Source organism: Pseudoalteromonas sp. NGC95 (assembly GCF_015864705.1).
GTDB lineage: Bacteria > Pseudomonadota > Gammaproteobacteria > Enterobacterales > Alteromonadaceae > Pseudoalteromonas > Pseudoalteromonas arctica.
This window is the reverse complement of the sequence record NZ_JADYWR010000004.1, coordinates 115,344-230,686: the sequence shown is the minus strand read 5'-3', so window position 1 is coordinate 230,686 and position 115,343 is coordinate 115,344. Positions and strand designations below refer to the sequence as shown.

Below are 115,343 nucleotides of genomic sequence, written 5' to 3'. Positions count from 1 at the left end.
TACACACACTACAATGCCCACATTGCTCAGGTGCATTTTGATCGTCAAAATAGCGCGCTAAGTTATAGCTTAAGCAACTTTGTAGCTCAAAAAAGCGTACCAGTGCAGCAATACGTTTAATTTCGGCCTGTTCTTTATCGGTAAAGTAGTCGTGAAGTTGCTGGGCAAGTTCTGGGTTATTTATAACCTCTGCATGCACTTTGTATACTTGAGTAATACGTTTGGTTTCGAGCGTTATTAGGTTTTTTTCGGCTAGGTAATCAAGAGCAGCCACTACGCGTTTTCGATCAACCTGCGCAGCTTGTGTAAGGGAGTCAAAATTTAGCGTGCCCCATATTTTTTTAAAATCGGTATGGCTAAATATTTGTGTTAAAAATGCTTGGCGTTGCTCATCAAAATGACCAAGTAGCTCGTTTTTATCAACCAAAAATTTGTATTTAAAATCGGCGTAGTAAGCATATTGCGGCGTTATTGCGCCTTGCATTTCAAGCTGTACTAACAAGGTTTTAAGTGCCAGTTGCCTAATATTACTTTCGCTCGATAAGCTGTATTCTTGCATTTCCCATTGCTGGTGGCTTTGACGAATATCGTTAATTACGTATTCAATACCGCTAAGCTCAGGGGTGTCGCCATATACAAAGTTTTCTACCGTATTTAGGCCGTCTAGGTTAGCAAGCGTGTAGCAGTTTGATGGATTGCCATCGCGCCCTGCTCGGCCAATTTCTTGGCTGTAGTTTTCTATCGATTTTGGTAAGTCGTAATGTATAACAAAGCGAATGTCCGATTTATCAACGCCCATACCAAAGGCTATGGTTGCCACTACAACGTTAATTTTACCGCCCATAAAGTCATCTTGAATTTGCCAGCGTAGCGTATCTTCAAGCCCAGCATGGTAAGCAACGGCATGCACACCTTGCGCACTTAGCACATTAGCAACTTGCTCAGCGCTTTGCTGTAGCGTTACATACACAATACCAGGGCCATTTTGCGCACGCACAATGTTAGCAAGCTCGGTGTTTTTATCGGCGGTTTTAACGCTCAACACACTTAAATCTAAATTAGCGCGGTAAAAGCCCGTTTGCACAATGCACTCAGGCGCAATAGCAAAGCGCTCTGCCATATCGCGTTTTACTTTTTTAGTGGCCGTTGCCGTAAGTAACAACACTAAAGGAATATTAAGTTCTTCGCGGTAACGCGGTAGTTTAAGGTAGTCGGGTCTAAAGTTATGGCCCCACTCAGATATACAGTGCGCTTCGTCTACCACTAACATCGAAAGCTTAACTTGGCTTATAAACTCTCTAAAACGCTCGTTTTTAAAGCGCTCAACCGACACCATTAGTACTTTAATTTTACCATTTCGCACATCGTTCATTACGGTGCTGCTTTGCATTTGATCTTGGCTCGAATCAAGGCTGGCCGCGTAAATACCTTTGCTATTTAAAAAGCTAATTTGATCTTTCATCAATGCAAGTAAAGGCGAAACCACTAACGTTAAGTTTGGTAAATGCAACGCAGTTAATTGGTAGCACAACGATTTACCCGAGCCGGTCGGAAATATAGCCAACGACGACTGACCATTTAAAAGCTGCTCTATAGTTTGTTGTTGCCCTGTTCTAAACTGGCTAAAACCAAAGTGCTGCTCAAGTGATTGAATTAGTGGCGTGGTCATAAATGTCCTTTTGATGGCTAAACAATAGTCATGCTTATAAAAATGCGGTGTAGATAAAATATTTGCAACTCGGTGTGTATGAAATATTTGCATGTATACCCAAACCATCTCAAGATGAGAGTTTCAGTTGGAGTTAAAAGCGATTTAGGCAAGGCATTGATTGCAAATAATAGTGGTTCTATTGTTAAAATCAATAACGCAGTATAAATCGCTTTTAAACCAACCCATTGGGCGTTTCACAGGCACTTACTCTCATCGTTGTTACTTCTTAAAAGGGGGCTGCCATTCTTGCAAAGTAACGCCTTGATATTAAGCCCCTGTGAAACGCTGAATTCTGCATATTGAGACGGTTTGGGTATAAGTATACAACAAATAACATTATTTATTGCTGACATCGGTTTTATTTAGGCGCAAACTAGGCACCCATAAAATGAGTAGTAACTACTTGTTGCCAAAATAATTTATTGATACCCAAGTCACCTTAAAAAACTAATAAAAAATACAGATCACTTGGGTATATTATTTTTAAGGGCAACGTTATGAGTATTACAATACCTAAAATCGTCGTTATTGGCGGTGGTGCTGGCGGATTAGAACTTGCAACCCAACTGGGGCATAAGCTAGGGAAAAAAAAACAAGCAGATATACTGTTAATAGACAAAAACCGTACCCACATATGGAAGCCGTTACTGCACGAAGTAGCGACAGGCTCTATTGACCCTGATTTAGATGGCGTTGTGTATTCAGCCCATGCCGCAAAACATCATTATCGTTTTCAACTTGGTACTTTTTGCAATATAGATCAAAGCAATAAAACAATTACCCTCTCCCCATTAAACGACGAGTTAGGCCACACTATTTTACCTGGCCGTACAGTTCGTTACGATCACCTTGTTATTGCCATTGGCAGCGTAAGTAACGACTTTAATACCCCAGGTATAAAAGAGCATTGCTACTTTTTAGATTCAAGCCAACAAGCAGAGCGCTTTCAGCATTCATTACTAGATAGCTTTACGCGCCTTCACCAAGACGACAACCAACAACAATCACTTAATATTGCCATTGTTGGCGGCGGTGCTACAGGTGTTGAGCTCTCAGCTGAGCTTTACCATGTGTCTGAGCTATTAAAGCTTTATGGCTTAACAAATATGTCGTCTAAGCGTTTACACATTCATTTAATTGAAGCCGGCCCGCGTATTTTACCTGCATTACCAGAGCGTATTGCTGTTAGCGCCAAACGCGAGCTATTAAAGCTTGGCGTAAACGTGCGTGAGCAAACTCAGGTAAAAGAAGGCACCGCACAAGGCTTTATCACCAAAGATGAAGAACACATTGATGCTGACATTATGGTGTGGGCAGCAGGCGTAAAAGCACCTGATTTTATTAAAGACTTAGGTGTTTTTGAGCTTACTCGTAGCAATCAAATTCAAGTAAATGAGTTTTTACAAAGCACCGTAGACGAAAGCATTTTTGTATTAGGCGATTGCTGCGCATTTACCCAAGCCGACGGCAAGCAAGTACCACCTCGCGCACAATCGGCGCACCAAATGGCGTTGTGCGTCGAAAAAAATCTCATAGCAACATTAAAGCAGCAACCATTACGCGGCTTTAAATACAGCGACCATGGCTCGTTGGTTAACTTATCGAGCTACAGCACCGTGGGTAACTTAATGGGTAACCTAACCAGCAATACCTTTTTTATTGAAGGTAAAATTGCCCGCTTTATGTATATATCTTTATACCGTATGCACCAACGCGCCATACATGGCAGCGCAAAAACCTTTGCATTATGGATAAGCGAAAAAGTACTGCGTGTAGTGCGCCCTAAAATGAAATTGCACTAATCTATATATACTAAATTAAAGACAGTGAGCGTTATCACTGTCTTTAATTTTTAACATTGTCTGTGTAGAGTATTTAAAACAACTAAGGGAATTGGGTTATGACGGGTAAAACGCTAATTTTTAACTTTGACGGCACAGGAAACGAGCCCCGTGACGCAGAACAATTTAGCTCAGATCATTTTAAAGAAGACTCTAATATTACAAATATTCTAAAACTGCATTTACTACTTGGCGGTAAATTAGAAGACTCCCCCGTTACTCCATTTTCAAACCAACTCAGTTTTTATTATCAAGGTATTGGCACTAAAGGCAGCCGCCTTAAACGTATTTTAAACCAAGCCCTTGCACCTCGTGGCGACGACGTAGCCAGTATTTTAAATCAAGCATTAAGCGACTTTAAAGCTCACTATCAACTAGGCGATACCATACTGCTAACAGGCTTTAGCCGAGGCGCTGCGCTTGCCAGACGTTTTGCTAAATGTTTAGAACCTTTAATAAGCAACAACGTGTATGTATGTGTGTTTGATACCGTCGCCTCTATTGGCTTGTCAAAAGTAAGTAAAGCCACACGTGGCGCAGAGCACGTTATTTTTGAAAACCACACCATTGCCAACAACATTACTCACGCGCTGCACTGCGTAGCCCTTGACGAAAAACGCCGCGCCTTTGAACCCACACTCATGAACCATCAAAACAATATTACCGAACTATGGTTTGCAGGTGCGCATTCAGACATTGGCGGCGGTTACTACCGCGATGGCCTAGCCGATATTAGCTTGCGCTACGCACTTGAGTGGTTAATAGAGCAACCACTTAATATATCGTTACTCACTAGCCACGATATAGATTACGAAACCCTGCTCCCCGATAGCAACTTAGTAGCACAAGATGACGTAACCGTAACGCCCGATCCGCTCGCATTAAGTCATCAACAAAATTACTTTTGGTTTAACCCATTTTTTAAACTAGTAGATAGGCAGTGCTATGTATTAATTGATGATGAAGCCAGCAACCTTAAGCCTTTAGTGCACTTCAGCGTAGCCGAACGCATTAATAAGCTAACCAGTTACCGCCCAGAATCGCTTAAAAAATTGCATTACAAAATTAGCTACAACGACAACACCACGCTCAGTTTTATTGGTTTAAGCCAACACATAGAACTGGCTAATCAAAACATGAGTGTGCTGAGCATTAACCAAAGCCAAGATGTAATGGTATTTGCCTCTGAGCAATACAACGCAACAGGCCTCATGCTAGAGCAAGGCGCTACGTACCGCTTTACCCCATACCCAAATCAATACTGGTTTGACGATGGCATAAAGTGCACGCCATTAGGCTGGAACCGCGATAACGTCCAACTTGGCGTAAAAGAAATCCCAATGGCCGTGCTTGAACCATTTAGACGATTTCCTCGTGCACAATGGTTTTCACTCATAGGTGCTATTAATAAAAACGACGATCACCTTTTTGAAATAGCCAATGGCGCCGATATTAAAATAGATAAATCTGGCGAGTTTTGCCCATTCGCAAACGACCTAAGCCGCTTTTACGGCGCTAATGCAGGTAAAATAAAAGTGAAAGTAACGCGGTTGGGATAGTCTTTTAAACCGTAGGTGCGATTTTACCTCGCGCAAAAGCGGAGCGTTTAAATTGTAGGCGTGAGTTTATCTCGCGCTTTGGCTTTATAAAAACATAAAACCTCACCTACAACAATTAAACCACTGCACTGCACTGAACAAACCCGTAGGTGCGATTTTACATCGCGCTTTGCTCTTATAAAAACACCCGCGAGGTATAAAACCTCACCTACAATAATTCAAACACCACAATCAACACTGCAAAGCCCGCCTAAACACATGTAGGCGCAAAGCTTGCTCGCGCGAAAAGCGAAGCTTTTAAATTGTAGGTGCGATTTTACATCGCGCTTTGGCTTTATAAAAACATTAAGCGAGGTATAAAACCTCACCTACAACAATTCAAACACCTATTCACCTCACACAATGAGGCAAATAATGAAAGTATTTGCCTCATTAGGCAATTTTGTAACGTGTACTACGCCCACCTGCGGCGGTTTTTGTTAAAAACCCAAGCGTTTGCAAGTCCGATAAATGGCGTGTTGCGGTTGCACGGCTAACCTTAGCCACCTTTTGATACTGACTCGCACTAATACCCTGTTCAAATTGGCCATCAAGTAACTTATTAAGCACTTTTACTTGCTGCTCACCTAACTTTGTTTGATCTTTACTTGCCCAGTAATTGGTTTTAAAAATTGTTTGCTCAATATTATTAAGCGTATGGTGTATCGCATTATTAAGCGTACGTAAAAACCAATTAATCCATTGGGTAATACAAAGATCTCCACGTTGAGTCGCTTCAAGCACCTCATAGTAGTTTTTTCTGTCTTCTAAAATAGCCACCGACATAGCGTAAAACCGAATTGACTCAGCATGTTCTTGCGCTAATGCCAGGTCGGTTATAAGCCGTGTAATACGCCCATTACCATCCTCAAGTGGGTGTATTGTTACAAACCATAAATGTGCGATAGCTGCCCGAATAAAAGGGTCTATTTGAGGATCGTTTTGCGTTTTGTTAAACCAGTTAAAAAATAGCGAAAGCTCTTTATTTACTCGCTCTTTAGGAGGCGCCGTAAAATGTAATACCGGTTTATCTAAGCGCCCCGACACCACTTGCATTGGCTCGTCACCACGCAATTGCCCGCCCTCAATTTTAGTAAATAAGCTTTGCTCACCTGCAAACAATAAGCGATGCCAATTAAGCACTCGCTCTAAATTAAGCGGTGAGTGTGTGTTATTTATTGCATCAAGCATAATCTCTGCAAGATTATCGCTTTGCACTGTTGTTGGGTAAGGTTGCTCATTAATGTTGAGCTTTTTAGCAAGCGAAGAGCGAACCGAAAATGCATTAAGCTTTTCACCCTCAATCGCACTGGAGTGAATAATATTTGCAAGTAAGGTATCAAGGGCCTGCTGCTTTTGTTGAGCACTTTGCACGCCCATACGCCCTACTAATAAACCTTGATTATATGAAAGATCCCTAAGTAAAGGAGCAAGCGCTGCAGCATCCCACGTAAAGTTTGGCCAGTTTTGCTGTTGCCATATCCACATAGTCTTTAGTCCTAAAGGTAATTAGCTTCAGTCTATGCTATTTATTTGCCTCATGCAATGAGGCGAATAGAAGAGTTAATTGCCTCATTACTTTTAAGCGTTAAACAGAACAATAATTCATTTTTCAATGGTAAAAACAATCCATTTTTAAGCGAGGTATAAAACCTCACCTACATTAATGTAAACACCACTCTTAACAAAAGCGTAGGTGCGATTTTATATCGCGCTTTGGCTTTTAAATAAGGCCAAGCTCAACACCTGTAGGCGCCCAGCTTGCTCGCGCGAAAAGCGTAGCTTTTAAATTGTAAGCCGGAATTTATCTCGCGCTTTTAATTTTAATTTGTAAATATCGCGTTGATGCTGGCAACCAAAATATGAATTACTTACTCAAAATGCGTGTATTTATTTTCTAAAATTTAAATAAATGCATCCATATTTGGTAGTTGTATTATTTGCTCACTCAGCTTATTTGCAGCTTTATTAATTATTTTTATGCACAAATCAATGTGTGCTAATTCAGCAGTAGACAAGTTATTTTTAACAGCAGAAACTTTAGCCGTATCAATTGCAGCTAATACAGAGTCAACAGTTTGACTCATAAGTAGTTGCATCCGTGGTAGTGAAATAGCAAATTCATCAGCAAAATCAGCTAACATGTAAGCTGTAATCTCATTAGTAAAATTGCCTGCACTTTGCGAATTATGCTCACCCACTGACATAGCATAACACCTTGATATTTTGGGCTGTAGATAGCCCATATCACGGTCAATGCTTCCCTGATCAATAATAGCCTCTATATTTACCAAGTCGTAAAACGGCGTAAGCTCTAAACCATTTTTACCAACAAAAAAACTAATGTTTTTGCCATGAGCATCGTAATTACGTACTAAAATATTAAATGTCATCCAACGAATAAGCTGAGCCTCATACGCTTGTACATTCGTTGTTTTAACATTAAATAGTTTTGCAAAAGAAACGCCATCTCGAATATAAATACCATCCCCATCATCACCATGCTGACGCTCATATTTATAAGAAGGAGGTAAATTAGTGGCTTGGCAACCATCAATAATATGACGACGTAATACACGGTTTTGATCTTGTGTAACGCGCCTATCAAAGCGATCTATTACAAATACTCTTACATCTGCATAAGTGCGCAACTCAACATGGGGAACATTGAGCCCCGACTCTTTTGCCAAAAGCATGGTAAAAAGTTCATTTACTGCAATGAAAGGAGCGGTACCTGTTTCAAATTTAAAAATTTTATTAGAACATAGCTCCCCTTCACCAAATCCTAATTTACTATCGATTTCGAGTAGGTTTAGTTTGTCTTGAACGCCAGCAACAGAGAGCCGAGTTCGGCCATCCCAATGAGTAATTGGCTCTCCAACTTGTACAAAGCGTTTAAGTTTTTGGCTTAGCTCATCATTAGTTACTTCACGAAAAGATGTTTGCTTTAAAGTACTGTTACTTGCTCTAAACGACAAAGCGCCTGACGTTTCCTCGCCAATGACTTTAATCAAACCAAACGTATTATTTTTAGAGATAGTAGTACTACTTATAATCTCATCAAGACCTTTGCCCTCGGGTAATAAGTTTTGTAAATAATTACGCACATCACGTGAGTCAAAATCACCATCGAGCGGTAAGTGTGGTGAAATAGCAAAACCCTTATTAATCCACTCAGGCTCATAGGTAAATGTAATTTCATTTTCAGAGCCTATATCAAGGGCTATCGCACCTATCTTCTGCGTATGCCCAATAAATACATCTAAGCTATTTTTTTTAATACCATTGCTCATCGCTCACCTCATCCTTGTTGTTGTGGTGCGACTCGTCATCACTGACAAGGCTAAACGACAACCCCAAGTATTCCATCACTTTGAGTACATTAAAAAACTGCACATTCACATCACCTTTTTCTATTTTTATCAGCGTAGGCTTTGAAATATTAAGTGCTTGCGATACATCAACCAGCGTAAGCTTCATGCCAGTTCGCTTTGAAGTAATCGCTTTAGCGAGCCGCACCGACGAAAACGGCTTTGATAGATCAGGCATTTCAGTGCGTTTAACAACTCTTCCAAGTGTTTTTTTTGCTGGTAATTCACTCATTAAAGGTCAACTATAGTTTACTTATACAATTTATTTTAGGGTAGCCCACCCAAAAGTCAAATATAACTTACTTTTAAGTTTGAACGTATATTTACTTTCTATAAGTAAACTTTACTTTACTTATAGAAAGTAAAATAAAAACACAACCCCATAAGTAAAACATAAATTACTTATGGAAAGTTAATGACATTTTGAGCTTAATAGCCAAGCTAAACACCTGTAGGCGCCCAGCTTGCTCGCGCGAAAAGCGCAGCTTTTAAATTGCTTTACTATCGTTTAAGGCTCGCTGCACCACTTGATAGCAAATAGCACGCTGCTGCTCTTGATTTAAGCTAACTTGTCGCATTGAAAGGATAGTTTTAACTATTTGTTTATGAGAAACGATTGGAAAGATTGGTCTCTGCTTTAGTTCCACAAACCAACCAGGAAAGCATAAAACAGGTAAAACCGGAGTATTAAAACCGGTTGATTCATAAAGCCATTTATTCACCCAATTAGCTTGATTTTGAGCTTGCTCTAATGGCTTGCTTTCAAACCAAGAAGGAAATGCTAAATGATTATTCTCAAATTTAACTTTGTAATTTGTATCGTCTTTTATTCGTTTATGTCTGCCTTTGGTTTCAATAGCAAATATCCCATTTGGCCCAACAACTAAATGGTCAATATTAAAACCATCTGCTTGTATATCATGAAATACCTGATAACCGTGTGACTGTAATTCTATAAGCTCTGAAGCAACTGCTAATTCTGCATCACGTCCTAGTTTTAGCTTTATTAAGTCGTTAGATTTAACCCAAAGCTTTCGTGCCACATACGTTAGTCCCAATGCAATCACGATAATTAAAAAGTAATTGAGCTTGCCGCTGGCAAACATTTCAGCAATTCCTTTCAAAGCAAAAGGCATGGTGACTATCAAAGCAGACAAAAAGACTAAGCCTATTACATCTAAAACTTTATCATTAACTTGTTCATTGAGTGTTTGCGCTGCAACACGTTTAAGCTTTTTACGATCTACAGGTAGTTTTGCATTCTTCTGATGAAGCCATATTTTGATAAACAAAACACCTAATAGTGAATAAACACTACCAATAACAAATAAAAGGCTTAAACCTTGGTTTAATAAATCATCCATGATGAATTCCTATAATCACAATGTTTACTTTATACCTTAAAAAAAGGTACATGTCGCATTATTCAAACTCACGCTACAAAGCTCACCCAAACACCTGTAGGCGCCCAGCTTGCTCGCGCGAAAAGTCGTAGGCGGGAGTTTACCTCGCGCTTTTAGTTTGTAATTTAATATACAAATATCGCGTTGGCGATGGCAACCAAAGGGCGTATACCGCCGACCGCCCCTTGGAACCGCACGGCGCCTCGAGGATCACACTATCTCCTCAAATTTAAATTAATGATATGAACGTAACCAGCGTAGATAGGCCATCCATGGCCAAGCTACGCTTTTAACAGCATCCATGCTGTTAATTACTCATCATTAATTTAATTTCGGGTGTGATCACGGGGGGATGCCTTAGCTGTCGCGTTTAAGCTAAATTTGTCGATATACTTAGAGTTAGGTATATTAAATCTATACATTTTTGAGTTGTTTAGTTGCTAACGGTTCAGTAGCTACCTGCGACGATAAACTATTATAAATTCGTTTAACCTCGCCTATAGGATCATGATAATTAAATACCCGCCCAGTAAAATGATTAGCAATGAGCGCCGATGCAATTAGCAGCACAAAAAATACAAACACCACGCGCAATTTTGTTTTAAACATCTTTATGGGCGCCCTTGCCACTGTGCTTCAAACAACTCTTTTTGCTTACCCCGATACTCGCTACACCATACAAAATCGACCGACTTCATCCCTTTCTTACGGCAACGTTTGGGCAATTTATAAAATTTTGACCAAGCATCAAGCTTAGCGGCATCTTTATAGCTATCGCTGTGCAAAGACATGTTTGATACTTTTTGATTGAGTAACCAATTTCTATTAGGCGTACGAGTTGGGGTAGAAGAAGTAGCCTGATAAGCGCTACCACTCTTTTTAGGCTTACTGCAGTGATTAGCAAGTAAGGTAAATAGCGCTTTATCGCGTGCAGTTAAACGCTCACCTTCTTTATTACTGTAGCCACTTCTAAATTGAGAGCGAATAGCTTCGCGCTGCTTTTTAATGCTATCGCATTGGGCTTGTGTGTAAGCCTCACCAGCTTGAGGAAAAGTTGTAAATACGCTAATAAATACCAGTAAAATCCATTTAATCATTATTCATTCCCTGAATTAAAACTTTAAAATAGTGTACCTATAAATGTGAAAAAACACATCAACATTACTAATCCAAGGCAATAATTAAAGCTATGGGTGGGAGTTCACCTTGTGCCTTGGTGTTAACAAAGTGCCACGAAGTATAAAACCTCACCTACAGTAATTAAACCACCACACTCAACAAAACCGTAGGTAGGATTTTACATCGCGCTTTCTCTTTAGTAACTAGCTCATTACCCCAATCAACAAGCAAAGCTCACCTAAACACCTGTAGGCGCTCAGCTTGCTCGCGCGAAAAGCGTAGCTTTTAAAGTAATTTACAAATATCGCATTGGCGATGGCAACCAAAGAGAAGTAACCGCCGACTTCTCTTTGGAATCTCTCGGCGCCCCTCAATTTCACTTATCTTTAAACACTAAATTAATATGAACGTAAACGCGATGAAAGCACATCCATGTGCAAGCATCGCTTTCCTCGAATCCATGCGAGGTAATTACTCATTAATTATGTGTTTGCAGGTGAAGTTGAAGGGGATAATTTCTTAGCATCATCATTTGATTACTCTCTCGGCTAATACTTAACTCACACGTTTGTACTTAATTACTAGTAACTTAGTCGATTAATACTTGTAGCTGTACCGCATTTAAGTAAACTAACCACTCGCAAACAGGGAGTGGTTTTTATGCAGCAAATTGGTATTTACGAGCAGTTAATTACGCAAGTAATTGAGCAAAACTTAAATCGTGATCAATTTTATGTTGGCGAGCGCCAGCTTGAAACGGCCGAAGCCGCAACATGGCTTTCACGCTTTTTAAGTAAACTTGTAACACATGCAATCGATGCCATTCCCAACTCGAACGAGCGCCTACAAGAACAAATTAGCCTAGCTAACAGCCTTGTGCTTTGGCTTAAAGATCATATTCGCGATGACGAGCTAATTAACGAAAATCTTATCGACAGCCAAGGCCGAATTCTTACCGCACTGTTTAATACTCAAAATCCGATTGCAGCAAACCTTAAAGATTACTCAAGCGATATATTTCCACTCACAGGCCTTACGCAAAGCGAGTTATTTAGCGGTGCTAATGCAGGTATATCGCTCGAAACCGAGCTAAAGCGCGAGATTAAATCGTCCGACACTATTTACTGGCTTGTCTCATTTATAAAATGGACGGGGCTGCGCATTTTTAAAAATGAGCTTGAAGCGTTTACTAAAAGCGGCAATAAGCTCAAAGTTATTACTACTTCGTACATGGGCGCAACGGATGCTAAAGCCGTTGAGTTTTTAGCAAACCTACCAAATACCGAAGTAAAGCTAAGTTATAATAATCAGCAAGAACGCCTACACGCTAAATCCTACTTATTTATGCGCAATACGGGTTTTCACACAGGCTATATTGGCTCGTCTAACTTATCGCATTCGGCGCTTACCAGCGGCCTTGAATGGAACTTAAAAATTACCGCACAAGAAATCCCGCACATCATAGCTAAAACCAAAAGTACGTTTGAAACCTACTGGGAATCAAAAGACTTCGAGCTATTTACAGGCGCTGTTGAGTGTAAAGAAAAGCTCATTAATTCACTTAACGAGCAACGCGGTGTTGGGCAATCAAGCAGACAGTTTTATTTTGATATAACACCAAAAACGCATCAGCTCGCTATCTTAGAAAAACTAAGTGCTGAGCGCAGCGTACATAAACGCTTTAAAAACTTAGTAGTTGCTGCAACCGGCACAGGTAAAACCATAATATCGGCGTTTGACTTTAAAACTGTTTACGATAAAAACCCAAACGCACACTTTTTGTTTGTAGCCCACCGCGAAGAAATACTAAAACAAGCGCAAAGTGCTTACCGTGGTGTGCTTAAAAATAACGACTTTGGTGAGCTGTGGGTAGGTAACTACAAACCACAACGCTACAACCAATTATTTGCATCAATCCAAACGCTGAACAGCCAAATAGAATCGCTCAATTTAACTCACGATTACTACGACTACATAGTGATAGACGAAGTACATCACGTAAGCGCGGCCAGTTATCGCGCTATTTTAAGTTACTTTACGCCCACAATATTACTTGGCTTAACCGCCACGCCAGAGCGACAAGATGGCGCAAATATACTCGATGATTTTTGTGGCGTAATAGCCGCTGAAATTCGCTTGCCAGAGGCAATAAACCAACGCCATTTATGCCCATTTCAATACTTTGGATTGGATGACGACACCGACCTAAGTCAAATAACATGGCGAGGCGGCCGTTACGATATAAGCGAACTAAGTAACCTTTATACAGGGGAGAACAGCCGCGCTAACAAAATTATATCGAGCCTTGCTGATATAGTGACCAATGTTCAAACCATTAAAGCACTCGCGTTTTGCGTAAGCCAAAAACACGCTGAATTTATGGCTAAAAAGTTTAACTTAGCAGGCATAAACGCCGATGTACTCACCAGCAAAAACACCAATGAGCGTGCAGCCAAACAACAAGCACTGCGCCAAGGCGAAATACAAATACTTTGCGTGGTTGATATTTTCAACGAAGGTGTCGATATTCCAGAAGTCGATACTTTACTGTTTTTACGCCCAACTGAAAGCCTAACGCTGTTTTTGCAGCAACTAGGCCGTGGTTTGCGTTTACCCGATAACAGCCAAAAGCAATGCTGTACCGTACTCGACTTTGTAGGCAACGCTCGCCCTGAATATGACTTTGCTAGCAAGTTCCGCGCGCTTATTGGTAAAAGTAATCAGCCAATAAAAACCGAGATTGAAAACAACTTCCCGCATTTACCGCTGGGTTGCCGCATAGAGCTACAAAAGCGCACACAACAAACAATATTAAAAAATATTCAGCAAGCTATAAACTCTAAACGCCGTTTACAGCAACTTATAAATAGCTATTCGCAACACACTAACGACGCGCTTACGCTAAGTAACTTTTTGCGCATAAACCCACAAGTCACGCTTGAAGATATATACAAACCAAAAGATAAAAAGCTCGGCGGTTGGCACTGGCTTAAAGGCGATGAAATACCAGCAGAACAAGCCGATATTTACGCCGCGTATTATCGCGCTATCAACACCCAATTACTCAGCTGCGACTCACTCAGTTACTTATGCTTTTTACGTGATTTATGTAATAACAACTTTAGCTTTATGCCAACACCACAAAACCAACAGTACGCGCTTATGGCGCATTACAACTTTTGGGATAGCGCTTGCACAGGTTTAGGGTTTAAAACCCTTGAACAAAGCTTACAAGCACTTAAACACAAAGAGCTACAGCACGAACTTGCACAAGTGATTACGCTGTTAATAAACCGTATTCACCAGCAAGAAAGTGATTTGGTATGTTTACCTAATCACGCCATAAAATTACACAGTCGCTACACACGCCAACAAATACTCGCAGCATTTGGGGCGCACTCGTTTGATAAAAAATCGACTGCTCGCGAAGGCGTTTTAGAATTTAAAAACCAAAACCTAGAGCTGTTATTTGTAACGCTGAATAAATGCGAAAAAACATATTCACCAACCACGCTGTATCACGACTACGCAATCAGCCCTACTTTGTTTCATTGGCAAACGCAAAACAGCGCCCGCCCAGAACACGGCCGCGGCCTTAGTTATATTCAGCACCAGCAAACAGGCAAAACCATCCTGTTATTTGTGCGCGAACAAAGTAAAGACGAAAATGGCCGAACCATGGGGTTTGTAAACTACGGCGAGGTTAAATACCAAAGCCACAACGGCAGTCAGCCAATGAATATAACGTGGGAGATAACAAACCCCATGCCAAGTGAAATGTGGCATGAGGCAGGGAAATTAGCGGTTGGGTGATGAAAAACTGTGTGATTCTTCTGATTATTTGCCGACAATTTTGCCATGAGCGGATGTTGGTACGCATCAATCAGGTTTCTAGTCAGCGGCTTGAAGCATTGACTTGTTAGAGCTTTCTTCCTTCAGTTTTCCACGAACCACCGACTGGGCATATATGAATCCTTTTCCATACCATTCCTCGTAGTTCGTTGAGATAGGGTATTTTCCATAAATATCTGTAAAGTCATCCCACCAAGGGTTTTCATGTGTCGGTCTAGTCAGTGCGGAATCAGGAAATACTTTACCAGAACGCAGTTTTTCGAATGCATCCGACTCCAATATACGCCCACCACACTTTAAACCAAAATCATTTTTCTTGAGCTTGCAAATTAATTTGTAAAGTCCATATATTTGGCTCCGGCCACCGCTGCCAACATGGCTACTAACATGCCAAGTTCTTTGGAAAATTTTGTATTTAAAATCTGATAGCTCTAAAAGGATGAAGACCTCACCAACTTCTGAATCATTCATGATGAAGTAGATCCTATTTGGATTTTCTTTATCTATTTGTGAATAATATTCGAGAGGATCGAAGTTTGTTTGCTCAGGATTAGCGAAAGGGGCTCTTTGTCCGTGTATTAACCAATCTTTATTTATTCCAAAAGTACTACAAAAATGATCAATAAACTCAAATGAAGGTTCCTCTTGCGCGTTGAACACTCTCTCAAGCTCTCCGATTTTATGTAACTTCATTAGTTGGGCAAGCTTTGCAACAGTATACGGAGAGTAAGAATTCCCTACATTCATTAATTCAAGGGATTCTCTAAATCTAGAAGCAACTTTATCAACTTCAGTAGGTGCATGAGCCTCAACTGCATCCTTAGCTGATACTTGAGACTGACTTGTAACTGCTGTTTCTCTTTTATTAACTTTTAATGGCTTGATAGAAAGCCCGATAAGTGTCAGAACTGCAGTAATCGATACAATAAATGGTTCAAATCCAGGTTCAAAACTAAGCCAAAGTAAAGAAGCGACAAATACGATAGAGTTTAAAATAATTGCAATGTTCATCCTTGCTCCATACCAGTTCTAACGAGACGGTTGAATAACGCCACAGCCAAATTCAATTAAAAAAGAATAATTTTACAGCCCTAAACCCCATCTAAATGCCCTTCTGTGGTGAATTATTCTATATCTTTACCAAGTGCTATTTTATACTTTTCAATTTGATTTTTTAAATTCTTAGAATGCTGATTAATAAAAGAAGTTGTATTTTCATAAAACCAAATAATTGAAAAAACACAATCATTTACTTCATCTTTAGTAACTACTTGTTCATTTAATGATTTTGGATGAGTTAATCTATTTCGCACCTCAATGGTCTTTAGCAATTGAGGCCAACGGACGTCGTCGTAGCCACATTCAAGTTCAAAGTTTTGAAGAGTACATATTTGGTTAAAAATAAATTTTATTTCAGCTTTTAAAGTCGTTTGAAAATATTTCTCCTTTATATTTCCATTATCTTTAATTTCGTATTTTAGGTTTTTTAAAAACATTAAAATATATGGTGGAATGGTAATGTCATTTTCACCACAAAATTCAATTAATTCATTTTTTAGAGTAAACACCTGAGCTTCATAAAATGACACAACTGTTTTAATTAAAGATCTTGCCCAGTACCCATTTTTATCATCATCTAAGTGACTAACAATAAAGTCGATATCTACTTTATATAAATCTTTCAGATCTTTAAATAATTGTGCCGAACTAGACATTTCATACTCACATAATAATTTAATAGTGCGCTCATCGCGCATATTTCTTCATTGTATAGTTTTAACAAATAACCCAATGTATTACTATCAGCAAATTTTCTAAAACTTTTCAATAAACCTAAATAGACCAATATCCGCGCGTAGCCCTTCTTCATTGAAATATGAGCAAACAACGCCGGTTAACCAATCAACTGTCTGCTTCTCACTTTGCCGACTAAAACATATTTAATTCTAAAAAGAGTAAAATAACTCTACTACCAAAACTTACCTTCTTTGCATACAACGCCATTACATGAAATAAAACTCGCCCTATATTTATAAACACCAATCTACCAACACACTCCAATCCCCCGTGATCACACCTGAAACAGAGTTAATGATGAGTAATTTACAGCATGGATGCTGTACAAAGCGTATCTAGGCCATGGATGGCCTATCTACGCTGATTACGTTCACATCATTAACGTAAGTTGAAGACACTGTGTGATCCTCGGGTGCGCCGTGGGATTCCAAAGGGCGGTCGGCGGCAGCCGCCCTTTGGTTGCCATCGCCAACGCGATATAACCTCGAATAGAGGTTCTTAATCCCTTAATCCTCGGGCCAAAACACCAATTTATGAGCCCGATGTAAAATCGCACCTACATACTAATTACACCGAAATTTAAAAGCTTCGCTTTTCGCGCGAGCAAGCTCAGCGACTACAACTACTCCATAACCACTTGTTTAAAGCGGGCGAATGTTCGCATGCTTTCATCTGCAATCATTACCTCGTAATCGGGGTTTTGAGCAATTAGCTCATATTGCCCATTGGGTAATTTATTAATTTTTCGCAGTAAATACTGGCCATCTCCGCCTATATCATCTCGCTCTATCGCGACAATTTGGCCGCGTAGCGATCCGGCTTTATCGGAGGTTATAAGTTCTAGTAACAATAAGTCGCCATCGTAAATTGGGGCTTTACCGCCATTCATAGAGTTGCCCGAAGCGCGTGCTAAAAAATGCACTTGCGGATCGAGCTTGCCCGCGCCAAGAGGCGCGTCCATCAATTCCATATCGCTTTCATCCCCTGTTTTAAAATGCCCACAGGCAATTTTAATATTGGGAAAGTACAGCAGTTTTAATACGTTATCTTGTTCTTTTGCTGTATCGGCAAGCTCTTTAAACACTAACTGAGTTACATTGTCAGCTTCTTGCTCTGTATTCTGTTTCGTGGTTGGCGTTTTTACTTTTAGCCGCTGGTTGTATTTGGCTAAGGTGTATTCAACCAGCTCTAACACGGCGCTGTTTAGTAATTCGCATTTTTCTGCGGGTACGTCAAACGTGGCTTTTACGGTGTTGTTTTGTAAGGTAAACCATTGTGTGCCGTCTTTATTTTTATTGGTGTAGGCTTTAATTGGATTTTTACGCCAGTAGCTTTGCCATGTTTGCGAATCTGCAGCTGCTTGCTGTTCTTTAATAGGTAAATCGTGTTGCTTTAAATTCGGATGGCGCGCGAGTACCTTTGCACTCATTACAGCAAGTTCTGCAACTGTTGGGGGGTTAGCAAAGCCATTCAAAGCAACATACGCTTCAAGCAAAATAGCTTTAAAGCATTTGGTCATACTGGTTGTTTGTATGCCTTTATGTAAAAAGTCGTAAAACGGTGCTAATTGCTTGGCACTTTGCTGTGCTTCGTCATCAATATTTTGTGTTTTAGCAATTAGATCAAACCAACTAGTGTAGTTGCTGTTTACCTTTTTTATATCGCCGTAGTGGTAGTAAAACTCGCTTAATGTAGGTAAATGCCCTAGTTGCTCGGCAAGTTGTGTTATATCTTCTAACGCTGTGGTGCGCTGTATATTGGCTAGCTGCTGCCAAAAGTTGGTAACTTTTAAGTCAATATTTATAAAGCAGCCATCAGCAAGGTTTGGTTTTTTAAGCTTTTTAACTACACCAGTTGGCGTGGTTTCATGAAGTAGCGCATAAGGTTTATTTAAAAAGCTGTGGTGGTTACCAATAAAATCGAGCACCACTAAATGTGTTTTACCTTCAAGAGTTCGTAAACCCCGCCCTAATTGCTGTAAAAAGAGTATTTTAGAGTCGCTTGGGCGCAGCATTAATATGGTATCAATGCTTGGTAAATCAGTCCCCTCGTTAAACAAATCAACGGTAAATAATACTTCAACTTGACGCTGTTCTAATTGTTTTAGTGCATCATTACGGCGTACTTTTGACTGGTTATGTACAGATAGCGCTTTTACACCCGCGTTATTAAATGCAGCCGCCATATAATCAGCATGTTTAGTAGATATACAAAAACCTAATGTGCGCTGCTGTTTGTATTGCTGCCACTGTAAAAGTGCGTGGTCTGCCCGTTTTTCGGTTGCAAATTTGTTTTCAAGTGCTGTTGGATCAAATCGGCCATTACGCCACGGAATAGCTTGGTAGTTTACGTTTTCATCCCAAATACCGTAGTAATGAAATGGAACTAACGTTTTTTGGTCTATCCCCTGCGTTAAGTTACGCTCAAATACTAGGTTGTTGTCGCATAACCCTAAAATATCAGCTTGGTCGGTACGCTCTGGTGTAGCTGTTAAACCCAGTAAAAACTTGGGTTCAAAGTAGTTTAAAAGCTGGCGATATACGCGCGCACTTGCATGATGAAATTCGTCAACAATAATGTAATCAAATGCTGTTGGTGCAAACTGCTTTAAATGATTACTTCGGCCAATGGTTTGAATAGAGGCAAATAAACACTCAGCGTTTTTGTCTCGCTGTTTACCGTTATAAAACCCAGTAGATAAAGTAAGTAATTCAGAAAAAGTACGCTGTGCTTGCAAAAGTATTTCTTCGCGATGCGCTACAAATAAAACGCGTTTAGCTTTGAATTGTTTTACATCAAATGCACTTAACCATGTTTTACCCATGCCCGTTGCTAATACCACTAAACCACGTTTAAAACCCTCTGTACGGGTTTGCGCTAGGGCATTAAGCGCTTCAATTTGAGCTGGCCTTGGTGTTTTAGCTTCATTCTTTTCAATAACTTGCTCAGCTGTATCAGCGTGGTTTACCGATACAAACTGCTGTGTTTTACGCCTAGTAATGTAGCTATTTATCCATTCATGGCTTAAATGGGTAACAAATTCGTGATTAAAAATATTTTCAAAAGCTGTGCGAATACTTAAAAACTGCTTTGCTGCTTGGCTTGTTTTTGGTTGTGTATAATCGTGTCTAAAATTCCACTCATGACCTTTGGTTAATGCGCTGGCACTAATATTACTTGAGCCAATAAAGGCACAGCCACCAGTAATCTCTTTTTGGTCGTTTGTTTTTATAAAAATATACGACTTCATATGAAAACTTTGATTACTGTGCGTTTGGTAAATACGCACATCGGCTCCACGATCTACTAATGCCATAAGTTCTCTCAACGCATTAGGGTGAGTAATATCAAGGTAGTCTGAGGTAAGTAGTTTGAGCGTTGCGCCGCTTTGTAAAGCTTCGCTTAGGGGGTCGAACAACAGTGCTAAGCCACTTGGCTGAATAAATGAAACTGTAATTTCAATCTCAGTGGCATTGTTTATGGCATGTACAAGGTTGGGTAATAACGGATCATTATCACCCGTAATAAGCTGTCGGTTATTATTCTGCAGGTGTTGATGTTCGCTAAAACTATTCACTTATAATTTCGCTTTGCTATGCGTTAACAAGGCATTTAACCATACTTCGCTTTCGCGCCCTGGGCGCTGATCAACACTTTGCCAGTGCTTCATTATGCTCAATTGCGTGTGCTGATTGATTAAATCACTTAATAATTGCTCGTTTAAATCGGTAAATTCACGACCATTATGCACACGCTCTGTATCGCCATATTTAAACGATACATACAAAACACCATTCGGTTTAAGCGCACGTTGTAGGTTTAAAAACACCTGCGGTAACTCAGCTTTTGGAACGTGTAATAAACTAGCGCAGCACCAAATACCGTCGTATTGATTTACACAATTTAGCTCTTGGAATGTTTTAACCGCTACAGGTTGTTGTAAGTAACTGCTTGCCAACTCTGCCAGCTCTTGGCTTGCATCAAACGCACTTACAGTAAAACCCTGCGCTTTAAAAAATGCGGCATCGCGCGCACTGCCACAACCGGCATCTAAAATACTCCCATGTTGTGCAACGTGCGGTAAAAACTCAGCATAAAGCGCCGACATATCAACGTTAAGTGTTGAGTCGCTAAAGGCTTTGGCATTTTGGTTGTAATAAGTAAGTGTGGTGTTTGACACGAGACTCACCGCTCCTTGGCTAATCGTTTAACAGCTAAGACACTGTTAATACTGCATTCATTATTTGTTTAATCTACAGGAACAAGCGCATTAAATATAGGCTTAATAAGTAGAAATTTTTAAATTAATACGCCATTGTTATTAAGCACTGATGTTAAGTGATACATACGCAGTATAAAATTTAAAATGCAATACAAACGCCCTTCTATAAACACCTGCATACTAGGCGTTCTCATAATTACGGATGGTTTTTACATATTCATACAAACCCGCGCCGCTAAAATACAAAAGCTGGTTTATACTGTTGTAATAATGAGCAAAAATAATAACTATGAGGCGTAATGAATAAATTAATTACCGTATTTTTATGTTTGCTGTTTACGGCTCCATTTAATGTATTTGCTTGTGAAAGAACCTTTAGCGTGGCATCGCACGATGCTTTTTGGCCGCCTTATGTAATGGGTATTAACGGTAAACTGCAAGGCTCGGAGGTTGATGCACTTAACATTATATTTGCTGACTCCCCTTTTTGTTTTGAAGTTAAGTTACTGCCAAATTCTAAGCGGGCTTTTATTGAGCTTAAATACGGCCGTATTGATTTAGGATGGGCTGCAAGTTATACAGACGAGCGCGCTAAATATGTGCACTTTAGTGATAACTACCGAACTGAGGTTATGCGCTTATACGAAAACAAAAATAATCAGCATAGTGTTAAAAACCTCGAAGACATTTTTAAACAAGGCTTTATTGTTGGCGCTAACTTTGGAAGCTATTACGGCGAGGAGTTTGAGCAATATAAAACTAAATATAAAAAGCAGATTGAATACACCAGTGCAACCAGTAAACGCTTTGAAATGCTTAATAAACAACGTATTGATTTTGCTATTGAAGACGAGTTAGTGGGGGCTTATTTTGGCAAAAAAGGCTCAAATATAAAATTAGTAACCAATATTGAGCATGTAAATAAAGACGATATTTATTTAATGTTTAGCAAACAAACGGTGTCGGTTACTGAGCTTGCGGTAATTAATGAATATATAAACAAAAATAAAACAGCACTTAAAGCGTTGTTTGAACACTAATTTAAGGAGTGTAATGAAAACTTTATTTTTAGCATTTACTACACTGCTATTTACTCACTTTAATGCCCTTGCGTGTTCAAAAACATTAGTAATGGGCACTAACGAAACTAATTGGCCGCCTTACCTTGTTAAGCAAGGTGATACATTTTTAGGCGCAGAAGTGGATGCTGCAAACGCTATTTTTAAAGATTCAAAATTTTGTATTAAATGGACTTATTTTCCGAGTTTTTCACGTGTTCAAGCTGAGCTTAAAAATGGCCGAGTAGATATGACCTACGCGGCAAGTTACACAAAAAAACGCGCACAATATGCGCACTTTAGTTTGCCCTACCGCGAAGAAGTTATGCATCTTTATAAACATAAAGATACGCCTGATGTAACAAGCTTAGCTGAGCTTTTTAGTAAAAAGTTTACAGCTGGTATTAACCGTGGGAGCTTTTTTGGTAACGAGCTTGAACAGTTAAAAACTAAGTATCCAACACAGGTGGTGCTTACTGCTCAAGCAAATAATCGATTTAGCATGTTAGATAAAAAACGAATTGACTATGTTATTGAAGACTCTGCTGTTGCACAGTACTTTGTAAAAAAACACCCCTCAATTACGCAGGTAAAGTCTATTACACCAATTAACGTTAACAACGTACATTTTATGCTAAGTAAAGAGTCGCTAACTCTTGATGACGTGGCAACCGTTAATCAATTAATTACTAAAAATGCAGCCGCTATAAAGTTAATTTATCAACCTGTGCATTAAAGCATGGGTAATAACTTAGCTCTTTGACTGCAACACTTCTTTAATATTACTGTCGGTGGTGCTTACGCTCCCCTCTGTAAGTAAGCAACACCGCTCACGCTAAAAATAGTGGCTTAAAATCGAGAATTGCCGTTATTTTCGCTTGGTTATAAATTAGCTGCCTTTTATCTTTCATTCGTTGTGGCTGATCTGTATAATTCGCCAGCTAATTTACCCTATTGTCTGGTTCTTGTTTGTGGCGTTTTGCTGCAGCGTACTCCTGTCAGTACTAATCTAGGATTACCCTTTTTGATCTCCACCGCAAATATTACGATGCAGTTTGGCGCAGAGCCGTTGTTTGAAAACATTTCAGCTAAATTTGGTAACGGTAACCGTTACGGTTTAATTGGCGCTAACGGCTGCGGCAAGTCGACTTTCATGAAAATTTTAAGCGGTGCGCTTGTTCCAAGTGCGGGTAATGTATCTATTACTCCAGGGTTGAAATTAGGTAACCTAAGCCAAGACCAGTTTGCTTTTGAGCAATACAGCGTTGTAGACGCGGTAATTATGGGCGACGTGGAGCTTTGGAAAGTAAAGCAAGAGCGCGAACGTATTTACTCGTTACCAGAAATGAGCGAAGACGACGGCATGAAAGTAGCCGATCTTGAAAGCGTATTTGCTGAAATGGACGGTTACACGGCAGAAAGCCGTGCTGAAGAAATTTTGCTTGAAGCGGGTATCGATAAAGAATTTCATTACGGGTTAATGGCAAACGTTGCTCCAGGTTGGAAACTACGTGTGCTTTTAGCACAAGCGTTATTTGCAAATCCTGACATTTTGCTACTGGATGAGCCTACCAATAACTTGGATATTCATACAATTACGTGGCTTGCTAACGAGCTTAACAAACGTAAATGTACGATGATTATTATTTCGCATGACCGTCACTTTTTAAACTCGGTATGTACGCACATGGCCGACATTGATTACGGCGAGCTGCGTATTTACCCTGGTAACTACGAGAAGTTTTTAGATGCTGCGGGCCTACAGCGTGAGCAACTTTTAGCTGAAAACGCTAAAAAGAGCGCTGAAATTGACGAGCTACAAGACTTTGTTAACCGTTTTGGTGCTAATGCTTCAAAAGCTAAACAAGCGAGTTCGCGCGCTAAAAAAATGGATAAAATTAAGCTTGATGAAGTTAAATCTTCAAGCCGTATGAGCCCATCACTTTCGTTTGACGAAGGTAAAAAAATGTATCGTCAAGCGCTTGAAGTTAATAAGCTTGGCCATGGTTTTGATGGCGAAACGTTATTTACTGGTGGCGACTTACTACTAGAAGCTGGCGCTAAGCTTGCTGTAATTGGCGAAAATGGTGTGGGTAAAACTACATTTTTACGCTGTTTAGTAGACGAGCTTAAAAGTAATGAAGGCGAAATTAAATGGTCTGAAAATGCGACCTTTGGTTATTGCCCGCAAGACAGCACTAAAGATTTTGAAAACGATTTAACGTTGTTTGATTGGATGTCGCAATGGCGTACAGCTAAGCACAACGATTTAATGGTTCGTGGCATGTTAGGCCGTTTGTTGTTTACAGCAGACGATTCAAACAAAAAAGCGCGTAACTGCTCTGGTGGTGAAAAAAACCGCCTGTTATTTGGTAAGTTAATGATGCAAGACGTTAATGTTCTTGTAATGGACGAACCAACTAACCACATGGATATGGAAGCTATTGAAGCGCTTAACAATGCATTAAAAGACTTTGAAGGTACGCTTATTTTTGTAAGCCATGACCGTGAGTTTGTATCGTCATTAGCTACGCGTATCATTGATATTAAAGATAAAAAAGTAATCGACTTTCAAGGTACGTTTGACGAATACCTAGCAAGTTGTGAAGAGAAAAAAGCGTAAACTTTTTCTCATTGCTTATAAAAACGGTGCTAAATTTAGCGCCGTTTTTTTATGTGTGGAATTTGAGTTTAACTATAAAATTAATTAATAAAGGCTTAAATAAATAATTCACTAAGAGGTTAAGAGACGCTACGCTTTTAGAGTCAGTGATAAAATACTCGTTTCTGGCTTGGCTCTTCTCATTTACTCCTCTTTGGCTTCTCCTAGTGCAATAGTTTTTCAAGTAAATAATTCACTAAGAGGTTAAGAGACGCTACGCTTTTAGAGTCAGTGATAAAATACTCGTTTTCTGGCTTGGTTCTTCTCATTTACTCCTCTTTGGCTTCTCCTAGTGCAATAGTTTTTCAAGTAAATAATTCACTAATAGTGATATAAGACGCAGCGCTTTTAAATTGAGTGATAAAATAAAAAAGCACTGTTTTTTTGACTTTATTTTTCTTAGTTACTGCTGCTTCGCTTTTCCTTATGCAATTAATGGCTCTTATCGCAGAGCTAATTATTCACATTATTTTATTGGTAAATTCTGCATACATCACTGCTTTAAATCGAGTCATATTCTCCTGTAAGTCTTTGTCACTTAATGCTAATGTTTATGGAGTGAGTTATTTAAAACTTTAATGGCTAAACCAAGAGGTAACTATGTCTAATTGGGTTGAAGCAACAGTAAAAAGCGTAACATGGTGGAGCGAAACGCTCTTTAGCTTAACCGTTAATGCTAATGTAGAGCCGTTTAAAGCAGGGCAATTTACAAAGCTTTCTATAATGGATGGCGACAAGCGTATTGCTCGGGCTTATTCATATGTGAATGCCCCTGAAAACCCCGATCTTGAGTTTTACCTTATTAACGTTATTGACGGTTTGCTTTCTCCTCGTTTAGCTACATTACAACCTGGCGAAACCGTATTAATAGAACAACACGCAACCGGCTTTTTTACCCTTGATGAAATACCACAAAGCGATCAGCTTTGGATGTTAGGTACTGGCACTGCCATAGGGCCTTTTTTATCAATATTGCAACAGCCCGATGTGTGGAAAAAATACAAAAGCATAAACTTAGTGCATGGTGTACGTTTTAATAACGATTTAAGCTATCAAGCACTTATTAACGAGTTATTAAGAGTGTACCCAGAACAACTCAACTATATTCCTGTTGTAAGTAGAGAAGAGCCATTACAAGGCTTAAGTGGGCGGATTACTAACGCTATTGAGAGCAACGGCTTGTTTGAACATGTAAAATTAAACCCTGAGCCTAGTAACGCGCAATTTATGATTTGCGGAAATCCACAAATGGTAAAAGACACCACCGCGCTACTTCTCGATAAAAACTTTACGCGTAACCGCCGCAAAGCACCCGGTAACATCACTGTAGAGCAGTACTGGTAGGCTACAGTGGTGGTATTAACTACCCGATAACGTTAAAATTTGCTATGTTGCACCCTTATACCAATTTTATCAAAAATATGATCATTCTATCGCATTAAATAACTCACTAACTGCGTTAAAAGTTATTCATATAGAACAACTATATGTCACAATTTTCGCCTTGTTATTGTGCTATTTTCTTGACGCTATAATAGATCGCTTATTTAATGTAATTGGTATTACACGTGTTTAGTGTTCATTTTAGGAAAGTTATGAAACCGTTATCTATTATTTTTGCCTCGTTAATTACCACCGTTGCGCTTATTACTTACGCCGCAGAACAAAGCGAGCCTGAGCAAAAAGAGCAGCAAGTTGAAGCTCAAGCAAACGCTGAAAAACCAAAAGTTGAAGATGAGCAATCAGTAACTCAAGTCAAAGCTGACGACAAAGTAAATACGCTTGAATACAAAGCACCTGAGCTTAAAAAGCCAACAATTGATGCGACTAAACCAGACGATTCAAAGGTATTGGGTAACGAGCAGATTAAACCTACTGAAAAGCCGAAAAATAAAATAGAAAAAGCAGTGGCTGTAGCCGAAGCTGAAAAAGCAGTTACGCAAGCAAAAGAAGCGCTGACAGTTAAGCAACAAACTAAAGCTAAGCAATCGCGCGAATCACTTGCGGTAGTAGAGCAGTTAGTTAAAGCGTATAACGCGCGTAACATTGAAGAGTTTCTGCGGGTATATGCCGAAGATGTTGAGTTTTATATTTTCCCTAATGAGCTATTATTTAAAGGTAAAGAAAAACTAATAGAACGTTATGGGCTAATGTTTAAAAAGTTAAAGTGTATTCACTCATCACCAATTAAGCGCATAGTGCACGGCGATATAGTGATTGATCACGAACTATCAGAAACCTGCTCAACTGACGAAAAGGTAGTTGATAAACGTTCAGAACTTATTTCGAGTTACCAAATTAAAGATGGAAAAATAGTACGCGTACTGTTTTTTAGATAAAGGCTTTATATGCAAATAAATGACGACAAAAAAATTCGCTTAATGTATCGCATCGAGCCCGGTTGCCTTGGCCCTAAGGGTGCTGAGCATGTTGAAGATTTTTGTCGTTTTGCAAATAAACATATTAAGTCACCATTTTATGGCCAATTTGTATTTTTACCTCGTTACGATAAAGCCATAGACGAGCGACAATATAGCGTTAACAGCCGTAATTTATCCCTTGTGCAGGCTCGAGCTTACTTAAAGCACTTTGATATTAATATTGAAGAATTTGAAGAACAACTCGACGAGCTCCTCACCAAAGCGATTGATTTATACTTTAAGCGATAGCGTTTAATTGCTGTTGCTTAGGTATTCTTCCCCTCCACAATACGTTTTTATTTATTTTAATTATTATTAAAAGTATAAGTAATTTCTTCCACAAAGATAAAGTAATCAGTAATAACTGAGAAAAACCAGATCGGCCAATATGTATCACTTACTTTAAAAGCGCAGCGCCTCTTAACCTCTTTGTGAATTAATTAGCTCTTTAAAAGCTTTTATTTGCACAATGAGAAGTAAAAGAGGAGTAAATGAGAAAAGCTAAAAACAAAAACCAGTATATTTATGTTTTATCATTACTCTAAAAGCGCAGCGCCTCTTAACCTCTTTGTGAATTAATTAGCTCTTTAAAAGCTTTTATTTGCACAATGAGAAGTAAAAGAGGAGTAAATGAGAAAAGCTAAAAACAAAAACCAGTATATTTATGTTTTATCACTACTCTAAAAGCGCAGCGCCTCCTGACCTCTTTGTGAATTAATTAACTAAATATTTTAAAAGCCCTAAAAACAAAAAAAGCGGTGTTAATTTTAACACCGCTTAATGCGAAATATGTTTAGCTATGTGCTTTAGTAAGCTTGGGTTACAACATAGGTTTTATAACATCAAACACAGCTTCTATATGATCGTCTCTGTCGTTTAGTGCCGCTATGTAACGGTATTTTTTGCCGCCTGCATTTTCGAATATTTCACGGTTTTCACCTTCTAGCTCTTCAAGTGTTTCTAGGCAGTCGGCGCTAAAAGCTGGGCTGATAATGGCTACATCGGTAATACCCTCATCAGGTAGGGCTTCAAGGGTTGCATCGGTGTAAGGCTTTAACCACTCGGCTTTACCAAATCGACTTTGAAAAGTACTAATTACTTTGTCTTTATCAAGGCCTAGTTTTTCTACAACTAAGCGCGTGGTTTGTAAACATAGGCAATGGTACGGATCGCCGCGCTCTAAAAATAGTTTAGGCATACCGTGATACGAAAAAACAATTTTTTGTGGCATACCATTCGCTTCTAAATCCTCACTAATACTATTAGCAAGTGACTCAATATAACGGGTGTTTTTATGATAGCCATTAATAAAGTGCAGCTCTGGCACCCAGCGCCATTTACGCAGTACGCTCGATACAGCATCGAATGTTGAACCCGTGGTTGGGCTAGAATATTGCGGATACATTGGCAATATAATAATACGCGTTAAGCCTTTATCACGAAGCTCCTCAAGGCCGGCCTCTATTGAGGGATTACCATAGCGCATAGCCATTACCACTTCAGTATTGATATAACCTTGTTCTTTTAATAAGGTATTTAGCTTTACGCTTTGTTGGCGAGTAATGTGAGTAAGCGGTGAGCCATTTTCGGTCCATATACTTTCGTATAATTTAGCCGAACGCTTAGGGCGCACACGCAAAATAATGCCATGTAAAATTATCATCCATACTAGGCGTGGTATTTCTACAATGCGTGGATCTGATAAAAACTCACGTAAGTATATACGAAGCGCAGCAGCTGTTGGTGCATCAGGGCTACCTAGGTTAGTAAGTAGTATTCCCGTTTTTTGGTTAAAACGCCCATCATGGGGATTGTCAGTAACCGCAGAAAATCGCGACACAGAGTGCTCCTTCAAGCAAATTCAATAATGTATTTTATGCACATTGTAACGAAAAAAACTGCCGTTTAGATCAATCATTTAGCAGTTTTAACCATAATTCTAAATGGGGCTGGTTTTTTAGATTCTAGTTGCTGCAGTTTTTCTATTGATTTGCGGCTAAATACATGACCTTTAGGCAGCAACATTATACCCGAATGGCTGTGCAGAGCATGGCCGAGTATCATTTGATCTTTAAGCTCATGGGCATTACAAATTAGTACTGATCCTGCTGAACTTTTTTGTTCGTGTAGTTTTGCATGGCTTGCTTCAAGCGCACGAACTATTTTAGGGTGGTAAAACGAACCACTATAAAGTTTTACACTTTCGAGTGCATCCTCATGGCGCTGCTTTTCATCGCTTGCATTGCTCTGCTCAAACGCATCCCAATAGTCGCGCGCTAAACCTAATACCATAGCGCCTATTGGTATGTCGTTTCCAGCAAGGCCTTTGGGCATTCCATTTCCGTTAAAACGTTCAAACTGATAATAAATAGCATCCGACAAATCGTGTAAATGTATTGCTGGCATTAGCATTAATTGTGCAGTACTTGGGTGAGTATAAAAGGTCTTACGTTGTTGCTCATTTAGCCGATTTAGCGGTTTTTTATAAAGTTCAGGATCCATAGCAAGTAAACCTATTTGTGCTAAATAACCCGCCATTGGGGCAAGATCAATGCTTTTTTGCGACAGGTTTAAGTAAAGCGCTATTTGTGTGCAGGTATTTGCAATATTTTGTGCTTTGTTGCCATCAAGATAAGGGTTTGCGTTAACAAAATTATATAGCAGCTCAACGGTCGATTTATGCTCTTGTTTTTCGCGCTCATTGGCGTCTTCAAGCTTTTTTAAAACTTGTTTAATTTGTAAGGTACGTTTTTCTACTCGTTGCTCTAACGTGTTATTTAGCTCAAGTAGTTCTTGGTTTTGTGCCTTAACTTGTGTTTCTAATTTTTTGTTTTGCTTTTTTAGCGCAAATTTTTCTAGGCTATCTTTAATGCTTCGAAGTAATAAGTCGTTTTGCCATGGTTTTTGAATATAACCATTTATTTGCCCTTGGTTAACAGCCGCTAGGGTTGTTTGTATATCGGCGTAACCGGTTAATAAAATGCGTTGAGTGTCGGGTGCCAGCGCACGCGCTTTTTCTAAAAACTCGGCACCGTTCATTACTGGCATCCGCATGTCGCTAATAATTAAACCAAATTCATGGTTTTTAAAAAGTGTTAGTGCGTTTTGCGGATTATCGCAAACAATAACCGTTAAGCCATTTACTTCAAGTAGTCGTGTTAACGTACGTAGTACTATTTCGTCATCATCAATACAAAGTACATCAACCTGATTCATTGGTGTGTTTGGTGTTGCTTGAGTCATTGCGCCGCCTTTAAATTACTTCTGGCTAAATAATAGCTTAAAAAAACATCCGTGACCTGTTTATGCTTACCTTTTATATAGAGTAGGAGTCACCTAATGTGGTTATTATCTATAAGTAGATAAATGCTCACACTAAAGTTGCAAATTTGCATGTAGACGACTAAACGTTAAGTATAAAGTTATCTATATGGATGAAAGGAATGAATGGATCAGATGGTAATTTTGAACGTGCTTTTTTAAACGAACAAAAGCTGCGCTTGGCCGCAGAACAATTACTCAAAGATAAAAGCACCGTTTTAGTTGCCATAAATAATGAATTACAAAAAAAAGTAGCCGATTTAGAACACCAGCAAATGCTGTTTGTGCAAACCGAAAAAATGGCAACCTTAGGAACGCTTTGTGCAGGCGTAGCCCACGAAATAAATACCCCGCTTGCCTATGCAATGAGTAATATAGAAAGCTTACAAAATTCTACCCCTTTGCTTATCACGTTGCTAAAACTTAACGAGCAATACTTAAACAATGAAATTAAAGAGAGCCGTTTTAAACACGAAATCGACATACTCAATTTACAGTATCCGTATGCGTGGCTTTATAACAATTTGCAGGGACAAGTTAACGACAGCGTTGAAGGACTCAAACGAATAAAACAAATTGTGCATGACTTATTAAACTTTGCCCACCCCTCCTCCTCGCAAGATAAGCAACTAACCGATGTAACAACGGGTGCTAATAATGCTTTAAGATTATTAAGTAACAAACTCAAACTATGCGAGATAAAAACGCGGTTTGAACCACTACCACTTATTTGGTGCAATTTATCGTCAATTAATCAAATTTTTGTAAATCTATTAATGAATGCTTGGCAAGCATGCGAGCTTGATTTAGAAAAAGGCTGCATTATTGAGGTGAATATTTTTGAACTAGACACAAATATCTGTATTGAGGTAAAAGATAATGGCTGTGGAATGAGTGAAGACACAATAGTGCATATGTTTGACCCTTTTTATACGACAAAAGAAGTTGGAGAAGGTACCGGTATGGGTATGACACTTGTATACGCTATGGTGAGCGATCATGGCGGAAAAATAGAAGTTAACAGCACATTAGGGACAGGTACGACCATCCGCTGCCTATTACCTTTAAAAGCGTAAACTAACGAACAAAACCACAATGTAAATAAAAAGTTAACAGATCTGTTTTTGAAGTTTAATGCTCTTGTAGCGTGTATTTTAATCGATTAAACGTGGTTTTTTCTTATCTTGAAATTTATTTGCATACTTAGACCAAATATTTAGTTTTTTTCATTTCTTTTTGTTTGCATATGTTGCTAGGATGTTTGCAACAGGTTATGAGCACCATAACCACACACATATTATAAGAACACAAAAAAACAGGGTCGTCACTATGCCAACATACCGTTTAAACACACTTGCTGTAGCCGTTGCTTTCGCGTTTAGCGCACCAAGCATTGTTAACGCAGAAGAAGCACCAGTGCAAGCTGCTAAAAACATTGAGCAAATATCTGTATTAGGATCGCGTGTATCTAACCGTACTTCTACTGAGTCTTCTTCTCCTATTGATTTAATTGACGCAGATGATTTAACCAAAGGTGGCTTTACCGAGCTTGGCCAAAGCCTTCAAGCGACAGCGCCTTCATTTAACTTTTCGCGTACACAAGTATCAGACGGTTCTGATTTATTTAGACCCGCCACACTTCGTGGCTTACAGCCAGATCAAACTCTTGTATTAGTAAATGGTAAACGTCGTCATAACCAATCAATTTTTGGCCTTAACGGTACAGTAGGCGCAGGCGCTGCGGGTACTGATATGAATGCGATTCCGCTAACGGCCCTTAAAGGCGTTGAAGTATTACGCGATGGCGCAGCGGCGCAATATGGCTCTGATGCTATTGCAGGCGTAATTAACTTATCTCTTAATAACTCAACCGGTATTACAACGGGTTTTGTACAATACGGTGGCACAAGTGAAGGTGACGGCGACACTATTTCAGCAGGTTTAAACCGTGGTTTTGATATAGGCAGCGAAGGCGGCTTTATTAACCTATCGCTTGAGTACCGTGATGCCGATGGCACTAACCGCGCCGAGCGTGATACGGGGGGTTCGCTTAATGTTGAACCAGGTACGTTAAGTGAAGATGTACGCTGGGGCCAAGGTAACTCAGAAAGTGAATTTACATCGTTATTTTACAACATGGCATTACCAATGGGCGACGGCGAGCTTTACTCGTTTGGTGGCTACTCAGAGCGCACGGCGCTGGGTAATGGTTTTTACCGTAACTTTAACGAAGCCTCTAAAAACGTAACCCAAGTATATAGCGATGGTTTTTTACCGCGCATATATAACGAAGCACAAGATATTTCAGTCGCGCTTGGTTTTAAAGGCGATATAAATACCGATTGGAATTACGATGTATCGGCCGTTTATGGCGAAAACCAATACGATTTTACATCACGTAATACAATTAACGCTTCTTACGCGGCTGAGTATTTATTTAATAACCCTAGTGCAAGTGATGCCGATATTGCAGCAAACTCAGGCCCTAGTGGCGGTTACTCAGGTGGTTTTAGATTTGATCAAACAACGCTTAACCTTGATGTAAACGGTATTGTAGATATTGGCCGTGGTGAACCTTTATATGTAACAGTAGGCGCTGAATATCGTAAAGAAAACTACGAAATAGTACCTGGCGATGAAGCATCATACGCCTGTGGACTAGCAAATATGGATACCTCGTACCCATCAGTAAACGATCCAGACCAATTTGCACAGTGTGGTTTTCAGGCTTATAACGGCCTACGCCCTGAAGCGGCTAACGACAGCGACCGTAACAGCTACGCAGTTTATGTAGACGTAGAAACAATGATCACCGACGCATGGAACGTAAGTGGTGCGCTACGTTATGAAGATTTCTCAGATGCTGGGGATGATTTAATTGGTAAATTAGCAACACGTTATGAATTTTCAGATGACTTTGCTGTACGTGGTGCGGTATCTACTGGTTTTAGAGCACCATCACTTCAACAAAGTGGTTATACAGCCTTTACAACTAACTTAGGCTCAGACGGTACATTAACGCAGTCGTTCACGGCAAACACCGGTACAGCTTTCCCAAGTGCGTTAGGCGTAGATAGCTTAGAGCTTGAAACATCAACAAACTACAGTGCTGGTTTTGTTTACGATGTAACAAGCGAGCTTTCACTAACGGTTGATTTTTACCGCGTAGAAATTGAAGACCGTATAACGCTTGGCAGCTTACTTACGGCTGACGACGTATCGTTTAGCTCAGAAGCAGTTGCAGCGCTTCAAGCAACAGGAGCAGTGCAAGCTAACTACTTCTCAAACTCGGTTGATTCTACTACGCAAGGTGTTGATATTATTGCATCGTACCGTACTGAAGTTGAAGGCGGTAATTTAGGAGTAACCTTTGCAGGTAACCTAAACGATACTAAAATTGACGGCGTAAATGCTGAAGACGGTATTCCTGAAGCGGTTGCTTTTGATGATTTACAACGTAGCTTTTTTACCGACGGACAACCTAGTGAACGTGCAACGCTTACGTTTGACTACGAGCGCGATGCCTACACATCAACCATCCGCTTTAACTACTTTGGCGAAACAGACGTAAAATACTTTGGTAACGACCATATTTCATTACCAGGTGAGCTTTCGCCAACAGGGTCGTTTAAACCAACAAGTACGGTTGAATCTGCTGTGTTAGTTGACTTAAACGTGAGCTACCAAATTAACGACATGTTTGCGCTTTCGGTAGGTGCCGATAACGTATTTGACGAAACGCCAGACGAGCTAGGCGACGACGAAGTACTTAACTTTATCACCAACGGTGCATTTAAATACCCTGTACGCGCATTGCCATACGGCTTTGACGGCAGAACGTACTATGCAAAAGTAAGCTTTAGTTTTTAATTATCTTATAAAAAAGTAAAGCAAACTAAAGTAATATTAAGCGCAGTTATTAACTGCGCTTTTTTATGCTTTTTTATTATTAAAAAAGTACCTGTTGGGCATTAAAAATACTTGCGCGGTTGAAAATTAAGCCTACAATCGCCATCTCTTAAATAGGCTAATATAAAAGCCTTTTTATTATTTAACTTAAAATAACCATTGGCTGATAGGAAATATATGACTAAAAAATCTAAAGCAAAAACCGCAAGCAACAGCGCGGTAGACACAGGGCGAGGCGTTATAAACCACAATGCACTAGCGGCAATGGTCACCTCTAAATTATTTAAACCACAAGTGGTTAAAGCTAAAAAAGGCAAAGGTTCGTTTAAACGTAGCAACAAGCATTCAGGACAAGAGTCCTATTTAATCGCGGCTTAAATAGCACCGATCAAATAGGGCTTTTGAATATAGTAAGCGAGGTTTTACACCTCGTTTTTACTTTTAAAGCATACAAGCCACGTTACATAAGCGCGAAATAAATTCGCACCTACGGGTTTGGTGTTTGAACGATGTAGGTGAGGTTTTATACCTCGCTTTTACTTTTAGAGCATTTAAGCCATGTTACATGAGCGCGAAATAAACTCGCACCTACGGGTTTGGTGTTTGCACGATGTAGGTGAGGTTTTATACCTCGCTTTCACTTTTAGAGCATTTAAGCCATGTTACATAAGCGCGAAATAAATTCGCACCTACGGGTTTAGTGTTTGCACGATGTAGGTGAGGTTTTATACCTCGCTTTTACTTTTAAAGCATTTAAGCCATGTTACATAAGCGCGAAATAAATTCGCACCTACGGGTTTAGTGTTTGCACGATGTAGGTGAGGTTTTATACCTCGCTTTTACTTTTAAAGTATTAGAGCTAAATTACATAAGCGCGAAGTAAATTCGCGCCTACGGGTTTGGTGTTTGCACAATATAGGTGGGGTTTTATACCTCGCTTTCACTTTTAGAGCATTAAAGCCACGTTACACGAGCGCGAAGTAAATTCGCACCTACGGGTTTAGTGTTTGCACGATGTAGGTGAGGTTTTATACCTCGCTTTCACTTTTAGAGCATTAAAGCCACGTTACACGAGCGCGAAGTAAATTCGCACCTACGGGTTTAGTGTTTGCACGATGTAGGTGAGGTTTTATACCTCGCTTTCACTTTTAGAGCATTAAAGCCATGTTACATGAGCGCGAAATAAATTCGCACCTACGGGTTTGGTGTTTGCACGATGTAGGTGAGGTTTTATACCTCGCTTTCACTTTTAGAGCATTTAAGCCATGTTACATGAGCGCGAAATAAATTCGCACCTACGGGTTTGTAGAGCACGGTGGTTTAAACTGCTGTGCTGAATTTTTAACTGTTTGTGATGGGTTTTCACCAAATAGTTGCGTGTAATCTTTAGCAAATTGTCCCGCATGCCAAAATCCCCAGTTGGCTGCGATTACTGAAATGGGCTTATCTTGGTTTAATTTTTTTAGTTCCCGCCTTACATTATTTAAGCGTGTTAAACGTAAAAACCGCAAAGGGTTAATTCCTAAAATACTCTCAAAGCTATATTGAAGTGTGCGCCTACTTACAAAGGCAAGCTCGCACAGCTCGGTTATGGTTATTGGGTTTTGTGGATTTGTGGCCACGTAATCTTTTACTTTATCTACTACGGCTTTTCGATGTTTATAGCTTGGCGCAATATTTTGTTGTGGATTATCTGCCTGTAATAAGTGTAGTGCCAACATGTTTAGCATATCTTGTTGCGATTCGGTTTTAAGTCCAAAGCCCTTGCCTACAACCATGCTATTAATTATTTGCCTTGCCGTTTGTAATGATGAGTTGCTTACCGATAAGCGAGCTGATTGGGCAGATGACAGGTTTTTCAATGTTACGCCTTGTAGCTGCGCCATATATTCAATTGAATTCCAATCGATTACCAAACCATAAATATTAAATTGCTCAGGGGTTATCAGCTCAAAGTCATTATCACTTGTACGGCACATAAATTGATTACTTGCCACACTTAGACCATTAATCTTACTTTGCTGCGACTGACAAGGAATGCCAAGCCAAACAGAATTGGGGGCGATGTTACATTGCTGACGAAGCGCTCGCTCGGTGTATTCTTTAAACACATGAATATTGGCGTAATCTGTTTCTTCAATAAAACCATAAAAGCTGCCGTCGCTCATTTGATCGTATTTTTGCTGCCATTGAGTAAGGCTATGCGCTTGCTCGTCTATATCGTGTGTTTGCACCTTGCTCTTTAGTGGTGCGTTGTAGCTACTTTGCTGCGCCATATAGGGGATGCTCTTTTTCGTTACACTTTTATTATGGTTAAGTTAACACCGCTTTGCGTGTGTAACCAATTGAATTGGATTAATAAATAATCTTTTGCCGAAATTCGATAGTTACTTGGTACAAAATAAGCTGTCTTGTAACTATTGAAAATTGATTTATAGCTAAAGATGCAGCAAAACCTATACCAAGGTTTATCATATTAGTTATGTGGAGTAAATCATGGGGCAAGCGTACAGTTACACTTTAGGTACACACACTTATAAATTCAAGAACTTAGCCCAGTTAATGGCTAAAGCAACGCCGCAACGTTCGGGTGATCGCTTAGCGGGTGTCATTGCACAATCAGCACAAGAACGTGCTGTGGCTCAAATGACATTGGCCGATGTACCTCTTAAAACATTTTTAAATGAGGTACTTATTCCCTACGAAGATGACGAAATTACACGCTTAATTATTGACGAGCACGATGCCAATGCCTTTATGGCTATTGCACATTTAACCGTAGGCGATTTTCGTAATTGGCTTTTAAGCGACTTTGCAACACCCGCTATACTTGCAAGTATAAGGCAAGGTATTACGCCCGAAATGGCTGCTGCTGTTAGCAAAATAATGCGCAATCAAGATCTCATATTAATTGCTAAAAAGTGCCATGTTACAAGTGCTTTTAGAAACACTATTGGCCTCCCTGGGCATTTATCTACACGTTTACAACCCAATCATCCAACTGACGATATTAACGGTATTGCTGCATGCATGCTTGATGGGCTGCTATACGGTAATGGCGATGCCGTAATAGGTATAAACCCAGCAACCGACAACGTTGCCCAGGCCATTAAATTAATGACATTAATGGATGATGTTATTCAAAAATACGCCATACCGACGCAAAGCTGTGTGCTTACCCATGTTACTAACACTATTGAATGTATAGAAGCTGGCGCACCGGTTGATTTGGTATTTCAGTCGATTGGCGGCACGGAGGCTACTAACTCAAGTTTTGGTTTTAATTTAAATACCTTAGCTGAAGCGCAAGATGCCGCTTTGAGTTTAAAGCGCGGCACTGTTGGCAATAATGTGATGTATTTTGAAACTGGGCAAGGCAGTTCGCTTTCAGCAAATGCGCATCATGGGCTTGATCAGCAAACGTGTGAAGCTCGCGCTTATGCAGTTGCTCGTAAGTTTGATCCGTTACTGGTTAATACCGTGGTGGGATTTATTGGCCCTGAATATTTGTTTGATGGTAAAGAAATTACCCGAGCAGGACTTGAGGATCACTTTTGCGCTAAGTTACTAGGCATACCGATGGGGTGCGACGTGTGTTACACCAATCATGCAGAGGCCGATCAAAACGATATGGATAATTTGCTAACGCTATTAGGTGTTGCAGGTTGCTCGTTTGTAATGGGAATACCTGGCTCTGACGATATTATGCTTAACTACCAAACTACGTCGTTTCATGATGCATTATATGTGCGTCGAGTTCTTGGCTCTAGACCCGCCCCTGAGTTTGAAGCATGGCTAAGCAAAATGAAAATTATGCAAAGCACTACCGACATCACACTTTCAGATACCTTGCCTCCCGCTTTTGCTAAACCTCTGGGTGCAATTGCTGGAGGTGGCTCATGAAATCACGTTCAAAACCGACCACTCCATTAGATAACTCAGTAAATGAGCATAAAAATAACGGTAATGTAGTGCACAACCCTTGGAGTGATTTACGCCGCTTTACCGACGCCCGTATTGGGCTTGGTCGCGCCGGTATAAGTTTGCCAACCTCAGAAATGCTGGCTTTTCAGCTATCTCATGCACAAGCGCGTGATGCGGTGAGTTTTCCGCTTGATATTAACGCAATGACTGAGCAACTAGGCAATATTAGTGCTCTAAAAGAGGTTGCCCCTCCCCTGCATTTACACAGCCAAGCCGTTGACAGGGTTACTTACCTTCAGCGACCCGATTTAGGCCGTAAACTTGATGAAAATGGTAGGCAAGTACTTCTCAGCTATATGAATAAACAAAAGCACACTGCGCAGGCTAAATACGATTTAGCGATTGTAGTGGTTGATGGACTTTCGTCGTTGGCGGTACAAAAAAATGCATACCCATTTATAACAGAGCTATTAACGCACCTTACAACAGACAAGCAATTTAAAATTGCTCCCATTACTTTGGTTGAGCAAGGGCGAGTAGCGATTGGCGACGATATAGGTGAGTTGCTAAATGCGCAGGTGGTTATGGTGTTAATAGGAGAGCGCCCAGGACTTAGTTCGCCAGATAGCCTTGGCTTGTATTTAACATGGGAGCCCAAAACAGGACTTAACGATGCATGTCGTAATTGCATATCGAATATTCGCCCTGCAGGCCTACCTTATACAGAAGCGGCGAGACGCGCACTGTACTTATTACGTGAAGCTAAAAAACTGAAACTAACTGGGGTTAATTTAAAAGACCGCACACAAGATGATGTAATTGAGCATCAGGTTTCAACCACTAACTTTTTAATTGCTGAGTAATTTTAATTAAAAACACATGAAATAAAAAAATAAAAACTAAACATCAACGGAGAAAGGTTATGTCTACTAATAATAATACAGAGTACCTTGCTAAAAGACAGTTAAAACGTGGTACTGCGGGGTGGTTATTGCTCGCAGGTTTGGGTGTGTCGTATGTAATATCGGGTGACTTTGCAGGCTGGAACTTTGGTATCGCCGAAGCCGGTTGGGGTGGTTTTGCCATTGCTGCAGTATTAATGGCAGTTATGTATTTAGCGCTTGTACTATCACTTGCTGAAATGTCAGCTGCAATACCTGCTGCAGGCGGTGGTTATAGTTTTGCGCGTCAAGCTATGGGGCCAGCGGGAGGCTATTTAACCGGGCTTGCCGTATTAATTGAATATGCCTTAGCACCCGCTGCTATTGTTATTTTTATTGGCTCGGCAGTTGAAGCCCTCACCGGGTTTAATGGCCCATGGGTATATGCATTATTTTACTTACTATTTGTGGGAATTCATTTAGCGGGCGTAGGAGAAGCGCTTAAAGTAATGATGGTAATAAGTGGTTTAGCGGTATTAGCTATTATTGCAACGGCTTTTGTTTTAATCACAAATTTTGATGCATCGCGCTTATTTGACGTCCCCGTAACAAATGCAGTGGGAGCCAGTGAGTTTTTACCTTTAGGTTGGTACGGGGTTTGGGCTGCATTACCGTTTGCCATGTGGTTATTTTTAGCGGTTGAAGGTGTACCGCTTGCTGCAGAAGAAGCAAAAGATCCCGCTAAAGATGTGCCAAAAGGCATTATTGGTGCAATGATCTTTTTGTTATTTACTGCTTTTTTAGTTGTTGTTTTAGTACCTGGTGCTGGCGGTGCTGCTGCAATGGCGGCAAGTGCAGTGCCTTTAGTCGATGCATTAAATGCATCGGGTAGTGAGGGCTTAGCAACCGTTGTAAATATATTAGGGCTTGCGGGTTTAGTTGCTTCGTTTTTCTCTATTATTTATGGTTATAGTCGCTTAGTGTTTGCTTTATCTAGAGCCGGTTATTTACCACGTTCGTTGTCGATTACGACTAATCGCAAAGTGCCAGCACGTGCGTTGATTGTACCGGCAGTATTTGGCTTTTTAGTATCACTCAGTGGTGAAGGTGACTTAATACTTGCAATGGCAGTAGTAGGTGCAACGCTCTCGTATGCATTAATGGCGCTGAGCCATATTTTACTTCGCGTTAAACAACCTGATTTACCTCGCCCGTACAAAACTCCAGGTGGCGTAGTTACGTCAAGTATTGCTTTAGTACTGTCGGTTATAGCATTAACGGGTGTGTATGCATTTGACCCTCGTGCATTTTTATACACTATGGTGCTGTTTATTGTAGGCGCCGCATATTACTTTGGCTATAGCTCAAAACACTTAGTTGCTAAAAGCGCTGATGAAGAGTTTGCAATGTTGGCAAATGCAGAATCTGATTTAGAAATGGCTAAATAGGTATTAATAGTTATTAAATATAAGTGAGGCTCCCCCCTCACTTATATTTTTATACGTACAATACGATGTAAAAATGGTGCCTGCATGTAGGCATCAAGTCCCTTCTCTACTTTATTAATACCGTTTGAAACTAAAACTTTATGTTGCCGCGTAGCGCTTTGTTTTGGCCGTGTTTAGTTTTTTTGTCCATACGCTTTCGCTGTGAATTACGGCTGGGCTTGGTGGCACGACGCGCTTTATTAACAACGGTAGCACTAAGTATTAAATCTTTTAAGCGCTTAAGGGCATCTTCTCGGTTTAGCTCTTGAGTACGATGGCTTTGCGCTTTAATTATTAAAACGCCTTCTTTGGTAATTCTTGTATCATTTAAGGCTAGCAAACGCTCTTTATAAAAATCAGGTAATTTAGAGCGGTTAATATCAAAGCGTAAATGAATTGCACTTGCGACTTTGTTAACATTTTGACCACCGGCACCTTGCGAACGAATAGCCGTTAGCTCTAGTTCCCATTCATCGATAGTGACAGTATTTGAAATTGTTAACATTGTGTTCAGCTCTATTTGTCAAAAATGTATTATATCATCAGTACATTAGCTTGTGGTGAATGAACTAAATTCTTAGAACTTAAATAAATTCTCATAAATTGTACTATAAAATCAGCCAATATATTATTTTGTGTTGGCAAGTGTTGCTTATTAGTTTCTAATTGGCACAACTTTAATACTAGGAAATGCTCAATGAAAAAAATACTTGTATCACTTAGCTTATTAGCAATGAGTTTCTCAAGCCTTGCAGTAGATATTAACGAAGGTCAACTTCAAAGCTATATGAAAGCACTGCCAGCTGTAACGAGCTGGGCAAGCAGCCAAGAGTCTTTAAAAGACTTAGACTTAGCAAGTATGTTAGGTGGTTCTGCAGATCAAAGTGTTGACGAACAAAGCTCTTTAGCTAATAGCGCACTAAGCATGATTAAAGAGCAAGACCTATACAAAAGCTTCGCGGGTGTTACAGGGCGCTACGGCTTTACACCAGAGCAACTAGTAACTGTAGGTTCTGAAGTATCAATGGCTTATATCGAAAACCTTAAATCGGGTTTATCTGCTGATAATCAAGAAACAGCGAATAAAGTAATGGGCGGTTTTCAAAGCATGAAAAGTGCTAAAGATAAAGGCGCTAGTTCGTTAATGGGTTCGTTTGGTAAATCGTCAAGCGCAGCTGAGGAGTCTACAGAGTCTTTAGTAAGCGAAAGTAACCTTGAACTTGTGAGCGAATATATGCCACAACTACAAAAGCTTTTTGCACTTCTATAAGTTTTATTGTTCTATAAAAAGGTGGCTTTGCCGCCTTTTTTAATGCCTAATTTTTATATGACTTAGATAAATTACAATATTTTATAAGTAATACTGACCGGGACTATATGCAAAAACGGGGGAGTAAATTATTACTCCCCCGTTTTTATTTAGCGTACAGATTATTTAAGATCGAATCTGTCTGCGTTCATTACTTTTACCCATGCGTTTACAAAGTCATGTACAAAGCGCTCTTTGTTGTCGTCTTGTGCATAAAACTCAGCAAGTGCGCGCAATATAGAGTTTGATCCAAATACTAAATCAACGCGTGTTGCAGTCCATTTAGTAGTGCCACTTTTACGGTCTACTATATTGTATAAACCTTTTTGAGTTGGCTCCCAACGGTTTGACATGTCAGTTAAGTTTACAAAGAAGTCGTTGGTTAATGAGCCTACGCTATTTGTAAATACGCCGTGTTCGCTGCCAGCAAAGTTAGTACCTAGTACTCGCATCCCACCAATAAGTACCGACATTTCTGGTGCACTTAATCCCATTAGTTGGCTGCGCTCTAGTAATAACTCCTCCGCTGACACTGCGTAATCTTTTTTCAGCCAGTTTCTAAAACCATCGTGGATTGGTTCTAGTACATCAAACGATTCTGCATCAGTCATTTCATCTGTTGCATCTCCACGTCCTGGAGCAAACGGCACGTTTACATCAACACCGGCTTGTTTTGCTGCTTGTTCTACGGCTGCTGTACCACCTAAAACAATTAAGTCGGCGATGCTAACAGGTTTACTCAAGCCAGCCTGCACTTTTTCAAGCGCACTAAGTACTGATGCTAAACGTTCTGGCTCATTACCTTGCCAATCTTTTTGCGGTGCTAAACGAATGCGTGCACCATTTGCGCCGCCACGTTTATCAGAACCACGATAAGTACGTGCGCTATCCCAAGCTGTATTTATTAAATCAGCGGCACTAACACCACAATTTAATAATGTCGTTTTTAAATTGCTAATTTCGTCGTCTGTTAATGTGTAATCAACGGTTGGAATTGGATCTTGCCAAATTAAGTCTTCGCTTGGTACGTCAGCACCTAAGTAACATGATTTAGGGCCTAAATCGCGGTGAGTTAGTTTAAACCAGGCACGTGCAAACACGTCTGAAAAGTAGTCAAAGTCGTTATAAAAACGCTCAATAATTTTACGGTACGTTGGGTCCACTTTCATGGCCATATCAGCATCTGTCATCATTGGGTTTAAACGAATTGATGAATCTTCTACATCGACAGGTTTGTCTTCTTCTTTAATATTAATAGGCTCCCACTGATGAGCGCCTGCTGGGCTTTTAGTGAGTTCCCATTCGTAGGTTAATAAAAGCTTACAGTATTCGTTGTCCCATTGTGTTGGGTGCGTAGTCCATGCGCCCTCTACACCTGATGTAACTGTATCGCGGCCAATCCCACGTGTTGTAGTGTTATTCCAACCAAGGCCTTGCTCGTGTACGTCAGCTGCTTCTGGTTCTGGTCCTAAGTTTTCTGCTTTGCCATTACCGTGCGCTTTACCTACTGTGTGCCCGCCTACCGTTAATGCAGCGGTTTCTTCGTCATCCATTGCCATACGTGCAAAAGTTTCGCGAATTTGGGCCGCTGTTTTAAGCGGATCAGGAATACCATTTACACCTTCAGGGTTTACATAAATTAAGCCCATTTGTACTGCGGCTAATGGATTTTCCATGGTATCTGGTTTGTCTACACTTTCGTAACGACCGTCACTTGGCGCTAACCATTCTTTTTCAGCTCCCCAGTAAACGTCTTTTTCAGGGTGCCAAATATCTTCTCGGCCGCCGGCAAAACCAAAGGTTTTTAAACCCATTGATTCGTATGCCATGTTGCCCGCTAAAATAATTAAGTCGGCCCATGAAAGCTTGTTACCGTATTTTTTCTTTATTGGCCAAAGTAAACGACGCGCTTTGTCGAGGTTACCGTTGTCTGGCCATGAATTTAGTGGCGCAAAACGTTGATTACCTGTACCACCGCCCCCTCTACCATCGGCTAAACGGTATGAACCCGCTGAGTGCCATGCTAAACGAATCATTAAACCGCCGTAATGTCCCCAATCGGCTGGCCACCAATCTTGGCTATCGGTCATTAAGCTTTTTACGTCTGTTTTTAGCGCGTCAAGATCGATTGATTTAAATGCTTCAGCGTAATTAAAGTCGCTATTGTATGGATTTGATTTGGTGTCGTGCTGATGAAGAATGTCTAAGTTTAGGGCATTTGGCCACCAATCAGTATTGGGATTAGACGTTTTAGTATTACTGCCGTGCATGACCGGACATTGGCCTGCTTTAGGGTTGCTCATTCTGGAATCCTTATAATAGAAAAGTAAAATACTTAATCAATCAGTATTGTTGTTTATGTATTTATAACTTTTTAAAAAGTAACGGTTATTTTTATTTAATCGGCTTACTTATTATTTAGTGTGCCTGCCTAAACACTTACGTATCCTTAATATAGGCGCATAAATTATGCTACGCCAGCCTCAACATACTATTTAAAACGATTGCTCCAATTTATATTTTTGATTGGCCTTTTGCTAATGATGTATTTAACAATAGCTTTGTAATTACGTTCAAAATAATAGTAAAAATAAACCTGATGACGCTCGTGTAAAGTATTACGTAAGATAAAAAAAACAAATTAGTGAATTAACCTTAACCTTTTTACTAGACCTGTGATCGAATTGAAAAATTTCGGCGTAATGGTATGTGAAGGGTTTGAAAGTGGCTTTAATTTATTTGAAGCGCACATTGGAATACCCCCCTTCACCATGAAATTGTAGTTATATAGTTATAATTATAAAGGTGCATTACTTAAGCCCAATGCACCTTTACTTTATAAACCGAATACTTTGAGTATTCTTATATTTTTAACTAATTGAATTGAATTAAGTATTTGTTCATAAAGATTCAGTTAGTATGAAGTTGTTCTCCTGTGAATCCCTACGACATATTGTTGTTTTAAGCAGTTTTTGCCAGCTCATATTGAGCTGGTTTTTTTTGCCTATTTTTTCTTAAAACCACCTAAGTATTAGCAAAATGCTCATGCTTTACCCTATTATTGCTAAGCTCACTGGGCTAAAAAATTCTTACAACTATTGATCCTATCTAAATTAGGTCAATTTTAATCCTGAAAAGTCAACGCGCCCTAGTGCCATTCAGCCCTGCATGTTAAAGTTATTACAGTAATTAATTTAATTAGGCGTACCGATGCGTTATTACCTATCTACACTTTTTGTTTGTTTAACTTTTTTTTCGGGCATAGTAAATTCTGCTGAACAAAAACCAGCAGCCCCTACAGCACAACAAGAGCAACAAGCCCTCAAACAACTTAAAGAGTCTATGTTTAAACCGCTAATGGAGCGCTACATACTCGACGAGCTAAAAGCCGTAAGGCAAGATCAACAAAAACTCCGTGAGGATGTAACTAAGCAAGTTACTCATGCACAGCTTGATACTGCAGATCGCGCATTAACATACACTACCGATACTATTAATAATGTATTTTTTATAATTACCGCTACGGCTTCTATTTTGGTTTTAGTGGGCTGGAACTCACTACGCGATGTTAAAAACAAAGTAGAAGATATTGTAAATACACGTGTAAGTGTAATTACTGACGAGTATGAAGACCGATTAAAAATTCTTGAAGAAAAACTACGCGTACGCTCAGAAGAAATACTCAGTAACCAAGAGCGCATATCGGTTACCAACGAGGTTCATTCGTTATGGATGCGTGCCAATTTAGAAAGTGATTTTGCTAATAAAATTGAAATATTTGATGAGATTTTAAAACGTAAACCAGAGGATGTTGAAGCCATTGCTTATAAGGCCGATGCGTTATTAGAAATAAATGAAACAGCACAAGCCATTGAGTTGTGTAATCAAGCCATTGATATAGATAGTGTCTATGGTTATGCCTATTGGCAACGAGCATGTGCTTATGCGCTAACACATAAGCATGCTGATGCATTAGCCGACATTAAAATGGCACTTGAATACTCTCCAAATTTACGTAATGAGCTATTACATGAGAGCGCATTTGCAAGCTTACATGACAACGACAGCTTTAATACTATAGTAGCTGGTGAAGTTGTTTAAGCACTCAGTATTTGGCCTGTATGATTAGGCGCAACATCATAAAAAAGGGCCTTGGCCCTTTTTTTGTTTTTAAAGGTTATGTTTGTTGTGTAATTAGAAGCTTTACTGCGCTCTACAAACTCTGCTCTACCGTAGAGTTAAGACCTAAAGTGATTAATTCACAAAGAGGTTTAGAGACGCTGCGCTTTTAGAGAAGAGCTTAGAAGTTAAAATAATCAGAAGTTGTGCTTCTAACATGAGCAACAAGTCATACTCTGAACTTGGTATAAACACTTCTATTCGCGCAGGTTACAAGCTTTAAAGCAACGCTTGTACTTTTATAATGCCGAGTCAGCATTGGTTTTGCTCTTCTCATTTGCTCCTCCTTTTCTTCTCTACGTGCATATTTTTTTTAGGGCTGTTATACACAAATAGGTTTAGAGATGCTGCGCTTTTAGAGTAGTTAGCTTAAGTAATTAGAAGCTGTGCTTCTCGCGCGAGCAAGCTCTGCGCCTACAACACAGCAAATCACGTCAAAATCCGATGCAATATTGTATGGTGGCTTATTTTCTTCAGGCATAAAAAAAGCCGCATAAAATGCGGCTTTGGAGGTTTAGTCTCACTTCACTTTGGGCGTGTCTCCAAAACTTAGTGAATACGTTACCAAGGAACTGTTATGTATTATTTAAGCTATTGACTCTAATGCAATTTTAACCATTTCGTTAAACGTGCTTTGACGCTCATCAGCAGGTGTTGCTTCGCCAGTGATTACGTGGTCACTTACTGTAAATAATGCCATTGCGTTTGCGCCGTATTCAGCTGCAACGCCGTATAAACCTGCTGTTTCCATATCTACTGCTAGCATGCCTAACTTGTCTAAGTCTTTATAGAACGAGTCATCTGCTTGATAGAATGTGTCTGTCGTAAATACGTTACCTACTTTTGCTTTAATTCCTAGCTCTTTAGCAGCGTTTACGCCGTTTAAAAGTAGGTCAAAGTTAGCAATAGCAGCAAAATCGTAGCCACGTACGCGTGCACGGTTTACGTTTGAATCTGTGCTTGCACCTTGTGCAAAAATTACGTCACGAATTTTGATATCTGTGCCAATACCGCCACACGTACCAATACGTATAATATTTTTAACGCCAAAGCTTACAATTAGCTCACGTGCATAAATAGACATTGATGGAATGCCCATGCCTGAACCCATGATACTTACTGGCTTACCTTTGTAAGTACCAGTGAAACCGTACATGTTACGAACGCCTGTAACTTGTACTGCATCATCTAAAAAGTTTTCAGCAATATATTGCGCACGTAGCGGATCGCCTGGCATTAATACTGTTTCGGCGAAATCACCAACGTTTGCACTGATATGCGGAGTACTCATTAATTGTTTTCCTTTTTATTTGGCGTTTTTAGCTCATTTAAAAAGCTGTCGCCGTAATCAAGCGCAGATAAGCTAAACCACTGTGCCAGTGTTTGACCTATATCTGCAAAGCTGTTGCGTTCACCTAATGGTGTGTTACTCATACCTGGCTGGTATGCAATAACAGGTACGTATTCACGAGTGTGCTCAGAACCTGGAAAGGTTGGGTCACAGCCATGATCTGCAGTGATCATTAATACGTCATCTGCTTTTAACTGATTTAGTATAGTTGGTAAATAGTCATCAAATTCTTTTAATGCTTTTGCGTATCCTACTGGATTACGACGATGACCAAATTTTTCATCAAAATCAACTAGGTTAGTAAAGATTAAGCTACGATCTGGCGCGCTTTCCATTACTTCGCTGGTTTTTTCTAGCAAGTTCATAAGCCCAGGTGCTTTATGCTTTTGGGTTATGCCCTGATGCGCGTAAATATCTGAAATTTTACCAATACTAATTACTTCGCCGCCGTCTTTTGCTAGTACATCTAGCAATGTTGGTGCTGGCGGAAGTACTGAATAGTCACGACGATTACCCGTTCGGGCAAAGTCTTGGCTATTTGAACCCAAAAATGGCCGCGCAATCACTCGTCCTATATTCATTTCATCAAGTAGCGCCCGTGCGATTTCGCAAACTTGATAAAGCTTCTCTAGGCCGAATGACTCTTCATGCGCGGCTATTTGAAACACGCTATCAGCTGAGGTGTAACAGATTGGTTTACCTGTTTTTACATGCTCTTCACCTAGCTGTTCTAAAATGGTAGTTCCTGATGCATGGCAATTGCCTAAAATGCCTGGAATACCTGTACGAGCAATAAACTCGTCTATAAATTCTTGTGGGAAACTTGGCTGTGTTTTTGGGAAATATCCCCAATCAAATAACACAGGTACGCCTGCCATTTCCCAATGACCTGATGGCGTGTCTTTTCCGCTAGAGATTTCTTTAGCGTAACCCCATGCACCTTGAGGAGCTTGGCGGTCTGAAATTAAACACGGTTCGCCACCGGCAGCTTCGCATGCATCCACTAACCCAAGTTTTGATAGGTTAGGAAGTGACAATGCACTGCCTGTTTCGTCGTAATATGCTTTTAGTAAGTGAGCGAATGTATTAGCCCCAAGATCGCCGAATTTATCTGCATCTGGTGCTGCACCGATTCCTAGGCTATCTGCCATTAAAATAATTGCTCTTGCCATTTTGACCTCACTTTGATTCTAGGTGGTTACTTTATCCGCTGATCGAATTTTCCGTACAGGACAAAAGTCCTGTTTCATAAAACCTAAACATTATAAATTTGCACCCTTGAGCGAAGCAAAAGAGATTAATCGTGTCTTTTTTGCTATTGTGATCTACCAACAATATATCTTTCTGTGTGGATGAGAACTTTAGTGACACGAACTACTATTATAGCCATTGCAGGCGCATCAGCGTCGGGCAAATCTCTTTTTAGCCAAACAATTTACAATGAATTGGTTAATGAGCTTGAACCAGGCGCTATCGCCATTATTGAAGAAGATGCTTATTACAAGGATCAGTCGCATTTGCCGATGGCTCATCGTACGCAAACAAATTACGACCATCCAGATGCATTTGAACACGCATTAATGCTTGAGCATTTAACGCAACTTCGTTGTGGTAACTCAGTAGAAGTACCAACGTATGATTATGCACAGCACACGCGTAGCGCAACCACACGCCGAGTGCCAGCTGCTAAAATACTGATTGTTGAAGGTATTTTACTATTGAGTGATAAAGCGCTTAATAAAGAATTTGATATTAAGGTGTTTATAGACACACCTTTAGATATTTGTTTAATGCGTCGTATGCAACGTGATATGGAGCAACGAGGCAGAACATTACAATCTGTTGTTGAGCAATATCAGGCAACTGTTAGACCGATGTTTTATCAATTCATTGAGCCTTCTAAGCATAATGCTGATTTAGTTGTGACTCGAGGCGGCATGAACCGCGTTGCGATTGATATAATAAAAAGTAAAATTAAATATTTACTACAAGAATAACAACGGGAAACATTTGTATGACAACATTTATGAGCTTAGTAGGCATGTGTGTGCTACTAAGCATTGCCTTTGCTGCGTCAACTAATCGCAAGGCAATTAATTTAAGAACCGTTGGTATAGCATTTGCGATGCAAATTGTTATAGGCGGTTTTGTTCTGTTTTTCGAAGCAGGAAAAAATGTGTTAACTAGCATGTCATCAGCCGTCTCATCGGTTATTGGTTATGCTAATGATGGTATTGGGTTTTTATTTGGTCCACTCGCCTCACAAGACACATTAGGTTTTATTTTTGCAATTCAAGTTTTGCCAGTTATCGTGTTTTTCTCAGCGCTTGTTGCTGTGTTATATCACCTTGGCATTATGGATTGGATAATTAGGATTTTAGGCGGCGGTTTACAAAAATTATTGAAGACCTCGCGCACAGAATCGCTTTCAGCAACTGCAAATATTTTTGTAGGCCAAACTGAAGCACCGTTAATAGTTAAGCCATTTATAGCAACGATGACAAAATCGGAATTGTTTGCAGTAATGGTCGGTGGCTTAGCCACTGTAGCAGGCTCTGTAATGGCCGGTTACGTAATTATTGGCGTAGATCTTAAGTATCTTATTGCTGCGAGCTTTATGGCTGCACCAGGTGGTTTCTTAATGGCCAAAATGATTGTGCCAGAAACTGAAACGCCTAGAGATAACTTAGCTGATTTAGATTTAGATGACGAAGATAAACCTGTAAATGTAATTGATGCAGCTGCATCAGGTGCTGCAAACGGTATGCATTTAGCACTTAATGTAGGTGCAATGTTACTTGCTTTTGTAGCGCTAATTGCACTATTAAACGGTTTATTAGGCGGTATTGGTGGGTGGTTTGATTACCCAACATTAACGCTTCAAGAAATATTAGGTTATGTATTTGCTCCAGTTGCATGGTTACTAGGTGTGCCATGGGATGAAGCGATTATAGCCGGCAGCTTTATTGGTCAAAAGATAGTAGTAAACGAGTTTGTTGCTTACTTAGACTTTATAAATTATCGCGATACGTTAAGTGCGCACACACAAGCAATCGTTACTTTTGCTTTATGTGGGTTTGCTAACTTATCATCGATAGCCATTTTACTAGGTGGGTTAGGCGGTATGGCGCCTAGTCGGCGGAAGGATATCGCACGCTTAGGGCTCAGAGCAGTGTTAGCAGGATCTATGGCTAACCTTATGAGCGCAGCAATTGCTGGGTTTTTCCTCTCGCTAGCTTAGAAACTTATTGAGATGAACACCGGTGTTGCAAAACAAGAGGATAGCGCTTTAAGGGGTTAAAGCTCTATCTGACTTGAACGATACTTCACCAAGGGCCGCAAGGCCCTTTTATCGTTTTAGGCCTTAATTTTTAGCCTCAACTACTTCAAACCTCAAGCCACTTATCTATCTAGCCCCTTTATAGTTATACATAACTCAAATAAACCAATATCTTAGTAACAAGTTCACATAAATAATTTTTGTGTTTTTCATATTTTCAGCCACACTTATTATTACTTAAGCTAACCGAATGACGATTCGCTATTGTGAAATATATTCTTTATTCTCTTTTTTTAATTTGCTCTGTGTATGTTCAAGCAAAGGAAGCCCTGCTTGTTGTTACAGAGTTAGCACCACCAAACCAAGTATTGATTAATGGCGAGGTAGCAGGTGAAGGTACTCAGTTTATTAGAGATATATTTGCTGAGGCTGATCTCACACCTAACATTCAAATGTATCCTTGGGCACGTGCTTATAAAATTGCAGATGAGTTAAAAAACACCTTTATATACAGCCTTGCACGCACTGTAGAGCGAGAAAATAAATTTTATTGGATTGGACCAGTTGGACGATTTGAGCTGGGCTTTATCGGCCTATCAGAGCGAAATGATCTTATTATAAATAATACTGAACAAGCAAAAGTGTATAAAATTGCAATGCAACGCAATGACTTTTCAACACAAACCCTCACGAAACTTGGATTTGAAGTTGTTTTAACCTCTGATATTCAAAAATCATACTCTTTACTATTAGCTAAAAAAGTAGATTTAATTGTAGACGATCCTTTATTCATGCAGCAGATGAGTGATTATCTAAAGCTCAAACCAGCACACTTAAAGTTTATTTATAAAATAGATGAGCTAACAATTGATGCTTATTTAGCTGCAAATAAAAAAACAGATATGCATTTAATAGAAGCACTGCAAGCTGCATTTTTAAAAATAAAGCAAAATAAAGGGCTTCCTTACGAAAGATAAATCATTGAAGATAAGTATGCTTATGGGCGACAAAATCATCTTTCATTTTTAACTTTTTATATTCTTTGTTAAATTACTTTATAACACGCACAACTACTTACTTATTAAATGCGATGCAATTGCTAGCAAGCGCACAAAGATGTAATTTTTGCAGCCTTTCAGCATCTTCCCCACTTTATAGTCAAAGGTTCAAACTGATGCATTATTGTCATTATGAGCCCAAAATTAGATCTATTTTCTTTTTAAAAACAAATCCATATATTGTTTTTGCCTCCAAACATTAGTAAGTTTTCGCCCGCTTTAAAACCAATTTTATATACGCCTAGAGCTGAATTGTTTTTTCGGCGTAAAATTTAGACCGCATACTTAATGGAATTGGTATAACTTACTTATCAGCTTTGAGCTTATAAAAGAAAGTTTGACTCGCGCCAGCGGCCCAGCCTAATAAAATGGTGGGTCACGTTCGATGTTTTTAATTATTGAAACAATGCCAAAGTAAGGGGCTTTTAAACTAAGTTATAAGCACGCTTCCAAGGAAGCAATTTAAACTCGCAGGTTATATCAATAGCTGTGCAAATATCTTTTACAATATCGAGAGTACTACTAACAAGCTGGTCTTTGTCGTTTTGAATTTGTTGTTTTGAAATTATAAGGGAGAAATGTTCGGTATAAATTACAAGCTTAAACTCACTTGCATTAGCACAATGGCTTAGAAGAATAGAAAAACGAATATTAGGAGGGGCTAAATAATAGCAATATCATTTAGTTAATTTACAGGGATAATGGGCGTTGCTTAGTTTGAGTCAAATTTCAGACACAAAAAAAGCGCCTTAAGCGCTTTTTTTCATTTTACTTAAAAAGTAAAATTATACAGCTGTGATGTTATCAGCTTGTGGACCTTTTTGACCTTGTGAAAGAGTAAACTCTACACGTTGGCCTTCAGCTAAAGTTTTGAAACCTTCGCTTTTGATTGCTGAGAAATGTGCGAAAACGTCTGGGCCATTTTCTTGCTCGATGAAACCAAAACCTTTAGACTCGTTAAACCACTTAACTGTACCTGATACGATGTTAGACATTGTAATATCCTGAAATAAAAATAAAAATATGCTCATAAGAGCGGGTGTAGCAAAAAATGAGATGGTACTTTAAAAACTTCAGGACGGTACTACAAGTATTACTTATATCGAAATGGAGATTTATAGCTTACATGCTTTCTTTCTAGCTGCGGCCCACTATATAGAGTTTAAATAATATGTCAAGTACCTATCTATAATCAGAATAATAAACAACCAAAACTACTTTTAGTTGTTATTAAAATTCAAATTCTAATGCGAGCCTAAAACTATGGTTTTTTTCTGATTGGCTTATCTCAGTGATGAAACCCGCTTCCCATTTTAATTGCTTTTGCCCATCAAAGCGCTGTAAACCTATAAAGCCAGGCCCTATACCAATAAAGTCTTCACCTACGTAAACCTCTATAGAAGGCTGGAAAGCAGAGCGATATCGATAGCGATATTGTGCTCTAAACTCACTTTCCCATTCGTTTTTAATGTCTTGCCCCCACTCATAAACCAAAAAAGCATTTAGCGTAAGACTTGTTTTTCCAAATTCTTTTTCGATCACAAAACCCGAAGTTGCCTCATACACATCTTCGTTATGTTTTTTTTCAAGCTCAAATAACGCGCCCCAATCAGCCCATAATTTACCTTGTTCAATTAATTGCCAACGTAGCTCAAGCTCATAAGCTTCTAATCCAAAGTCGCCGTTATCGTCTCGCTCACCAACTAAATAGCCTTCGAGTGCCATTGTATCGTTAATAGCACCACCGCCACCCAAACGCTGCGCTAGTATGTTGCCACTATCTGTTTGGTGCGACACTAATCGCCACTCAAACTCACGCTCAAAAGGCAAAACATAGGGGTGATATACCTTATCAACAACAATACCATCGGCCTTTGCTTGGATTGAGAATACCAACAAACAAAGAGCGGTAAAACTAAGCGCTGAATATAGGTTGAGTGCTTTCATACACGTTCCTTAGTTATTGAAGCCGAAATAACATAACAAAGTAATAAAAATAACACGCTGCTTGTACTATATATAAGTACACTCATTAAATCAGGAGTGGCCTCGTAACCAACAAGAGCACGCAGTACGCGGCCTAGCTCAGAGTTTTCGCTTAACAAATTACGTAAATCCCACACTGTTGAGGTGTTTGTAATTAAATCTATTTGGCTTGCCAAATCCAGTGCAACTAGTAACTTAGCCGCGCTGTTAAAAGCAAGCAAAGTAAAAAGCGGGTACATACCAAAACGGTGCTTAATTGCATTCATTAAAAAGTACAGCAATACGCTAAAACTTAAACAAATTCCCACACCTAATAAAGTGCCGATAAATAAGCTTTGCCCTGCATCATTATTTTGCCAAAAACTGGTGAGGTAAATAATATAATGGCTTAAATACAGCGTTATTGTGCTTATAACTGCGATATAAAATGCCGCTGACTTTTGCTTTAGTGCAAATATCAATACAGCAATAAATATAGTGATACATAGCCCTATTTGTGAGTACTCTAACCCTTGGTGTTCAAACCACTGGCTCACCCACGACGCACTTTGCATGTACAAAAACGACATTATCGCGCCTATTAATAAAGCAGACCCTATTTTTAAAGAGCTTTGTTTTTTAACTACTTGTAGTAGCACTAATAAAATAGCCACTGGTAGTAATTGGTTAAGGCTCATGACTAAACTAGTTATTAGCATGCTGCGCCCCTTCATCGTTAACTATAACAACGCCCCTTGCTGTATTTGGCGAAAACTCACCAAAAAATTCGTAATACCCTTTACTAAGCGGCCCTATATAAATAATGCTTTTACGGTTTGGGTAGAGTACTTTTTCTCTGTTTAGATCAAAGCTATCAAACTCTTCTGGTGTGCTGTCTTGGTTTTCTATCAATAGTTTTACTTTTTTATTTGCGGGAATAATTATTTGCGAGGGATAAAACAAATGATCTTTTAAAATAATAAGGTACTCTTTACTCGCCGCGTTAAACGACAAAAATAGCAAACAACAAAGACATTGATTGAATAAACGTTTAGTCACTTTTTACTCCTGTAAAAGTAACCTTAACGGTTAGTCCGCCTAAAGAGCTATTCGCTAAATAAATACTTGCGCCATAAATAGCAATTATATGTTGAACAATCGCCATACCTAAACCCGCACCTTGCTCGCCTGATGGATGTTGATCGCCACCTACGCGATAAAAGCGATTAAATATTCGCTCTTTTTGCTCTTCAGTCATGCCCGCACCAGAATCATCAATTTGCCAACTATAGCTGTTATTACTTGATGCTAATTTAATTATTATTTGACCATTATTGGGGGTGTATTTTATGGCATTGCTAAGTAAATTAGCGATGAGTGTGGTTAATGTAAACTCATCACCATTAATTACAAAATCATCACCTTCGAGGCTAATCATTTGGTTTTTTTCGTCTATTTTGTCGTATTGCTCCGATACGACTTGTTGAGTAATCGTTAGCAATGATTGTTCGCTAAACTGCCTCAGCCATTGTTCAGGCTGAGTGCGCCCTAAAATTAGCATTTGTTCAACAATATTACTTAAGCGATTAATGCCCTGCGACATGGCTTGTAATTCTTGATGGTCTTGCAGATTACTTTGTTTATTAGCCAAATTATGCACATTAATTTTTAAACTACTAAGCGGGGTACGTAATTCGTGAGCTGCATCTGAAGCAAAAAAGCGCTCTCGTAAGTAGGCAGTTTCTACGCGCTTAAATAAGTCGTTTAAACGATTAATAACCGGTTTAATTTCTTCGTCGGTTACTTGCCAGTTAATTGGCGTAAAGTCGTTTGCTTGGCGAGTAGCCAGCTGCTTAGATAATCGAGTAAGAGGGGCTAATGCGTATTTAACAAAAAAGCTAATAAAAATAGCAAGCAGAGGGACTGCCCATAGCATAGGTAACATTGCAGATAAAATAACGGCTTCAGCTAATTCAAACCGCTTTGCCATAGGTTCAGCAACAATGACTTTACGGGTGTTTTTACTCATCACAAACACTCGCATACGCTGCCCTGCTACATTGGCAGTTTGAAAGCCCTCGCTAAAACTAATTTGGTTATTCGTTAAACTCGATGAGCCGCTAAGTAAACTATTGTTTTGCCAAATTTGATACAACAACTGAGCACTATTATTGCTTACTTGTACTGCATTTGTGCTTAGTGCTAATGGTTGCTCAATTAAAACGCCAGCCACTATTTTAAGTTCATTATCAAGCAAGTTTTCGCCGTGGCGCATGCTTTTTTGATAGCCTTTTACTAATGCTAAAAAGCAAGTAAGCACCATCATTGAAAGTAAAATTAAGGTCAGACGTTTACGAATAGACATTTTCAACCTCGAAAGATAAACACACCCTAACGCTTACCAACCACGTAGCCAATGCCACGTAAGGTTTTAATAAAATCGCTAGGGAATTTTTTACGAATATGATGAATATGCACCTCTATGGCATTAGAGCCAACTTCTTCACCCCATTGGTAAAGTTTGTTTTCGAGTTGTTGTTTTGATTGCACCCTTCCCTGATTTTCCATCAGCGCCTTTAAAAGCATGTATTCTTTTCGCGGCAGTGTAAGTGACTGCCCACTTAGTGTAACTGTATGAGCTGATGTATCCATTACTACATCACCACAGCGCAATAAGCTTGATTGTGTTTGGTTAATGCGCCGGCTTGCTACACGTAATCGAGCAAATAACTCAGCAGGGTCAAACGGCTTTGCAAGGTAATCGTCTGCCCCCATATCTAGCCCTTGGACTTTGTCATCAATACTGCCGCGAGCAGTTAAAATAACCACCGGAATAACTTTTTTTTGTGCTTTAATATGCTTTAAAACTTGCGAGCCGTCGCCATCAGGTAATCCTAAATCGAGAATAACAAGCTCAATCTCACCACTAGAAAGGCACTCTAAGGCATGCTTAACTGTGCCACTATGCTCTACGCTGTAGCCCTCTTGGCGCAAAGAGCGAATAAGCCCTTGCGCCACTAAATGATCGTCCTCAACGAGTAATAAATGCATTATGTGTTTATCTTTTTAGTTTTTTATCTACTTTTACCAATAGCTGGCTTATTGCTTGTTGGCGATATTTATCTGCTTTTGCACGAGTATCACGAATGCCCGCAGCTTGTGCTACAAGTAGTCGTGCTTTAGCTTGTTTATAATCGCCTTCGTCATACAAATATTCACCGTATAAGTAATTAGTATCAATGCCTTCGAGATTAAAAGCGAGCGCTTGTTTAAATAATTTTTCAGCTTTGTCATCATCACCAAAACCAATTGGCCAACCAGGTACTTTGCTATAAAGCGTTGCAAGGCTTGCGTAAGCTGAGCCATTTAGTGCAGTGCCATCTATTAAAAGTGCATTTTCGAGTGACGTTTTTGCCTCTTTTGCTAAACCAAGTGCACCCAACCCGCCTTTTGCGCCTGCAAAGCTGGCTAACACAATGCCATTCCAAATATGTGTTTGCGCCGAACCTGGATAGTTTTGAACAAATAATGCGCTTTGCTCACTTAGTTGCGTAAACGCGTCTATTTGCGCATCGTCTTCAAGTTCGTAGTTAGCAGTTGCCCACTTTTGTTGAATAGAGGTTAAGTCTTGTGTTTCATCTGCGTGTACTGCGGTTGCAAATACAGTTGTTAGTACTAAATAAAATGCGAGTGTAAATTTATACATAATTTTGCCCTTGTGTGTTTGTTAACTTAAAAAACGTTTAATTTTAGGAAGTTGTTTTGCAATAGCGTTGTCAACAACGCTTGGGAATGCGCCATTTATGCGTGCAAATAATTTTTCAGGAAAACCAATAAAACGCCTTGTTTGATTCGAATTTATAAGTGCTAATAACTCTTGAGCAACTAATTCTGGCGAGTCCATTTTATTACCGAGTTCTTTATTCATTGCACGCGCTTTACTGCTATTAATAGATGTATTTGTTGCTCTTGGTGCTAAATAGGTCACTTTAACGCCTGAACCATTCAACTCACGCGAGAGCGCTTCTGTAAAACCACGTAAACCAAATTTACTGGCGCAATAAAGTGTTTGAAACGGGTAGCCAATACTGCCAAACGATGAGCCCACGTTAACAATGGTGCCTTTGGTATACTGTAACTGCCCTAAAAATAGCTGGCATAATTTAATAGGCACCGACAAATTAGTAACGAGCATATTGTCTATTTGCTCATTACTTGTGTGCTCTAAGCTTTGCATTGTATTTATACCGGCATTGTTAATAAGTAACTTAACGCCACCGAGTTGCTTGGCTTTTATTGCTAAGTTAATGCGTGTTGTATCGTCGGTTAAGTCGCCCGTAAATATTTCACTTTCTGGGCATGCACTACTGAGCTCTTCAAGGGCTTGGGTATTTCGCCCTACAAGTAGTAACTTCCACCCTTTTGCATATAGGGCTTTAGCAATCGCTTGCCCTATTCCGCCTGTTGCGCCAGTGAGCACACATAAAGTGCTACTCATGCCAATTTGCCTTGTGCACTTGCTTTAAAAAACGGTTCGTCATCGAGCCCACGAAATATATCGCCGTATAAACGATAAAAGCGCTTTGCACCATGGAGTATGGCTTGCTGATCCGCCTCATCTGTTATTTGGTTCATTAGGTTTTCAAAAAACTTTACATGCTCTATATCAAGTGCGCCGTGAGAGGTTAAATAACTCAATGCTTTTTTAGGTAAGCCCACAGCATTTGCAATGTTTGAAGCCGCGCCATCAGCAAGCGCTATAGAAGTGCCCTCAAGCACATGCACCATGCCAAAAAAGCTCAACGGATTTTTACGTGCAATGGAGTCGTACGCATACGAAACCATTATTTCGGTTGCAAATTGCGGCTGACTACACCGTACTGTTTCTTTGTCAAAACCACAGGCTGCAATGTCATTAAGTACCCACTCTTGATGACCAATCTCTTCTTCAATATATTCTGCGACGGCTTCGCGCAGCCATTCTTGATCGTCGGTTAATCGTGCACCAACCGACATCATTAATGGCACAGTGTGCTTAACATGGTGATACGCTTGCGCTAAAAACGAGGCGTATTCTTCAAGTGATGCTTCGCCTTTAAAAACACGCTGGATAATCGGCGCTGCAAGCAGGTAGTTTTGCTCTTGTTTAGTTTGCTCTTTAAGGGTGTTAAAAAAATCACTCATTAATTACTTCTCCAAGTCGGTAAAATTGCTCAAACACAGCATGGTACTGCTTACTTATGGCATCTCGTTTTGGGCGATTATTTGTGGTTAATAATCCTTGTTGCACACTTAATGGGGCAGTTAAACGATGCCATTTTTGAATTCGTGCATAGTCGGGTAGTTGTTTATTAATTGCGTTAATGTATTGTTCTAACACTGGGTTACTTAGCTTTGAATCGGCATAAATAATGGCGGTTAAAAAAGGTCGACCTTCACCAAACACAACCGCTTGTAAAATACCGCTTTGACTTAGTAATAGTGATTCAGGCCACTCGGCACTGATATTGCGCCCCATGCTGGTAATAATTAGGTTTTTTAAGCGGCCTTTAATAAATAAGGTATTTTGATGCTGATCGACCAGATCACCGGTTGCATACCACTGGTTTTTATCGTGAGGTTGATGATTTAAGTAACCTAAAAACAAATCGCCTTTTACAAAAAGCTGGTCATTTTCAATTTTGGTTTGAATATGAGGTAACACAGAGCCTGCACTGTGAAGGTTATCGTTTGTGGGCGTATTTAAACTAACTACAGATGCCGCCTCAGAAAGCCCATAACCTTGGTATACCGGTAAATTTAAGCTACGCGCTTTGGTTAATAGCATTTCGCTGACACGCGCACCACCTACTGCTATAAATTGTAACGAACTAGGCGGTTGCCACCCATCTTCTGCAAAAGTAACTAAGCATGCTAATAGTTCAGGCACTAAAATAAGCGTATTTGGCTTAACTTTATCAATCGCAGCTATAAGCTGTGCGGGCTGTTTTAATGCAGTTCCAACAAATCCTAATTCATTTAACGGCATTAAATGCACTGTACCGCCACTTTTTAAAGGGGCATACACACCGGCTATATTTTCAAGCAATACAGCAAGCGGCAATAAACATAAATGAACAGGCTTTTTAATATTAATTTTATCGCACAGAGATTGGGCTACCTGCATTTGACTCTTTGCAGATAAACACACGCCTTTTGGTTGCCCAGTCGATCCTGATGTAAACGTTACTTTTTGAGTTTCTGGAAAATAACTGACGGCTTTAGCTACAACAATTTCGTAAATATATAACGTGTAAAACTCAAACATAGTAATCGATGCAGTCGGCTCCCCAAGTAAAGGGTTTAGCGTGTCGCTAATAAATAAATGTGCGCCGCATTGCGCTAGTACATATTGAGTTTGTTGTTCACTAAAAAAGTGAGCAATTGGCACAGCCACTTTATTAGAAACTGCAGTAGCGGCATCAATAACAAGCCAAGCTGGCGTATTATCGAGCTTATAAGCGACACATTTGCCGTTAAAGCTTTGTAGTATTTTTACTACTTTTTGTATTTGCTGGTTAAACTCACCACCGTTAATTTCAAGTGTTTGCTCTTTATTATGGGCAATAATTAATGGCGATATTGAATGTGTATTATAGTAATTCATACATTCACCAATGCATTTACCAAAGAATTAATACTTGAGTGGTTTTGCTGCATCAAACTATAAAGCATTGGGGTATTTAATACTTGTTGGTGAGCTTGCTCTAGGCTCACAATGCATACTGTTGGTTGGTTGGCGTAATAGCTGCCCCACTTTAATGGGTTCTCAACTACAAAACTGCTCGCAAGTGCAATTTCGGTACACGTAACACCAAGTAAGCGCAATAAAGCACGCACTTTGTTGGTTGCACAAAACACTAAATGTTTTGCCCCCACACTTTGCAGAGCTTCGTTAACAATAATAAAATGTGCAAGTGTTGCTCTTCGATTTGTAGAGCAGAGATTACCAAGTTCAAAAATTTTATTGCGAGAAATACTTTCATCTAAAAAATCTTCAACGGGTGATGCTAAATATTGCTCAATAAACAATGGCGAAGTTGCTTGCCTTAGCCCTAACGTGCACTTTCCTTGCTCGGTAACGTATTGGCAAAGTAGGGGCATAAAAGAAGTAAGCTTAGCGTTATACGCAACTAAAAAACCTTCTTTCACTGTATTTTCGAGATTTTTTCGATGCACATCATCAATACGAGCACTAATAAACTGACTGTTATTTTGTGTTAAATCTAATGATGTAGAAGTGTGGGCTAATTGCATAAGCTCGCTCATTTAAACCTGTTTATATTTCAGGGTTTAAACTTAACGAGTGAAACTTAAAGAAAACTTAAGAAAAAATTAATTTAAATGAAAAAGCGTCTTAAGTGTTAAATCGCGAGGGCCTAGGCAAGCTAAATAGATCAGAATTCAACTAACTAACAAATCGCTATAACAAAACTTCTTTTTTAAATTAAACTTAGGTCAACAGGCTCTAGCAGCTTTGTATGCATCACGTTAGTATAGTGTTCTACTTAAGTTACATAAAGATAATTACATGAGCATAAAAACAAACGCGTTAATTTACTTTTTAGCTTTTTGCAGCGGCTTTTGCATAATGGGCATTGAGCTTTTAGGTGGGAGAATTCTTGCCCCCTTTTTTGGCAGTAGCGTGCATATTTGGGGCAGTATAATTACTGTGTTTATGCTTAGTTTATCTTTTGGGTATTTACTTGGTGGTAAACTCAGCACTAAAAATGCATCCCTTACCAAATATGGTTTAATATTTTTAATTGCCAGCATTATGGTTGTTCCTATTACATTATTTTCGCAGCCTATAATGGAATTTATATTTACCCATATTGAAGATAGCCGCTACGGCTCACTCTTAGCGTCAACTGCTTTATTTTTTATACCTACCGTTATTTTAGGCATGATCTCGCCCTACTCTGTGCGCTTACTGGTAACAGATAGCGATAAAAGCGGCCAAGTGGCTGGGCGTTTATACTTTGTAAGTACGCTTGGCAGTGCCCTGGGTACTATAATTACCTCTTTTTACTTTGTACTCGCGTTTGACGTGAATACAATTATTAGCGCCTTTGCTTTAACGCTTGGGTCACTGGGTTTAGTAGCGATTGCTATTAATACCTTGGCTAATAATAAGGGGCTTGCCCATGCTTAAATATTTGTTACTGCCATTAATTGTGTTTTCAGGTTCTGCGTTTAGTAACGTTATTCATGAAGAACGCTCGCTTTATCGCAATATTATTGTTGAAGAAACGAGCGACTTACGTTGCCTTAAATTTAATACTAAAAGTAGCCAAACAAGCCAAAGTTGCATGTATAAAAGCAATCCAGACAAACTTGTTTTTAATTACACAAAATTGACGTTTGCGAGCCTTTTAGTAACCGACAACCCTAAAAGTGTACTTATTATAGGATTAGGTGGCGGTACGCTTTCTAACGTTATTCATGAGCTATACCCCACTGCAAATATTCATAATGTTGAAATAGATCCTGCAGTAACTAAAGTTGCACGCGATTACTTTAACTTTATAGAAAACGACTTAGTGACATCAAGCGTGCAAGATGGCCGTATTTTTATAAAGCGCGCCGCTATTAAAAAGCAAAAGTACGATTGGATTATTTTAGATGCATTTAACGGCGACTATATTCCGGAGCATTTGCTCACTAAAGAGTTTTTTGAAGAAGTGCAAAGCGTATTGGCCGATGGTGGCGTTATTGCCGCAAATACGTTTTCAAGTAGTAAACTTTATGAGCATGAGTCGGCAACTTACCACGCTGTATTTGGCGACTTTATAAATGTAAGCCGCGAAAATCGCAGCAACCGTATTATTTTAGCGGGGCTTAAATCAATACCGAGCGAAGCCCAAATTAACACGCGTGTAAATGCTCTCGCCCCTAAATTAGTAAAATACGGTGTAGATATAAAAGCGATTAGCCAACTTATGCACTTTACTAAAGACGGCCAAGATTGGCCTGCAGATACAAAAGTACTTACCGATCAATACTCCCCAGCTAATTTACTTAACTTTTAAAACTCCCTAAACCTCACCATTTTTTTACAGGTGAGGTTTAGCAAATATTTTGCCACTTCCCGTACTTACACATATTTACTTAGCAAGCTAAGTAATGATAAAATAGTTAGCTTGCTAACTATGTTGGGATGGCTATGCCTACACAAAAACCTTTTCACGAGACGCTCGATTTAACAGTTATCGGTAATATGGGCCGAGTTCATCGCTTATGCCGCGAAGCAGTAACCATTGCTGTTGAGCCTTTGGGGCTTACTCAGTCGCGCTGGACTGCACTAATGCATATAAATATGCGTGGTGAGGGACTAACACAACTTGAACTTGCTAATAGCTTAGGGATAGAAATGCCTTCACTGACTCGCACGCTTAAGCAATTAGAGGAGCAATCGTTAATCGTTCGCCGTGTAGACAAACATGATAAGCGCAGTAAAAGACTCTATTTTACTGAGCAAAGTGATGCCATTTTACATTCATTGCAAGAGACCATTTCCGATATAAAAAATCAGTTATACAGCGGTTTATCTGTTGAGCAGCTAGATGCCATTGCATTTGGTTTGATCAAAATAGAGCAAAACGCCCTTAAATGTATTCAAGTTAATAAGTAAGGCTAAAAATGACACCGGATCAAAAGTTTGCACGCTATGTAAGGTTTTCTCTCATAGGGTTTATCTTAGTATTTATTTACTATTTAGTGGCCGATATGGTTTTACCTGTGACACCACAGGCACGTGTATACCACCCTGTTGTGCAAATATCACCGCAAATTAGTGGCCGAGTCACTAGTGTGCAAGTTAATAATAACCAACCAGTTAAAGCGGGCGATATATTATTTAGTATCGATGAAGGCCCATATAATTTAGCCAAAGAGCAAGCTCAACTCGCGCTTGATGATGCCAAATTACAAAATAAGCGTCTTGATACCAATGTTAAAGCCCTTGAAGCACAAATTAGTGCTGCAAATGCTAAGCAGCATGAGCAAAAGCTATTAAAAAGCAGAGGCGAAAAACTCTATACTCAAAAGTCTATATCGGAGCAAGAGCTTGAAAGCATTCGTGCTAATTTTGAAGCCAGTAAAGCAAATGTTGCGGCTCTAGAAGCGCAGTTAGCTGAAGCAGTTTTAGCTAGAGGTGACTCAGGTAATAAAAACTTAGCTATACGTCATGCTGCTAACCAGTTAGCGCAGGCTGAGTTAAATTTATCCTACACGCAAGTACGTGCACTAAGTGACGGCGTAGTTGCTAACTTACAATTATTAGACGGCGCATACGCAGTTGCAGGTAGCCCATTATTAGCTATTGTCGCTAAAAAAGCCGACTTAGTTGCCGACTTTAGAGAAAAGTCACTCTCAAATATGAAGCAAGGCACTCAAGCGCGCGTAGTATTTGATAGCCGCCCAGGTGAAGTTTACGACGCAATACTAGAAACATTTGAAGCAGGTGTTAGCAACGGTCAACTTAGTGCAAATGGTTTACTAAGTACAACAGAAACCAGCAATCGTTGGGTACGTGACGCACAGCGTCAACGCATTCATTTAAAGCTCGTAAATCATCAAGACTTAATAGCGAACATGCCAAGCGGGTCACGTGCAACAGTACAATTATTACCCGAATCGACAATTGGGCAATGGTTTGGCTCTGCACAAATTAGATTTATTAGCTGGTTACACTACATTTATTAATGGAGGCTTTATGACTCAAATTGTTAGCCAAGGCCCACAATTAGACTCTAATGGCCTTCGCCAAGCACTACGCATTGCAGGTGGATGCACCCTTGGCTTTACTATTAGTAAATTAATGAACTGGCCTAATGGTATATTTTTTACCGTTTATCCTATGTTGATATTGGGCATGGTACCTACGTTAAGTCGTGGGCTTATAAATCAATTTATAGCATCTGCTGCATTTAGCGCGCTTATAGTGCTGATAATGCAGGGATTATTTTCTCACTTGCCAGTCGTTATGACATTGTTAGTGTTTGGTGTTTTCTGCTTTTTATTTTACCAAATGAGTAGCGGCAGCGCCTTTTTATTTGGCGCTTTAGGCGTGATCAGCCTTTCTATTCAGCTACATTTTTCGAGCTATGTTGATGAAGGAAGTAGTATTTATCCGTTAATTTTAACTAATGGTTTGGCTATATTTTTAACCGTTGTTATTGGAGCATTAATGCATGGCCTATTTCCTGATGTAACCGCAAGGCCCGGGCGAGTAATGCCAGCTAAAGCAAAAGAAAGTATTCGCCATGAGGTATTGTTATGCTCAACCGTGGCTACGCTCTCTTTTGTGGTTTTTCAGGTTCTTGATTTACAAGACTCAATATCTGCGCAGGCAGCTTCTGTGCTTATTTTGTTTTCATTATGCTGGAAAGCCGCAGGTATGGCTGGTTGGCAGCGAGCAATTGGAACGCTTATAGGGTGTAATGCAGCGTTACTATCGCAACTATTTTTGTATAGTCACTCTGATTTTTTACTTTTTCCGATGGCTATTTTATGGATACTTTCGTTTCTTTTTGCGCGTTTTCATATTTTAGGCGGAGGCATACCTGGTATTGGTTTTGGTGTGTTGACTACGTTTGGTATTTTATTTGGGAACTCACTCGGGCCAGGCCAAGATCTTGTTTATAGCGCAATGTACCGGTTTAGCTCGGTATCGGTGGCTATAATATTAAGTCTGTGCGTTGTGTATATTATGCACCATATACTTAATCGGTTTAGTGTAACTCGCCATCATACTTTTGATTAGGTAAATCTTGTTTTATAAAACTAAAGGCTGCAATTGCAGCCTTTTTTATAAGCTTAGTTAAGCTATTTTTATAATATAAATAAACTATAATTTTGTTTTAAATACTCACCAGCAGCTCTTTGTACACAATAAAGTTTTTAGTCTTTTTGGGTGATAAGGAGCGTAAGCACACCCGCTATAATTCCCCAAAAAGCAGACCCCACTGAGAGTAATGTTAAGTTAGATGCTGTTACTAAAAAAGTAACAATTGCGGCCTCCGTATATTTAGTACTACTAAGGGCTTGCTGCAAACTATTAGCAATGGTGCCAAATAGCGCAATGCCCGCCAAAGCTAAAATAAGTGCCTGCGGTAAACTTGCCACCAACCCAACCAATGTAGCCGCGCACAGCGCCATTAAAATATAAAATGCGCCCGCCGCTATACTCGCCCAATAACGTTTATCATGATTTTCATCCGCTTCATCACTCATACAAATAGCAGCAGTAATAGCGGCTAAATTAATAGAATAAGCTCCAAACGGGGCACTAAGCATATTTACAAAACCAGTAACATTAAGAGACGCAGATATAGGCGCTTTATATTTATGCGCTTTTAAAACAGCAATACCCGGTAAATTTTGCGAGGTCATGGTAACTATATAAAGTGGTAAACCTATGCTAATGCATGCTTGCAAGTGAAAAACGGGTTCAATATAAGCAAATTCGCTCATTTTCCAGTGCAGTGCGCTGGTATCAATATGGCCCATTTGCCAAGCGAGTAGTACACCTATAATAAGCACACTTAACATAGCAAAGCGGGCAAAAAAGCGTTTACCAATAAAGTACATAACAACCATTAAGCCAATCACTAAAGGCATGTCGTTCATAAAATTAAAAACATCAATACCAAAGGTAACAAGTACGCCGGCCAACATGGCGCACGCAAGCTCACTTGGAATACGGTTCATTATTTTTTTAAACCAGCCCGTCACCCCCGACAAAAAAACGAGCAATGCACTGAGCATAAACGCGCCAATAGCCTCGTTTAAGTTATACCCTTGTGCACTTGAAATCAGTAATGCAGCCCCCGTGGTAGACCACGCAATTAAAACAGGCACTTTGTAATAGTACGACAAACCTATTGACGTTGTGCCCATCACTAAACCAAGCATTAAAATCCAACTAGCTACTAAATCGGGTGTGCCTCCAAGGGTTATCACCACCTGATAAATCAATGCAATAGAACTCGAAAAACCAATAATTACAGCCACAAGCCCTGCTGTAATTCGGTTAAGCAACTGATCAGACACCTTCATAAATCCCTCGTAATGCCATTTATGCAGCACACAACATACGTGCCCGATAAATGCATTGCAATTAGCGATTAGTTTACAAAGAGTGAAAAAATTCACTTTTTATTTTTCATTGTAATTAACGTCAAAAAGTCACTTTTAACCATTGTATTTAACTAAACAAACAAGTACCCATAAACGCGCCAAAGGCCGCATGAACCCTACAAAAAACCAATACTAAAAAGAGTGAAAAACATACCAAAAATAAATATCCTTATATTTTATAAGGAATTATGAAATTTAGAATTAATTCTTTTCGGTTACATTTATTATCTTGATCTAATCCATTTAATAATATAAAACGTAACAAACAGTTAACCAAAAACACTAAAAGAGAAACAAATGAAGAGATCTGTCGTCTTACTAATTGCTATACCATTATCGGCATTTGCAGTTTATGGGCTATTTTTTAATGCAGATGAAACGGGCGAACCTATCGCGCCTGTTGCTATTGATTTTGTTCCTATTGATTTACAAAAAACGCGCAATACACATCCCCCTGCACCTATTGATATGAGTAAAGATCCAATTACCGTTAAACCTATTGTTGCCCCTGACAACAGCTTACCGTTTGAAGAATTTGATGCCGTAAATCGCCTATCCGACAAAGCAAAGCAAGTGCTTATAAACGCAAAAGTTTTACCTACCGACTTACATAACGAAGCCTACATTGAGTTTGATTTAAATTCTTTACAGGCTTTAGAAACTGGCGAAAATTTTGATTTAGCTATTCCGCAAACAGCCGAAACATTCACCGCAGAAGTGACTAATGTGGTTGAGTCTGAAAATGGCGATAAGAGCATATTTGGCAAAATAGTGGGTGTTGATGGCCGCATGCATAATACCGTTTTAACGGTAGGTAAAGATGCCGTATATGGTCAATTTACTGCGCCTTCTGGCAATTATGTATTCGAAAGTAAAGGTAAGTACGGATGGATTGCAGCAAAACGCGATTTATATAAAAGCCACATAGAGCATGATGTAACCGCACCAAAACCCAAATCAGATAAAAGCATCGATATATTTGCACCAAAAATTGATGGCTAACCAATAATCAAAATATAAAAAACAACTAAAGCCGCACTATAAGGCAGCTTTAGTGTGTCTGCTTTTTATGAGCTCAACCAAGTTAAAAACAAGTTCCAATCACAACAAGAGTAAGGAAATACAATAATGAAAAAAGTAATCACAACAACCGCACTGGCTGCGGCATTATGTGCAGCAAGTGTTACACAAGCAGAAACAATCGATATCGGTATTTTATATACCGACCAATCAGCTGCTGCAACTAGCAATATTGACACTAAAATAAATCAACTAATTGCTTTTAGTAATCAGGTATATAGCCAAAATGGCGTTGATATAACACTACGCTTAGCTGGCAAACAAAACTTAGGTGACTATGCAGTAACGCCGTCTGAGGATTGGTTAGATTCGGTTACAAATAGCAGCTACGTAGATGGTTTACGCAGCGATTGGAAAGCCGACATGATTGCCGTATTAGGTACTGGTCAAAGTGCTGGCAATGGGCTTATTTCATGTGGTTTAGCATGGGTTGGCCAAGGCACTAATGGCAATCTATACAGCTCAATGAGCAGCCGTATGTACTCAATCACTGCAATTGATTGTGGTGCAACTACATTTGTACACGAACTTGGTCATAACCAAGGTTTAGCGCATTCACGCAAACAAGGTGATACGTCTGGCGGTGTATATGTAGATGGCATGGGTCATGGCGTACAAAACGAGTTTGCAAGTATAATGGCTTACCCGCACGTTTACGGTAGCGCAACTCAGTACGATTACTTCTCTAACCCTGGCTGGAGCGTAAACGGTATTGCATTTGGTATTACAAACCAAGCGCATGCAATTCGCACAGTTACTGCTACAAAAACAAGTATTGCTAACTTTAAATAAGCTGCCCAATAAAAAAGTGGGCTAAATAGCCCACTTTAAAGTTTTAACATGTTCTTCCCTGCAGAGCGCTTACGCGCTCTTTTAGATTAAGCTAATGCACAACGATTTTTTGCTTAATTGCTGGCATTAATGTTTTACCATTGCCATCTACTTTGTTTAACAATTTAAGTCCCATCACTTTTGCAAGTACTGGGTAAATATCAAGGTTATTTACTTCTTTAAGGCTTACACCTTGTTTAAATGCAGGGCCTACAGCAATAAATGATGCTGCCATATCCTCGGTATATGCATAACCGTGAGTCCCTAAATAGGTTGGTTTTTTACCATTGGTAAATACCGCTGGCGCTGTAGTTTGCACCACAATATCGCCTACGCGAGTGCCTTTATTGTAATGATACGCTGCTAATTGCTCGTCAGTTAATACTGTATAACGACCGTTTGACGCATCTCGTAAACGTGCTTTGTAACCTTCAATATCAGCGTTTTTAGCATCAGGCTGAGTATAAATAAGTAAACGTGGGCCAGTATTTTTAACTAAAAAGTTTTCGTCTCGAGGCAGTGTGGTTACATCAATGCTTTTATCTGGATCTATACTCGTCATACCATGATCCGACACAATAACTAAGTTTACCTCTTGCTCTAATTTACTTAAGCGAGTTTGTAATTGCCCCATTAATTCATCAAGCTGTTTAACTGCATCACGCGTTTGTGGTGCGTCTGGCCCAAATTCATGGCCCATGCTGTCAACTAGCGAAAAGTAACTCGCAATAAAACGTGGGCGCTGTGCTTTTGGTAAACTTAACCACTGAATAATTTGATCAACTCGGCTTTGGTAATCGCTGTATTTAGAATAGTGATAAAAGTAATCTGGTGTCATGCCGTTAAATAATGCATCTGACTCAGGCCAAAAATAAGTAGCCGATTTAAGTCCCTGCATTTTGGCTAAATTCCAAAGCGGAATACCCTTTACCCATGTGCTATCGCCCAATGCTTTGCCCATGCTGTAACAGTCGTTTTTACGCGCTTTATCACAAAAGCTATTATCAACAATGCCATGGTTTACCGGCAGTAAGCCCGTAATAATAGAAATATGATTAGGAAACGTTTTAGTTGGATAAACAGGTATTAGTTTTTGTGCGCGAACACCACGCTCGGCCATTGCTTTTAAATTTGGCGCGCCGTGTTTTTCAATATAATCCCAACGCAGGCCATCAATTGATACAAGCACCACAGTTTGCTCTTTTGCAGCAAATGCGCTGTTCATTCCTAACATTAGGCAAATTGATACTGCCTTTAAAATCCACTGTTTCATTATAAACACCTATAAATGCACAACAATTACTCAAAAAATTATTTTAAAGCAAGTTGTTACTTTATGATACAAACTGATAGATTAAACCCTGTATATTAAAGACAAATGACTATGTGCTAAAAACTATGCCAGTCATCAATTGTAAAAAGGATAAGTATAAAGATGACCATAGATTTTAGTAAAAAAATAACGCCAGCACGAATGTATCGCACAACCTCTAACTTACAAATGGCGCTAGAAAGCGACCGTGGCCGTATTATTAACAGTGCTGCTATTCGCAGGCTGCAGCAAAAAACACAAGTGTTTCCGCTTGAGCGCAACGCAGCTGTACGCTCTCGCCTTACCCACTCGCTTGAGGTACAACAGGTTGGTCGTTTTATAGTGCAACGTATTTTTGCTAATTTAAGCTACCAACAACAAAAAGATTACGGCTTAACCGACCTAGAACGCCCGCTAGAAAGCCTAGTAGAAATGGCCTGCCTAATGCACGACATAGGCAACCCACCATTTGGGCATTTTGGCGAAGCGGCTATTAACCACTGGTTTAACAACAACCTAGCAAGCGTAACACCCGAGCGCTGTAAAGAGCCAAACACCGGTATAGGTGTTGTTTTTAAACACCTTGCGCTTGATATTTGTAACTTTGAGGGCAACGCCCAAGGCATACGTATAATTCATTCTTTGCAAACACTTAATTTAACCTACAGCCAAAGTGCTGGTATTTTAAAATACACTCGCCCTGCTGGGCTTGATGTAAAAGACATTCCGCAAAATAAAAACTATTTAATGAAAAAAGTAGGTTACTACTACAGCGAAAAAAACTTTGTTGAAGCGCTACAAAAAGAGCTCACTATTGAGCCTTACTGCCGCCATCCTGCAAGTTACATAATGGAAGCCGCCGACGACATTTCTTATTGCCTAGCCGACATAGAAGACGCCGTAGAAAAAGACATAATAAGCACTGAGTTGCTGTGCGAAAAACTTAAAAGTAGTTACAAAAAAGTATTAATAAATCTGTTAATCGACGACGCTCAACATCAAAATTTTGTAGACAAAGCCGTAGACTACGCACTAGAGCGTGCCAAAGCACAACCCTATAATTTTAATAGTGAATTTTTTATATACCTGCGGGTTGCATTGCTACATCCGCTAGTAAATCACGCCGCAAAACGCTTTATCGAAAATATAGAACCTATTTACCATGGCGATTTTAACCAAGCGCTTTTAGAAGATAGAAGCCATCTACATGCAGTAACTAAAACACTAAAGCAGGTAGCGCTTGAGCATGTATTTTCAAACAAAGAAGTCGAAAAGTTAGAGCTACAAGGGTATCGCATAATTAATGGTTTGCTCGATTGCTACAAACCGCTACTTCAATTAAACAGCGATGACTTTAAGCGTGCACTCAATGGCGATTCACGTTTATTAATAGAGTCGCGACTTGTTAAAAAGCTCTCTAAAAAGCACTTAAATAGTTACCAACACGCAATAGATGCGATGCAAGAAGAGCCCGATCACTTTGCGGCATACGAGTTTTATTATCGTTGTAGATTGATCCAAGATTATATAAGCGGTATGACCGACCAGTTTGCTTACGATGAATATCGTAGCCTTATGGTTATTGATTAGTTGTATTACTCTGGATAATTTTTAATTTTGCGCTTAAAATCAAACTATTAATATTTAAGCGCGCATAACTTCATGATATCAAAACTAATTAGATTTACCCTTTGCTTTGCCTTATTTTATAGTGCGCAAAGTGCTGCATACAACGAAGCTATGTGCATTTTAATTAAACAAGAAATGCAGCAAAATAGTAATAATAAAGCGAGTCAAAAATATCGTAAAGCTGCGCGTGATTACAAAAATAACTGTAATAAGCCAAAAGAAATTCAAGCACAACCTAAGCCCCAAATAATAGAGCCTGAGCCGACTATTATTACTCAGCCACAACCTAAAATTGTTGAACCTGCCCCTGTAATTAAACCTACTGAAGAAGCTGTTAAAGAAAGCATCAACGAGCAAACCCTTAATTTAACTAATGATCAAAAACAACAAATAAACGATCAGCTAAATACCAACAGTAACGAAATAGTAATTGATGCAGAGCCAACAAAAGCAGCACCCGAGCAAGTAGTTACAGAGCAAAAAAGCGAAGCCGCAATAGAGCAAGTAAAACCGGCGACGCCAGAGCAAAACGTTCAACCTACGCCTGAAAAGCCTGTACCTGTAAAACCAGCACCGGTGTTAACTAAACCAGCGCCAGTAATTGCGCCGCAACCTGTAGCACAAAGCCCAAGCTCGTTACTTTTACCCACTTTAATACTTGTTATAGTGGTACTTATTGGCGCTATGGTAGTCGTGCGCCTGCGCCGTGCAAAACAAAGTAAAGCGATGGCAAAACCGACTATAGCGGCTCCACCTGAAGTTAAATCAGAAAAAATTGCTACGCCAGCTAAACCTGAAATTAAAGCAACAAAGCCAGTACAAACAACAAAAGAGCCAGAGATTGAGCCTGTCGTCATTAACGAAGCAACTCAAAATAATAAAGCAGTTGAGAGCAGCGTAGCGACAAATGAAGAGTCAGTGGAACCTACTAACACAGCGCAGATCTCAGATGAGCAAAACAACGTAGTTACTCCATCGCAAACAAGTGAAATTGAGTCTGCACAAATGGAGCCAGCAGATACTTTAGAGCAAACAAGTACCGCTAGGTTTAACGAAGTAAAACAAAAACCTGAACCTAATACCGCCGAGTTTGAAGCCGCCGCTAAAACAACCTTAGAGCGCATTAAAAATGCCAGCAGCTTTAATGAGCCAGAGGTACGCGACTTTGACCCAGATGCAAAGACTGAAAAAAAACAACGTAAGCACTATACAGCGCAAGTAACGGAACCTGCGCCAATAGAAGCTGAACATAAGACTGTAGAGCCGGTTATTAGTACTCCCGAGCCAGTAACAGCGAGTGAGCCGGTTATAGATTTACACGCTCCAGAGCAAATATCTGACGCTCAATCGACTACGTATACAACCGAGCAAGACTTTAAAGAACCAGAGGTGCGTACATTTAACCCAGATGCACCATTACCTGGTGAAAAGCCGATGCCTAAAAAAGAAGACGCGATACCTGAGCAAGCACAAACAACACCGCTAGTTAATGAGCCAGTAATTGAGCCTAAAAAAGCGGACAGTAACAATCCATTTGCTAACTTATCGTTAGACTCAAGCTGGGATCCTGACTCGGCTGAAAAGCCCAAAATAGAAGAGAAAAAACGCGCCCCTAAATCACAAGCATTAATAGATGCAGAAGAACGCGCTAAAAACATGCAAACCAAATAGTAAGTTTTAAAGTAGCGCCTCATATTTAAGGCGCTGTTTTTTCACCGTATTACTTACACTCTTATCCCATCCTAAAATGCGCCTTAGTAATTAGAAGCTTCACTCCTCGCGCAAGCAAGCTCAGCGCCTAGTGCAATATTCAAGCTTAAGAGTCTTTTGTAAGCCTACAACTTGTTGACGCGATGGGTGCTGAGCATACATTTAACAGGTGGTATTTTTAGACTGGAGTTTACGGCTACGTTATCCGCAGCCTTAAATTAAAGTAACTTGGTCAACATACCCTAATTAAAAGTCCTAGTTAACAGCCCTAGCGGTACGTTTATTTTTAAGCTTTAACCCGCCAATTAATAGCAGTGGCCCTATAAACATAGCAAGGCCATACACGCCACCGGTAACCGCGTATTCTGGTTTATTCAAAAAGCTAATAGCAATTAAAATAGCTAACGATGCATTTTGAATTCCAACCTCAATTGAAAGCGTCAGCGAATCAGTTAAATTTAATTTTGAACACTTAGCAATTAACCAACCAACAACCATTGAACCAATATTAAGTGCTATGCACGCCCAAAATACATCGTTAAATGAGCTAACTAATAAATCGCGCTCTTTTATTACTAGTGCGGCAATCATCATAAGCATAAAAAACAACGAGAAGCGTCTAAAAAACGGCTCTGCTTTAATGGCAAAATCACTTTTAAAGTGACGTAACCAAATGCCTATAGCAACTGGCACTAAGGTAATAAAAAATAACCCTAATGAAGTAGTTAAAATAGAGAAAGTAGCATCGTCTGCTGGGGCAAACTGGCTCATAGCAAAACCAATAATAAACGGTGTGGTTATTATACTAATTGCGGTAGAGGCAGCGGTTAAACTTACCGAAAGCGCTAAATTAGCTTTAGCAAGCTGGCTTACTACATTTGACATAGTACCGCCTGGGCAGGCAGCTAATATCATTAAACCAATAGCGATAGGCGTTGATAGGTTAAGTAAATAACACAGCCCTAATGCTAATAAAGGCATTGCTACAAGTTGGCCTATTAAACCCATAACAATGGCAAGCGGGCTTTTAAATAGACGAGTAAAATCGTTTGTTGTGAGCCCAAGACCCATACCAAACATAATAAGTGCAAGAGCGAGCGGAAGTATTACTTCAGTTAATATAGATGCATTCAAATTAGACAGCCTCGTTTGTTATTGTTTTTAATTGGAGTGTTAATTTTTAAGTTAACTGTAACGCCTCTTTGCAATAGCTAGAAGCATTACTTATTTAAAATAGTAGCAATGCGTTTACCCAGTTCTGGAAGTACATCTTGCTCAAACCATGGATTCTTTTTAAGCCATATATTATTACGCGGACTGGGGTGTGGAAGCACTAAATAATTTGGCCAATACTCACGCCACGATTTTACTAACTCCGTAAGTGGCATTTTTTTAGTCTCCGGTAAATGATACGCCTGCGCGTATTTACCTAATACTATTGTCAGCTCAATATTTGGTAGTGCAGCCAATAATTGCTCGCGCCATGCTGGGGCACATTCTTTTCTCGGTGGTAAATCACCCGACTTCCCCCTACCCGGGTAGCAAAAGCCCATAGGTAAAATTGCTATATTATTAGCATCGTAAAATTCATCACGTGTTAGCCCAAGCCATTCTCGTAGGCGGTTTCCGCTTGCATCGTTAAACGGCACGCCTGTTTCGTGAACTTTTATACCCGGTGCTTGGCCTGCGATTAAAATACGTGCGTTTGGGTTAAATTGTATTACAGGTCGAGCCCCTAAAGGTAAATGAGGATCACAGATCACGCATTTACTAACTTGGTCTATTAATTGGTGACTATTCATGTTTATTTGGCCTTAAATGCTTAATTTTTATCCTAAATGGCCATTTAGGATAAATGAGTTGGTAAAAAATCGGTTTATTTTATCTAAAATGGCGATTAGTTAGTAAAATCCTGATCTTTAAGCCTAAATGCCCTACAGCCCTTATAGTACCTAGTGTTCTTTCGCCCATACCGCAAATTCGTTACCACTTGGTTCTGTAAAGTGAAACCGACAACCGCCAGGAAACTCAAAAATAGGTTTTAATATTACTCCGCCAAATGTCTCTACTTTTTTAAAGGTTGCGTGTATATCGTCGCTATAAAAAATAAGTAATGCTGCCCCATGCTGAGTTAGTGATTTTAATGGAGCCTGAAAAATCCCACCATCTAACCCCTGCCCACTAAACTCCGTGTATTCTGGGCCGTAGTCAGTAAACTGCCAATTAAATACATGACTAAAAAAGGCCTTAGTTGCGGGTAAGTCGCATGCAGGAAACTCTACGTAATTTAGTTTTTCGTGATCGCTCATAGTTATTTCACTCTTTATTTTTACTCAGTTTATTAACCTTAAGCTTTACATACAGCCTGTGCAATATCATTAAACAATAACAGATCAGTATTTTACTAAGTAATTAAGTAAGTAAGTAAGCATAATTTACTTAAAAGTTAATGACTACAAATGAGAATAGCTATCTTTTGTATTTGTAACATATATAATAGCGCCTTTGTTTTATCCTCAGCTTTAAATAAAGGGATTAATTAACTATGCAGGCACCTTTGCACAGTGCGCCATTCGATAAGGTTAACGTAATTGCGCTTATAGTAAAAAGCGTAAGCAGTTATCGAGTTTTGGTATTTTTACGTTTTTTTATTGCCATAATTGGTGGCTATGCCTTTACCTCTGCAAGTACTGCGTTATTAAGTTTTGTATTGCCAATAGCTAAGCAAGACGCTGTACTGTTTAGTGTTTCAATCAGCATTTTAATTTATGCCGTAGTATTTATTTATGCCTTTAGTGTTAAATCATTAAGAAAAGTTTGGATCAGTATTTTACTAAGTACAGGTGCGTTTATCGGATTGCTTGTATTACTAAAGGGTTGGGTATGAAAGACAGCTTTTTCAGATCGATGACTTGGTTACACACTTGGGTAGGGTTACTCGTTTGTTGGTTATTATATTTAATATTTTTTGCAGGAACACTTAGCTTTTTTAGAGACGAAATAACGCTGTGGAATCAACCTGCCATACATAATGTACAAGCCCAAACACAGCGTATAGAAGCGCAAAAACAACAAATAATTACAGGGTTCGATTACTTAGCTAACCATGGAGCTAACTCATCAAGCTGGCGTATTACATTACCTGAGCCGCGTATTCCTTATTTAATTTATGGTTATGCAAAGCCAAAAGAGCCAGGCCAGCGCCGCAACCAGTTTAAAAACACACAGTTAAACCCTAATACCATGAAAGAGCTTGAACCCTTTGTAGATACTAAAGGTGGTAACTTTTTTTATCGGCTGCACTATGATTTACATTACATGGATGCAATAACCGCACGCTGGATTGTGTGCTTTGCTAGCTTTTTTATGCTAATTGCTATTATATCGGGCGTGGTTATTCATAAGCGTATTTTTAAAGATATGTTTAGTTTTAGACGTAATAAAGGTAGTCGTACGTGGTTAGATGCCCACAATTTAAGCTCTGTGCTTGCCCTGCCTTTTCATTTAATGATTACTTACACGGGTATGATTACGCTCATATTTATGTTGTTTCCCTACCCTGCGCAAACGTCTTACGATAACGGCATGCGTGGCTTTTTTAACGATGTAACCCCTCGCAACACCATGACCGACAAAGCCCAAGGCGAATCGTCAATGGTGCCGATTCAAAGCATTTTGGATCAGGTTTATACTAAGTGGCCTCATGCAGATATTACTCGCGTACAAGTTAACCAACCAAATATGGCAGCTTCAACAATTACCGTATTGGTAAGCGCAGGTAAAACACTGCGTGACCAAGCACCACGCTTAATATTTAGTGGTGCTACAGGGCAAATGGTTGCTAAAACTGATGACGAGCTAACTAGCAGCAAAGCGCTTTACGAGTCGCTTAATTCAATGCATACGGGGCGTTTAGCTACGTGGTTGTTGCGCTGGTTATACGTATTAGGCGGTATTGCAGGCTGTGTAATGATTGGCTCTGGCTGTATTATGTGGGCTAAGCGAATTCGCGAGCGAACTAAAAATAACGTTAAACCTTCGTTTGGTTTAAAACTAGTTGAAGGGTTAAACCTAGCCACTATTATGGGACTTCCACTGGCAACGTGTGCATTTTTTATTGCTAACAGACTACTTAGCCCAACTACCGCAGAGCGCGCCGATAAAGAAATACTCGCGTTCTTTTTAACATGGCTAGCGGTTGCTCTTTTAGCACTTATAAAGCGCGACACACTGCAATGGCGAGTTATGGCAGCTATAAATGCTGTTGCATGTTTAAGCGTACCGGTTATTAATGCACTTACAACTAACGGTAATCTAATTAGCTATTTGATGCACAAACAGTGGGCTTTATTTACTTTTGATGCACTGTTTTTGTTATTTAGTATATTGTTTTTTATACAAACCGAAAAATTACGTACTGCTAAAAACAACTCAAAAATAATCAGCCCTAGTCAATCTAATAACCTTAAAAGGCAAAAATCATGATTGATTTACTTGGGTTTAGCCTATGCCTGCTCAGTTTTAACTGTTTTGCGCTGGCTAAGTATAATCATTTTAAAGATGTATTTAAAAAACGCCCTACAGAATCCCAACGTAAAAAGCTGCTATTAGCTGCTTGGATCAGTATTTTACTAAGCTTGGTGCTTTGTATAGTTACTCAAGGTGGGTATGGAACATTACTATTTTGCGGTTTTATGAGCCTAAGTATCTTAATTATAATGATTTTTTATAATTTTTTAGTAGGCTACGTAAAGTGGTTTAGTGTTTTAAATAGCGTGTTAGTTGTACTAAGTGGGTTGTTTTTAGCATTAAACTAGCCTTAGTTAGTAAAAACGTGATCCGTTACTTTCCCATAGATTAGGCAAAAAAAATGGCAAGCTATATAGCTTGCCAACAATAGGGGATATTCAGTGTTTCCAATACTTACTGTCTCACGGCAAGTACACACAATATAACCATAATATATTTAAGTTACTTTACAGTTAGGTGACTCTTTTATTACTACTGTAAAGGGGCTTTACATTGTTTATTGCTCAACCCAAATTATTTCATCAGTAGCAAAGCCCAACTCTTTAGCTTTAATTAAAAAGTGTTCTTTAAGCTCTTTGCTAACCGTTGGTGTACGCGATAAAAACCACAAGTAATCTTTGTTGTAACTGGTTATAAATGCATATTGATAATCGGGTTGGTCAAGTTCAAAAATCACGTAAGCGCCATAAAATGGACCAAAAAACGAAACTTTAAAATGCCCGGTGTCAGTGCCCTCAACAAACTTGGCCAAGCCTTCGGCGTCATCCCATTTTTTATCATCCGTTAAATACCCTTTGTTAAGGACCTTTACTGTGCCGTCGTCGTTAATTGAATAAGTAGCGGTAACTTGCTCCATACCTTCTTCGAATGAGTGATTGAGCCGCGCTATTTCAAACCATTTGCCTTTATATTTTTGTATATCAAAGTTTTTAACGGGTGTTATTCCCTCAGGAGGGCTGGTGCAAGCACTAAGAAAAAATAGCCCTGTAATAAGTAAACCGTATTTAATAGCCTTCATGTAAGCTCCTTTTTAAATTACATAAATAGTACGTATTATCTAAATATAGATGGATATAAAGTTTGCTAGCCGATTAAAAAATTTTGCTATAGGATCATATTAATTCTAAAGCAATAAAAATGACCATAGCATGAAAATTTGGGTAGATGCAGACGCGTGTCCTGTTGTTATAAAAGAAATACTTTTTAGAGCTGCAGAGCGTATGAAAATCGAGACTATTTTAGTGGCTAATCACGCAATGCGTATTCCGCCGTCAAAATACATAAGCCGCGTTCAAGTATCGTCGGGGTTTGATGTAGCCGACGACGAAATAGTAAAACGTATTGAAAAAGGCGATTTAGTTATTACGGGCGATATTCCGCTAGCAAGTGAAGTAATTGATAACGGCGGGCAAGCACTCAACCCGCGTGGCGAGCTTTATACCACCGAGAATATCCGCTCAATACTTAACGTGCGAGACTTTATGGATACCATGCGCTCAAGTGGCGTAGAAATGAGTGGTGGGCCGCCGCCACTTAGCCAAACCGATCGCCAAAACTTTGCAAATAACCTCGACCGTATTTTAGCGCAAAACAAGGCTAACTAACTTGAATACCCAATTAGTTGGCTTAGGTGATACGCAATTTAGCGTGGCGGTATACGTAGCAAAAGCGCCGCCAATGCCGTTTTTTGAAACACTCGAATGCCTTGAGCCAGTTATAAATGAGCAAATAAATACCATAAACCAGCACTGTGGTAATGGTTGGCGCAAAGTGTTTAACGTGTACGCAAAAGTGCTATTTGCCCTGCCAAGTGAGCATTATTCATTTGCTAAACAAGCCCCTACTTGGCAACAATATCGCGATGAGTATTTACTGCAAAACAATAGTAAAACCGCCCTGCTATTTAGCGCGCCTGACATTACTAGTACTTGCCCAGATAAAGCTACTAGCAATAAAAACCAGCTACATATAATTGCTGGGCGTACGCACGCTAAAAACTTATTACAACAAGGTAAGTTACATGCACAATTTGATTGGCTCGACGACGAGTTTGCAATAGACACCAGTAACAACATTATTGTGTGCCCATATTTTGATTATAGACAGTTAAGTAATATAAAAATTGCGAGATTAAGCGAACTAGTCGCGCAACTAAAAGTCACTAAATAACACTAAATAACACATTGTAGGGAACGACCATGGCCGGAATTTTAGAGTTAAACGAATTATTAAAATCAATGCAGCCAGCGCTTAAGCAAGGCGAGTATATTTTTTGTTGCTTAGCAGGAAAATTGGCTGATTATGTTCATTTAGAGCCACTTGCCACTTATATTGAAGAGGAAGGGCTAACCCTTATTTTAAAAGCTGAAACCGCCGATAAAGCAGGTATTACTTACGAGGGTAAATATAATTTAATTACCCTTAACGTACATTCAAGCTTAGAGGCCGTTGGGCTAACTGCTGCGATATCTGCAAAGCTGACTGAGCATGGCATTAGCGCTAATGTGGTAGCTGCGTTTTATCACGACCATATTTTTGTACAAACAGACAAAGCACAAGCCGCGATGAAAGCACTTGGAGAGATTGGTTAGGATTTTTGCTAGTATGGTAGCAAGCTAAACATTTTAGTATTAATGTAATAAGCAGATACTAAAAACATATAACTTTATTCTTATTGCTAAAAGAAAACTCAATTAAGTAAGGAGACAATAAGTTGAGAAAACCAAGACTATTTATAGCTTCTTCAGTTGAAAGCTTACCCGTAGCTGAAGCTGTAAATGTTAATTTAGACCATGAATTTGAAGTAACGCTATGGAAAAATGGTACTTTTAAACTCTCATCAACAGTGATCGATGATCTTGTTGAAAAGTCGTCATTTGTAGATTTTGCACTATTTATATTTGCTCCAGAAGATATCGCTACGATCCGAAATAGACAAGAACATGTCGTAAGAGATAATGTAATTTTTGAAATGGGATTATTCGTTGGAGCTATAGGTAAATCTAGATCATTTATCCTGAAGCCTCGCGATATTGAAATGCATCTACCAACCGATTTATTAGGAGTAACTCCTGCTGATTATGATTCTGGACGTTCTGATTATGATTTGGTTTCAGCGACTAACCGTGCTTGTACATTAATTAAAGCTGAAGCAGAAAGGCTAGGAGTGATCAATAATCAAAATAGCTCTGGGATAAAAAGAAATATTGCGAATCCATCAGTTTATAACCTTAAGGCACAAGATTATAAATTTTTAGCAGCTTGTCTACAAAGTTATACGTCTGACCCTGATGGTCTCCCATTTTATAGAATTTCTAATAACTTTAGTTCTACAGATGACTCTATTTTGCAAATATCGTTGATCAAGTTAGAAAGAATGGGATATTTAAGTAAAGCTATTGAAACAGATCAACAAAGTGAATGCGATTTTTATACTTATTCTATAACCGAGATGGGGATTGATATATTGCTGCAGAATGAAGACTTACTCCAACCTCAAGGCTATAAACCTGATATACAATTTTAAGTTTACATTACACTATGTGAGCTACCATTTAACTTCCCCGTCGGGTGGCGCTTCGCTTAACCGAGCTACGCTTAGAGAAACTTCGGAGTTTAGAGAGGTTATATTAAAACACCGAACTTGTTAGTTCGGTGTTTTTATTGGTGCTGAATCGCGGGTGCTTGTTCAGCTTGTAAAACTTAAACTACATACCCACTAAAACCTAGCGCTTTAAAATAAAGTTTAGGAATGCCAAATTTGCACTCATTTAGCAGTTCGCTAAAGCGCATTCTATCAAGCGGGTAAAACTCATTTTCTAAGTCGTGCCCTGTTTGTGTTTTACCTGTTTCGGTTAAACCCAATTGCGCGCACGTTGTAAGCTGGGCTTCGCGCTCAAATGAAGTTTCAGGGCGCATTAAATCTGCAATATAAAGGTTGGCGTCTTTTTTAAGGCTTCCTTTAATCGCTTTTAATAACTCTTTTTTATCGCCGTTATCTTGTACAAAATGCATTACCAATAAACATAAAACGGCATCGGCTTTAACCGATAATTTATTAACAGGTCCGTTATGAATATTAACGCGGCTTGCTATGCCTTGCTCATCAAATTGCTGCTTCGCGATAGCAAGCATATCGGCTGATGTATCTTGCGCGGTAAATTGCCATGTAGGGTTTAATGCAGCCAGTGCAAGTACTTCTTTGCCTGTGCCTGCCCCTACTACTAAAATATGCGCATTATCGCTTAGCGTTGCTTTTAGCTGTGCGTTAGTGAGCTGATGTAATAATTCATAACCAGGAACTAAACGGGTTATACGGCTATCGTATTGTGTTGCTTGCTCGCCTGTAAACGTTGGCATTGTATCTCCTTGTTTTCAGTAATGTTGCTTATAAAACTTCAACTGTGGAATATCCACCTGGCTTTTTGGCTACATGCACTTGAGTGGCTACACGCTCGCTCATTTGTGTTACGTGCGATATAACGCCTACTTTTCTGCCTTGTGCTTGCAAAGAATCCAAAGCGTCCATTGCAATGCTTAGGGTTTCGCTGTCTAACGTACCAAACCCTTCGTCAATAAACAAAGAATTGATTTGTACTTTGTTTGACGAAAGCGATGCTAAACCAAGTGCAAGTGCGAGCGATACTAAAAATGACTCCCCGCCTGAGAGTGTATTAACAGAGCGTTGCTCGTCGGCCATGTCGCGGTCAATAATTGCAATGTCGAGTGTTTGCGCTATGGCGGTTAATTCGTAGCGTTTGTTGAGTGTTTTTAAATGGCTGTTTGCATAGTGCAGTAATATTTTTAACGTTTGTGTTTGCGCTAAGTTACGCATGGTTTTACCCGTTGCATCACCCAATACTTTATTAAGCAAGTGCCATTGTTCAACCTGGGTTTTAAGCGTAGTTAACTCAGCTTGTTTGCCTTCAAGCGCTTTCGCATTTTGGTTATGTTGCTCAATAGCGGTATTAGTTGCTAGTAATGAATTTTGCAGCTGCGTTTGCTGCTCGTTTAAGCTGCTTAGTTGAGTATTTGAAGCCTCTGCACTTTGCGTAGGTTTATCGCTACTGTTGTGTTTTTCAAGCGTAAGTTGCTGCTGTTTTAATGCGGCGTTTGCATCTGTTAGCGCTTGAGTTAACTGCTCGTGCTGAGTTAAATGCGCTTTAATAGTCTCGCTACTAAGCGTTAGTAAAATTTTGACCTGTTCGTGCGTTGCATTGCTATATTGCACTTTAAAGTCAGTAAACCACTGGTTATAACGTGCCTCAAGCGTTGCTAGCTCTTGGCTGTTTTCAAGTAAGCGTTGCTCTACATTTTTAAGCGTTATGGCGTGCTCATCTCGTTGTTTTATCGCGTCGTCATAGGCTTTTTGACTCGCTTGAACCTGCGATTGCAGTTGCTCTTGCGCACTTGTGAGTTTTGCTTGGTAGTCGTCTGCGCTTATTTGCTCGTTATTAAATAAAGCTAAGCGCTCACTTTGTACAGTGCTTAGTAAATTTTTAGCTTTTACAAGCTCTTCATTAAGTGCTTTTAACGACTGCTCGTTGTTACTTATGAGCGGTGTGAGCTGCTTTATTTGTTCATTAGCTTTGTCTTGGCGCTTTTGGCTTTGCTCAAGTTGCGTTTGAGTTTGCTGATACTGCGTAACCTGCTCGTGCAGCTCGCTAAGTTCAAGCGTATTGGCTTGTAGTTGCTGCCAAAAATCACTGTTTTCAAATTGATTATTGAGCGTTGTACCAAGCTCGTTAATTTGCACACTAAGTTCGCTATGCTTACTCGTTAACTGGTTTTGCTGATGTGTAAACTCAAGGTGTTTATTACTAAGTTGCTGCTGTACTTGCTGCTCTGCTTTAAGTGCTGCTAGTAGCTCATTTACTTTAGTTTGCAGTGTACGCTGGCGTTTTTGCTGCTCAAAGTATTGCGCTTTTTGCTCCGTTAACTGCTTATAAGTTACTTCAAGCTGATCAGGCGTTAAGTCGTTAAGCTCTGTGCGTGCGCCTTGCATGGTATTTTTAATGTCGAGCTGTTTAGCTTTTGCCGTTTGTATTACTTGCTCAAGTTGCCCGTGTTCAGCAGTTAATACGGCATGTTGAGTTTGGTGCTTATGCAGCTCGCTTTGTGCATGGTCAAATTGCTTTTTAGCTATATTAAAATCATTTTCAAAATCAGTAATTAAGTTATTTAATTGCTGATTTTGATTTACCGCATACGGGTGCTCAGTTGCACCGCACACTAAACAAGGTTCATTAGGGCGAAGCTCAGTGCGTAAATGCTCTACGTTCTCGCTGGCTCTTAAGCGCGCTTGGTTAAGTGCGTACTCGTTGCCTTTAAGCGCTTGCTCGCTGGTTATTAAATGCTGATTAAGTAAAGCATGGGCTTGCTGGCTTTCATTTAACTGCTGATTAAGCACTTGTTGGCGTTGAGTACTTTGTTTTAGTTCTGCGTTAAATTGCCCGTAGCGCTCTCGCTGCTCTTTTAAGTAATCAATACTTTTTAACTGCGCGTCGCAGTGCTCTGCATTAAACTCATTAAGCTGAGTATTTAATGCCTGTAAAGTTGATTGCTCACCACTAAGTGCCACCTCGCACTGCTGCACTTTATTATTTTGTGTATTTAAACGCTCAGTCTGACTTGCAAGCTCCCTATTAAGAGTTTGGCTTTGTGCAAGGTTTGCGGTTAATTGCTGCTGTGCATTTAAGTAAGTATTAAAGCTTTGCTGATAGTAGCTCCAGTCTTTTGCTAAAACATGCAGCTGTGCATGCTCATTAAGCCATTGCTGGCTTTTAGCTGAGTCGGTATTAGCAAGTTCAAGCTCGCTATTGCTTTGTTTAAGCTGTTGTTTGAGCTCATCAAACTGAGATTGTTCTTTGGTTATTTGCGACTCAGTACCTTTTACAGCTTGAGTTTGCAACGCAATGCTGCTGTCGAGCTCTCTCGCTTTAGCTATAACGGGCGCTGCATTTTGTTTTTGCTCATTGGCGTTATTAAGCAGCTCGGTATGCTTAGCAAGCGCGGTATTACGCTCGTTAATTACCGCTAAATGATCAACACTTTTAAGCGATGTTATTTGCTGATCCAACGCCGTATTTTGATCGGTTAACAAATTAAAACGGCTGCGGTTATCTTTTATTTCAAGCGCTTGTTTAGCTTGTTTTGCCTGCTCGCTTTGCTCAACGATACTTTCAAGCGCTGAGCTTGCTTGTTGCTGGGTTTGCTGTGCTTGCAGTAAGTTTTGCTCAAGTACTGTAGCTTGCTGATACCAGTTAAGTGCTTTTTCGGTTTTGGATAGCTCTTTTTTAGTGTGTTCGGTTTGCGCTTTTAAATCGGTTAACTTGGTTTGTTGTAGCTCAAGTTCTTCTGGGGTTAACAAAGTATAGCTTTCAAGACCAGCTTTAAGCGCTTCAAGCTTTGCTACTTGCTCTTTATGGCGCTCAAAAATACGCACGCCAATACGGCTAAATTTATCGGTACCTGTTAAGCACTCTAAAAGTTGCGCTCGCTCATCGCCAGTGGCTTTTAAAAACGCAGCAAACTCATGTTGTGCTAAAAGTACGGCACGGGAGAACTGCTCAAAGTTAAGCCCTATTTTACTCTCGACTTCTTTTATTGTGTGGCTTTTGTCAGCTATAAGGGTTTCGTCTGGCAGGGTTACTAAAGTGTGCTCTGCTACTTTAAGTTTGCCTGTTACTTTTTTATGGGTTCGTGCAATTGTATAGCGCGCACGATAAAGCTGTTTATCTTGTCCTAAAAAGTCGACCTCGGCGTAGCCTTCCCATGTACCTCTGCGTAGCAAGTTTCGCGCATCATTAAGCTTAATGCTGTCGCCGTTAAACTCAATTAAGTTACCTTTATCACCGCGCAGCCTCGCTGTTTTTGTATAAAGGGCTAAACAAATGGCATCTAAAAAGGTACTTTTACCAGCGCCAGTATCGCCTGTGATGGCAAATAGACCTGCGTCTTTTAATGGGGCTTTAGTAAAATCTATTTCAGCGTCAACTATTGAGGCTAAATTATGAATACGAACTGCGGTTATTTTCATAGTTGTTCTTGCTCCGTAAGCTCGTTTATCACGTCACTTAAAAGTGCTTTTAGCTCATCGGGTACGCTTTGCCCTGCCATGTCTTTATCGTTTGCGAACGCTTGTTCTAATAGGTTTAGTGGATTGAGCATTTCAACTTCGCTTAAATCTTCAAATACGGTGTTGTCGTCATTTTGCGCTGATTGCTCACGTACACGTTCAATACCACAAAATTTAATATGCTTACCTTCAAGTGCTTGTTCTATTTGTTCTCTGAAGGTGGTGTCGGTATCGCTTGATTTAAGCTTTACACGTAAATAAGGCGCTATTGTATTTTGTGCAGTGTCGAGCGCTTTAATTTGCTCGCATAGTTCGCTTAATGGTACACACTCCCCTTTTGGTAAAATAATTACATCGGCAGAGCGCGGAATGTAAAGGGGGTTTACAGTTGTACTAATATGTTGTTTTTCATCAATAATAAACTCAACAACATTTACTTGGTGCGTGTAGTTACGTTCTGAAAACGACATAGGGATAGGTGTGCCGCTGTAGCGAATAACATCACTTTTAGCGACTTGTTGCGCTTTGTGTAAGTGCCCAAGGGCAACGTAGTTGGCTTGTTTACCAAATACATTGGCTGAAATAGACTCTTCACCACCTATTACTAAGTTACGCTCAGAATCACTTGAGATATCCCCGCCTTTTGCGTGTAAATGCCCCATAACTATTAATGGTGAGTTTTGCTCATTCTCATTAAGAGCTTGCTTTAGTGCAAGCTCGTAAGCTTTTGAAACGCCTTGAGCATAACTAGGGCCGCTTTCGGTTTGGCTAAGTAAACTTACATCACTTGCGCGTAAAAATGGCATAGCGACGATTACAGCGCGTTTACCATTGGTATTTATGGTAATAACAGTTTCATCGGGTGTTGCGACATCAAAGCGCCCTACTACGTGAGTATCAAACTGTGCAAGTAATGGCTGAGCTGCCAAAATACGATTTGCAGAGTCGTGGTTACCCGCAATAATCACTACGTGTAATAGTGGGCATGCTTTTTTGGCGTCTTTAATAAATTGATAAAGCTGATTTTCGGCGCTAGCACTTGGTGTTGCTGTATGATAAATATCGCCCGCAACTAAAAGTAAGTCTATTTGTTGTTCAACAAGAGTGGCTAATAACCATGTAAAAAAAGCTTGATGTTCAACACGGCGATCGTGTTCGTAAAATTGTTGGCCAAGGTGCCAATCTGAGGTGTGGAGGACTTTCATGTCGCGCTCTTAATAAAACCGTAAGAGCGCCAATATACCCAAGGCTGTTAAAGATGCAAGCCTAAGGCATGCATTACGTTAGGTTAAACTGTACCAAGCTGAAAAAACAACCGGTAATGCTAAAAGTGCCATTAATAATGGAATTTTTAACGTTTTAGTTTGTTTTGCGTGTAGCGCCTTTAGTGCATTAGTTTCGTTGCACGCTGCTACTTTATCGATATAAAAATAACCCGAATCGAGATACTGCTTACAGTTATTCTCACTTGCTGGAATCGCAATTAGTTCTTGTTGTTTTTTTAGGATGTAAAAATCCATAAGCCCACCGCATTTCTTGCTAGTAATCGATATTAATTTGAGGATAAATGTGACGAATTTATTTGCCTCAAATAAAAAGGTTGGCGATTTTAAATATAAACAGCACTAAAGATCAACCTAAAATTACACTATTTGTCATTTATCGTACAAATAGCGAATATTAATGAAGTTCGGCAATATTTGAGCCAATTATTTACTCGTTTCACTGTGTTTTTGTTCAGTAGAAAGGGCTTTTAGGCCATTTTACTTGTTGCGAATTAGTAATACTTATACGTAGGATTAATGGTCTACCTGGTAATGCCAAAGCAATACTTTTTTAGCAATATATATAAAATGAATGATATTTTTTTAAGTTCTGGGACTTAGTATTTAACCGATCAAAACCATTATTAAAACCCAATTTTGTAAACCCCCTTTACAGTTTTTATCTATTCGTATTTTGTTACAAAATAATTGTATTTTTCAATCTAAAAAACTAAGTGAACATCACCCTAAAAATACGGTACTTGGTCGCTAATTTATTGAAGCTAACTGGTATATTTGTCAAAGTACGCTCACAAAATTATATTAGGACTAACAATGAAAAAAATAGGTCTTACGCTAAGTGCTTTTGTATTGCCATTCGCAATATCGAGTGCAGCTATGGCGTCTTCGGTTGAGCAAACAAAAGGTTCTTTTGTTGATAAATTTCGTCAATTAGACGAAGCACTTCCTACACCCAATGTTTATCGTAGTGCCGCTGGCGAACCAGGTGAAAAATACTGGCAGCAACGTGTAAACTACGATATTGATGTGAAGCTAGATGAAAAAAAGCACCGCATCACTGGTAGTCAAAGCATTGAATATAAAAATAACTCACCACATACGCTTAAATATTTATGGTTACAGTTAGATCAAAATATTTTTAAGAGTGACTCTATTGCCGAAACAACAAAAACATTTAAAAGCACTTTAGAAAGCTTACCAGCTCAAAAGCCCGCTAAATTAAGTTTAGGTGAATTACGTCGTCAGCAATTTATGAGCGACAACGAACTGGGTTATACAATCAGTGGCGTAAAAGATGACGATGGTAAAGAGCTACGCGTAACTGTAGTTGATACCTTAATGCGCATCGATTTAAACGAGCCATTAAAACCAGGTAAAGAAGTCGAATTTAGCATGAACTTTGCCTTCAACATTGTTGAAGAAGATGCAGTGGGTGCACGTTCTGGTTACGAGCACTTTGAAGAAGACGGCAACGACATATTCTTAATTGCTCAGTGGTTTCCTCGTTTAGCCGCTTATACCGATTACGAAGCATGGACAAACAAGCCGTTTTTAGGCTCTGGTGAGTTTACGCTTGAGTTTGGTGATTACGATGTTGAGATTACTGTTCCGGCAGATCACATTGTATCGGCAACAGGTAAACTTGATAACGCGAGCAAAGTACTTACAAGTACTCAGCGCAAACGTTTAAAGCAAGCTGAAACATCTAAGCGTCCTGTGTTTATTGTTAACGCAGAAGAAGCGCTAGAAAACGAAAAAGAAGGCACTGACAAAACTAAAACGTGGCACTTTAAAGCGCAAAACGTACGTGACTTTGCTTGGGCGTCGTCTCGTAAGTTTATGTGGGATGCAAAGGGTTATCAACAAGGTGGTGACGTTCAGCCTTTAGTTATGGCAATGTCGTTCTTCCCTAAAGAAGGTGGTGACTTATGGGAGAAGTACTCAACTGAAGCTGTAGTACACACAATGGAAGTGTACTCTAAGTATTCTTTTGACTACCCATACCCAACTGCGCAATCGGTAAATGGCCCTGTTGGCGGCATGGAATACCCAATGATTACCTTTAACGGCCCGCGTACTAAGTTACAAGATGATGGTACACGTACTTATTCTCAAGCTGAAAAGCGCTTTTTACTTGGCGTAGTTATTCATGAAGTGGGTCATATTTACTTTCCAATGATTGTTAACTCAGATGAGCGCCAATGGACGTGGATGGATGAAGGCTTAAATAGCTTTTTAGATGGCGTTGCTGGTCGTGAATGGGATCCTACTATTCCTTGGGGTGTTGAGCCTCGCGATATAGTGAGCTACATGAAGTCTGAAAACCAAGTACCTGTTATGACTCAGTCAGACAGTGTATTACGCTTAGGTCCTAATGCTTATACTAAACCTGCAGCAGCCCTTAATATTTTACGTGAAGTAATTTTAGGCCGTGACTTATTCGACTTCGCATTTAAAGAGTATGCTCAGCGCTGGAAATATAAGCGCCCTACTCCAGCTGATTTTTTCCGTACAATGGAAGAAGCCTCTGGTGTTGATTTAGATTGGTTTTGGCGTGGCTGGTTTTACACCACAGACCATGTAGATATCTCTTTAGATAAAGTATATCAACTACGTTTAGACACTAAAAACCCTGATATTGATTACAGCCGTTTACGTGATATTGAAGCAGACAAACCTACTTCATTATTTGTTGAGCGTAACCGCGCACAAGGTAAAAAAACATGGGTTGAGAAAAACTCTGATGTTACCGATTTTTATGACGAAAACGACCGTTTTACTGTAACCAATAAAGAACGTAACTCGTACAATAAGTTTTTAAAAGGCTTAGAGCCGTGGGAGCGTAAAACGCTTGAGCGTGCTTTAGAAGAAGATAAAAACTATTACGTTATGGAATTTTCAAACCTTGGTGGTTTGGTAATGCCTATTTTATTAGAGCTAACATATGAAGATGGCACTAAAGAAGAGCGCTATATTCCTGCTGAAATTTGGCGTCGTAATTATAAAAACGTTCAGAAGCTGATTGTTACCGATAAAAACAAACCGCTTGTATCAGTTACTGTTGACCCAGGCTGGGAAACAGCTGACGTAGATGTTGAAAACAATAACTACCCTCGTCGTATTATTCCTTCACGTATTGAAGTGTTTAAAAAGGAAAAGAGTAAAGCTAAAGTAAGTCGCGATATCATGCAAGATATTAAAACTGAGCTTAAAACTGATGAGAAGAAAGACGAAAAGGATGACGGTGAGGAGCAGCAATAATGCGCTTTTTGCTTATTATTGTTTGCCTTTTAGTTGCTGCGCCAAGTATGGCGCATCAACTAAAGTCGTCAGTTACAACCGTGCTTTTTAATAAACGAACGCATAATGTTGAATTAATGCATCGCTTTTATTTACATGATACCGAACACGCCGTAGGAACATTGTTTAAAGGCAAAATTGATATTATTAGTAATAAAGCCGACCAACAACGTTTTGCTAAGTATGTTGAATCGCATGTTGCTCTACAAACGTTAAGTGGTGAACCTTTACCACTTAACTTTGTGGGAGCACAAGTTGATGGTAAGTTTTTTTGGGTTTACCAAGAAGCACCAATTCCTGAAAACATTGAAGGAATTAAAATGAGTAATGGCGCACTTCGTGATTTATGGCCATCTCAGGTAAATATGGTAAACGTTGAGGGCAAAGGTAAGATTAAAACTTTAAACTTTGCTCAAGATGATACTTGGCTCGAAGCCCGCTTTGAGCAAAATTAATATTTAAAACTTCCCCAACCGACGCGCACAGCAGTTTATGTGCGCGTTTTCTTCATACGTTTAAACTGCGTTCATGTTTGATCTGTTATTTGTAAATTTACGTAAAATTTGTGAGTTCAATTTGTATATTTACCTTTTTTTGCGCATGATATATCAAGCACTTAAATTACTTTGTTATCAATAGATTGATAATGGTGCGTATTAATATTTAAATATAGTTAGTTTCATTTATCCCTTTGTATTTACCGACCTAGGGCATAAGCAGTAGAGAATTTTATGTTTAAATTTCATTTAGTAATAACTAAATTCAGGGAATGATATGACTACTCAGGTTGAGGCTATTTTTGGAGTGATTTTTGATTTAGATGGAACATTGGTTTCATCAGAATTAGATTTTGCATTAATAAAGGCCCAAATAGGTTGCCCTTGCGAGCAAGATTTACTTGATTACATTGCTCAGTTGCCCTCACCGTATATGCGTGAAGAGGCAATGAATATAGTTCACCAACACGAATTAATAGATGCACAACATGCCAGTATATTACCTGGTGTGAGTGAAGCTATTCATGCTTTAAAGTCTAAAAATATTCCGATGGCGATTGTTACTCGCAATTTTGATAAAGCAGCGGCAATTAAATTACAAAATAATCCACTCCCTATCAGCACAGTTTTAACGCGAAGCGATGCCCCAGCAAAGCCAGATCCCAGCGCTTTAAATGCCATTGCTACACTTTGGAACATTAACGCCAGAAATTTACTTTATGTAGGCGATTACCTTTACGACATTCAAGCTGCGCACAATGCAAATATGCGCGCGTGTTTATACGCTCCAGAGTCAACGCCTGCTTATGCCGATCAGGCAGATTACGTTTTACATGACTTTGTTGAATTAGTGACATTAGTTGAGAGTTATTCTGAAAAAATAGAGTTATGTTAAATAGCGTACTATTAAATTTATTTAAGAATAAGTGCTACGTTATTTAAATTACAAAATAACGTTTGTTCCTAGCCCAATACGTTTTGAATTGGTAAAATACCGCAAAACGTAACGTATTCATTAGGGGCACAAAATGGGCAGAGCATTTGTAGTTCGTCAAAGTTCTATGATCAAAACAGCCAATGCAAAAACAAAAGTAAACTCAAAGTATGGTAAAGAGATTTACGTTGCAGCAAAAAGTGGCGATCCCGATCCCGAAGTAAATCAAACACTACGCCGTCTAATCGAAAAAGCTAAAAAAGACCAAGTACCCGCGCACGTTATCGATAAAGCAATTGAAAAAGCAGCCGGTGGCGCAGGGGAAGACTATTCTGTTGCCCGTTACGAAGGCTATGGCCCTGGTAATTGCATGGTTATAGTTGACTGTTTAACTGACAATCCGAACCGTACAATTAAAGATGTACGCTTACCGTTTACTAAAACAGACTCAAAAATTGGTACTCCTGGCTGCGTAGCACATATGTTTGATCATTATGCGGTACTTGGCTTTGCGGGTGATGACGACGAAATAGTATTAGAAGCATTAATGATGGCTGATGTTGATGTTAGCGATGTTGAAGCCGAGGACGGTAAAATATCGGTATTTGCACCACCAACAGAATACTTTAAAGCTAAAACTGCCCTTGAAGACGCATTTGAAGGCATTAACTTTGAAGTAGACGAAATTACGTTTATTCCTCAAGTTAATATTGAAATTGAAGACGAAGAAGTTATTGCTAACTTTGATAAGTTTATAAATATGCTTGAAGATTGTGACGATGTACAAAATATTTATCACAATGCCATTGTAAAAAATTAGATTTAATTAACTAAAGCTTTAAAAAGCGTGTTTTGTGTATGCAAAACACGTTTTTTTACGTTTGAATAAATGTTAGATATTCATGTGTATTATGCTTATTTGAATATATATTTTTAAAATGCCTTAAAAGTGATGTTATTCTAATTTTAGGCGATAAAAAACCAGCTTAAAAGCTGGTTTAGCACTTAATCTGAACTTTGCTTAAGCGGTTAAAGCGTATTCGTTTTTTGTGCTTTATATTTTATACGGTAGCTATGTAGCAGTGGTTCAGTGTAACCACTAGGTTGTGTTACACCCTCCAAAACCAGTGCAAGTGCAGCTTGAAACGCTATGCTGTTATTAAGGGTTTCTTCGTTTGTTGCCATGGGTGTATACGCAGCGTCGTGCTCGTTTTGACCATCAACCACTTTGGCCATTTTAGCCATTGTTAATTTTATTTGCGCCTTTGAGCACACGCCATTTAGTAACCAATTAGCCATATGCTGGCTTGAAATACGCAGTGTTGCTCTGTCTTCCATTAGCCCGATATGGTTAATGTCGGGTACTTTTGAGCAGCCAACGCCTTGATCAATCCAACGTACAACGTAACCTAAAATGCCTTGTGCGTTGTTTTCAAGCTCGCTTTGAATATCTTCTTTTGAAAGCGTTTTAGGGTCTGTCATTAGCGGCGGTGTAAGCAGGTCATTAAGGCTCGCAATAGTACGTTTAGCTATACTTTGCTGCTCAGTAAATACGTTTATATCGTGATAATGCATTGCATGTAGGGTAGCGGCTGTAGGGGAGGGCACCCATGCTGTATTAGCGCCTGATTTAGGATGCGCTTGTTTTTGCTCCATCATTAATGCCATTTTATCTGGCATTGGCCACATGCCTTTACCTATTTGTGCTTTATGACTTAAGCCACAAGCAAGGCCAATATCGACGTTGCGATCCTCATAAGCTTGTATCCATGGTTGCTGCTTAATCTGTGCTTTTGGAAGCACAACGCCCGCTTGCATAGAGGTATGAATTTCATCGCCTGTGCGGTCTAAAAATCCAGTATTTATAAATACAACACGCTCTTTAGCTGCATAAATACAGGCTCTTAGGTTTACAGAAGTACGGCGTTCTTCATCCATAATACCCATTTTAAGCGTGTTTTTAGGTAAGCTTAGCGCTTCCTCTACTAAGCTAAATAAAGTGTTAGTAAACGCCACCTCTTCAGGACCATGCATTTTTGGTTTTACTATATTAATACTTTGCGCGCTTGAGTTTTTTATACCTGTTTTTTTATTTAGGTCATGCAATGCCGCAGTTGCAGTAAACATGGCGTCCATAATGCCTTCAAATACCGGTTGATTGTACACATCGGTAATAGCAGGGTTCGTCATTAAATGGCCAACGTTTCTAACAAACATCATGCTACGGCCTTTTAAAGTAACTGTGCCGCCATCGAGTGCGGTGTATGTTTTATCACTTTGCAGAGTACGCTCTACAGTTTTATCGCCTTTTTTAAACGATTCAACTAGGTTACCTTGCATCAAACCAAGCCAATTTTTATAAACTTGTACTTTATCTTCTGCATCTACCGCAGCTACAGAATCTTCACAATCCATAATGTTTGTAAGAGCGGCCTCTAACACTACATCTTTTAAGCCTGCTTTATCTGCTTGGCCAATAATGTGGTGGTGATCGATATGTAGCTCTATGTGTAAATCATTGTTTTTTAATAACACTACGGTTGGGTTTTGTGCTTCACCTTGATAGCCAATAAGCTGAGATGGGTCAGCTAATGTGGTTTGAGAGCTATCACGTAACGTAATTAAAAGTGCGCCATCTACTACTGAATAATTAGTGCTTTCTATATGCGAGCCATTAGTGAGCGGCAATGCTTTATCTAAAAACTGGCGAGCGTAGGCCATTACCTTAAAACCACGAACAGGATTGTAGGTATTGCCTTTTTCGGCTCCATCGTCTTCGCTTAACACATCTGTACCGTATAAAGCGTCGTATAACGAACCCCAACGTGCGTTAGCGGCATTAAGTGCAAAGCGTGCGTTACTGACAGGCACGACCAACTGAGGACCTGCTGTAAGGGCTACTTCGGGTTCTACATTTTGGGTTTCAATTTCAAAGTTGGTAGGCTCTTTAACTAAATAGCCAATATCTTGCAAAAAGGCATGGTACTTAACGCTATCCCACGTTTTATTAGCAAGATGGTAGTCATCTATTTGCTGTTGAAGCAATTCTCGCTTTTCAAGCAGTGCCTTATTTGTAGGGGTAAGTGTTTGAACTATATGTGCAAAGCTTTGCCAAAATTGATGTTCACTTAAGTGAGTGCCTGGTAGTAATTGATTTTTAACAAAATCAGCCAGTTGTGTGTCTACGCTGAGTCCTGAATGTGTGAGAGTGTGGGACATAATTGCCTTCCTTAAACGGTCGCGATGTTGTTGTGTGCTTGTGCGTTAAGGCAACAATAACTCAAAAAGGCAATGTTGAGTGCTTTTTAGCCATTCACAAAATGTATAGCCACAATAACAACTATAAATTTACTAAATCTAGAAAAGGAGCCTAATGTTGAATCAAGCGAAACGGAGCACACACTCCTGGCCACTCTCACAACATTAAAATAATTTATACCAATCTGCTTATGTATGGGGTCTATTTAACGTTAAGAAAATTACGCTAGAGCTAGGCAAAAATTTTTGTATCTAGTTATTCTAAATAAAAAATTTTTAACGACGTTATAGTGCAATTTAATTCGTTAAATTGATCAAAGATTTATGCAGGTTGGTATTACACACTCGTTCGAAGGATTTTATTATGACAACATATCAACGCGAAACAGACACACTCTCTACTCTTTGCCAATCACAAGGCAGCGCATGGAAAGCTATTAACCCTGAATACGCAAGCCGTATGCGTTTACAAAACCGTTTTCGTACAGGGATTGAAATTGCGCAATACACAGCAGACGTTATGCGTGAAGATATGGCTGCATATGACGCCGACACAAGCCTGTACACACAATCTTTAGGATGTTGGCATGGTTTTACTGCGCAACAAATGATGATGGCTATTAAGCGCCATCAAAAAACAACTAAACGCAGCTATGTATACTTAAGTGGCTGGATGGTTGCAGCACTTCGCTCTGCATTTGGTCCGCTGCCAGATCAAAGCATGCACGAAAAAACATCGGTACCTGCATTAATTGAAGAAATTTACACATTTTTAAAGCAAGCTGATGCACGTGAACTAGACCACTTGTTTAACGACCTAGATGCAGCAAAAGCGAATGGCGGTGACGTTCAAGCTGTTATTGATAAAATAGACAACTTTGAAACTCATGTTGTGCCAATTATTGCTGATATTGACGCAGGTTTTGGTAACGAAGAAGCAACTTACTTACTGGCTAAAAAAATGATTGAAGCCGGTGCGTGTGCCATTCAAATAGAAAACCAAGTATCTGACGCCAAACAATGTGGTCACCAAGCGGGTAAGGTGACCGTTCCACACGAAGACTTTTTAGCAAAGATTAACGCAGTACGTTACGCCTTTTTAGAACTTGGTATTGATAACGGTATTATTGTGGCACGTACAGATTCATTAGGTGCAAGCCTTACTCAAAAAGTACCTGTGTCACAAACACCAGGTGACTTAGCAAGCCAATACAATGCATTTTTAGAAACGACGCCAATTAACGGTGTTGATGACTTAAATGAAGGCGACACAGCAATGAAAATTAATGGCCAGTTATGTAAACCAACTCGCCTAGATAACGGTTTATTTCAATTCCGCGAAGGCACTGAAAAAGACCGCGTAGTACTAGATTGTATTACGAGCTTGCAGTCGGGCGCTGATTTACTGTGGATTGAAACAGAAAAACCTCATGTTAAGCAAATTGCAGAACTGGTAAATCGTGTTAAAGAACACGTGCCAAATGCAAAACTGGTATACAACAACTCGCCTTCGTTTAACTGGACGCTTAAGTTTCGTGAGCAAGTGTATCAAGAGTGGGAAGAAGCAGGCCGTGACCTTAGTGCTTACCCAAGCCTTGGCGACAATAAAGGCCTTATGGCACCAGAAATGGATGCAACAGAACTTGCGCAAGCAGCCGATTTACTAGTGCAAAACTTCCAGCGCGATGGCGCACGTGAAGCAGGTATTTTCCATCACTTAATTACTCTGCCTACGTACCATACAGCTGCGCTAAGCACTGATATTTTATCAGAAGGTTACTTTGGCGATATGGGTATGCTGGCTTATGTACGTGATGTACAACGCCAAGAAATTCGCCGTGAGCAAGCTTCTGTTAAGCACCAAGACCTAGCAGGGTCTAACATGGGCGATACGCACAAAGAATACTTCTCTGGTGATAACGCGCTAAAAGCCGGTGGTGAAGACAACACCATGAACCAGTTTTAATTCCTAACTAGATAGTGTTACTCAAGGGCCAATAGGCCCTTTTTTATTGCTTTAAGTAAAGTTAGAACATTGAAGCATAATTACAGATCAGACTTTAACTAGGGCGTGTTGATCTTTGTGGATTGAAATTTGTTCAATCTAGGGGCGATTAAATCGCGGCGCGAGGTTTGTAACCTAGTGGGCTAAGTAAAAACCGAGCAAAGCTTCCGCGTCCTGCTCACGCCCCTTACCTACATCCATGTAGGCAACAAAGAGTTTATCGCCCCTAGAAAGAACCCAAAGGGCAGCGCATGTTTGGTATTTATGCTACGTTATCGCCTATTCATGGGGAATAACCACACTACATAAGCTCCGCCTTGCCTAAAAACCAAACATACTGCTGCAAATTAACCCACCAAAGTTCAACACGCCCTTGCCAAATCATGTTGGATCACTATTTAACTACCTGAGTGGATTTACAGATCAGAGTTTAACTAACCTTTCATAAAACGGCATATTTGGGGTGATTTTGCTGTAAAAAGCGTTTACAACAACTTTAAAAGGCAGGTAAGTGACTGATTTTTGCTTTAATAGGCAAACTTAGCGAATTTATAAACCGATTTTTTACTAACTTCTCTGTGCTATAAAACAAAATTTTACTAACTGATAGGCTATAAACAGTGACTCAAACCGATTTTTTACCAACTCAAGTTACAAAAAATGCTATAAACCGAAATTTTACTAACTGAAGTTTTAGCTAAGTCCGATATTTAACTGTCACAGAAGTGTAAAGGGGGTTTACAGTTTGAATACTAAGGCGGTAAATACAAAAGCCACTTATTTGAAGTGGCTTTTATTTGAGCTATAAATTTATTACCCAGAGTTTATTTAGTGTGTTTATCAAACCACCATTGAATATAAGCTACTTTAGTCATTAAGTTTGATGGGCGAGCTGTAATACCATGCGATGCATTAGGAATGCGCACCATTGCAGTATCAACGCCTTGTAGTTTTAATGCCTGATAAAACTGCTCAGTTTCTGATATTGGTGTACGGTAGTCAGATTCGCCAGTGAGCAACATAGTAGGAGTTTTAACGTTTCCAACATAACTAATAGGCGAGCGCTTCATGTAATGCTCGATGTGATCCCACGGTTTACCCGGAAACCAGTAATCAGCAAAAAACGGGTAAAAATCGGCAGTTAGTACAAAGCTGATCCAATTAATAACAGGCTTAGCAACTACAGCCGCAGCAAAGCGATCGGTATGACCTACAATCCAAGCTGTTAATACACCACCGCCAGAACCACCGGTTACAAACAATTTAGACTCGTCAATAAAGCCTTTCGCTATTAGCGCATCAACGCCAGTCATTAAGTCATCAAAATCGTTACTTGGATAATTATGATGAATAGTTTGTGCAAACTCTTTACCGTATGAATCACTGCCACGTGGGTTCATGTATAAAACCACATTTCCTTTGGCTGCAAACAGCTGAATTTCAGCGCTAAAGTGTGGACCGTAATTAGCTACTGGACCGCCATGTATTTCTAGTATTAGCGGATATTTTTTGCTGCTGTCAAATTCTGGTGGGTAAGCAATCCATCCTTGAATAGGTAACTCATCGTGACTTGATTTAATCCAAATTTCTTCCACTTTAGCCAAAGCTTTGTCGCCCAGTGCATCTGCATTAAGGGTAGTTAAACGCTGCGCTTTACCGCGTTTAATTGTTGCTATATCAGCAGGGCGCTGAGTATCGGCAAGGGTAAAGGCTACTTCGCCATCTTCGCTTACATCAAAGTCACCACCAGAATAAGGGCGACCAAAGGCAACACTGCCAATTTGAGTTGTTATTATTTTACGCTTGCCGCTGCGTGGTTGATAGGCGAGGGCGGTTTGACCTTTATCTGCATAGCTAAAGTATATGCCTTTGGAGTTTGCACTCCATTTTATTTGACCTACGCTACGATCAAAATCTGGCGTTAAGCTTGTTGTGTTACCTGTTTTTAAATCACGAATATAAAGCTGAGCGTTTTCGTAGTTAGTGCGTTTATCATCGTAACCTGTGTACGCTAAATAACGACCATCGGGCGATACTTTAGGCTGCTCGTCAGGTCCGTTTCGGTCAGTAATTTTAGTTATATTTTGTGTGGCTAACTCGAGTTGATAGATTTCACTGTTTGTGGGTTTTAGCTGGTTGTTTGTGTGCCTGTTCGCAGAAAAATAAAGCGATTTGCCATCGTTGCTAAAACTTACATCGCCCGCGTTATCAAACTCATCATGAGTGAGTTGTTTGGCATTACCACCGTTAGCATCTATGGAAAATAATTGGCTAAAACCTTTTTGCGTGTAACCGCCACCATCTGAACGGTAATACACATCATCAATAAATTTTGCGGGTTCTGCCCACGTTGCACCTTTTGGTTTGCCTGGTAAGCTCACTGGCGCTGAAGTAGCGCTTGGAACAAACATGCTAAATATTAATTGGTTAGAATCAGGGCTCCATGTAATCGAACGTGGACTACTCGTTAAGTTACTAATTTTTGCCATAGCACCTGTTTTAAGCCATTTTATATATATTTGGCTGCTGCCATCGCGAGTTGATATAAACGCAAGGCGTTGACCATCAGGAGAAAGTACTGGCGAATAATCCATATGCACGCCAGAGGTTAGCGGCTGCATTTGTTTGGTTTTGTAATCAACAGACCAAATATTACCAACTTTGCGATCTGTTTTTATATCCATGCGGTTACGCACAAAATAAACAGTTTTACCGTCTTCGGTTATATCTATTTGATTGGCATATTCTAAATTAAACACGTCTTGCAGTTGTAGTGTATTTGTTTCAGCGTAGGCTAAATTGCTACAGCCTAAAATGAGGCTAAGTGTTAAAAGCTTTTTCATTTTAATCCCTGTTGTTACTTTTTTAATTTGCTAAGTAGTTATATGTTAGGGATTATTAAATTAACAGTAGGATGCGATGAAGCTCTTATTTAACTCTATGAGTTAAAGCTGTAAAGGGGGTTTACAGCTTCTATTTGAGGTTGTGTAAAAGTTTAGTTAGCTGAGTTACACAGGGCTTTTATATCCTTTATAAGCGCTATGCCATCAGCGTTGTCGCCATGTACGCATATGCTATGGGCTTTGAGCGTTAGTTTTTTTCCAGTTCGTGTTGTCACGCTGCCATCGGATAAAAGCTGAGTTACTTGTTTTAGTAATGCCGCTTTGTTGTGAACGCTACCCTCAAGTGTTCGTGACACTAAATGCCCGTCGTCGGTGTACTGTCTGTCGGCAAATGCCTCGAGTATTAGATCAACTCCTGAGCTTTTAGCTATTTGAATGTGCTTATTGGCATTTTTAGTCGCTAAGACCATTAGTTTCAAATCTATTGGGTAGCTAGCAATTGCATTTATAACGGTTTGTAATATTTGCTCATCAGCCATCATGTCGTTATAAAGTGCGCCATGCGGTTTAACATAGCTAAGTGTTAAACCTTGTACTTTTGCCATGCCCTCAATAGCGGCTATTTGATAATGCAGGCAATTTGTAAGCTCTTTTTCGCTAAGTACCATTGAGCGCCTACCAAAGCCTTGCTTATCTGGGTAGCTTGGGTGAGCACCAATTTGTACGTTATGTTGCTTGGCAAGAGTGAGCGTGCTTGCCATTACATCGGCATCACCTGCATGAAACCCACACGCAATATTGGCCATATCAATATGTGGCATAACGTCATCGTCTAGCCCCATTTTCCACGCGCCAAAGCTTTCGCCTAAATCACAATTGAGTTTCATATTAGTGCGCCTTTTGCGGTTTTATTGTGACAGGTAATACGCCGTTAGCCGGTGCTTCTCCTAGTAACACTTTTGCAAGTGCGGTAAAAGCAGGACCAGATACAATATCATTTTTATCTACATCAATATTATATGCGTAAGATGCAAGTACAGCATTTGCATAATCGCCAAATTTAGCAATGTCGTAAGGTGCTCTTAGGCTTATAAAAACAGTGCTTTTATTTTCCTCTTTTGCCATATTTAATAATGACTCAAGTGCTTTTGGTTGCTCTGCATTATTAAGTGCAAAATTAGGATCGTCTTTTAAATCATCCATACCGCCAATTTCTACCGCACTTTGATTAGGCGTTGCATTGCCGGCTATAACTACATCAGCAGCGTGTATTTGTGTTTTAGCTTGTGCAGGGTTAAACCCTTGTAGGCTGCTACAGCTATAGTTTAGTTTTTGCTGGCTGATAGCTTCAATCGCTTGCTGCATTGCCATACATTTACGCGTGTCGGGCATAATAATATGAACATTACTTCCTGCTTTTAAATTAAGCGGCAAAGTACTGTTATTATTTTTAACCTGCGTTATTGCCTCTACAGCAAGCTGCGCTTCTATTTCGCGATGTGCTGCACTGCCGATTGTTTGCTTTGCATTTATGAGCGCGGTAATAGGGTCAAAATTAGTGCTTAATCTAAATTTATTTTTAAGCGTAATTATACGCATCGCAGATTGTGCTATTTCTTGCTCATCAAGTTGGTTTGATTTAACCGCTGCAACAAGCTCTTTAATAAGGTTATCGAGCTTGTTTAAATCATCTGGCGTTCTAATTTCAACGGGCATTAGGGCAATGTCAGCCCCAGCTGAAAATGTATTTATTACCGCTTGAGTTGGTGTAAAAAAGTTACTAATGCCAGCCATATCAAGCGCATCAGTTACTACAACACCTTGGTAATTAAGCTCACCACGTAAAATATCAGTAATGATTGCGCGCGACATTGTTGCCGGTTTTATCATAGTTTTGCCATTAACACTTATGAACGTTGTGCTATCGAGCGCTGGGTATTGAATATGCGCCGTCATTATCATGCCTGGGTTTTGCTTGGCGATAATGTGCTTAAACGGTGCTAGGTCTTGCTCGTAAATAACTTCTTTTGCATGGTTTACTTTAGGCAAACCTGTATGGCTATCTACGTTTGTATCGCCGTGGCCCGGGAAGTGCTTTAACGAGGTAATAACACCGTTGTTCTCAAATCCTGCAACCTGTGCGGCGCCTAATTTACTCACTAATGCTGGGTTTTCACCAAACGAGCGTACGTTAATAACGGGGTTATCGGGGTTCATGTTTACATCAACCGTGGGCGCGTAATTTACATTGATACCCAGCGAGTTTAGTTCTTTAGCTATAACAGTTGCTGTTTTTGTCGCAAAGCTCGTACCGTGTTTTTTGTAGGTTGCGCCAATCGACATATTACCGGTAAATGATGTAGCAACATCGCGTGGTAACCGTGCTACACGTCCGCCTTCTTGATCTATTGATATAAATAGCGGCAGCTTACTACTGGATTTACTTGCAGCTGTTTGCAATTGGCTATTAAGCGTAATGGTTTGTTCTATTGATTGGGTATTTTCAGAAAATAAAATAACCCCACCAATATCGTATTTAGCAATAACGGTAGCAAGCTCATTAGGTAACTCGGTCATTGGAGTTCGGCATTTATTACTTGCTCCTTGCTGGCAAAAGTAGCGAAAGTCGAGTATTAACTTTTGCCCAAGTTGTTGTTCAAGAGAAAGCACGGGTTTAGCAAACGAGGATTGTAATGGCATTAAACACCCAGATAAAAAAACGATAGACGGTACAATACACTTATTTAGCAAAACACACTCCAAGGCTAAAAAGTAGATAAATGTATGCAGCTTAACTACTTTTCAGTGCAACTGCAAAGCCATACGCTAAGTGTTTTTACTAATTCAATAGGTGCTTAAGTTTTGTATTTATTAGTAACTTAATTGCATATGAGCGCTATAGTTGGCATGTAAATAAAATATATATTGTTAGGTCGAGTTTATCTTTTGAGGTTGAATTTACTGCTGTGTGTTTGGTTTTTTGACAAGGTGAGGCTTATGCAGTGTAATTATTCGCTATAAATAGACAATAACAAAATATAAAGGGAAACATGCCCTAGCTTCATATTTTTTACGTTTTTTGCATGCAACACAGTTGCTTTCATTTACCTCTATACAGATTAAAAGTAGCAGCTTAATTTAGGCCTGTTGACACTAGGCATAGCTTGCAAGAGTATCTCAGGATTAAGCAAACTGTAACTATATAAGATGGACAAACTCTAAGTTCAATGATGGCAGGGTGATAAAATATGCATTTTTTATAGATAGAATTTCAATAAAAGCCAAGCCAGTATGTTTCATCTCAAATAAAATAACGTATTCAAATATACATCATGTAAACGAATGTAAACCTTTATTTTTGCAATTAATGAAATTTAGTTAACGGTTTATTTAAGCTTGTTCATTGGCGAATTTGGAAAGAAATAAACATAAACCCCTTACAAATCAGGAGTTAACTCCCCTTTATAAATTACTCTTTTTGATCATTGTATGTTTTATTAGTCTATTTAAGCACCTACTTTTTTACTTTTAAAATTACAGTATTCATAAACTACAACCAAAGCCAAAGCACACCATATTTACATTCTAATGACATGTGTTATCTTTCAAAGCAACCTTATTTATTTTAATTTAAATTCACTTAAATTTTTTAAATAAATTACCAAAAATAATAATTACATGCGTACAAAAGCGCAAGGAGTGTTCAGTGAAGACCCAAGTAGCATTAGCTGTTTCAGCAGCTCTATTAACCGTATCGTTAAGCTCAGCAGCCGGCGGAAGCAGTGTTCATCAACAAATAGCACTTGCAAAGTCAGCAGTCGACAAAACTAAAACATCATCTACTTCAACTACTCGTGTAGCTAAAGCAATAAAAAAAATCGTTGTTGAGCCTGATTTAGCATCTGGTGAATATACTTATATTGTTCGCCTAGCAGATCTACCGTTAGCGACCTATGATGGCAGCGTTGTTGGTTTTGCTGCTACAAGCCCTAAAATAGCAAAAAAAGAACTCTTTTCAAAATTAGCTAATAGCAAAATGAGCTCGCAACAGGTACGTAATGAATTACGTTTAGATGTTAAATCTACTGACGCGGTTCAATACACCAACTACCTTGAAGATAAACAACAAAGTTTCCTTTCTAAAGCGCGCCTTTCATTAGGTAAACAAGCAAACGTTGTATATCAATACAAAAATGCATTCAACGGTGTTGCTATGCGCTTAACTCAAGAGCAAGCTGTAAAGTTAGCTGCTTTAGATGGCGTTGATTATATTGAACGTGAACGTATGGAAACAATGGATACTGACACCGGTCCTATTCATATTGGTGCCACCCAAGTATGGCAAGGCGAAGGTAATTCAGCCACTAATATGGGTGAAGGCGTTATTATTGGTGTAATTGATAGTGGTGTAAATACAGATCACGACTCATTCGCTGACATTGGCGGTGATGGTTACGACCATACTAACCCTTGGGGTGCTGGTAATTACGTAGGTGATTGTGCAGGTGACTTTGTTGAACTATGTAACGACAAATTAATTGGCGTACGCTCGTATGCAAGTGTTACTGATAACTATGACGATGTAGAAGTTTTTGGTACTACACCGCCAGCTAAAAATGGTGAAGATTACGGCGGTCACGGCTCACACACAGCAAGTACAGCAGGCGGTAATATTTTAAAAAATGTACCGTTAATTGCACTAGAAACTGGTGTATTAGAAAGTGATGGTATAGTTAATGATACATTTTCGTTTGAACAAATATCAGGTGTAGCACCGCATGCCAATATTGTTGCTTACCAAATTTGTAGCCCTGGTAATACCGATGATAAATATACAGGTTGCCCTAGTGCAGCTATTGTTGCCGCTTTAGATGATGCGGTTGCTGATGGCGTTGATGTTTTAAACTATTCAATTAGTGGTGGTGGTAACCCTTGGGCAAGTTCTACTGAACTTGGTTTCTTAGCAGCACAAGAAGCGGGTATTTTTGCCGCAGTATCTGCTGGTAACGATGGTCCAGAAGCGTACACAACATCAAAAAATGCACCTTGGTATACTGTTGTTGGTGCTTCAACGCATGGTAGATCATTAGATAGCTTTGTTACATTTAACGATGAAGCGTTTGCATATTCAAACGGCACAGGTCCTATATTTACTGAAATTGTAACGGCTCCTCCTATTACGTCTTTATCTGTTGATGCAAATAATTTTGAAGGCTGTAGTGCTTTTGCTGCTGATTCATTTAAAGATGCTGTTGCTGTAATTAGTCGTGGTGCATGTGCATTCTCAGATAAAGTTGCTAATGCAACTGCTGCAGGCGCTGAAGCCGTTATTATTTACAATAATACAGATGGTGATACACGTCTTACTATGTCAGGCTTAGAAGGTACAACTATTCCTGCTGTAGCTATATCTGAAAACTCAGGTAAAGATTTATTAGATGCATTAGCTTCTACTTCAGGTATGACAATTTCTATCGACCCTGCAATCACTTTGGTTGTTGGTCAAGCTGATGATATGGCTGACTTCTCATCTCGTGGTCCTAACAGCACTACTGCTGATATTATGACTCCTTCTGTTACAGCGCCAGGTGTATCAATTTACGCGGCTTACAATGACCAAGATTTTGGTAATGATGTAACAGCCCCTTCTCCTGGTGACTTTGCCTTCTTACAAGGTACATCAATGTCAGCGCCTCATACTTCGGGTGCTGGTGCAGTATTAAAATCTGCACATCCAACATGGACACCAGATAACATTCGTTCAGCATTAATGATGACGGCTACAACCGATGTGCGTAAAGAAGACGGTTCAACACCAGCTGACGTATTTGATATGGGCTCAGGTAGTATTCGCGTTAATTTAGCGACTAATACTGGTCTTATCATGGATGAAACGTTTGGTAACTACATGAAAGCAAACCCTGCAACGGGTGGCGTTCCTTTATCACTTAACATTCCTTCAATGACAAATACACAATGTATTGATACATGTACTTGGACTCGTACATTTACAGCAACTAAAGATGCGAACTGGACTGCAACTCCAGTATCAACATCTAATAATATGTCATTAACTGTTTCACCAACTAGCTTTGATATTGAAGCAGGCGAAACACAAACCGTAACTGTAACTGCTGATGTAAGCGCATCTGCTGCAGATGTATGGAACTTTGGTAGCCTTGAACTAACTTCAGCCGGTTTACCAGATGCTCATTTGCCTATTTTAGTGCAAGTAGCTGAAAGTAATTTACCAGAAGCATTATCAATAGCGGCATCTCGCTCAAGCGGTACTTATACATTCACTGATTTAATGTCTAAAAGTTTGAATAATATTGAAGTTGGTGTATTTGATAAAAGCTCTAACTTAGTTGAACCACAAACAGTATTTGTTGAAGATGGTGGTTTAGACTTTGTAGTACTTACTTTTGATGAAGTTGTACCGAATGTAGTATTTAGTACTTCATCAGCAACAGCGCCGGACATTGATTTACGAGTTTTAGATAGCGAGTTTAATAACATTGGTAGCAGTGCTGGTCCTAACTCAAACGAGTCATTAACATTCCTTAATTTACCAGCTGATACTTATTACATTGTAGCAGACGGTTACACTGCCTCAGCACCAGGTGCAACAGATGAAGTTGTAATTAGTGCAGTATCAATCTTAACAAATGACGAATCTAAAAGTGACACTGTTAGTGCTGCCGTTGAAGAAAGCAATGGTTCGTTTGACCTAACAGTTGCATGGTCTGATAACAGCGGTAGTAGCTCATTACTGTCATTGAAATCAGGTGATGGTTCTACAGAAGTTCAAATCCCATTAACAGTATCGTTTGCTAATGATGAAGTAACTGAAACTGTATCTACTGAGTTAGCTGCTGGCAATCAAGAAATGATCGCAGGTAAAGCGCAATCTGTAAGTTTTGATATAGAGCCAAACTTTACCAATGCAGATAAAGTTTATACATTAAAAGCAATGGTTACCGAAGGTCAGGAAATTGCCAATGTAACTAATGATGGTGTTGTAAGCGGAAATACTGCTGAGTGGACTATTACTCGTAAGGCTGGCGAATCAACTGAGTTGCTATCTGTAGGTTTTGATTTAATTCCTAGAGAAGTAGGAACTGAAAAAGAGCTAACACTTACAAATACGATTGGCGATAGTACTGTTTCATCTACTTATAGCTTTGGTGTTAATGAAGCTGCACCTGTTGCTGTAATTACAGGTACTTCAAGTACAACTGAAGGTGATGTTGTTATATTTGATGGTTCTGGATCAACAGATGCAAATAATGACGAACTAACTTATACGTGGACTCAGTTATCTGGTACACCTGTTACTATTATTTTATCTTCGGCTTCTGAAGTTAAATTTAATGCACCTAAGGTATCAAGCGATGAAACTATCTCGTTCCAATTAGAAGTTAGTGATAGCAAAGGTAATACAGATACAGCTGTTGCATCAACGTCTATTATTAATAAGAGCTCAAGTGGTTCATTTGGTTGGTTAATGACCTTGCTTACACCATTATTGTTCGTACGTCGTAGAAAAAATAATTCGTAAGATTAAATACGTACTATAAATAAAAACCATTAGTTTCATTTGAAGCTAATGGTTTTTTTATTACTTTCTGGAGGATAAAAAATGGCAATGCTGGAATATATTATTTATCACGCCATACCCTAACGCATAGTCGCTAAATTGAACAAACCAACTTAATTAAAAACACTTAAACGGGTATAATACTTAACTTCGTATAATACGCGCTGAATTTTAGTGCTTTGGAATGCAGCTTTGCTATATAAATTACTACCTGCTTTAAATTTAAGATTTCTTATATTGCTACTCGCATTCTCTGCAGCACTGAGCACATTGGTAGGGAGTTTTTATTCTACCTATCAGGTTCAAAAAGAGCAGTTAACATCATATACGCTAAAAAGTAATTTAGCCTATGCACAAAAATTAGCCTCCGCAACTGATAACTTTTTAAAGTCTGCGCTTCAGCAGCTTGAATACTCAGCTAAAATTATTGAGCAATCACCAAATAACTCCAAATTATTAAACGATGAAGCCATTCGTTTAAATCATCAAACGGATAGCTTTAACTCTGTTGTGATTAATTTACATGGCGTAGTTGCAGCGACGTCGCCTCACTTTGAAAGTTTAATAGGCCAACAAATACAGTCTCCAGGAGCAATAGAAGCACTAAAAGAAAAACGCCCATTAATTAGTGAGCCTTATTTATCGGCAGCTGATAATTTAATTGTTTTTATTTCGCACCCGCTATTTGATTCTGAAGATAAGTATTTAGGTTATATTGGGGGCTCTCTTTATTTAAAAGAGAAAAATATTTTAAATGAGCTTTTAGAACAACATTACTACAAAGGTGGTTCGTACCTTTATGTTGTTAGCTCAAATAAGCGCATTTTATATCACCCAGAACCTGCCAGAATCGGCAACGTTATTGCTAACAATGCTGTGATTGACGCTGTTATAGATGGCGAAATAGGCACTTCAACGGTTATTAATAGCTTAAATAAGCCGATGCTCGCAGGCTACGCACCCATTACTTTATCTAAATGGGGAATAGTGGCGCAAAGACCATTAGAATCAACGCTCTCTTCGCTAGATACATTAACTATTGAAGTCATTGAACAAACAATACCTATGGCATTAGTCACATTTATTTTTATTGGTTTATTCGCACACTTTATAGCAAGGCCGCTAAAGCGATTAGCCGATAACGCAAATACACTCGATGATCCAAAAAGCTTAGAAAAACTTAAAAGCGTGAAGTCGTGGTATTTTGAAAGTCAAAAACTGAAGTTAGCGATGTTAAGAGAGGTTACTTTATTACAAGCACAAATAGGTGTGCTACGCCATGACTCACAAACAGATCCCTTAACAGATACGCACAACAGAAGAAGCTTAAACGGGCTACTTAACCAGCTTATGCTAAAGCAAACCCCATTCGCTATATTAGAAATTGATATCGACTTTTTTAAACGTGTTAACGATACTTTTGGACATGATAAAGGCGACGAAACTTTAGTTTCGCTAACAAATATAATTAAAAAACTATCAAGAAGAGACGACATAGTATCAAGAATCGGCGGTGAAGAATTTGTTCTTGTACTACCAAATGAAAACAGCCAAAGTGCCTATAAAATAGCAGAGCGTTTACGTAAAACAGTAGAATCGACAGAAATAAACACCATTGGAACAATCACTATTTCTATAGGTATTGCAACCTGGCCTGAGCATAGTACTGATATTGCCCAAGTATATAAATGTGCCGATAAGGCGCTATACCATGCTAAAGAGCATGGTCGTAACCGATGCGTAGTGGCCGATATTAGCTAACCACAGCTTAACTAAGTAATACTCTGTATTACCTTAAATTGATAAATACTTTACACAGAGTGCATGAGTTTATTGAGCCAGCCATCTGCTTTTGATGGCTTGTAAATAATTGCTATGCCTTTGCTATAGTGACTGTTAACCCCCTTTACAGTTAGTTTAGTAAACCCTAAATCGTCAATAACAAAATTTGGTAAATACGCTAATCCCAAAGCAGTTTTACTACCAAACTAACCTTTTAAAATCCGTTATATGTTGAAAAGCTAACGACAAATAAAACACAAAAAATGCATTTTCATTAGTAAAACTAACGCAGCAACAAGGCTTGGTAATTCATAAAATACAAAGTAAACCAAGCTATGACTCGTTAAGCTTAGTGCCGCTTACTAGGGGGAAGTACAACGGGGAATTAGAGTGCGACAGCGCAATAAATACAACGCTTGCAAGTAAACTAACGGCATGTTTTAAAAACGCCCCCAGCTATTTAGAAACCCAAGACTTTGCGATTAATTAATTTATAAATAACGGCGATTTTGGCTTTAAAAGTGCTGTTTATATAAAGTGTTAATGGGCATTAAGTATGTAGAAGTGTACCTGAATATACTCACCATTAAGTAATTTGACTTGAGTAAATATGTGGCAGGCAAACGCTGCATACCCATGCAGCGTTTATTGCCATTTGTTTAGCCCTAATTAAAACTGATAGCTTACCCTTGCTGAAAAGTTACGCCCAGGTTGGGTGTATTGGCTAAAATCAGCACTTTGCGATTGACCTGCAATCAACTCAAAAGGTACATATTCTTTATCGAGCAAGTTAAGTACACCTACATTTAGCTGCCACGCTTGCCATTCGTAGTTTGCGTATAAATCAACAACGCCGTAGCCATGCCCTTGCGTAGTTTTATCATCGTTTGCATCAAGTACTACATCCGATTGCGATTTAGCTAAACGCAACGCAGCGGTCCAGTTAATATTACCCAGCTCTGTACTTAACAATATTGAGCCATTTAACGGGCTAATACTGGTAAGTGGCTGATCGGTTTCTTTGTTTTCACCATCAACGTAGGCCACGTTTGCCTCAAGTAGTATATTTTCAGCGACATACATGGCAATTCCTGCTTCTACACCGCTTATTTGTGTTTCGCTAATATTTTGATATTGATACAAAGTTTTGTTTACATTAGGAATGTACGTTGGCTCAACACCCACCACTGCGGTTTCTATAAAATCATCGAATGCTGCATAAAAAGCACTTAAGTTTACGCTAATATCGCTGCTGGCGTATCTTAGCCCAAGCTCAAACGAATTACTGCTTTCAGGGTCTAAATCGGCGTTTGGTAATATTTGATAAAACGGCTCAACGCCGTGGCTTTGATAGGCTTGGTCGTGTGGTGGTATTTTAAAGCCTCGTACGTATTGCCCGTACAACGATAAGTTATCATCCACTTGGTATATAACACCTAGCTTAGGCGAAAAGGCAGATTCGGTAATATCATCAAGCTGTGCATCGGCGTATAACTCATCACTTTTAGCCTCTAGGGTGTAGTAATCATATCGCACGCCTGCAATAACCGACCATGCGCTGTTTTTAAACGAAATACTGTCTTGCACATAAGCGCCAATTAAAGAGGTATCAGCTCCGGGAAATGCTTTTTGTTTTTGATCGGTAAAATCAACGGTGCCATCGGCTAAAATACGTGTTTTAAAACGAGGGCGGGTGGTGTCGTATAAGTCGATATCAACTCCATATACCACTTCATGATCGGTGGTTTCTCCTTTAAGCCCTTTATTAAATACTGCTTTTAAACCTAAAATATTTTGCTCAAAGCGATAGTCGTTATAATCGGTGTAGGTGCTTGCGCCACTAATTGCATCACTTTGTTGCTCGTAACTACTATAAGACACTTGCCCGTACCATTTATCAAACGCAGCTGTAGCTACCTCTGAATGGTAATCTAGCGCCAGTGACCAACTCGTGTCGTCTTCCTCGGTTTCTTGAACCGCGGGGGTTATTACTTGCTCAGTCGTTTGATTAAAATAATCAAGGGTGTATTTAAGTGTGCGTTTTTCATCAAGCTGTTGCTCAAATTTAACTATTAAAGCGTCCGACTTTGCATCATAACCGGGTAAGTTTTCGTCGTAATTTTGTACTTCTTCGCTGTCGCGATGGCTATAAACTGCGCTTACTACAAAGTCGCCTAAGTCTTTTGCACCGGTAATATCAGCAGCAATTTGGTTACTTTGACCTTGATACCCCAGTGCCATTTTTACATAGCTGCTGTTATCTTTTAGATAATCGCTTGGATCTTTCGTGGTTATAACCACAATGCCACCGAGTGCGTCAGAGCCATATAAAGACGATGCAGCACCTTTGGCTACTTCTACTTGTTTTACGCCTGCTACATCAAAGTAATTGCGGCCAACTAAATAGCCCCCTCCGCCTGCATAACCATCGTTGGTGCGTCGGCCATCTTTTATAAATACAACACGGTTACCACCAACACCACGTACAGTAAGTGTTTGCGCGCCTGCACCACTGCCTGTGGTTGCAATGCTTGAATCGTATTTAAACATGGTTTGTAAATCTACAGCTAGCTGGCGCTCTATATCTTGCTCGGTAATAACAGTAACTGAGCCTGTTACATCTTTAAGCTTTTGTTCAAAGCGCGAGCCACTCACAACAATATGATCGTCAATTATGTTTTCGGCAAATGCAGTGCCCGATCCGAGTAATAAGGTTGCTATAGCAGTAAATTTAAATGTAGAGGGGTTCACTTTAACTCCAAATGATAATAGTTATTATTTATGGCGAGGATGTTACAACTAAGTCAAATTAAGATCAATTAATTATGATAATCATTTTCATTTAGATTTAACTGGTTATAATAGCCGAAAATAAAAGCCGGAGTTTGTAATGAAATACCTATTTATATTGTTTGCTTTAGTCACTCAACCTGTACTTGCACAGGAGCGCGTTATTAGTGCTGGCGGTACCCTTACAGAAATAATTTATGCGCTGGGCAAACAAAGTACCCTTGTAGCGGTTGATCAATCTAGTATGTACCCGCAGCAAGCTACGCAATTACCACAAGTGGGTTATTACCGCGATTTAGCGGCAGAAGGCGTACTTTCTATGCGCCCAACCACCTTGTTAGCGCTTGAAGGAGCAGGGCGAAGCCAAGCACTTAAACAAATTGAGGCAACTGGGGTTAAACTAATTCATTATAAAAAGCCCATCTCAGTTAATGAGCTACTTGAGCTAATTAAACGCCTTGGTACCGATTTAAACGCCAAGCAAAAAGCGCAATCACTTATTACGCACATTACAGACTCATTACCTGAAAAAGCCAAAGCGCAGACACACAGCGCGCTATTTTTACTCTCAGCTAATGAGCGCGGGCTTGTTGCTGCAGGGCAAGAAACCGTCCCTAATTTATTATTTAGCTATGCGGGGATTACTAATATAGCAGCTACACATTCAGGCTTTAAAGTAATTAATACCGAAGTACTTGCTGTAAATCAGCCTGACTTTTTAGTTGCGCCAAAGCATGTTGTACAAAGCATTGGCGGCAAGCAGGCTTTTTGTAAGCAACCGAACCTACGCTTATTAAAAGCTGCGCAAAGCTGTAACTTACTTGTTATGGATAGCCTGCTTTCGCTTGGTATGTCGCCACGTATTGCCACAGCAATTAATGAGCTTAACGAGTATAAAACCCGCTTATGAACACCCTAGCATTGAGCCGCTTTGTGCCTATAACACTTAGCCAAACTCATAAATGGATGCTATTAGCCTCTGTTTGTATTTTTGCTTTGGCGTTACTAAGTATTGGGTACGGCCCTGCAGGATGGGATTGGCGTTTAGCCATTGCTTGGCTTGCGCCCGAGTACTTTAATCAGTTTGATGCGCTGCAAATAAATGTGGTTATGCAAATACGTTTGCCACGCTTTGTGCTTGCAGTGCTTGTAGGGTTGGTGCTTGCCCAAACAGGCGCGGCAACGCAAGCGCTGTGCCGTAACCCGTTGGCCGACCCATCTATTATTGGCATTAGTGCAGGTGCGGCAATGGTTGCAGTGGCGTTTATTGCACTTAGCGCGCAGTTTAATTTTAACGCTCAGTTGTATTTACCTTATGCGTCGTTTTTAGGGGCGCTTGGTGTTACCTCGTTGGTATATTTTATTGCCAAGCAGCAGGGGCAAATTAATATCACCACACTTATATTGGTAGGAGTCGCTATTAACGCGTTAGCATTCGCTGTTATTGGGCTACTGAGTTTTTTTGCCGACGATAGCGCACTACGATTAATAAATTATTGGACCATGGGCTCATTAGGCGGAGCAAGCTGGAGCACGATTATTCAAGCTGCGCCGTTACTATTTATCAGCCTAATTGGCCTGTGGCGGTTAAAAAACCCCATGAACTTACTCCTTATTGGCGAGTCACAAGCTCAGTACCTAGGAGTAGACACTAATAAACTTAAATTATATGTCATTATACTCGTTGCATTAGGGGTAGGTGCGGTTGTAGCGCTTACCGGTTTAATAGGGTTTGTTGGCTTGGTAGTCCCGCATATTGCCCGCTTAATGGTGGGGCCGCATTTACGTAATATGCTGCCGCTTTGTATGCTAATTGGCGTAGTGGTATTGCTACTTTCTGACTGGCTAGCACGTATTGTGATCATGCCATCAGAGCTACCCATTGGCATTATTACCGCGCTATTGGGTGCGCCATTGTTTATTTATTTAATAGTGAAAAATAAGCGAGGTTGGTCATGATCACGTTTAACAACCTAAGCGTTGGCTTTGATAATCACAGCGTTTTAAACGCTATTAATGGCAGCGCTAAACAAGGGCAACTTGTAGCACTACTTGGTGAAAATGGCGCAGGTAAATCTACCTTGCTGCATACCTTAGCAGGTATGCACGCCTTTACAGGCAGTGTACTTTTTAATGCTAAGCCGCTGGCCTCTCACGCTAAAAAACGCCTTGCAACACAGCGCGCAGTCATGATGCAAGCTAACCACGTAGGGTTTGATTTTAATGTATTTGAGCTTATTGCAATGGGTCGCTATCCGTATGTAGAGTCATTAAAAATGCAAAGCGAAAAAGTACATAAATACGCCGCTATTATGGATTTAAACCAGTATTTAACTCGCCGCGTAAGTGCGCTTTCGGGCGGAGAGCAACAACGAGTGCATATGGCGCGTACTTTAGCGCAGCTCGATGCCTTTACACAATCGGCCGAGCCAAAACTAATGCTACTCGACGAGCCTACATCAGCACTTGATATGCGCCACCAACATACTTTGCTCAGCTGCGTTAAAACCTTTGTAGAACAAGGCAACAGCGCCATTATTGCAATACACGATCTAAATTTAGCTAGCCTGTATGCAACCGATGCTATTTTACTGCACAACAAAAAAGTGTTGCAAAGTGGGCTTATAAACACCGTATTAACAGAACAAAACTTACAACAAATGTACGCCATGAAACTGCACGTAAACCCTCATCCTTATAACGATGCACCCATGGTTTTTTCTCAACGTCAGGAGTTTTTATGAGAGAGCAAGCATTAAACGATGCACGCACCTTGGTTTACAGAACCAATGCGGGTGTCATGTCGACTATTTCGAATAATTTACGCGGCTACCCGTTTGGCTCAGTAACCCCCTATATGTGCGACGAACAAGGCCGTGTTTACTTTTTTATTAGCGATATAGCCCAGCACACTAAAAATCTAAAGCACGACTCACGTATGAGCCTTACCGTATTTGACGCCGCCGACAGTGGCGATCA

Annotated in this window: 92 protein-coding genes (2 of these 92 cut by a window edge); 48 read left to right on the top strand and 44 right to left on the bottom strand. The window is 39.6% G+C overall.

The window, feature by feature from the left end; translation table 11 throughout:
• Positions 1–1,669 carry the 5' portion of a RecQ family ATP-dependent DNA helicase gene (locus tag I6E70_RS05855; RefSeq protein WP_197188277.1) on the bottom strand. It extends 260 nt beyond the left edge of the window, so the window shows 1,669 of its 1,929 coding nt (coding positions 1–1,669); its start codon is at positions 1,667–1,669; the stop codon falls past the left edge of the window.
• Between the two features lie 539 nt (positions 1,670–2,208).
• On the opposite strand from I6E70_RS05855, the gene I6E70_RS05850 reads away from it, so the two are divergent.
• Together I6E70_RS05850 and I6E70_RS05845 are read left to right on the top strand one after the other, a co-directional pair.
• A complete protein-coding gene (locus I6E70_RS05850) occupies positions 2,209–3,513 on the top strand; it encodes an NAD(P)/FAD-dependent oxidoreductase (protein WP_007583476.1) in 1,305 nt (434 codons plus the stop codon).
• Positions 3,514–3,611: 98 nt separating this feature from the next.
• On the top strand, positions 3,612–5,111 hold the full coding sequence (locus tag I6E70_RS05845) for a phospholipase effector Tle1 domain-containing protein (protein WP_197188276.1): 1,500 nt from the start codon (positions 3,612–3,614) through the stop codon (positions 5,109–5,111).
• Between the two features lie 432 nt (positions 5,112–5,543).
• Here I6E70_RS05845 and I6E70_RS05840 read toward each other — a convergent pair whose 3' ends face one another.
• The 6 genes from I6E70_RS05840 to I6E70_RS05815 form a co-directional block, all read right to left on the bottom strand.
• Positions 5,544–6,638 carry a Fic family protein gene (locus I6E70_RS05840; RefSeq protein ID WP_197188275.1) on the bottom strand — a complete coding sequence of 365 codons (1,095 nt, stop codon included), beginning with the start codon at positions 6,636–6,638 and terminating at the stop codon, positions 5,544–5,546.
• A 416-nt stretch (positions 6,639–7,054) separates the two neighbouring features.
• Entirely contained in the window at positions 7,055–8,443 is a 1,389-nt protein-coding gene (locus I6E70_RS05835; RefSeq protein WP_197188274.1) for a HipA domain-containing protein, read from the bottom strand.
• On the bottom strand, positions 8,427–8,753 hold the full coding sequence (locus I6E70_RS05830; RefSeq protein WP_029753647.1) for a helix-turn-helix domain-containing protein: 327 nt from the start codon (positions 8,751–8,753) through the stop codon (positions 8,427–8,429). The genes I6E70_RS05835 and I6E70_RS05830 overlap by 17 nt, the downstream gene beginning before the upstream one ends.
• 256 nt (positions 8,754–9,009) lie before the next feature.
• A complete protein-coding gene (locus tag I6E70_RS05825) occupies positions 9,010–9,885 on the bottom strand; it encodes a nuclease-related domain-containing protein (protein WP_182736621.1) in 876 nt (291 codons plus the stop codon).
• A 453-nt stretch (positions 9,886–10,338) separates the two neighbouring features.
• Positions 10,339–10,533 carry a hypothetical protein gene (locus I6E70_RS05820; RefSeq protein WP_231620061.1) on the bottom strand — a complete coding sequence of 65 codons (195 nt, stop codon included), beginning with the start codon at positions 10,531–10,533 and terminating at the stop codon, positions 10,339–10,341.
• Positions 10,534–10,535: 2 nt separating this feature from the next.
• Entirely contained in the window at positions 10,536–11,021 is a 486-nt protein-coding gene (locus I6E70_RS05815; RefSeq protein WP_197188273.1) for a hypothetical protein, read from the bottom strand.
• Positions 11,022–11,703: 682 nt separating this feature from the next.
• Here I6E70_RS05815 and I6E70_RS05810 point away from each other — a divergent pair.
• Positions 11,704–14,856 (top strand): DUF3427 domain-containing protein, encoded by a 3,153-nt coding sequence (locus I6E70_RS05810; protein WP_197188272.1) that lies wholly within the window; start codon positions 11,704–11,706, stop codon positions 14,854–14,856.
• Positions 14,857–14,934: 78 nt separating this feature from the next.
• Here the strand turns inward: I6E70_RS05810 and I6E70_RS05805 are convergent, their stop codons facing one another.
• The 4 genes from I6E70_RS05805 to I6E70_RS05790 form a co-directional block, all read right to left on the bottom strand.
• Positions 14,935–15,906, bottom strand: coding sequence for a hypothetical protein (locus I6E70_RS05805; protein WP_197188271.1), 972 nt, complete (start codon positions 15,904–15,906; stop codon positions 14,935–14,937).
• Positions 15,907–16,019: 113 nt separating this feature from the next.
• Positions 16,020–16,652 carry a hypothetical protein gene (locus tag I6E70_RS05800; protein ID WP_197188270.1) on the bottom strand — a complete coding sequence of 211 codons (633 nt, stop codon included), beginning with the start codon at positions 16,650–16,652 and terminating at the stop codon, positions 16,020–16,022.
• Positions 16,653–17,314: 662 nt separating this feature from the next.
• Positions 17,315–20,269, bottom strand: a complete 2,955-nt coding sequence (locus tag I6E70_RS05795; protein ID WP_197188269.1) for a DEAD/DEAH box helicase family protein — start codon at positions 20,267–20,269, stop codon at positions 17,315–17,317.
• Complete coding sequence (locus I6E70_RS05790) at positions 20,270–20,872, bottom strand: class I SAM-dependent methyltransferase (protein WP_197188268.1); 603 nt, start codon at positions 20,870–20,872, stop codon at positions 20,270–20,272.
• Between the two features lie 341 nt (positions 20,873–21,213).
• On the opposite strand from I6E70_RS05790, the gene I6E70_RS05785 reads away from it, so the two are divergent.
• From I6E70_RS05785 to I6E70_RS05760, 6 genes are all read left to right on the top strand, one after another.
• Positions 21,214–21,954, top strand: coding sequence for a substrate-binding periplasmic protein (locus I6E70_RS05785; RefSeq protein WP_197188267.1), 741 nt, complete (start codon positions 21,214–21,216; stop codon positions 21,952–21,954).
• Between the two features lie 13 nt (positions 21,955–21,967).
• The gene (locus tag I6E70_RS05780; protein ID WP_197188266.1) at positions 21,968–22,708 is read left to right on the top strand and encodes a substrate-binding periplasmic protein; all 741 of its coding nucleotides are present in this window, start codon (positions 21,968–21,970) and stop codon (positions 22,706–22,708) included.
• A gap of 288 nt (positions 22,709–22,996) precedes the next feature.
• Positions 22,997–24,595, top strand: a complete 1,599-nt coding sequence (locus tag I6E70_RS05775) for an ABC-F family ATPase (RefSeq protein WP_010555514.1) — start codon at positions 22,997–22,999, stop codon at positions 24,593–24,595.
• Between the two features lie 639 nt (positions 24,596–25,234).
• The gene (locus tag I6E70_RS05770) at positions 25,235–25,978 is read left to right on the top strand and encodes a ferredoxin--NADP reductase (RefSeq protein WP_101164395.1); all 744 of its coding nucleotides are present in this window, start codon (positions 25,235–25,237) and stop codon (positions 25,976–25,978) included.
• A 251-nt stretch (positions 25,979–26,229) separates the two neighbouring features.
• The gene (locus I6E70_RS05765; protein WP_007583507.1) at positions 26,230–26,973 is read left to right on the top strand and encodes a nuclear transport factor 2 family protein; all 744 of its coding nucleotides are present in this window, start codon (positions 26,230–26,232) and stop codon (positions 26,971–26,973) included.
• Between the two features lie 9 nt (positions 26,974–26,982).
• Complete coding sequence (locus I6E70_RS05760) at positions 26,983–27,303, top strand: hypothetical protein (RefSeq protein WP_010555512.1); 321 nt, start codon at positions 26,983–26,985, stop codon at positions 27,301–27,303.
• 571 nt (positions 27,304–27,874) lie between these two features.
• Here I6E70_RS05760 and hemH read toward each other — a convergent pair.
• A complete protein-coding gene (gene hemH / locus I6E70_RS05755) occupies positions 27,875–28,894 on the bottom strand; it encodes a ferrochelatase (protein ID WP_197188265.1) in 1,020 nt (339 codons plus the stop codon).
• 74 nt (positions 28,895–28,968) lie between these two features.
• Entirely contained in the window at positions 28,969–30,297 is a 1,329-nt protein-coding gene (locus tag I6E70_RS05750) for an HD domain-containing phosphohydrolase (protein ID WP_165735969.1), read from the bottom strand.
• Positions 30,298–30,497: 200 nt separating this feature from the next.
• Here I6E70_RS05750 and I6E70_RS05745 point away from each other — a divergent pair, with 200 nt between their 5' ends.
• The 3 genes from I6E70_RS05745 to arfA all read left to right on the top strand — a co-directional run bounded on the left by I6E70_RS05745 (position 30,498) and on the right by arfA (position 34,662).
• On the top strand, positions 30,498–31,451 hold the full coding sequence (locus I6E70_RS05745) for a sensor histidine kinase (RefSeq protein WP_197188264.1): 954 nt from the start codon (positions 30,498–30,500) through the stop codon (positions 31,449–31,451).
• Between the two features lie 253 nt (positions 31,452–31,704).
• The gene (locus tag I6E70_RS05740) at positions 31,705–34,245 is read left to right on the top strand and encodes a TonB-dependent receptor plug domain-containing protein (protein WP_197188263.1); all 2,541 of its coding nucleotides are present in this window, start codon (positions 31,705–31,707) and stop codon (positions 34,243–34,245) included.
• Positions 34,246–34,461: 216 nt separating this feature from the next.
• A complete protein-coding gene (gene arfA, locus I6E70_RS05735) occupies positions 34,462–34,662 on the top strand; it encodes a ribosome alternative rescue factor ArfA (protein ID WP_165722939.1) in 201 nt (66 codons plus the stop codon).
• 917 nt (positions 34,663–35,579) lie between these two features.
• Here the strand turns inward: arfA and I6E70_RS05730 are convergent.
• Positions 35,580–36,560: a helix-turn-helix domain-containing protein gene (locus I6E70_RS05730; protein ID WP_197188262.1), complete on the bottom strand. Its 981-nt coding sequence runs from the start codon at positions 36,558–36,560 to the stop codon at positions 35,580–35,582.
• 220 nt (positions 36,561–36,780) lie between these two features.
• Between I6E70_RS05730 and I6E70_RS05725 the strand changes: the two genes are divergently transcribed.
• The 3 genes from I6E70_RS05725 to eat are packed head-to-tail and all read left to right on the top strand — an operon-like array spanning position 36,781 to position 40,537.
• Positions 36,781–38,187: an ethanolamine ammonia-lyase subunit EutB gene (locus tag I6E70_RS05725; RefSeq protein ID WP_197188261.1), complete on the top strand. Its 1,407-nt coding sequence runs from the start codon at positions 36,781–36,783 to the stop codon at positions 38,185–38,187.
• Positions 38,184–39,071, top strand: a complete 888-nt coding sequence (eutC, locus tag I6E70_RS05720; protein ID WP_165722936.1) for an ethanolamine ammonia-lyase subunit EutC — start codon at positions 38,184–38,186, stop codon at positions 39,069–39,071. The genes I6E70_RS05725 and eutC overlap by 4 nt, the downstream gene beginning before the upstream one ends.
• Positions 39,072–39,130: 59 nt before the next feature.
• Positions 39,131–40,537, top strand: coding sequence for an ethanolamine permease (gene eat, locus I6E70_RS05715; protein ID WP_197188260.1), 1,407 nt, complete (start codon positions 39,131–39,133; stop codon positions 40,535–40,537).
• A gap of 130 nt (positions 40,538–40,667) precedes the next feature.
• On the opposite strand, the gene arfB is transcribed toward eat, so the two are convergent.
• Positions 40,668–41,081 carry an alternative ribosome rescue aminoacyl-tRNA hydrolase ArfB gene (arfB, locus tag I6E70_RS05710; RefSeq protein WP_007583522.1) on the bottom strand — a complete coding sequence of 138 codons (414 nt, stop codon included), beginning with the start codon at positions 41,079–41,081 and terminating at the stop codon, positions 40,668–40,670.
• Between the two features lie 192 nt (positions 41,082–41,273).
• Between arfB and I6E70_RS05705 the strand changes: the two genes are divergently transcribed.
• Complete coding sequence (locus tag I6E70_RS05705) at positions 41,274–41,846, top strand: hypothetical protein (RefSeq protein WP_010555231.1); 573 nt, start codon at positions 41,274–41,276, stop codon at positions 41,844–41,846.
• Positions 41,847–42,007: 161 nt separating this feature from the next.
• Here the strand turns inward: I6E70_RS05705 and katG are convergent, their stop codons facing one another.
• On the bottom strand, positions 42,008–44,188 hold the full coding sequence (katG, locus tag I6E70_RS05700) for a catalase/peroxidase HPI (protein WP_197188259.1): 2,181 nt from the start codon (positions 44,186–44,188) through the stop codon (positions 42,008–42,010).
• 907 nt (positions 44,189–45,095) lie between these two features.
• Here katG and I6E70_RS05695 point away from each other — a divergent pair.
• Positions 45,096–45,986 (top strand): tetratricopeptide repeat protein, encoded by an 891-nt coding sequence (locus tag I6E70_RS05695; RefSeq protein WP_007583526.1) that lies wholly within the window; start codon positions 45,096–45,098, stop codon positions 45,984–45,986.
• A 664-nt stretch (positions 45,987–46,650) separates the two neighbouring features.
• On the opposite strand, the gene deoD is transcribed toward I6E70_RS05695, so the two are convergent.
• Both deoD and I6E70_RS05685 read right to left on the bottom strand, forming a co-directional pair.
• On the bottom strand, positions 46,651–47,355 hold the full coding sequence (gene deoD, locus I6E70_RS05690; protein ID WP_002959109.1) for a purine-nucleoside phosphorylase: 705 nt from the start codon (positions 47,353–47,355) through the stop codon (positions 46,651–46,653).
• Entirely contained in the window at positions 47,355–48,587 is a 1,233-nt protein-coding gene (locus I6E70_RS05685; RefSeq protein WP_010555228.1) for a phosphopentomutase, read from the bottom strand. The genes deoD and I6E70_RS05685 overlap by 1 nt, the downstream gene beginning before the upstream one ends.
• A 192-nt stretch (positions 48,588–48,779) precedes the next feature.
• Between I6E70_RS05685 and udk the strand changes: the two genes are divergently transcribed.
• The 3 genes from udk (at position 48,780) to I6E70_RS05670 (ending at position 51,672) form a co-directional block, all read left to right on the top strand.
• Positions 48,780–49,412 carry a uridine kinase gene (gene udk, locus I6E70_RS05680; protein ID WP_007583533.1) on the top strand — a complete coding sequence of 211 codons (633 nt, stop codon included), beginning with the start codon at positions 48,780–48,782 and terminating at the stop codon, positions 49,410–49,412.
• Positions 49,413–49,429: 17 nt separating this feature from the next.
• The gene (locus tag I6E70_RS05675) at positions 49,430–50,656 is read left to right on the top strand and encodes a NupC/NupG family nucleoside CNT transporter (protein WP_007583535.1); all 1,227 of its coding nucleotides are present in this window, start codon (positions 49,430–49,432) and stop codon (positions 50,654–50,656) included.
• Between the two features lie 305 nt (positions 50,657–50,961).
• A complete protein-coding gene (locus tag I6E70_RS05670; protein ID WP_197188258.1) occupies positions 50,962–51,672 on the top strand; it encodes a transporter substrate-binding domain-containing protein in 711 nt (236 codons plus the stop codon).
• An 866-nt stretch (positions 51,673–52,538) separates the two neighbouring features.
• Here the strand turns inward: I6E70_RS05670 and I6E70_RS05665 are convergent.
• The 11 genes from I6E70_RS05665 to I6E70_RS05615 all read right to left on the bottom strand — a co-directional run bounded on the left by I6E70_RS05665 (position 52,539) and on the right by I6E70_RS05615 (position 61,014).
• A complete protein-coding gene (locus tag I6E70_RS05665) occupies positions 52,539–52,748 on the bottom strand; it encodes a cold-shock protein (protein ID WP_002959120.1) in 210 nt (69 codons plus the stop codon).
• Between the two features lie 235 nt (positions 52,749–52,983).
• Positions 52,984–53,700 carry a hypothetical protein gene (locus tag I6E70_RS05660; protein WP_010555226.1) on the bottom strand — a complete coding sequence of 239 codons (717 nt, stop codon included), beginning with the start codon at positions 53,698–53,700 and terminating at the stop codon, positions 52,984–52,986.
• Complete coding sequence (locus I6E70_RS05655) at positions 53,697–54,437, bottom strand: iron transporter (protein WP_197188257.1); 741 nt, start codon at positions 54,435–54,437, stop codon at positions 53,697–53,699. The genes I6E70_RS05660 and I6E70_RS05655 overlap by 4 nt, the downstream gene beginning before the upstream one ends.
• Positions 54,424–54,777, bottom strand: coding sequence for a cupredoxin domain-containing protein (locus I6E70_RS05650; protein ID WP_197188256.1), 354 nt, complete (start codon positions 54,775–54,777; stop codon positions 54,424–54,426). Before I6E70_RS05650 ends, I6E70_RS05655 begins: the two co-directional genes overlap by 14 nt.
• The gene (locus tag I6E70_RS05645) at positions 54,770–56,083 is read right to left on the bottom strand and encodes an ATP-binding protein (protein WP_197188255.1); all 1,314 of its coding nucleotides are present in this window, start codon (positions 56,081–56,083) and stop codon (positions 54,770–54,772) included. Before I6E70_RS05645 ends, I6E70_RS05650 begins: the two co-directional genes overlap by 8 nt.
• Before the next feature lie 26 nt (positions 56,084–56,109).
• Entirely contained in the window at positions 56,110–56,769 is a 660-nt protein-coding gene (locus I6E70_RS05640) for a response regulator (RefSeq protein ID WP_197188254.1), read from the bottom strand.
• A gap of 7 nt (positions 56,770–56,776) precedes the next feature.
• Positions 56,777–57,424 carry a hypothetical protein gene (locus I6E70_RS05635; RefSeq protein ID WP_197188253.1) on the bottom strand — a complete coding sequence of 216 codons (648 nt, stop codon included), beginning with the start codon at positions 57,422–57,424 and terminating at the stop codon, positions 56,777–56,779.
• Positions 57,425–57,445: 21 nt separating this feature from the next.
• Complete coding sequence (locus I6E70_RS05630; RefSeq protein WP_197188252.1) at positions 57,446–58,216, bottom strand: SDR family oxidoreductase; 771 nt, start codon at positions 58,214–58,216, stop codon at positions 57,446–57,448.
• The gene (locus tag I6E70_RS05625) at positions 58,213–58,902 is read right to left on the bottom strand and encodes a TenA family transcriptional regulator (RefSeq protein ID WP_197188251.1); all 690 of its coding nucleotides are present in this window, start codon (positions 58,900–58,902) and stop codon (positions 58,213–58,215) included. The genes I6E70_RS05630 and I6E70_RS05625 overlap by 4 nt, the downstream gene beginning before the upstream one ends.
• On the bottom strand, positions 58,895–60,364 hold the full coding sequence (locus I6E70_RS05620; RefSeq protein WP_197188250.1) for an AMP-binding protein: 1,470 nt from the start codon (positions 60,362–60,364) through the stop codon (positions 58,895–58,897). The genes I6E70_RS05625 and I6E70_RS05620 overlap by 8 nt, the downstream gene beginning before the upstream one ends.
• Complete coding sequence (locus I6E70_RS05615) at positions 60,361–61,014, bottom strand: thermostable hemolysin (RefSeq protein WP_024592423.1); 654 nt, start codon at positions 61,012–61,014, stop codon at positions 60,361–60,363. Before I6E70_RS05615 ends, I6E70_RS05620 begins: the two co-directional genes overlap by 4 nt.
• A gap of 274 nt (positions 61,015–61,288) precedes the next feature.
• Between I6E70_RS05615 and I6E70_RS05610 the strand changes: the two genes are divergently transcribed.
• The 5 genes from I6E70_RS05610 (at position 61,289) to I6E70_RS05590 (ending at position 65,524) form a co-directional block, all read left to right on the top strand.
• The gene (locus I6E70_RS05610; RefSeq protein ID WP_010555216.1) at positions 61,289–61,912 is read left to right on the top strand and encodes a fused MFS/spermidine synthase; all 624 of its coding nucleotides are present in this window, start codon (positions 61,289–61,291) and stop codon (positions 61,910–61,912) included.
• Complete coding sequence (locus I6E70_RS05605; protein WP_121953523.1) at positions 61,905–62,789, top strand: spermidine synthase; 885 nt, start codon at positions 61,905–61,907, stop codon at positions 62,787–62,789. The genes I6E70_RS05610 and I6E70_RS05605 overlap by 8 nt, the downstream gene beginning before the upstream one ends.
• Before the next feature lie 134 nt (positions 62,790–62,923).
• A complete protein-coding gene (locus I6E70_RS05600) occupies positions 62,924–63,391 on the top strand; it encodes a MarR family transcriptional regulator (protein WP_007583567.1) in 468 nt (155 codons plus the stop codon).
• 8 nt (positions 63,392–63,399) lie between these two features.
• The gene (locus tag I6E70_RS05595) at positions 63,400–64,464 is read left to right on the top strand and encodes an HlyD family secretion protein (RefSeq protein ID WP_197188249.1); all 1,065 of its coding nucleotides are present in this window, start codon (positions 63,400–63,402) and stop codon (positions 64,462–64,464) included.
• 10 nt (positions 64,465–64,474) lie between these two features.
• The gene (locus I6E70_RS05590; RefSeq protein WP_007583570.1) at positions 64,475–65,524 is read left to right on the top strand and encodes a DUF2955 domain-containing protein; all 1,050 of its coding nucleotides are present in this window, start codon (positions 64,475–64,477) and stop codon (positions 65,522–65,524) included.
• A 137-nt stretch (positions 65,525–65,661) separates the two neighbouring features.
• Here the strand turns inward: I6E70_RS05590 and I6E70_RS05585 are convergent, their stop codons facing one another.
• The gene (locus tag I6E70_RS05585) at positions 65,662–66,819 is read right to left on the bottom strand and encodes a benzoate/H(+) symporter BenE family transporter (RefSeq protein ID WP_197188248.1); all 1,158 of its coding nucleotides are present in this window, start codon (positions 66,817–66,819) and stop codon (positions 65,662–65,664) included.
• Positions 66,820–67,197: 378 nt separating this feature from the next.
• On the opposite strand from I6E70_RS05585, the gene I6E70_RS05580 reads away from it, so the two are divergent.
• Both I6E70_RS05580 and I6E70_RS05575 read left to right on the top strand, forming a co-directional pair.
• Positions 67,198–67,902 carry a hypothetical protein gene (locus tag I6E70_RS05580; protein WP_010555212.1) on the top strand — a complete coding sequence of 235 codons (705 nt, stop codon included), beginning with the start codon at positions 67,198–67,200 and terminating at the stop codon, positions 67,900–67,902.
• Positions 67,903–68,028: 126 nt separating this feature from the next.
• The gene (locus tag I6E70_RS05575; RefSeq protein WP_197188247.1) at positions 68,029–68,772 is read left to right on the top strand and encodes a zinc-dependent metalloprotease family protein; all 744 of its coding nucleotides are present in this window, start codon (positions 68,029–68,031) and stop codon (positions 68,770–68,772) included.
• 91 nt (positions 68,773–68,863) lie between these two features.
• Here the strand turns inward: I6E70_RS05575 and I6E70_RS05570 are convergent, their stop codons facing one another.
• Positions 68,864–70,084 carry an alkaline phosphatase family protein gene (locus I6E70_RS05570; protein ID WP_197188246.1) on the bottom strand — a complete coding sequence of 407 codons (1,221 nt, stop codon included), beginning with the start codon at positions 70,082–70,084 and terminating at the stop codon, positions 68,864–68,866.
• Positions 70,085–70,246: 162 nt separating this feature from the next.
• Here I6E70_RS05570 and dgt point away from each other — a divergent pair, with 162 nt between their 5' ends.
• Together dgt and I6E70_RS05560 are read left to right on the top strand one after the other, a co-directional pair.
• A complete protein-coding gene (dgt, locus tag I6E70_RS05565) occupies positions 70,247–71,713 on the top strand; it encodes a dGTPase (RefSeq protein ID WP_197188245.1) in 1,467 nt (488 codons plus the stop codon).
• 72 nt (positions 71,714–71,785) lie between these two features.
• Positions 71,786–73,423: a cell surface protein gene (locus I6E70_RS05560; RefSeq protein ID WP_197188244.1), complete on the top strand. Its 1,638-nt coding sequence runs from the start codon at positions 71,786–71,788 to the stop codon at positions 73,421–73,423.
• Positions 73,424–73,717: 294 nt separating this feature from the next.
• Here I6E70_RS05560 and I6E70_RS05555 read toward each other — a convergent pair whose 3' ends face one another.
• The 3 genes from I6E70_RS05555 to I6E70_RS05545 form a co-directional block, all read right to left on the bottom strand.
• A complete protein-coding gene (locus I6E70_RS05555; RefSeq protein WP_197188243.1) occupies positions 73,718–74,596 on the bottom strand; it encodes a bile acid:sodium symporter family protein in 879 nt (292 codons plus the stop codon).
• 86 nt (positions 74,597–74,682) lie between these two features.
• Positions 74,683–75,264 (bottom strand): uracil-DNA glycosylase family protein, encoded by a 582-nt coding sequence (locus I6E70_RS05550; RefSeq protein WP_024591552.1) that lies wholly within the window; start codon positions 75,262–75,264, stop codon positions 74,683–74,685.
• A gap of 150 nt (positions 75,265–75,414) precedes the next feature.
• Complete coding sequence (locus I6E70_RS05545) at positions 75,415–75,771, bottom strand: VOC family protein (protein ID WP_197188242.1); 357 nt, start codon at positions 75,769–75,771, stop codon at positions 75,415–75,417.
• Positions 75,772–76,007: 236 nt separating this feature from the next.
• Between I6E70_RS05545 and I6E70_RS05540 the strand changes: the two genes are divergently transcribed.
• The 3 genes from I6E70_RS05540 to I6E70_RS05530 are packed head-to-tail and all read left to right on the top strand — an operon-like array spanning position 76,008 to position 78,279.
• On the top strand, positions 76,008–76,349 hold the full coding sequence (locus I6E70_RS05540) for a hypothetical protein (protein WP_007583591.1): 342 nt from the start codon (positions 76,008–76,010) through the stop codon (positions 76,347–76,349).
• Complete coding sequence (locus I6E70_RS05535) at positions 76,346–77,947, top strand: PepSY-associated TM helix domain-containing protein (RefSeq protein ID WP_197188241.1); 1,602 nt, start codon at positions 76,346–76,348, stop codon at positions 77,945–77,947. The genes I6E70_RS05540 and I6E70_RS05535 overlap by 4 nt, the downstream gene beginning before the upstream one ends.
• Positions 77,944–78,279: a DUF3325 domain-containing protein gene (locus I6E70_RS05530; RefSeq protein WP_197188240.1), complete on the top strand. Its 336-nt coding sequence runs from the start codon at positions 77,944–77,946 to the stop codon at positions 78,277–78,279. Before I6E70_RS05535 ends, I6E70_RS05530 begins: the two co-directional genes overlap by 4 nt.
• A gap of 209 nt (positions 78,280–78,488) precedes the next feature.
• On the opposite strand, the gene I6E70_RS05525 is transcribed toward I6E70_RS05530, so the two are convergent.
• Positions 78,489–79,010, bottom strand: coding sequence for a lipocalin family protein (locus I6E70_RS05525; protein ID WP_197188239.1), 522 nt, complete (start codon positions 79,008–79,010; stop codon positions 78,489–78,491).
• A 130-nt stretch (positions 79,011–79,140) separates the two neighbouring features.
• On the opposite strand from I6E70_RS05525, the gene I6E70_RS05520 reads away from it, so the two are divergent.
• From I6E70_RS05520 to I6E70_RS05505, 4 genes are all read left to right on the top strand, one after another.
• Positions 79,141–79,596 carry a YaiI/YqxD family protein gene (locus tag I6E70_RS05520; RefSeq protein WP_007376692.1) on the top strand — a complete coding sequence of 152 codons (456 nt, stop codon included), beginning with the start codon at positions 79,141–79,143 and terminating at the stop codon, positions 79,594–79,596.
• A gap of 1 nt (position 79,597) precedes the next feature.
• Positions 79,598–80,161, top strand: coding sequence for a DUF6942 family protein (locus I6E70_RS05515; RefSeq protein ID WP_007583599.1), 564 nt, complete (start codon positions 79,598–79,600; stop codon positions 80,159–80,161).
• 29 nt (positions 80,162–80,190) lie between these two features.
• Positions 80,191–80,583 carry an ACT domain-containing protein gene (locus I6E70_RS05510; RefSeq protein ID WP_024607053.1) on the top strand — a complete coding sequence of 131 codons (393 nt, stop codon included), beginning with the start codon at positions 80,191–80,193 and terminating at the stop codon, positions 80,581–80,583.
• Between the two features lie 122 nt (positions 80,584–80,705).
• A complete protein-coding gene (locus I6E70_RS05505) occupies positions 80,706–81,518 on the top strand; it encodes a TIR domain-containing protein (RefSeq protein WP_024607052.1) in 813 nt (270 codons plus the stop codon).
• Between the two features lie 176 nt (positions 81,519–81,694).
• On the opposite strand, the gene I6E70_RS05500 is transcribed toward I6E70_RS05505, so the two are convergent.
• From I6E70_RS05500 to I6E70_RS05485, 4 genes are all read right to left on the bottom strand, one after another.
• Complete coding sequence (locus I6E70_RS05500; RefSeq protein WP_010552879.1) at positions 81,695–82,351, bottom strand: class I SAM-dependent methyltransferase; 657 nt, start codon at positions 82,349–82,351, stop codon at positions 81,695–81,697.
• Positions 82,352–82,379: 28 nt separating this feature from the next.
• Positions 82,380–86,030, bottom strand: a complete 3,651-nt coding sequence (locus I6E70_RS05495) for an AAA family ATPase (protein WP_197188238.1) — start codon at positions 86,028–86,030, stop codon at positions 82,380–82,382.
• Complete coding sequence (locus I6E70_RS05490) at positions 86,027–87,274, bottom strand: exonuclease SbcCD subunit D C-terminal domain-containing protein (protein ID WP_197188237.1); 1,248 nt, start codon at positions 87,272–87,274, stop codon at positions 86,027–86,029. Before I6E70_RS05490 ends, I6E70_RS05495 begins: the two co-directional genes overlap by 4 nt.
• Before the next feature lie 78 nt (positions 87,275–87,352).
• Positions 87,353–87,589, bottom strand: a complete 237-nt coding sequence (locus tag I6E70_RS05485) for a hypothetical protein (RefSeq protein WP_002959190.1) — start codon at positions 87,587–87,589, stop codon at positions 87,353–87,355.
• Between the two features lie 579 nt (positions 87,590–88,168).
• Here I6E70_RS05485 and I6E70_RS05480 point away from each other — a divergent pair.
• The 4 genes from I6E70_RS05480 to I6E70_RS05465 all read left to right on the top strand — a co-directional run bounded on the left by I6E70_RS05480 (position 88,169) and on the right by I6E70_RS05465 (position 92,906).
• Complete coding sequence (locus tag I6E70_RS05480) at positions 88,169–90,616, top strand: M1 family metallopeptidase (protein WP_024592705.1); 2,448 nt, start codon at positions 88,169–88,171, stop codon at positions 90,614–90,616.
• Positions 90,616–91,110: a DUF6702 family protein gene (locus tag I6E70_RS05475; protein ID WP_007583614.1), complete on the top strand. Its 495-nt coding sequence runs from the start codon at positions 90,616–90,618 to the stop codon at positions 91,108–91,110. The genes I6E70_RS05480 and I6E70_RS05475 overlap by 1 nt, the downstream gene beginning before the upstream one ends.
• Positions 91,111–91,429: 319 nt before the next feature.
• Positions 91,430–92,047 carry an HAD family hydrolase gene (locus I6E70_RS05470; protein ID WP_007583617.1) on the top strand — a complete coding sequence of 206 codons (618 nt, stop codon included), beginning with the start codon at positions 91,430–91,432 and terminating at the stop codon, positions 92,045–92,047.
• Positions 92,048–92,180: 133 nt separating this feature from the next.
• Entirely contained in the window at positions 92,181–92,906 is a 726-nt protein-coding gene (locus tag I6E70_RS05465) for a YebC/PmpR family DNA-binding transcriptional regulator (protein WP_024591562.1), read from the top strand.
• A gap of 209 nt (positions 92,907–93,115) precedes the next feature.
• On the opposite strand, the gene I6E70_RS05460 is transcribed toward I6E70_RS05465, so the two are convergent.
• Complete coding sequence (locus I6E70_RS05460; protein ID WP_197188236.1) at positions 93,116–95,305, bottom strand: malate synthase G; 2,190 nt, start codon at positions 95,303–95,305, stop codon at positions 93,116–93,118.
• 403 nt (positions 95,306–95,708) lie between these two features.
• On the opposite strand from I6E70_RS05460, the gene I6E70_RS05455 reads away from it, so the two are divergent.
• Positions 95,709–97,310, top strand: coding sequence for an isocitrate lyase (locus I6E70_RS05455; RefSeq protein ID WP_007583624.1), 1,602 nt, complete (start codon positions 95,709–95,711; stop codon positions 97,308–97,310).
• A gap of 863 nt (positions 97,311–98,173) precedes the next feature.
• Here the strand turns inward: I6E70_RS05455 and I6E70_RS05450 are convergent.
• The 3 genes from I6E70_RS05450 to I6E70_RS05440 form a co-directional block, all read right to left on the bottom strand.
• Positions 98,174–100,192 (bottom strand): S9 family peptidase, encoded by a 2,019-nt coding sequence (locus I6E70_RS05450; RefSeq protein WP_197188235.1) that lies wholly within the window; start codon positions 100,190–100,192, stop codon positions 98,174–98,176.
• 152 nt (positions 100,193–100,344) lie between these two features.
• The gene (locus I6E70_RS05445; RefSeq protein ID WP_197188234.1) at positions 100,345–101,079 is read right to left on the bottom strand and encodes a 5-oxoprolinase subunit PxpA; all 735 of its coding nucleotides are present in this window, start codon (positions 101,077–101,079) and stop codon (positions 100,345–100,347) included.
• Between the two features lies 1 nt (position 101,080).
• The gene (locus tag I6E70_RS05440; protein ID WP_197188233.1) at positions 101,081–102,892 is read right to left on the bottom strand and encodes a glycoside hydrolase family 3 protein; all 1,812 of its coding nucleotides are present in this window, start codon (positions 102,890–102,892) and stop codon (positions 101,081–101,083) included.
• A gap of 1,006 nt (positions 102,893–103,898) precedes the next feature.
• Here I6E70_RS05440 and I6E70_RS05435 point away from each other — a divergent pair.
• The 3 genes from I6E70_RS05435 (at position 103,899) to I6E70_RS05425 (ending at position 110,064) form a co-directional block, all read left to right on the top strand.
• A complete protein-coding gene (locus tag I6E70_RS05435; RefSeq protein ID WP_197188232.1) occupies positions 103,899–107,753 on the top strand; it encodes a S8 family serine peptidase in 3,855 nt (1,284 codons plus the stop codon).
• 276 nt (positions 107,754–108,029) lie between these two features.
• On the top strand, positions 108,030–109,553 hold the full coding sequence (locus tag I6E70_RS05430) for a sensor domain-containing diguanylate cyclase (RefSeq protein ID WP_169044033.1): 1,524 nt from the start codon (positions 108,030–108,032) through the stop codon (positions 109,551–109,553).
• Between the two features lie 322 nt (positions 109,554–109,875).
• The gene (locus I6E70_RS05425) at positions 109,876–110,064 is read left to right on the top strand and encodes a hypothetical protein (RefSeq protein ID WP_024592714.1); all 189 of its coding nucleotides are present in this window, start codon (positions 109,876–109,878) and stop codon (positions 110,062–110,064) included.
• Between the two features lie 179 nt (positions 110,065–110,243).
• Here I6E70_RS05425 and I6E70_RS05420 read toward each other — a convergent pair whose 3' ends face one another.
• Positions 110,244–112,325 (bottom strand): TonB-dependent hemoglobin/transferrin/lactoferrin family receptor, encoded by a 2,082-nt coding sequence (locus I6E70_RS05420; protein ID WP_197188231.1) that lies wholly within the window; start codon positions 112,323–112,325, stop codon positions 110,244–110,246.
• 139 nt (positions 112,326–112,464) lie between these two features.
• Between I6E70_RS05420 and I6E70_RS05415 the strand changes: the two genes are divergently transcribed.
• The 4 genes in view from I6E70_RS05415 to I6E70_RS05400 are tightly spaced (each overlapping or abutting the next) and all read left to right on the top strand, a layout consistent with a single transcriptional unit that may run on beyond the window.
• Positions 112,465–113,274 carry a heme/hemin ABC transporter substrate-binding protein gene (locus I6E70_RS05415; RefSeq protein WP_197188230.1) on the top strand — a complete coding sequence of 270 codons (810 nt, stop codon included), beginning with the start codon at positions 112,465–112,467 and terminating at the stop codon, positions 113,272–113,274.
• Complete coding sequence (locus tag I6E70_RS05410) at positions 113,271–114,323, top strand: FecCD family ABC transporter permease (RefSeq protein WP_197188229.1); 1,053 nt, start codon at positions 113,271–113,273, stop codon at positions 114,321–114,323. The genes I6E70_RS05415 and I6E70_RS05410 overlap by 4 nt, the downstream gene beginning before the upstream one ends.
• A complete protein-coding gene (locus I6E70_RS05405) occupies positions 114,320–115,108 on the top strand; it encodes a heme ABC transporter ATP-binding protein (RefSeq protein WP_197188228.1) in 789 nt (262 codons plus the stop codon). The genes I6E70_RS05410 and I6E70_RS05405 overlap by 4 nt, the downstream gene beginning before the upstream one ends.
• Positions 115,105–115,343 carry the 5' end (the start) of a HugZ family pyridoxamine 5'-phosphate oxidase gene (locus I6E70_RS05400; RefSeq protein WP_197188227.1) on the top strand. The gene runs 502 nt beyond the window's last position, so 239 of the gene's 741 nt are visible here — the first part of the coding sequence; its start codon is at positions 115,105–115,107; its stop codon lies beyond the right edge, outside the window. The genes I6E70_RS05405 and I6E70_RS05400 overlap by 4 nt, the downstream gene beginning before the upstream one ends.

Bases quoted from the DNA above. Each gene is read 5' to 3' on its own strand.
- I6E70_RS05415 (WP_197188230.1), top strand. From the start codon at position 112,465: ATGAAATACCTATTTATATTGTTTGCTTTAGTCACTCAACCTGTACTT.
- I6E70_RS05645 (WP_197188255.1), bottom strand. From the start codon at position 56,083: ATGTCTATTCGTAAACGTCTGACCTTAATTTTACTTTCAATGATGGTG.
- I6E70_RS05520 (WP_007376692.1), top strand. From the start codon at position 79,141: ATGAAAATTTGGGTAGATGCAGACGCGTGTCCTGTTGTTATAAAAGAA.
- I6E70_RS05480 (WP_024592705.1), top strand. From the start codon at position 88,169: ATGAAAAAAATAGGTCTTACGCTAAGTGCTTTTGTATTGCCATTCGCA.
- I6E70_RS05675 (WP_007583535.1), top strand. From the start codon at position 49,430: ATGACAACATTTATGAGCTTAGTAGGCATGTGTGTGCTACTAAGCATT.
- I6E70_RS05485 (WP_002959190.1), bottom strand. From the start codon at position 87,589: ATGGATTTTTACATCCTAAAAAAACAACAAGAACTAATTGCGATTCCA.
- I6E70_RS05500 (WP_010552879.1), bottom strand. From the start codon at position 82,351: ATGCCAACGTTTACAGGCGAGCAAGCAACACAATACGATAGCCGTATA.
- I6E70_RS05590 (WP_007583570.1), top strand. From the start codon at position 64,475: ATGACTCAAATTGTTAGCCAAGGCCCACAATTAGACTCTAATGGCCTT.
- I6E70_RS05580 (WP_010555212.1), top strand. From the start codon at position 67,198: ATGAAGAGATCTGTCGTCTTACTAATTGCTATACCATTATCGGCATTT.
- I6E70_RS05825 (WP_182736621.1), bottom strand. From the start codon at position 9,885: ATGGATGATTTATTAAACCAAGGTTTAAGCCTTTTATTTGTTATTGGT.
- I6E70_RS05585 (WP_197188248.1), bottom strand. From the start codon at position 66,819: ATGAAGGTGTCTGATCAGTTGCTTAACCGAATTACAGCAGGGCTTGTG.
- I6E70_RS05665 (WP_002959120.1), bottom strand. From the start codon at position 52,748: ATGTCTAACATCGTATCAGGTACAGTTAAGTGGTTTAACGAGTCTAAA.
- I6E70_RS05800 (WP_197188270.1), bottom strand. From the start codon at position 16,652: ATGCGCGATGAGCGCACTATTAAATTATTATGTGAGTATGAAATGTCT.
- dgt (WP_197188245.1), top strand. From the start codon at position 70,247: ATGACCATAGATTTTAGTAAAAAAATAACGCCAGCACGAATGTATCGC.
- I6E70_RS05685 (WP_010555228.1), bottom strand. From the start codon at position 48,587: ATGGCAAGAGCAATTATTTTAATGGCAGATAGCCTAGGAATCGGTGCA.
- I6E70_RS05850 (WP_007583476.1), top strand. From the start codon at position 2,209: ATGAGTATTACAATACCTAAAATCGTCGTTATTGGCGGTGGTGCTGGC.
- I6E70_RS05810 (WP_197188272.1), top strand. From the start codon at position 11,704: ATGCAGCAAATTGGTATTTACGAGCAGTTAATTACGCAAGTAATTGAG.
- I6E70_RS05620 (WP_197188250.1), bottom strand. From the start codon at position 60,364: ATGAATTACTATAATACACATTCAATATCGCCATTAATTATTGCCCAT.
- I6E70_RS05740 (WP_197188263.1), top strand. From the start codon at position 31,705: ATGCCAACATACCGTTTAAACACACTTGCTGTAGCCGTTGCTTTCGCG.
- I6E70_RS05835 (WP_197188274.1), bottom strand. From the start codon at position 8,443: ATGAGCAATGGTATTAAAAAAAATAGCTTAGATGTATTTATTGGGCAT.
- I6E70_RS05560 (WP_197188244.1), top strand. From the start codon at position 71,786: ATGATATCAAAACTAATTAGATTTACCCTTTGCTTTGCCTTATTTTAT.
- deoD (WP_002959109.1), bottom strand. From the start codon at position 47,355: ATGAGTACTCCGCATATCAGTGCAAACGTTGGTGATTTCGCCGAAACA.
- I6E70_RS05640 (WP_197188254.1), bottom strand. From the start codon at position 56,769: ATGCATTTATTACTCGTTGAGGACGATCATTTAGTGGCGCAAGGGCTT.
- I6E70_RS05575 (WP_197188247.1), top strand. From the start codon at position 68,029: ATGAAAAAAGTAATCACAACAACCGCACTGGCTGCGGCATTATGTGCA.
- I6E70_RS05465 (WP_024591562.1), top strand. From the start codon at position 92,181: ATGGGCAGAGCATTTGTAGTTCGTCAAAGTTCTATGATCAAAACAGCC.
- I6E70_RS05445 (WP_197188234.1), bottom strand. From the start codon at position 101,079: ATGAAACTCAATTGTGATTTAGGCGAAAGCTTTGGCGCGTGGAAAATG.
- I6E70_RS05605 (WP_121953523.1), top strand. From the start codon at position 61,905: ATGCTTAAATATTTGTTACTGCCATTAATTGTGTTTTCAGGTTCTGCG.
- I6E70_RS05815 (WP_197188273.1), bottom strand. From the start codon at position 11,021: ATGATTAAATGGATTTTACTGGTATTTATTAGCGTATTTACAACTTTT.
- I6E70_RS05525 (WP_197188239.1), bottom strand. From the start codon at position 79,010: ATGAAGGCTATTAAATACGGTTTACTTATTACAGGGCTATTTTTTCTT.
- I6E70_RS05450 (WP_197188235.1), bottom strand. From the start codon at position 100,192: ATGAAAAAGCTTTTAACACTTAGCCTCATTTTAGGCTGTAGCAATTTA.
- I6E70_RS05405 (WP_197188228.1), top strand. From the start codon at position 114,320: ATGATCACGTTTAACAACCTAAGCGTTGGCTTTGATAATCACAGCGTT.
- I6E70_RS05460 (WP_197188236.1), bottom strand. From the start codon at position 95,305: ATGTCCCACACTCTCACACATTCAGGACTCAGCGTAGACACACAACTG.
- katG (WP_197188259.1), bottom strand. From the start codon at position 44,188: ATGAGCAACCCTAAAGCAGGCCAATGTCCGGTCATGCACGGCAGTAAT.
- I6E70_RS05510 (WP_024607053.1), top strand. From the start codon at position 80,191: ATGGCCGGAATTTTAGAGTTAAACGAATTATTAAAATCAATGCAGCCA.
- arfB (WP_007583522.1), bottom strand. From the start codon at position 41,081: ATGTTAACAATTTCAAATACTGTCACTATCGATGAATGGGAACTAGAG.
- I6E70_RS05530 (WP_197188240.1), top strand. From the start codon at position 77,944: ATGATTGATTTACTTGGGTTTAGCCTATGCCTGCTCAGTTTTAACTGT.
- I6E70_RS05630 (WP_197188252.1), bottom strand. From the start codon at position 58,216: ATGAGTAGCACTTTATGTGTGCTCACTGGCGCAACAGGCGGAATAGGG.
- I6E70_RS05470 (WP_007583617.1), top strand. From the start codon at position 91,430: ATGACTACTCAGGTTGAGGCTATTTTTGGAGTGATTTTTGATTTAGAT.
- I6E70_RS05635 (WP_197188253.1), bottom strand. From the start codon at position 57,424: ATGTATAAATTTACACTCGCATTTTATTTAGTACTAACAACTGTATTT.
- I6E70_RS05760 (WP_010555512.1), top strand. From the start codon at position 26,983: ATGCAAATAAATGACGACAAAAAAATTCGCTTAATGTATCGCATCGAG.
- I6E70_RS05845 (WP_197188276.1), top strand. From the start codon at position 3,612: ATGACGGGTAAAACGCTAATTTTTAACTTTGACGGCACAGGAAACGAG.
- I6E70_RS05705 (WP_010555231.1), top strand. From the start codon at position 41,274: ATGAAAAAAATACTTGTATCACTTAGCTTATTAGCAATGAGTTTCTCA.
- I6E70_RS05610 (WP_010555216.1), top strand. From the start codon at position 61,289: ATGAGCATAAAAACAAACGCGTTAATTTACTTTTTAGCTTTTTGCAGC.
- I6E70_RS05725 (WP_197188261.1), top strand. From the start codon at position 36,781: ATGGGGCAAGCGTACAGTTACACTTTAGGTACACACACTTATAAATTC.
- I6E70_RS05545 (WP_197188242.1), bottom strand. From the start codon at position 75,771: ATGAGCGATCACGAAAAACTAAATTACGTAGAGTTTCCTGCATGCGAC.
- I6E70_RS05455 (WP_007583624.1), top strand. From the start codon at position 95,709: ATGACAACATATCAACGCGAAACAGACACACTCTCTACTCTTTGCCAA.
- I6E70_RS05410 (WP_197188229.1), top strand. From the start codon at position 113,271: ATGAACACCCTAGCATTGAGCCGCTTTGTGCCTATAACACTTAGCCAA.
- I6E70_RS05600 (WP_007583567.1), top strand. From the start codon at position 62,924: ATGCCTACACAAAAACCTTTTCACGAGACGCTCGATTTAACAGTTATC.
- eat (WP_197188260.1), top strand. From the start codon at position 39,131: ATGTCTACTAATAATAATACAGAGTACCTTGCTAAAAGACAGTTAAAA.
- I6E70_RS05550 (WP_024591552.1), bottom strand. From the start codon at position 75,264: ATGAATAGTCACCAATTAATAGACCAAGTTAGTAAATGCGTGATCTGT.
- I6E70_RS05770 (WP_101164395.1), top strand. From the start codon at position 25,235: ATGTCTAATTGGGTTGAAGCAACAGTAAAAAGCGTAACATGGTGGAGC.
- I6E70_RS05495 (WP_197188238.1), bottom strand. From the start codon at position 86,030: ATGAAAATAACCGCAGTTCGTATTCATAATTTAGCCTCAATAGTTGAC.
- I6E70_RS05475 (WP_007583614.1), top strand. From the start codon at position 90,616: ATGCGCTTTTTGCTTATTATTGTTTGCCTTTTAGTTGCTGCGCCAAGT.
- I6E70_RS05730 (WP_197188262.1), bottom strand. From the start codon at position 36,560: ATGGCGCAGCAAAGTAGCTACAACGCACCACTAAAGAGCAAGGTGCAA.
- I6E70_RS05595 (WP_197188249.1), top strand. From the start codon at position 63,400: ATGACACCGGATCAAAAGTTTGCACGCTATGTAAGGTTTTCTCTCATA.
- I6E70_RS05745 (WP_197188264.1), top strand. From the start codon at position 30,498: ATGAATGGATCAGATGGTAATTTTGAACGTGCTTTTTTAAACGAACAA.
- I6E70_RS05490 (WP_197188237.1), bottom strand. From the start codon at position 87,274: ATGAAAGTCCTCCACACCTCAGATTGGCACCTTGGCCAACAATTTTAC.
- I6E70_RS05820 (WP_231620061.1), bottom strand. From the start codon at position 10,533: ATGTTTAAAACAAAATTGCGCGTGGTGTTTGTATTTTTTGTGCTGCTA.
- I6E70_RS05780 (WP_197188266.1), top strand. From the start codon at position 21,968: ATGAAAACTTTATTTTTAGCATTTACTACACTGCTATTTACTCACTTT.
- I6E70_RS05785 (WP_197188267.1), top strand. From the start codon at position 21,214: ATGAATAAATTAATTACCGTATTTTTATGTTTGCTGTTTACGGCTCCA.
- I6E70_RS05660 (WP_010555226.1), bottom strand. From the start codon at position 53,700: ATGAAAGCACTCAACCTATATTCAGCGCTTAGTTTTACCGCTCTTTGT.
- arfA (WP_165722939.1), top strand. From the start codon at position 34,462: ATGACTAAAAAATCTAAAGCAAAAACCGCAAGCAACAGCGCGGTAGAC.
- I6E70_RS05805 (WP_197188271.1), bottom strand. From the start codon at position 15,906: ATGAACATTGCAATTATTTTAAACTCTATCGTATTTGTCGCTTCTTTA.
- I6E70_RS05840 (WP_197188275.1), bottom strand. From the start codon at position 6,638: ATGTGGATATGGCAACAGCAAAACTGGCCAAACTTTACGTGGGATGCT.
- I6E70_RS05655 (WP_197188257.1), bottom strand. From the start codon at position 54,437: ATGCTAATAACTAGTTTAGTCATGAGCCTTAACCAATTACTACCAGTG.
- I6E70_RS05540 (WP_007583591.1), top strand. From the start codon at position 76,008: ATGCAGGCACCTTTGCACAGTGCGCCATTCGATAAGGTTAACGTAATT.
- I6E70_RS05615 (WP_024592423.1), bottom strand. From the start codon at position 61,014: ATGCAATTAGCCCACACTTCTACATCATTAGATTTAACACAAAATAAC.
- I6E70_RS05440 (WP_197188233.1), bottom strand. From the start codon at position 102,892: ATGCCATTACAATCCTCGTTTGCTAAACCCGTGCTTTCTCTTGAACAA.
- I6E70_RS05750 (WP_165735969.1), bottom strand. From the start codon at position 30,297: ATGACTCAAGCAACACCAAACACACCAATGAATCAGGTTGATGTACTT.
- I6E70_RS05570 (WP_197188246.1), bottom strand. From the start codon at position 70,084: ATGAAACAGTGGATTTTAAAGGCAGTATCAATTTGCCTAATGTTAGGA.
- I6E70_RS05695 (WP_007583526.1), top strand. From the start codon at position 45,096: ATGCGTTATTACCTATCTACACTTTTTGTTTGTTTAACTTTTTTTTCG.
- I6E70_RS05535 (WP_197188241.1), top strand. From the start codon at position 76,346: ATGAAAGACAGCTTTTTCAGATCGATGACTTGGTTACACACTTGGGTA.
- eutC (WP_165722936.1), top strand. From the start codon at position 38,184: ATGAAATCACGTTCAAAACCGACCACTCCATTAGATAACTCAGTAAAT.
- I6E70_RS05765 (WP_007583507.1), top strand. From the start codon at position 26,230: ATGAAACCGTTATCTATTATTTTTGCCTCGTTAATTACCACCGTTGCG.
- I6E70_RS05830 (WP_029753647.1), bottom strand. From the start codon at position 8,753: ATGAGTGAATTACCAGCAAAAAAAACACTTGGAAGAGTTGTTAAACGC.
- I6E70_RS05625 (WP_197188251.1), bottom strand. From the start codon at position 58,902: ATGAGTGATTTTTTTAACACCCTTAAAGAGCAAACTAAACAAGAGCAA.